General features: G+C 70.5%; 94 protein-coding genes, 1 pseudogene and 1 riboswitch (2 of these 96 running past the window's edge). Of the genes and pseudogenes, 68 read left to right on the forward strand and 27 right to left on the reverse strand.

The genetic code is table 11. The annotated features are described in order from the left end of the window. The 4 genes from AB5J53_RS33360 to gcvT form a co-directional block, all read right to left on the reverse strand. Positions 1-922, reverse strand: partial view of an L-serine ammonia-lyase gene (locus tag AB5J53_RS33360; protein WP_369249320.1) — the 5' portion only. The gene continues 446 nt to the left of window position 1, outside the view; only the first 922 of its 1,368 coding nucleotides appear in the window; it begins with the start codon at positions 920-922; the stop codon falls past the left edge of the window. Positions 923-1,028: 106 nt separating this feature from the next. Next, a complete protein-coding gene (gene glyA / locus AB5J53_RS33365; protein WP_369249321.1) occupies positions 1,029-2,291 on the reverse strand; it encodes a serine hydroxymethyltransferase in 1,263 nt (420 codons plus the stop codon). A 13-nt stretch (positions 2,292-2,304) separates the two neighbouring features. Next, on the reverse strand, positions 2,305-2,682 hold the full coding sequence (gene gcvH / locus AB5J53_RS33370) for a glycine cleavage system protein GcvH (RefSeq protein WP_369249322.1): 378 nt from the start codon (positions 2,680-2,682) through the stop codon (positions 2,305-2,307). 119 nt (positions 2,683-2,801) lie between these two features. Further along, complete coding sequence (gene gcvT / locus AB5J53_RS33375) at positions 2,802-3,920, reverse strand: glycine cleavage system aminomethyltransferase GcvT (RefSeq protein WP_369249323.1); 1,119 nt, start codon at positions 3,918-3,920, stop codon at positions 2,802-2,804. 148 nt (positions 3,921-4,068) lie between these two features. After that, a riboswitch (glycine riboswitch) is annotated at positions 4,069-4,171 on the reverse strand. Between the two features lie 168 nt (positions 4,172-4,339). Here gcvT and AB5J53_RS33380 point away from each other — a divergent pair. The 10 genes from AB5J53_RS33380 (at position 4,340) to AB5J53_RS33425 (ending at position 16,049) form a co-directional block, all read left to right on the forward strand. Further along, positions 4,340-5,014 (forward strand): AAA family ATPase, encoded by a 675-nt coding sequence (locus AB5J53_RS33380; protein ID WP_369252623.1) that lies wholly within the window; start codon positions 4,340-4,342, stop codon positions 5,012-5,014. A 129-nt stretch (positions 5,015-5,143) separates the two neighbouring features. After that, the gene (locus tag AB5J53_RS33385; protein WP_369249324.1) at positions 5,144-5,920 is read left to right on the forward strand and encodes an enhanced serine sensitivity protein SseB; all 777 of its coding nucleotides are present in this window, start codon (positions 5,144-5,146) and stop codon (positions 5,918-5,920) included. 160 nt (positions 5,921-6,080) lie between these two features. Then, entirely contained in the window at positions 6,081-6,881 is an 801-nt protein-coding gene (locus AB5J53_RS33390; RefSeq protein WP_369249325.1) for an enhanced serine sensitivity protein SseB C-terminal domain-containing protein, read from the forward strand. A 465-nt stretch (positions 6,882-7,346) separates the two neighbouring features. Continuing rightward, positions 7,347-8,345, forward strand: coding sequence for an ABC transporter permease (locus AB5J53_RS33395; RefSeq protein ID WP_369249326.1), 999 nt, complete (start codon positions 7,347-7,349; stop codon positions 8,343-8,345). Between the two features lie 38 nt (positions 8,346-8,383). Beyond that, positions 8,384-10,156, forward strand: a complete 1,773-nt coding sequence (locus tag AB5J53_RS33400; RefSeq protein WP_369249327.1) for an ABC transporter substrate-binding protein — start codon at positions 8,384-8,386, stop codon at positions 10,154-10,156. A gap of 72 nt (positions 10,157-10,228) precedes the next feature. Continuing rightward, positions 10,229-11,236: an ABC transporter permease gene (locus tag AB5J53_RS33405; RefSeq protein WP_369249328.1), complete on the forward strand. Its 1,008-nt coding sequence runs from the start codon at positions 10,229-10,231 to the stop codon at positions 11,234-11,236. Next, entirely contained in the window at positions 11,233-12,330 is a 1,098-nt protein-coding gene (locus AB5J53_RS33410) for an ABC transporter ATP-binding protein (RefSeq protein ID WP_369249329.1), read from the forward strand. Before AB5J53_RS33405 ends, AB5J53_RS33410 begins: the two co-directional genes overlap by 4 nt. Then, the gene (locus AB5J53_RS33415) at positions 12,327-13,796 is read left to right on the forward strand and encodes an ABC transporter ATP-binding protein (RefSeq protein ID WP_369249330.1); all 1,470 of its coding nucleotides are present in this window, start codon (positions 12,327-12,329) and stop codon (positions 13,794-13,796) included. The genes AB5J53_RS33410 and AB5J53_RS33415 overlap by 4 nt, the downstream gene beginning before the upstream one ends. Positions 13,797-13,892: 96 nt before the next feature. Continuing rightward, on the forward strand, positions 13,893-15,284 hold the full coding sequence (locus AB5J53_RS33420; RefSeq protein WP_369249331.1) for a M1 family metallopeptidase: 1,392 nt from the start codon (positions 13,893-13,895) through the stop codon (positions 15,282-15,284). 99 nt (positions 15,285-15,383) lie between these two features. Beyond that, positions 15,384-16,049, forward strand: coding sequence for a trimeric intracellular cation channel family protein (locus AB5J53_RS33425; protein ID WP_369249332.1), 666 nt, complete (start codon positions 15,384-15,386; stop codon positions 16,047-16,049). On the opposite strand, the gene AB5J53_RS33430 is transcribed toward AB5J53_RS33425, so the two are convergent. Next, positions 15,949-17,190, reverse strand: a complete 1,242-nt coding sequence (locus tag AB5J53_RS33430) for an alpha/beta hydrolase (RefSeq protein WP_369249333.1) — start codon at positions 17,188-17,190, stop codon at positions 15,949-15,951. The genes AB5J53_RS33425 and AB5J53_RS33430 overlap by 101 nt on opposite strands. A 234-nt stretch (positions 17,191-17,424) precedes the next feature. On the opposite strand from AB5J53_RS33430, the gene AB5J53_RS33435 reads away from it, so the two are divergent. Beyond that, entirely contained in the window at positions 17,425-18,285 is an 861-nt protein-coding gene (locus AB5J53_RS33435) for a thioesterase family protein (protein ID WP_369249334.1), read from the forward strand. Here the strand turns inward: AB5J53_RS33435 and AB5J53_RS33440 are convergent. After that, complete coding sequence (locus AB5J53_RS33440; protein ID WP_369252625.1) at positions 18,272-18,871, reverse strand: TIGR03086 family metal-binding protein; 600 nt, start codon at positions 18,869-18,871, stop codon at positions 18,272-18,274. The two genes, AB5J53_RS33435 and AB5J53_RS33440, sit on opposite strands and share 14 nt — an antisense overlap. Positions 18,872-18,983: 112 nt before the next feature. Between AB5J53_RS33440 and AB5J53_RS33445 the strand changes: the two genes are divergently transcribed. Beyond that, positions 18,984-19,967 carry a helix-turn-helix transcriptional regulator gene (locus tag AB5J53_RS33445; RefSeq protein WP_369249335.1) on the forward strand — a complete coding sequence of 328 codons (984 nt, stop codon included), beginning with the start codon at positions 18,984-18,986 and terminating at the stop codon, positions 19,965-19,967. Positions 19,968-20,082: 115 nt separating this feature from the next. Continuing rightward, positions 20,083-20,451: a hypothetical protein gene (locus AB5J53_RS33450; RefSeq protein ID WP_369249336.1), complete on the forward strand. Its 369-nt coding sequence runs from the start codon at positions 20,083-20,085 to the stop codon at positions 20,449-20,451. Positions 20,452-20,582: 131 nt separating this feature from the next. Here AB5J53_RS33450 and AB5J53_RS33455 read toward each other — a convergent pair whose 3' ends face one another. Beyond that, entirely contained in the window at positions 20,583-21,209 is a 627-nt protein-coding gene (locus tag AB5J53_RS33455; protein ID WP_369249337.1) for a TetR family transcriptional regulator, read from the reverse strand. A gap of 183 nt (positions 21,210-21,392) precedes the next feature. On the opposite strand from AB5J53_RS33455, the gene AB5J53_RS33460 reads away from it, so the two are divergent. The 3 genes from AB5J53_RS33460 to AB5J53_RS33470 all read left to right on the forward strand — a co-directional run bounded on the left by AB5J53_RS33460 (position 21,393) and on the right by AB5J53_RS33470 (position 23,244). Continuing rightward, entirely contained in the window at positions 21,393-21,557 is a 165-nt protein-coding gene (locus AB5J53_RS33460) for a hypothetical protein (protein WP_369249338.1), read from the forward strand. A gap of 78 nt (positions 21,558-21,635) precedes the next feature. Further along, complete coding sequence (locus AB5J53_RS33465) at positions 21,636-21,902, forward strand: DUF4190 domain-containing protein (RefSeq protein ID WP_369249339.1); 267 nt, start codon at positions 21,636-21,638, stop codon at positions 21,900-21,902. A 172-nt stretch (positions 21,903-22,074) separates the two neighbouring features. Beyond that, positions 22,075-23,244 (forward strand): cysteine desulfurase family protein, encoded by a 1,170-nt coding sequence (locus tag AB5J53_RS33470; protein ID WP_369249340.1) that lies wholly within the window; start codon positions 22,075-22,077, stop codon positions 23,242-23,244. 53 nt (positions 23,245-23,297) lie between these two features. On the opposite strand, the gene AB5J53_RS33475 is transcribed toward AB5J53_RS33470, so the two are convergent. Further along, positions 23,298-23,960, reverse strand: coding sequence for an N-acetylmuramoyl-L-alanine amidase (locus AB5J53_RS33475; protein WP_369249341.1), 663 nt, complete (start codon positions 23,958-23,960; stop codon positions 23,298-23,300). 60 nt (positions 23,961-24,020) lie between these two features. On the opposite strand from AB5J53_RS33475, the gene mnmA reads away from it, so the two are divergent. Beyond that, entirely contained in the window at positions 24,021-25,142 is a 1,122-nt protein-coding gene (gene mnmA / locus AB5J53_RS33480; protein ID WP_369249342.1) for a tRNA 2-thiouridine(34) synthase MnmA, read from the forward strand. A 6-nt stretch (positions 25,143-25,148) separates the two neighbouring features. Here mnmA and AB5J53_RS33485 read toward each other — a convergent pair whose 3' ends face one another. Together AB5J53_RS33485 and AB5J53_RS33490 are read right to left on the reverse strand one after the other, a co-directional pair. Then, entirely contained in the window at positions 25,149-25,949 is an 801-nt protein-coding gene (locus AB5J53_RS33485) for an alpha/beta fold hydrolase (protein WP_369249343.1), read from the reverse strand. 37 nt (positions 25,950-25,986) lie between these two features. Next, entirely contained in the window at positions 25,987-26,310 is a 324-nt protein-coding gene (locus AB5J53_RS33490; RefSeq protein WP_369249344.1) for a DUF427 domain-containing protein, read from the reverse strand. A 50-nt stretch (positions 26,311-26,360) separates the two neighbouring features. Between AB5J53_RS33490 and AB5J53_RS33495 the strand changes: the two genes are divergently transcribed. The 17 genes from AB5J53_RS33495 to AB5J53_RS33575 all read left to right on the forward strand — a co-directional run bounded on the left by AB5J53_RS33495 (position 26,361) and on the right by AB5J53_RS33575 (position 45,788). Continuing rightward, a complete protein-coding gene (locus tag AB5J53_RS33495; RefSeq protein WP_369249345.1) occupies positions 26,361-26,900 on the forward strand; it encodes a TIGR00730 family Rossman fold protein in 540 nt (179 codons plus the stop codon). A 73-nt stretch (positions 26,901-26,973) separates the two neighbouring features. Then, positions 26,974-27,672, forward strand: a complete 699-nt coding sequence (locus AB5J53_RS33500; RefSeq protein WP_369249346.1) for an SDR family oxidoreductase — start codon at positions 26,974-26,976, stop codon at positions 27,670-27,672. A gap of 11 nt (positions 27,673-27,683) precedes the next feature. Next, complete coding sequence (locus tag AB5J53_RS33505; protein WP_369249347.1) at positions 27,684-28,070, forward strand: hypothetical protein; 387 nt, start codon at positions 27,684-27,686, stop codon at positions 28,068-28,070. A gap of 33 nt (positions 28,071-28,103) precedes the next feature. Further along, a complete protein-coding gene (locus tag AB5J53_RS33510) occupies positions 28,104-29,111 on the forward strand; it encodes a methionine synthase (protein WP_369249348.1) in 1,008 nt (335 codons plus the stop codon). Between the two features lie 15 nt (positions 29,112-29,126). After that, positions 29,127-31,319 carry an NAD-dependent DNA ligase LigA gene (gene ligA / locus AB5J53_RS33515; protein WP_369249349.1) on the forward strand — a complete coding sequence of 731 codons (2,193 nt, stop codon included), beginning with the start codon at positions 29,127-29,129 and terminating at the stop codon, positions 31,317-31,319. Positions 31,320-31,579: 260 nt separating this feature from the next. Continuing rightward, positions 31,580-33,820, forward strand: coding sequence for a putative bifunctional diguanylate cyclase/phosphodiesterase (locus tag AB5J53_RS33520; RefSeq protein WP_369249350.1), 2,241 nt, complete (start codon positions 31,580-31,582; stop codon positions 33,818-33,820). Positions 33,821-34,298: 478 nt separating this feature from the next. Continuing rightward, the gene (gene gatC, locus AB5J53_RS33525) at positions 34,299-34,595 is read left to right on the forward strand and encodes an Asp-tRNA(Asn)/Glu-tRNA(Gln) amidotransferase subunit GatC (protein ID WP_015036350.1); all 297 of its coding nucleotides are present in this window, start codon (positions 34,299-34,301) and stop codon (positions 34,593-34,595) included. A 4-nt stretch (positions 34,596-34,599) separates the two neighbouring features. Then, the gene (gatA, locus tag AB5J53_RS33530) at positions 34,600-36,105 is read left to right on the forward strand and encodes an Asp-tRNA(Asn)/Glu-tRNA(Gln) amidotransferase subunit GatA (RefSeq protein ID WP_369249351.1); all 1,506 of its coding nucleotides are present in this window, start codon (positions 34,600-34,602) and stop codon (positions 36,103-36,105) included. Continuing rightward, a complete protein-coding gene (locus AB5J53_RS33535; protein WP_189188880.1) occupies positions 36,102-36,344 on the forward strand; it encodes a hypothetical protein in 243 nt (80 codons plus the stop codon). The genes gatA and AB5J53_RS33535 overlap by 4 nt, the downstream gene beginning before the upstream one ends. 16 nt (positions 36,345-36,360) lie before the next feature. Further along, on the forward strand, positions 36,361-37,875 hold the full coding sequence (gatB, locus tag AB5J53_RS33540; RefSeq protein WP_369249352.1) for an Asp-tRNA(Asn)/Glu-tRNA(Gln) amidotransferase subunit GatB: 1,515 nt from the start codon (positions 36,361-36,363) through the stop codon (positions 37,873-37,875). Positions 37,876-37,974: 99 nt separating this feature from the next. Further along, a complete protein-coding gene (locus AB5J53_RS33545) occupies positions 37,975-38,268 on the forward strand; it encodes a hypothetical protein (protein ID WP_369249353.1) in 294 nt (97 codons plus the stop codon). Positions 38,269-38,451: 183 nt separating this feature from the next. Further along, positions 38,452-40,695, forward strand: coding sequence for an MMPL family transporter (locus tag AB5J53_RS33550; protein WP_369249354.1), 2,244 nt, complete (start codon positions 38,452-38,454; stop codon positions 40,693-40,695). Beyond that, the gene (locus AB5J53_RS33555; RefSeq protein WP_369249355.1) at positions 40,673-41,248 is read left to right on the forward strand and encodes a GNAT family N-acetyltransferase; all 576 of its coding nucleotides are present in this window, start codon (positions 40,673-40,675) and stop codon (positions 41,246-41,248) included. The genes AB5J53_RS33550 and AB5J53_RS33555 overlap by 23 nt, the downstream gene beginning before the upstream one ends. Before the next feature lie 35 nt (positions 41,249-41,283). After that, complete coding sequence (locus AB5J53_RS33560; protein ID WP_369249356.1) at positions 41,284-41,910, forward strand: hypothetical protein; 627 nt, start codon at positions 41,284-41,286, stop codon at positions 41,908-41,910. Positions 41,911-42,085: 175 nt separating this feature from the next. Next, a complete protein-coding gene (locus AB5J53_RS33565) occupies positions 42,086-42,280 on the forward strand; it encodes a hypothetical protein (RefSeq protein WP_369249357.1) in 195 nt (64 codons plus the stop codon). A 116-nt stretch (positions 42,281-42,396) separates the two neighbouring features. After that, positions 42,397-45,450, forward strand: coding sequence for an AAA family ATPase (locus AB5J53_RS33570; protein WP_369249358.1), 3,054 nt, complete (start codon positions 42,397-42,399; stop codon positions 45,448-45,450). A gap of 38 nt (positions 45,451-45,488) precedes the next feature. Beyond that, a complete protein-coding gene (locus AB5J53_RS33575; protein ID WP_369249359.1) occupies positions 45,489-45,788 on the forward strand; it encodes a DUF6191 domain-containing protein in 300 nt (99 codons plus the stop codon). 35 nt (positions 45,789-45,823) lie between these two features. On the opposite strand, the gene AB5J53_RS33580 is transcribed toward AB5J53_RS33575, so the two are convergent. Both AB5J53_RS33580 and AB5J53_RS33585 read right to left on the reverse strand, forming a co-directional pair. Then, positions 45,824-46,996 (reverse strand): sorbosone dehydrogenase family protein, encoded by a 1,173-nt coding sequence (locus tag AB5J53_RS33580; protein ID WP_369249360.1) that lies wholly within the window; start codon positions 46,994-46,996, stop codon positions 45,824-45,826. 92 nt (positions 46,997-47,088) lie between these two features. Then, a complete protein-coding gene (locus AB5J53_RS33585; RefSeq protein ID WP_369249361.1) occupies positions 47,089-48,093 on the reverse strand; it encodes an aldo/keto reductase in 1,005 nt (334 codons plus the stop codon). 75 nt (positions 48,094-48,168) lie between these two features. On the opposite strand from AB5J53_RS33585, the gene AB5J53_RS33590 reads away from it, so the two are divergent. The 6 genes from AB5J53_RS33590 (at position 48,169) to serA (ending at position 58,461) form a co-directional block, all read left to right on the forward strand. Next, on the forward strand, positions 48,169-49,110 hold the full coding sequence (locus AB5J53_RS33590) for a 2-hydroxyacid dehydrogenase (RefSeq protein WP_369249362.1): 942 nt from the start codon (positions 48,169-48,171) through the stop codon (positions 49,108-49,110). A gap of 397 nt (positions 49,111-49,507) precedes the next feature. Next, a complete protein-coding gene (locus tag AB5J53_RS33595) occupies positions 49,508-52,573 on the forward strand; it encodes a putative bifunctional diguanylate cyclase/phosphodiesterase (RefSeq protein ID WP_369249363.1) in 3,066 nt (1,021 codons plus the stop codon). 226 nt (positions 52,574-52,799) lie between these two features. Beyond that, entirely contained in the window at positions 52,800-54,656 is a 1,857-nt protein-coding gene (locus AB5J53_RS33600) for an acetolactate synthase large subunit (protein ID WP_369249364.1), read from the forward strand. A 20-nt stretch (positions 54,657-54,676) separates the two neighbouring features. Beyond that, positions 54,677-55,204 carry an acetolactate synthase small subunit gene (gene ilvN / locus AB5J53_RS33605; protein WP_189188894.1) on the forward strand — a complete coding sequence of 176 codons (528 nt, stop codon included), beginning with the start codon at positions 54,677-54,679 and terminating at the stop codon, positions 55,202-55,204. A gap of 167 nt (positions 55,205-55,371) precedes the next feature. After that, positions 55,372-56,373, forward strand: a complete 1,002-nt coding sequence (gene ilvC / locus AB5J53_RS33610) for a ketol-acid reductoisomerase (protein ID WP_369249365.1) — start codon at positions 55,372-55,374, stop codon at positions 56,371-56,373. Positions 56,374-56,871: 498 nt separating this feature from the next. Further along, entirely contained in the window at positions 56,872-58,461 is a 1,590-nt protein-coding gene (gene serA, locus AB5J53_RS33615) for a phosphoglycerate dehydrogenase (RefSeq protein ID WP_369249366.1), read from the forward strand. A 60-nt stretch (positions 58,462-58,521) separates the two neighbouring features. Here serA and AB5J53_RS33620 read toward each other — a convergent pair whose 3' ends face one another. Both AB5J53_RS33620 and AB5J53_RS33625 read right to left on the reverse strand, forming a co-directional pair. Beyond that, entirely contained in the window at positions 58,522-61,497 is a 2,976-nt protein-coding gene (locus tag AB5J53_RS33620; RefSeq protein WP_369249367.1) for an AAA family ATPase, read from the reverse strand. 347 nt (positions 61,498-61,844) lie between these two features. After that, the gene (locus tag AB5J53_RS33625) at positions 61,845-63,407 is read right to left on the reverse strand and encodes an MFS transporter (RefSeq protein WP_369249368.1); all 1,563 of its coding nucleotides are present in this window, start codon (positions 63,405-63,407) and stop codon (positions 61,845-61,847) included. Positions 63,408-63,516: 109 nt separating this feature from the next. Between AB5J53_RS33625 and AB5J53_RS33630 the strand changes: the two genes are divergently transcribed. Next, positions 63,517-64,134: a TetR/AcrR family transcriptional regulator gene (locus AB5J53_RS33630; RefSeq protein ID WP_369249369.1), complete on the forward strand. Its 618-nt coding sequence runs from the start codon at positions 63,517-63,519 to the stop codon at positions 64,132-64,134. Between the two features lie 90 nt (positions 64,135-64,224). Here AB5J53_RS33630 and AB5J53_RS33635 read toward each other — a convergent pair whose 3' ends face one another. Next, the gene (locus tag AB5J53_RS33635; protein ID WP_369252627.1) at positions 64,225-65,316 is read right to left on the reverse strand and encodes an MFS transporter; all 1,092 of its coding nucleotides are present in this window, start codon (positions 65,314-65,316) and stop codon (positions 64,225-64,227) included. A gap of 125 nt (positions 65,317-65,441) precedes the next feature. On the opposite strand from AB5J53_RS33635, the gene AB5J53_RS33640 reads away from it, so the two are divergent. Then, positions 65,442-66,851, forward strand: a complete 1,410-nt coding sequence (locus AB5J53_RS33640; RefSeq protein ID WP_369249370.1) for a PLP-dependent aminotransferase family protein — start codon at positions 65,442-65,444, stop codon at positions 66,849-66,851. 67 nt (positions 66,852-66,918) lie between these two features. Here AB5J53_RS33640 and AB5J53_RS33645 read toward each other — a convergent pair whose 3' ends face one another. Then, positions 66,919-68,352 (reverse strand): PucR family transcriptional regulator, encoded by a 1,434-nt coding sequence (locus AB5J53_RS33645; RefSeq protein ID WP_369249371.1) that lies wholly within the window; start codon positions 68,350-68,352, stop codon positions 66,919-66,921. Between the two features lie 168 nt (positions 68,353-68,520). Here AB5J53_RS33645 and AB5J53_RS33650 point away from each other — a divergent pair, with 168 nt between their 5' ends. From AB5J53_RS33650 to AB5J53_RS33660, 3 genes are all read left to right on the forward strand, one after another. Next, positions 68,521-69,447 carry a proline dehydrogenase family protein gene (locus AB5J53_RS33650; RefSeq protein ID WP_369249372.1) on the forward strand — a complete coding sequence of 309 codons (927 nt, stop codon included), beginning with the start codon at positions 68,521-68,523 and terminating at the stop codon, positions 69,445-69,447. A 37-nt stretch (positions 69,448-69,484) separates the two neighbouring features. Next, positions 69,485-71,116, forward strand: coding sequence for an L-glutamate gamma-semialdehyde dehydrogenase (pruA, locus tag AB5J53_RS33655; RefSeq protein WP_369249373.1), 1,632 nt, complete (start codon positions 69,485-69,487; stop codon positions 71,114-71,116). 88 nt (positions 71,117-71,204) lie between these two features. Continuing rightward, positions 71,205-72,068 (forward strand): alpha/beta fold hydrolase, encoded by an 864-nt coding sequence (locus tag AB5J53_RS33660; RefSeq protein ID WP_369249374.1) that lies wholly within the window; start codon positions 71,205-71,207, stop codon positions 72,066-72,068. Positions 72,069-72,155: 87 nt separating this feature from the next. On the opposite strand, the gene AB5J53_RS33665 is transcribed toward AB5J53_RS33660, so the two are convergent. Next, positions 72,156-72,362 (reverse strand): DUF5988 family protein, encoded by a 207-nt coding sequence (locus tag AB5J53_RS33665; protein WP_369249375.1) that lies wholly within the window; start codon positions 72,360-72,362, stop codon positions 72,156-72,158. Positions 72,363-72,505: 143 nt separating this feature from the next. After that, positions 72,506-74,461 (reverse strand): glycoside hydrolase family 97 catalytic domain-containing protein, encoded by a 1,956-nt coding sequence (locus AB5J53_RS33670; protein WP_369249376.1) that lies wholly within the window; start codon positions 74,459-74,461, stop codon positions 72,506-72,508. A 153-nt stretch (positions 74,462-74,614) separates the two neighbouring features. Here AB5J53_RS33670 and AB5J53_RS33675 point away from each other — a divergent pair, with 153 nt between their 5' ends. Next, on the forward strand, positions 74,615-75,154 hold the full coding sequence (locus AB5J53_RS33675; protein ID WP_369249377.1) for a GNAT family N-acetyltransferase: 540 nt from the start codon (positions 74,615-74,617) through the stop codon (positions 75,152-75,154). A gap of 19 nt (positions 75,155-75,173) precedes the next feature. Here the strand turns inward: AB5J53_RS33675 and AB5J53_RS33680 are convergent, their stop codons facing one another. Next, positions 75,174-76,178, reverse strand: coding sequence for an NADP-dependent oxidoreductase (locus AB5J53_RS33680; protein ID WP_369249378.1), 1,005 nt, complete (start codon positions 76,176-76,178; stop codon positions 75,174-75,176). Positions 76,179-76,352: 174 nt separating this feature from the next. Here AB5J53_RS33680 and AB5J53_RS33685 point away from each other — a divergent pair, with 174 nt between their 5' ends. After that, the gene (locus tag AB5J53_RS33685; RefSeq protein WP_369249379.1) at positions 76,353-77,252 is read left to right on the forward strand and encodes a LysR family transcriptional regulator; all 900 of its coding nucleotides are present in this window, start codon (positions 76,353-76,355) and stop codon (positions 77,250-77,252) included. Here the strand turns inward: AB5J53_RS33685 and AB5J53_RS33690 are convergent. Next, on the reverse strand, positions 77,215-78,168 hold the full coding sequence (locus tag AB5J53_RS33690; protein WP_369249380.1) for a LysR family transcriptional regulator: 954 nt from the start codon (positions 78,166-78,168) through the stop codon (positions 77,215-77,217). The two genes, AB5J53_RS33685 and AB5J53_RS33690, sit on opposite strands and share 38 nt — an antisense overlap. A 66-nt stretch (positions 78,169-78,234) precedes the next feature. Here AB5J53_RS33690 and AB5J53_RS33695 point away from each other — a divergent pair, with 66 nt between their 5' ends. Both AB5J53_RS33695 and AB5J53_RS33700 read left to right on the forward strand, forming a co-directional pair. Further along, a complete protein-coding gene (locus AB5J53_RS33695) occupies positions 78,235-79,668 on the forward strand; it encodes a DHA2 family efflux MFS transporter permease subunit (RefSeq protein ID WP_369249381.1) in 1,434 nt (477 codons plus the stop codon). 204 nt (positions 79,669-79,872) lie between these two features. Then, positions 79,873-80,001, forward strand: coding sequence for a hypothetical protein (locus AB5J53_RS33700; protein ID WP_362510650.1), 129 nt, complete (start codon positions 79,873-79,875; stop codon positions 79,999-80,001). A 139-nt stretch (positions 80,002-80,140) separates the two neighbouring features. Here the strand turns inward: AB5J53_RS33700 and AB5J53_RS33705 are convergent, their stop codons facing one another. Further along, positions 80,141-81,700, reverse strand: a complete 1,560-nt coding sequence (locus tag AB5J53_RS33705; RefSeq protein WP_369249382.1) for a purple acid phosphatase family protein — start codon at positions 81,698-81,700, stop codon at positions 80,141-80,143. A 142-nt stretch (positions 81,701-81,842) separates the two neighbouring features. Here AB5J53_RS33705 and AB5J53_RS33710 point away from each other — a divergent pair, with 142 nt between their 5' ends. The 4 genes from AB5J53_RS33710 to AB5J53_RS33725 all read left to right on the forward strand — a co-directional run bounded on the left by AB5J53_RS33710 (position 81,843) and on the right by AB5J53_RS33725 (position 87,490). Continuing rightward, on the forward strand, positions 81,843-82,886 hold the full coding sequence (locus AB5J53_RS33710) for a 3-isopropylmalate dehydrogenase (RefSeq protein ID WP_369249383.1): 1,044 nt from the start codon (positions 81,843-81,845) through the stop codon (positions 82,884-82,886). Between the two features lie 296 nt (positions 82,887-83,182). Continuing rightward, positions 83,183-84,271 carry a branched-chain amino acid aminotransferase gene (locus AB5J53_RS33715; protein WP_369249384.1) on the forward strand — a complete coding sequence of 363 codons (1,089 nt, stop codon included), beginning with the start codon at positions 83,183-83,185 and terminating at the stop codon, positions 84,269-84,271. Positions 84,272-84,411: 140 nt separating this feature from the next. Continuing rightward, the gene (locus AB5J53_RS33720; RefSeq protein WP_369249385.1) at positions 84,412-87,012 is read left to right on the forward strand and encodes a CHAT domain-containing protein; all 2,601 of its coding nucleotides are present in this window, start codon (positions 84,412-84,414) and stop codon (positions 87,010-87,012) included. Continuing rightward, on the forward strand, positions 87,005-87,490 hold the full coding sequence (locus AB5J53_RS33725; RefSeq protein ID WP_369249386.1) for a hypothetical protein: 486 nt from the start codon (positions 87,005-87,007) through the stop codon (positions 87,488-87,490). Before AB5J53_RS33720 ends, AB5J53_RS33725 begins: the two co-directional genes overlap by 8 nt. Here the strand turns inward: AB5J53_RS33725 and AB5J53_RS33730 are convergent. Next, a complete protein-coding gene (locus tag AB5J53_RS33730) occupies positions 87,427-88,869 on the reverse strand; it encodes a cytosine permease (RefSeq protein ID WP_369249387.1) in 1,443 nt (480 codons plus the stop codon). The two genes, AB5J53_RS33725 and AB5J53_RS33730, sit on opposite strands and share 64 nt — an antisense overlap. A 157-nt stretch (positions 88,870-89,026) precedes the next feature. Here AB5J53_RS33730 and ureA point away from each other — a divergent pair, with 157 nt between their 5' ends. From ureA to cimA, 8 genes are all read left to right on the forward strand, one after another. Then, positions 89,027-89,707 carry an urease subunit gamma gene (gene ureA / locus AB5J53_RS33735; protein ID WP_369249388.1) on the forward strand — a complete coding sequence of 227 codons (681 nt, stop codon included), beginning with the start codon at positions 89,027-89,029 and terminating at the stop codon, positions 89,705-89,707. After that, positions 89,704-91,374, forward strand: coding sequence for an urease subunit alpha (locus AB5J53_RS33740; protein WP_369249389.1), 1,671 nt, complete (start codon positions 89,704-89,706; stop codon positions 91,372-91,374). Before ureA ends, AB5J53_RS33740 begins: the two co-directional genes overlap by 4 nt. Positions 91,375-91,399: 25 nt before the next feature. Beyond that, positions 91,400-92,437 carry an agmatine/peptidylarginine deiminase gene (locus AB5J53_RS33745; RefSeq protein ID WP_369249390.1) on the forward strand — a complete coding sequence of 346 codons (1,038 nt, stop codon included), beginning with the start codon at positions 91,400-91,402 and terminating at the stop codon, positions 92,435-92,437. A 19-nt stretch (positions 92,438-92,456) separates the two neighbouring features. Then, the gene (locus AB5J53_RS33750; RefSeq protein WP_369249391.1) at positions 92,457-93,068 is read left to right on the forward strand and encodes a TetR/AcrR family transcriptional regulator; all 612 of its coding nucleotides are present in this window, start codon (positions 92,457-92,459) and stop codon (positions 93,066-93,068) included. A 116-nt stretch (positions 93,069-93,184) separates the two neighbouring features. After that, positions 93,185-93,865, forward strand: coding sequence for a hypothetical protein (locus tag AB5J53_RS33755; protein ID WP_369249392.1), 681 nt, complete (start codon positions 93,185-93,187; stop codon positions 93,863-93,865). A 22-nt stretch (positions 93,866-93,887) separates the two neighbouring features. Further along, positions 93,888-95,081, forward strand: coding sequence for a TolB family protein (locus AB5J53_RS33760; RefSeq protein ID WP_369249393.1), 1,194 nt, complete (start codon positions 93,888-93,890; stop codon positions 95,079-95,081). 41 nt (positions 95,082-95,122) lie between these two features. After that, on the forward strand, positions 95,123-96,325 hold the full coding sequence (locus AB5J53_RS33765) for a hypothetical protein (protein ID WP_369249394.1): 1,203 nt from the start codon (positions 95,123-95,125) through the stop codon (positions 96,323-96,325). Positions 96,326-96,632: 307 nt separating this feature from the next. Further along, the gene (cimA, locus tag AB5J53_RS33770; RefSeq protein WP_369249395.1) at positions 96,633-98,237 is read left to right on the forward strand and encodes a citramalate synthase; all 1,605 of its coding nucleotides are present in this window, start codon (positions 96,633-96,635) and stop codon (positions 98,235-98,237) included. 198 nt (positions 98,238-98,435) lie between these two features. Here cimA and AB5J53_RS33775 read toward each other — a convergent pair whose 3' ends face one another. Continuing rightward, on the reverse strand, positions 98,436-98,981 hold the full coding sequence (locus AB5J53_RS33775) for a hypothetical protein (protein ID WP_369249396.1): 546 nt from the start codon (positions 98,979-98,981) through the stop codon (positions 98,436-98,438). A 41-nt stretch (positions 98,982-99,022) separates the two neighbouring features. Next, a complete protein-coding gene (locus tag AB5J53_RS33780; RefSeq protein WP_369249397.1) occupies positions 99,023-100,900 on the reverse strand; it encodes a ricin-type beta-trefoil lectin domain protein in 1,878 nt (625 codons plus the stop codon). A 273-nt stretch (positions 100,901-101,173) separates the two neighbouring features. Between AB5J53_RS33780 and AB5J53_RS33785 the strand changes: the two genes are divergently transcribed. The 3 genes from AB5J53_RS33785 to AB5J53_RS33795 all read left to right on the forward strand — a co-directional run bounded on the left by AB5J53_RS33785 (position 101,174) and on the right by AB5J53_RS33795 (position 106,268). Then, complete coding sequence (locus AB5J53_RS33785) at positions 101,174-104,194, forward strand: glycoside hydrolase family 3 N-terminal domain-containing protein (protein ID WP_369249398.1); 3,021 nt, start codon at positions 101,174-101,176, stop codon at positions 104,192-104,194. Positions 104,195-104,428: 234 nt separating this feature from the next. Beyond that, a complete protein-coding gene (locus AB5J53_RS33790) occupies positions 104,429-105,781 on the forward strand; it encodes a hypothetical protein (RefSeq protein ID WP_369249399.1) in 1,353 nt (450 codons plus the stop codon). Positions 105,782-105,836: 55 nt separating this feature from the next. Continuing rightward, positions 105,837-106,268, forward strand: coding sequence for a group II truncated hemoglobin (locus AB5J53_RS33795; RefSeq protein ID WP_369249400.1), 432 nt, complete (start codon positions 105,837-105,839; stop codon positions 106,266-106,268). Between the two features lie 107 nt (positions 106,269-106,375). Here the strand turns inward: AB5J53_RS33795 and AB5J53_RS33800 are convergent, their stop codons facing one another. Beyond that, entirely contained in the window at positions 106,376-106,807 is a 432-nt protein-coding gene (locus AB5J53_RS33800; RefSeq protein ID WP_369249401.1) for a MarR family winged helix-turn-helix transcriptional regulator, read from the reverse strand. 61 nt (positions 106,808-106,868) lie between these two features. Between AB5J53_RS33800 and AB5J53_RS33805 the strand changes: the two genes are divergently transcribed. Beyond that, positions 106,869-107,954 carry an FUSC family protein gene (locus tag AB5J53_RS33805; RefSeq protein WP_369249402.1) on the forward strand — a complete coding sequence of 362 codons (1,086 nt, stop codon included), beginning with the start codon at positions 106,869-106,871 and terminating at the stop codon, positions 107,952-107,954. Positions 107,955-108,009: 55 nt separating this feature from the next. On the opposite strand, the gene AB5J53_RS33810 is transcribed toward AB5J53_RS33805, so the two are convergent. Both AB5J53_RS33810 and AB5J53_RS33815 read right to left on the reverse strand, forming a co-directional pair. Continuing rightward, a complete protein-coding gene (locus AB5J53_RS33810; RefSeq protein WP_369252629.1) occupies positions 108,010-109,611 on the reverse strand; it encodes a subtype B tannase in 1,602 nt (533 codons plus the stop codon). Positions 109,612-110,092: 481 nt separating this feature from the next. Then, the gene (locus tag AB5J53_RS33815) at positions 110,093-110,710 is read right to left on the reverse strand and encodes a YceI family protein (RefSeq protein ID WP_369249403.1); all 618 of its coding nucleotides are present in this window, start codon (positions 110,708-110,710) and stop codon (positions 110,093-110,095) included. A gap of 237 nt (positions 110,711-110,947) precedes the next feature. On the opposite strand from AB5J53_RS33815, the gene AB5J53_RS33820 reads away from it, so the two are divergent. From AB5J53_RS33820 to AB5J53_RS33830, 3 genes and pseudogenes are all read left to right on the forward strand, one after another. Then, positions 110,948-111,445 carry a hypothetical protein gene (locus AB5J53_RS33820; RefSeq protein WP_369249404.1) on the forward strand — a complete coding sequence of 166 codons (498 nt, stop codon included), beginning with the start codon at positions 110,948-110,950 and terminating at the stop codon, positions 111,443-111,445. Between the two features lie 44 nt (positions 111,446-111,489). After that, a pseudogene (locus AB5J53_RS33825) lies at positions 111,490-113,791 on the forward strand (polysaccharide lyase 8 family protein). 154 nt (positions 113,792-113,945) lie between these two features. Then, a protein-coding gene (locus AB5J53_RS33830; RefSeq protein ID WP_369249405.1) for an acyl-CoA carboxylase subunit beta crosses the window boundary here: on the forward strand, positions 113,946-115,343 show its 5' portion. It continues 201 nt past the right edge of the window; the window shows 1,398 of its 1,599 coding nt (coding positions 1-1,398); it begins with the start codon at positions 113,946-113,948; its stop codon lies off the right edge, out of view.

Below are 115,343 nucleotides of genomic sequence, written 5' to 3' on the forward strand. Positions count from 1 at the left end.
CGCCCGGCACGAAGTTGATGTAGTAGTGCAGGACCGCCGGGATGATGCCCGCGGCGCCGTTGGTGGGGGCGGTGACCACACGGCCGCCCGCCGCGTTCTCCTCGTTCACGGCCATCGCGTAGAGCGTGATCCACTCCATCGCGTGGGCCAGCGGGTCGCCCTCGGCGCGCATCTGGCGGGCCGAGACGGCGGCGCGGCGGCGGACCTTGAGGCCGCCCGGCAGGATGCCCTCGCGGGACATGCCGCGCGAGACGCACGCCTGCATCACGTGCCAGATCGCGAGGAGGCCCTCGCGGATCTCCTCCTCGGTGCGCCAGGCCCGCTCGTTCTCCAGCATCAGGGCCGAGATCGACAGGCCCGTCTCGCGGGTCAGCCGCAGCAGCTCGTCGCCCGTGCGGAAGGGGTACTTCAGGACCGTGTCGTCCAGCTTGATGCGGTCCTCGCCGACGGCGTCCTCGTCGACCACGAAGCCGCCGCCCACGGAGTAGTACGTCTTCTCCAGCACGAGCTCACCGGAGGCGTCGTACGCGAAGATCGTCATGCCGTTGGCGTGGTACGGCAGCGCCTTGCGGCGGTGCAGGATCAGGTCGTCGTCGAAGGAGAAGTCGATCTCGTGCTCGCCGAGCAGGTTGATCCGCCCCGAGGACTTGATCTGCTCGACCCGCTCGTCGGCGCCCTCCACGTCGACCGTCCGCGGTGACGCGCCCTCCAGGCCGAGCAGCACGGCTTTGGGGGTGCCGTGCCCGTGCCCGGTCGCGCCCAGGGAGCCGTACAGCTCGGCGCGTATGGAGGTCACAGGGGCCAGCAGCCCCTCGTTGCGCAGCCGCCGGGCGAACATGCGTGCCGCGCGCATCGGGCCCACCGTGTGGGAGCTGGACGGGCCGATGCCGATCGAGAACAGGTCGAAGACCGAGATGGCCACGGGGACTCCTCAAAGCGGGGGTGGTGCAAGGGGTGGCGCAGGGGGCGGGCGCCGCGCACACCTCCAGTGTGCGCGGCGCCGCGAAGAATCGTACGTTCCGTACGAATTACTTCAGGCCGGGGTACAGCGGGTGCTTGTCGGCCAGAGCGGACACGCGGGCCTTGAGGGCCTCGGCGTCGTACGACGGCTTCAGCGTCTCGGCGATGATGTCCGCGACCTCGGTGAAGTCCTCGGCCGTGAAGCCGCGGGTGGCGAGGGCGGGCGTGCCGATGCGCAGGCCGGAGGTGACCATCGGCGGGCGCGGGTCGTTCGGGATGGCGTTGCGGTTGACCGTGATGCCGACTTCGTGGAGGCGGTCCTCGGCCTGCTGCCCGTCCAGCTCGGAGTTGCGCAGGTCGACCAGGACCAGGTGCACGTCCGTGCCCCCGGACAGGACGTCCACGCCGACGGCCTTGACGTCGTCCTGGACCAGGCGCTCGGCCAGGATCCGTGCGCCGTCGAGCGTGCGCTGCTGGCGCTCCTTGAAGTCGTCCGAGGCGGCGACCTTGAAGGAGACGGCCTTCGCGGCGATCACGTGCTCCAGCGGGCCGCCCTGCTGACCCGGGAAGACCGCGGAGTTGATCTTCTTGGCCAGCTCGGCCGTCGAGAGGATCACGCCGCCGCGCGGGCCGCCCAGCGTCTTGTGGGTGGTGGTCGTGACGACGTGGGCGTGCGGCACCGGGTTCGGGTGCAGGCCCGCCGCCACCAGGCCGGCGAAGTGCGCCATATCGACCATGAGGTACGCGCCGACCTCGTCCGCGATCCGGCGGAACTCGGCGAAGTCCAGCTGTCGCGGGTACGCCGACCAGCCGGCCACGATCAGCTTCGGCTTGGACTCCTTGGCGAGGCGCTCGACCTCGGCCATGTCGACCTGGCCGGTCTGGTCGTCCACGTGGTAGGCGACCACGTTGTAGAGCTTGCCGGAGAAGTTGATCTTCATACCGTGGGTCAGGTGCCCGCCGTGCGCGAGGTTCAGGCCCATGATGGTGTCGCCCGGCTTGAGCAGCGCGAACATCGCGGCGGCGTTGGCCTGGGCGCCCGAGTGGGGCTGCACGTTGGCGTGCTCGGCGCCGAAGAGCGCCTTGACGCGGTCGATGGCGATCTGCTCGACCACGTCGACGTGCTCGCAGCCGCCGTAGTAGCGGCGGCCCGGGTAGCCCTCGGCGTACTTGTTGGTCAGGACCGAGCCCTGGGCCTCCATGACCGCGACCGGAGCGAAGTTCTCCGAGGCGATCATCTCCAGGGTGGACTGCTGGCGGTGCAGCTCGGCGTCGACGGCGGCGGCGACGTCCGGGTCCAGCTCGTGCAGGGGCGTGTTCAGAAGCGACATGTTCTACGACCTCTCAGCCGGCGGAAAAGGCGGTGTACTCGTCGGCGGAGAGCAGGTCGGCCGGCTCCTGTGCGACGCGCACCTTGAACAGCCAGCCGCCCTCGAAGGGCGCGGAGTTCACCAGCGACGGGTCGTTGACCACGTCTTCGTTGATCTCGGTGATCTCGCCGTTGACCGGGGAGTACAGGTCGCTGACCGACTTCGTCGACTCCAGTTCGCCGCAGGACTCACCCGCGGTCACCGTGGAACCGACCTCCGGAAGCTGGGCGTAGACGACATCGCCGAGCGCGTTGGCCGCGAACTCGGTGATGCCGACCGTCGAGACGCCGTCCTCGGCGACCGACAGCCACTCGTGCTCCTTGCTGTAGCGCAGCTGCTGGGGGTTGCTCATGGCCTGAATTCTCCTGTACGCGGGGGAGTGCTGGTGAATGGGGGACTGCTGGACCTGCTGGTGAGCAGGGAAGAAGTGCGCGGTGTCGCTTTTGGTTACTTCTGGACCGCGCTCAGTCTCTACTTCTGGCGCTTGTAGAAGGGCAGCGCCACGACCTCGTACGGCTCGTGGCTGCCCCGGATGTCCACACCGACCCCGGCCGTGCCCGGAGCGGCGTGCGCGGCGTCGACGTACGCCATCGCGATCGGCTTGCCCAGCGTGGGGGAGGGGGCGCCGGAGGTGATCTCGCCGATCACCTTGCCCTCGGCGACGACCTGGTACCCGGCGCGCGGGACGCGACGGCCCTCGGCGATCAGGCCGACGAGCACCCGCGGCGGGTTCTCGGCGGCGCGCTCGGCGGCGGCCTCCAGGGCGCTGCGCCCCACGAAGTCGCCCTCCTTCTCGAACTTCACGACCCGCCCGAGCCCCGCGTCGAAGGGGGTGAGCGAGGTGTTCAGCTCATGCCCGTACAGCGGCATGCCCGCCTCCAGGCGCAGCGTGTCACGGCAGGACAGGCCGCAGGGGACGAGCCCGACCGGGGCGCCCGCCTCGGTCAGCGCCTGCCACAGCTTCTCGGCGTCCGAAGGGGACACGAACAGCTCGAAGCCGTCCTCGCCGGTGTAGCCGGTGCGCGCGATCAGCGCCGGGACGCCCGCGACCGTGCCGGGCAGACCGGCGTAGTACTTGAGGCCGTCCAGATCGGCGTCGGTGAGCGACTTGAGGATGCCGGGGGACTCGGGGCCCTGCACGGCGATCAGCGCGTACGCGTCACGGTCGTCGCGCACGAGAGCGTCGAAGCCCGCGGACCGCTCCACCAGGGCGTCCAGCACGATCTGCGCGTTGGAGGCGTTGGCGACGATCATGTATTCGGTGTCGGCCAGCCGGTACACGATCAGGTCGTCGAGAATGCCGCCGTCCGCCTGGCAGATCATGGTGTAGCGGGCGCGGCCGACGCCGACGGAGGCGATGTTGCCCACGAGGGCGTGGTTCAGGAGCTCGGCCGCCTGCGGGCCGGTGACGGTGATCTCGCCCATGTGCGAGAGGTCGAAGAGACCGGCCTTCGTACGGACGGCGAGGTGCTCGTCGCGCTCGGAGCCGTAGCGCAGGGGCATGTCCCAGCCTGCGAAGTCGGTCATCGTCGCGCCGAGCGAACGATGCAGGGCATCGAGCGCGGTGTGACGGGGTGCGTTGCTGCTCATCGGTTGGGGCTCCCAAGGCATGACGGCGAGGTCGTTCCTCCCCATCTGTCATCGGAACCTGAGAGGTTCATCACGACCCCGCGAAACGGTGGTCCTGACTTGCACCTTGGGTGGAGCCACTGGTCAGCGGCCCGCTTTTCAGATGTGCCTCGCCCGCGCGGTAACGGGGCCTGAGAGATTCAAGGGAGGGACTTGCTCCTTCGGCGCCCCGGCACGTCGTACGTGACCGGGAACTCTCCCGCGCGGATTCAAGCGGCCGGTATGCAGTTGGCGGGCACATCATTGCACGCGCCGTCCGATCCCGGCAGTCCGCATCTGTAACCCGCCTGTGGCAGTCCGAATACGGAAACAAGAAGCACCGCGCATTACCTTCTCTTTACACTCGACGGGGATGGGACTCCAGACCCAAGGGGAGGACGATCACGGTGAACAGGACCACGGCGTACGCGACGACCTCGGGCATCGCGCTGCCCAAGCAGCCCGGCGCCCCGGCCCGGGAGGCGTGCGGCCCGCTCCCGACGGCCGTCGTCCGCGACCTCAGGGACCGCGCGGGACACAGCCCGCACGGGCTGCACTTCGGGGCGCTCGACCTCGTCGTGGTCACCGGACTGCCCGGCAGCGGCAAGTCGACGCTGATGCGCCGGGCCGTCACGGGGGCGCGCATCGACTCCCAGGACACCCGCGACCGCTGGGACGGCCGGATGGCCCGCTGGCTGCCGTACGCGGTCTACCGCCCCCTCGTCCGACTCGCGCACTACGCGGGGCTGCGCCGCGCCCTGCGTTCCGGCGCCGGAGTCGTCGTGCACGACTGCGGTACGCAGGCCTGGGTGCGCCGCTGGCTCGCCCGCGAGGCCCGGCGGCGGGGCGGCGCGCTGCATCTGCTGCTGCTCGACGTCACGCCGGGAGCCGCCCTCGAGGGTCAGCGTGAGCGCGGCCGCGGCGTCTCGCGGTACGCGTTCGCGCGCCACCGCGGCGCGGTCACCCGGCTGCTGCGCTCCGTCGAGAAGGGCGACCTGCCGGAGGGCTGCGGCTCGGCGGTCCTCATCGACCGGGACGCGGCGGACGTGCTGCGCCGGATCGACTTCGGCCGCTGAAGGACCCTACGAGCCGACGACTCAAAGGTCGTACGAAACAGGCGTGCGAGATGGTCGCATGAGCCTACTAACCTTGCCAGCCGGAACACCGGAGCACCCGAACAGCGGTTCACAGCAGGCGGTAGACAGATGGACTTCCCCGACTTCCCGGCACAGGCGCACCCCCATCCGCACGGCGGATGGCCAGGCAACGAACTGGAGGAGGTGCTGTCGGCCTCCCTCGGCGTGCCTTCGGCCGGCGCCCGCATCGTCGAGGTCCTCGGCCGCAGCTTCGTCTGGGTGCCCCTGCCGAACGGGGGCGGCCCGCGGAGCGGCCCGCTCGACCTTCCCACGCTGGAGATCGAGGGCCAGGCGTACGTCCCCGTCTTCAGCTCCGAGGAGCAGTTCCGCCAGGTCACCGGCGGCCACATGTCGTACACGATCGCGCCCGCCGTCGAGTTCGCCCGCGGTCTGCCCCCGCAGGTCGGCATCGCGGTGAACCCGGATGGCGTGGTCGGCGTACCGCTGCCGCCGCTCGCCGTCGCCGAGCTGTGCCGGGCCGGGCGGACCCCGCTGGACGGGCCCGCGAGCGGCGGCCGGGTGCGGCTGTTCGAGCCCGACTGGCAGGAGGACCCGGTGGACTTCCTGTCTGCCGCCTCGGCCGAGTTCGCCGAGACCGGCGTCGTGCTGACCGCCCGCCGCTGCCTGGCCGCCATCGAGACCGCCGACCCGGTCATGTTCATCGGCGTCGAACTCTCCCAGTGGGAGGGGGACCTGCGGACGCTGCCCATGGAGGCGCTGGGCCGCGCACTGGGCAGGGCCGAGGTGAAATGGCCGGTGAACCTCGTCCTCCTGGACGTGGCCCAGGACCCGGTGGGCGAATGGATGCGCGCCCAGGTGCGGCCCTTCTATCAGCAGGCCCACTAGGAGCGCCCCGAAAGGGGCGCGGGGAACTGCGCGACCAGCCACGAGCGACCCGCACTCGCGTGTCGACAACAAGCCCCGGGCTCTTGGGCGGTTGTTGTCGGCCGAGCCACCTAAGCTGGTTTCATATCCAGGGGCCAGGATTCTCGAAGGGCGGTAAAGGGTGAGCGCGAGCGGCACGGCGGCGGCCGGGCAGGTCGAGCACATGCTGCGCCAGGTGACGCCCGGGCGCTACGACGCCTACGAGGCGCTCCTTCGCGCGCTCGCGACCCCGTCGTCCGGCCAGGTCTGGATGCTGCTCTGGCACGGCCAGGCCGGTTCCCCGGACGCCCAGTACGGGAACATGGAGGTCGACGGCTTCGGGTACGCGCCCTGTGTCACCTCCGCCCAGGAGCTCTCGGCCAGCGGCTGGAACCGTTCGTACGAGGTCGTCGACGGCCTAGACGTCGCCCGCACCCTGTACCCCGACCACTTCGGCCTCTGGCTCAACCCGCACGCCCCGGGAGGTGGCGTCGGCATCCCCTGGCTGGACCTGCGCCGCATCGCCACCGGACTGGAGCGCCAGCCCTCGGGCCCGCTCCGGCTCTCCGAACCGGGCATCGAGATCCCGCAGTTCTACGCGCTCCTCTCGCAGAACGCGCACCGCACCTCGGCCGTGCGCTCGCTGCGCCGCGCCTGGGTGCAGCCCGCGCTCGGGGCGCCGTATCTGGCCATCGGCCTTGACGTGTACGACACGTCGCCGCCCGCCGTCGACTCGGTGCGCGCGATGATGCAGCAGTCCATCAGCGCGGTCCCGGACGGGCTGCCCGTCTCGACCGTCGCGATGTCCGACGAGTACGACCCGGTGGCGATGTGGCTGCGGGCCAACGCCCGGCCGTTCTACGACCGCGAGGCGCACGCGGCTCCGGCGCAGGCACCGATGGCGGGCGGCTACGGCTATCCGCCGGCCCGCGGCGGCTACTGACCGGGGACCGGGGCCGGGGGAGCCCGGATCGGGCCCGGCTGTCATCATGACCTCGTACGGCCGTGTCGCGCCGCCCGCGCCTCGCGGCTGACCTGCGCGGGAGTGGACGTACGGGCTGGATGTCCGCTTTGAGGACGACATACGCCGGAAGGGTGCCTCGTGGGGCCTTTCGACCCAACTGCCCCCTGTCCGGCCCGCGTTACCCACTGTTCGGATAACGGAATCCCCTTAACCGCATCACGGTTGCGCATACTTTCTCCATCAGACCTGGCACGTGATCGTGCGGGCACTGAAGACTCCCCTGTCAGACATGGGGTCATCGATCCTGTGAGCGAGTGCAAGTCGAAGGATCAGCCGGGAAACCACTCCGCACCATCTGCGGTCCCTCCCGGCATGCAAGTGAACCAAGCCGCAGACAGCGGCGGGCGTAGGCCGGTCACCACCGGTCAGAGGGGTCGGGTCACTGTGACCGCACCGATCGAGACCACCGGGGCGGCAACGGAAGCACAGCCTGAGGCCGTGCTTGCCGGAGTCGACAAGGGGCAGATCGAGGGCCGTTCCCTGGGACAGATCGCCTGGACGCGCTTCAAGCGCGACAAGGTGGCGGTCGCCGGCGGTGTCATTGTCGTGCTGCTCATCCTGGTGGCCGTGCTCGCGCGGCCCATCCAGGCGATGTTCGGGCTGGACCCGAACGCGTTCCACCAGGATCTGATCGATCCCAACACCTCGCTCCCCAAGGGCGACCTTGGCGGGATGAGCGCCGATCACCCGCTGGGTGTCGACCCGAAGTTCGGGCGCGACATCGCCACCCGCATCCTGGAGGGCTCCTGGGTGTCGCTGGTGGTCGCCTTCGGCGCCACGATCCTGTCGAACGTGATCGGCGCGATCATGGGCGTCGTCGCGGGTTACTACGGCGGCCGGGTCGACTCGATCATCAGCCGCCTGATGGACACCTTCCTCGCCTTCCCCCTCCTGCTCTTCGCCATCTCCATCTCCGCCACCCTGCAGGGCGGCGCGTTCGGCCTCGAAGGGCTCCCGCTCCACCTGAGCGTGCTGATCTTCGTCATCGGCTTCTTCAACTGGCCCTACCTGGGCCGGATCGTCCGCGGCCAGACGCTCGCCCTGCGCGAGCGGGAATTCGTGGACGCCTCCCGGGGCATGGGCGCCAAGGGCCCGTACATCCTCTTCCGGGAGCTGCTGCCCAACCTGGTCGGCCCGATCATCGTCTACTCGACGCTGCTCATCCCGACCAACATCCTCTTCGAGGCGTCCCTGAGCTTCCTGGGGGTCGGCATCCAGCCCCCGCAGGCGTCCTGGGGCGGCATGCTCAGGGAGGCGGTCACCTTCTACGAGGTCGATCCGCAGTACATGATCGTGCCTGGCCTCGCCATCTTCGTGACCGTGCTGGCGTTCAACTTGCTCGGCGACGGTCTCCGCGACGCTCTCGACCCGCGCAGCCGCTGAGTCCGGCCGCGAACCGAGAGCCCATCAAGTTTCCGACAATGGAGGGGAACCCGACCATCATGCGAAGGTCAGCGCTGGCCGCAGTTGCGGCCATCGGCTCCGTGAGCCTGCTTCTCGCAGGCTGCAGCAAGGCCGATGACAACAAGAACGACGACAACACCAAATCAGCTGGGGCCAACGCAGCGACCAAGGATGTCGTCAACGCCTCCACGAAGAAGGGGGGCACGGTCACTTACGAGCTGTCCGATGTCCCGGACTCCTTCGACCCCGGCAACACGTACTACGCGTACATGTACAACTTCAGCCGGCTGTACGCCCGCCCGCTGATGACGTTCCAGCCCGGCGCCGGGGAGAAGGGCAACACCCTCGTCCCGGACCTCGCCGCGAGCAAGGGCGTTCCGAGCGACGGCGGCAAGACCTGGACGTACAAGCTGCGTACGGGCCTGAAGTACCAGGACGGCTCGGCGATCACGTCGAAGGACGTCAAGTACGCCGTCGAGCGCTCGAACTTCGCGCGTGACGTGCTCTCCCTCGGCCCGAACTACTTCCAGCAGTTCATGGCCGGCGGCGACAAGTACAAGGGCCCCTACAAGGACAAGAGCGCCAAGGGCCTGTCGTCGATCGAGACGCCGGACGACACCACCGTCGTCTTCCACCTGAACCAGGCCTTCCAGGAGTTCGACTACCTGGTCGCGGCGCCGCAGACGGCTCCGGTGCCCCAGGCGAAGGACAAGGGCGTCGACTACGTCAAGAACATCGTCTCCTCGGGTTCCTACAAGTTCCAGAGCTACTCCGAGGGCAAGCAGGCCGTCCTCGTCCGCAACGAGAACTGGGACGCGAAGACCGACCCGCTGCGCAAGCAGTACCCGGACAAGATCGTCGTCAACCTGAAGGTCAACGCCGAGACGATCGACAAGGACGTCCTGGCCGGCGACGCGATCGACCTCGGTGGTACGGGTGTCCAGGCCGCGACCCAGGCCCAGGTGCTCGCCTCCGCCGACAAGAAGGCGGGCACGGACAACACCTACGGTGGCCGTCTCGTCTACATGGCGATCAACACCAAGGTGAAGCCGTTCGACAAGGTCGAGTGCCGCAAGGCCGTGCAGTACGCGATCGACAAGGTCTCGGTGCAGACCGCCGAGGGCGGCCCGATCCGCGGTGACATCGCCTCCACCGTTCTCCCGCCGGACATCCCGGGCTACGAGAAGTCGGACGTCTACGCGTCCACCGGCAGCAAGGGCGACGCGGCCAAGGCCAAGGAGCAGCTGAAGGCCTGCGGCAAGTCGAAGATCAGCACGAACATCTCGGCGCGCAGCGACCGCCCGCAGGAGATCGACGCGGCCACCGCGATCATCAACTCGCTGAAGAAGGTCGGCATCAACGCCAGCCTGAAGCAGTACCCGTCGGGCAAGTACTTCACCGACTACGCCGGTGTCCCGAAGTTCACCGAGAAGAACAACATCGGTCTGATCATGATGCAGTGGGGTGCCGACTGGCCGTCCGGCTACGGCTTCCTGCAGCAGATCCTGAACGGCAAGGCGATCAGCCAGTCGGGCAACACGAACCTGTCGCAGTACGACAACAAGGACGTGAACGCTCTCCTGGCGAAGGCGATCGGCACTCAGGACACCACTGAGCGCAACAGCCTCTACACCCAGATCGACAAGCAGACCATGGACGACGCCGTCCTCGTCCCGCTGACCTACTTCAAGGTGCTGCTGGCCCGCCCGCAGAACGCCACCAACGTGGTCTCCACGGCGGCCTTCAGCGGTCAGTACGACTACCTCAACATCGGCACCACGAAGAAGTAGCAGCCCCGGAAGGCAGGTGAAGGCATTGGTGCCCGCGGGCTTCGCGGCCCGCGGGCACCAGCGCCGATCCCCGTGATCTCGTACATCCTCCGTCGGACGGTAGCGGCAGTGATCCTGCTGCTGGTCGTCTCCGCGGTCACCTTCGCCATCTTCTTCCTGCTGCCACGGATGGCCGGCCAGACCGCCGACCAGTTGGCGCAGCAGTACATCGGGAAGAGTCCGTCGAAGGCCGACATCCTCGCGGTCAAGCACAACCTCGGTCTGGACCAGCCCCTGTACGTCCAGTACTGGCACTTCATCAAGGGGATCGTGGGCGGCGCCACCTACAACCTGGGCCCCACCACGGTGCACTGCGACGCACCCTGCTTCGGTTACTCCTTCAAGGACCACGTGGCGGTCTGGCCGGAGCTCACCTCCCGTCTTCCGATCACCCTCTCGCTGGCCGGGGGCGCCGCCGTGCTGTGGCTGATCTCGGGTGTGACGGTCGGTGTGATCTCCGCGCTGAAGCCGCGCTCGTTCTTCGACCGCAGCTTCATGGGCGTCGCGCTCGCCGGTGTCTCGCTGCCCATGTTCTTCACGGGCAACCTGGCGCTCCTCCTCTTCACCTACCAGTGGCCGATCTTCGGCCGCACCTACGTCCCGTTCACCGAGAACCCCGCGCAGTGGGCCAACACGCTCTTCCCCGCGTGGTGTTCACTCGCGCTCCTGTACTCCGCCATCTACGCGCGGCTCACCCGCTCGGGCATGCTGGAGACGATGAACGAGGACTTCATCCGCACGGCCCGAGCCAAGGGACTGCGGGAGCGCAACGTGGTGGTCCGGCACGGACTGCGCGCTGCGCTCACCCCGATCATCACGGTCTTCGGCATGGACCTCGGCCTGTTGCTCGGCGGCGCCGTGATCACCGAGACCGTGTTCTCGCTGCACGGCATCGGCGAGTACGCGGTGGATGGCATCACCGACAACGACCTGCCCAAGATCCTCGGCGTGACCCTGCTCGCCGCCTTCTTCGTAGTGATCGCAAATCTCCTGGTGGACCTGCTGTACGCCGCCGCCGACCCGCGGGTGAGGCTCTCGTGACCGAACTGTCCAAGACCGGCGCCGCGGTCGGCGAGCCCGTCTCCGCCCCGTCGGACGCGCCGAGCGCCTTCCTCGAAGTGCGCGACCTCAAGGTGCACTTCCCGACCGACGACGGTCTGGTCAAGTCCGTCGACGGGCTCAGCTTCTCGGTGGAGAAGGGCAAGACCCTCTCCATCGTGGGCGAGTCGGGCTCCGGCAAGTCCGTCACCTCGCTGGCGATCATGGGCCTGCACCGGCTCGGCGCGCGCGGCAAGAACGTCCAGATGTCCGGCGAGATCTGGCTGGGCGGCAAGGAACTGGTGAACGCCGACCCGGACGAGGTGCGCAAGCTCCGCGGCCGCGAGATGGCGATGATCTTCCAGGACCCGCTCTCGGCGATGCACCCGTACTACACGATCGGCAACCAGATCGTGGAGGCGTACCGCGTCCACCACAAGGTCGACAAGAAGACCGCGCGCAAGCGGGCCATCGAGATGCTCGACCGGGTCGGTATCCCCGAGCCCGCCAAGCGCGCCGACAGCTACCCGCACGAGTTCTCCGGCGGTATGCGGCAGCGCGCGATGATCGCGATGGCGTTGGTCAACAACCCCGAGCTGCTCATCGCCGACGAGCCGACGACCGCCCTCGACGTCACCGTCCAGGCGCAGATCCTCGACCTCATCCGGGATCTGCAGAAGGAGTTCGGCTCCGCGGTCGTCCTCATCACCCACGACCTCGGCGTGGTCGCCGAGATCGCCGACGAGGTCCTGGTGATGTACGGCGGCCGGTGCGCGGAGCGCGGTCCGGTCGACACGATCTTCGAGCAGCCGCAGCACCCGTACACCTGGGGTCTGCTCGGCTCGATGCCCCGCATCGACCGGGAGACCTCCGACCGGCTCATCCCGGTCAAGGGCCAGCCGCCGAGCCTCATCAACGTCCCTTCGGGCTGCGCCTTCCACCCGCGCTGCCCGTACGCGGACCTGCCCAAGGGCGATGTCACCCGTACCGTGCGCCCCGAACTGCAGCTGGTCGGCAGCGGGCACTACACCGCCTGCCACCTCTCGCAGGAGGACCGTACGCGGATCTGGACCGAAGAGATTGCGCCGAAGCTGTGAGTGAGACAAAGAAAACGGACGCCGCCGACGCGGTCATCCCGCAGCAGGCAGCGGCCGCCGAGGACCGCGCGGACTCCGCGAAGGGTTCGGACGAGCGCGAGGTCCTGCTCCGGGTGCAGGGGCTGAAGAAGCACTTCCCCATCCGCAAGGGTGTCCTCCAGCGCCAGGTCGCCGCGGTCAAGGCGGTCGACGGCATCGACTTCGAGGTCCGCAAGGGCGAAACCCTGGGCGTCGTCGGCGAGTCCGGCTGCGGCAAGTCGACCATGGGCCGGGTCATCACCCGCCTCCAGGACCCGACCGGCGGCACCATCGAGTTCGAGGGCCAGGACATCACCTCGCTCAGCGCGGGGAAGATGCGCCCGCTGCGCCGGGACATCCAGATGATCTTCCAGGACCCGTACGGGTCGCTGAACCCCCGGCACACCATCGGCTCGATCGTCTCGGCGCCCTTCCGGCTCCAGGGCGTGGAGCCCGAGGGCGGCGTGAAGAAGGAGGTCCAGCGGCTCCTGGAGCTGGTGGGCCTGAGCCCCGAGCACTACAACCGCTACCCGCACGAGTTCTCCGGCGGTCAGCGCCAGCGCATCGGCATCGCCCGCGCGCTCGCCCTGAAGCCGAAGCTGGTCGTGGCGGACGAGCCGGTCTCCGCGCTGGACGTGTCGATCCAGGCGCAGGTCGTGAACCTGATGGACGACCTGCAGTCCGAGCTCGGTCTGACGTACGTGATCATCGCGCACGACCTCTCCGTCGTACGCCATGTCTCGGACCGCATCGCGGTGATGTACCTCGGCAAGATCGTCGAACTCGCCGACCGCACCTCGCTGTACGAGGCGCCGATGCACCCGTACACCAAGGCCCTGATGTCGGCCGTGCCGGTGCCGGACCCCAAGCGCCGGGGCACCAAGAGCGAGCGGATCCTGCTCAAGGGCGATGTGCCCTCGCCGATCTCGCCGCCGAGCGGCTGCCGCTTCCACACGCGGTGCTGGAAGGCCACGGAGATCTGCAAGACGACCGAGCCCCTGCTGCTTGAGCTGAAGCCCGGTCAGCAGGTCGCCTGCCACCACCCGGAGAACGCCGAGGACCAGGCGCCCCAGGACACGGTGCTGCTGTCGGCGGCGAAGGAGGCGGTGGAGCTGGTGCTTCCGGCGCAGTCTTCTGCGAAGGAGCCCGAGGCGTCCGAGGAGACTGCGGAGCCGGAGGCTGCTGAGCCGGAGGTCTCGGAGGCGGCTGCCGACGACGAGACGCCTGCCGACGAGGAGGCACCTGCCGAGGCCGAAGCCGAGGAGGCCGACGCCTCCGCCGAAGCGGAGACCGAAGCCGAGGAGGCCGACGCCTCCGCCGAAGCGGAGACCGAAGCCGAGGAGGCCGACGCCTCCGCCGAAGCCGGGGAAGCGTCCGCCGAGGCCGAAGCCCCCGAGGCGAAGGCCGACGCCGCGGAAGCTGATCGTCAGGAGTCAACCGGCAAGTAGGCCATGACGACTTGGCAAAGTCATGAACATGCTCGTACGGGAGAGTGCAGAGTCTCGCGTGTCCGTTAGTTCGGAACACGTTCGAAAGGGACGCTCATGGCACTCTCCCGTTCGGCACGTTTAGGAGCCCTCGCGACCGCGGCGGCCTCCTTCCTCCTCATCGCCGCCTCCTCCGCCCCGACCCCGGGCGCCGACGGCATCGGCGACCCGTACTTCCCGCAGCTCGGCAACGGCGGCTTCGACGCCCGCCACTACGACCTCGACGTGGCGTACAATCCGGACACCGACCGCCTCGACGGCCGCACGACGATCACGGCACGCGCCACCCAGAACCTCTCCGCCTTCGACCTGGACCTGCAGAAGCTGGACGTCACGAAGGTCGAAGTGAACGGCAGACGAGCCGACTTCACACGGGCGGGCGACGAGATCCACATCACGCCGCGCGGCCCGCTGCCGAAGGGCCGGACCTTCACGGTGACCGTCACCTACGGCGGTGTCCCCGAGCCCCTCAACGGCCCCATCGTCTTCGGCTCCGACTACGGATGGATGAAGACCACCGACGGCGTCTTCGTCGCCTGCGAACCCAACGCCGCCTCCACCTGGTTCCCGTCCAGCGACCACCCGTCCGACAAGGCCACGTACGACATCCGCATCAAGGCCCCGAAGGGCCTGACCGGTGTCTCCAACGGCCGCCTGATATCGACGTACGACAAGGGCGGCCAGACCGTCACGCACTGGCGCGAGAACAAGGCCATGGCCACGTATCTCGCGACCGCGACCATCGGCAAGTTCGATGTGAAGACGGGCACGACACCGGCCGGCACACCCATCTACGTCGCCATCGACCCGGTGCTCGCGAACAGCAACAGCGTCGACGTGTACGGCGTCACGGCGGAGGCCACCGACTACTGGTCGCAGGTGTTCGGGCCGTACCCCTTCGAGGAGACCGGCGCGATCGTCGACGACATGCCGGAGGCCGGCTTCTCGCTGGAGGTCCAGTCGAAGCCCGCGTACTCCGCCGTGCGCTCCGAGACGACCATCGTGCACGAGCTGGCCCACCAGTGGTTCGGCGATTCCGTCTCGGTGGAGCGCTGGAAGGACATCTGGCTGAACGAGGGCTTCGCGACCTACGCCCAGTGGCTGTGGTCCGAGCACAAGGGCATCCGCTCTGCGCACGACTCGTTCGTGGCCGGGTACAACGCGCGGCCCGCGGACTCCGCCTTCTGGCAGATCACGGTCGCCGACCCGCAGCGCGACACCATGTTCGCCTCCGCGGTCTACCAGCGCGGCGCGATGACGCTCCAGATGCTGCGCGAACGCATCGGCGACACCGCCTTCTTCAAGCTGCTGCCCGCCTGGACGAAGCTGCACCGCTACGGCAACGCGAACACCGCGGACTTCATCAAGCTCGCCGAGAAGATCTCGGGCCGGCAGCTCGACGACCTGTTCCGGACCTGGATCTACACGACCGGCAAGCCCGTGGTGTAGGCCGTACTGTCTGCCGTACCGCCACTGCTGTCTGCCGTACCGCCTGCCGCGGACCTTGCTTTGTAAGGTGCACGCCCGTCGGCGGGTGAGAATGTTCGGGTGCTTCAGGAACTGTTCAGCCCCTCCGTCCAGCATGTGCTCGACCTCGTGGGGATCTTCGTCTTCGCGATCTCCGGCGCGCTGCTGGCCGTCCGCAAGAACTTCGACGTCTTCGGCATCGCCGTACTCGCCGAGGTCACGGCGCTGGGCGGAGGGCTGTTCCGGGACGTGATCATCGGAGCCGTGCCCCCGGCCGCGTTCACCGACCTCGGCTACTTCACCACCCCGCTGCTCGCCGCCCTGCTCGTCTTCTTCCTCCACCCGGAGGTGGAGCGGATCCAGGTCGCCGTCAACGTCTTCGACGCGGCGGGGCTCGGCCTCTTCGCCGTGGCGGGCACCACGAAGGCCTACGAGTACGGGCTCGGCCTGCCCCAGTCGGCCGCCCTGGGCCTCGCCACCGCGGTCGGCGGCGGCGTACTGCGCGACGTACTCGCCAACGAGGTGCCCTCGCTGCTGCGCTGGGACCGCGACCTGTACGCGGTGCCCGCGATGGTGGGCGCCACGATGGTCGTGCTGTGCATCCGCTACGACGTGCTGTCCCCGTTCACCAGCGGGCTCGCGGTGGTCACCGGCTTCGTTCTGAGGCTGCTCGCGATGCGGTATCACTGGCGAGCGCCGCGTGCCTGGCACCGTCGCTCGACGGCAACTGAGCCGGAGACCCCGTAGTCGTCCTGGCTCCTTTCGCGCCGGTGCCGATCTGCTGGGTCAGCCAGCGGAACACCTCCGGGACCTGTGGCCGCCACAGCCCCATGTCGTGGCCGCCCGCGCTCCTCGGCAGCAGCACCACGTCCACGGTCGTCGGAGGCTTCGCGATCTGCTGGAGCGCCGCGCCCGCCTGATAGCCGTCGCCGGACTCGCCGGAGAAGTAGAGCGCGACGCGCGGCGGGGTGCGGTAGCCGCGCAGGAGCAGGTAGGGGTTGTTCTGCCGGCGCAGCACCAGGCTCTGCGCGGCGAGCGACTTCCGCTCGCCGATCGGGTCGTTGTAGCCGGACAGGCTCGCCGCCGCCCGGTAGCGGTCGGGGTGGGCGACGGCGAGCTTCGTCGCGCAGTGCGCCCCCGCCGAGTAGCCGGCGGTCGCCCAGCCGTCGGGGGCAGCCTCGGCGCGGAAGTTGTCCGTCACCATCTTCGGCACGTCGATGCTGAGCCAGCTGTCGGCGTTCACCGTGCCCGGGATGTTCGCGCAGCCCGTGTCCACCTTGGCCAGCAGCGTGGTGCGCGGCGCGACCAGGATGAACGGCGCGACCTGTCCGGCGCGCATCATCGGCAGCAGTTGCTCGTGCACCTTCAGCGAACCGAACCATGCCTTCGCCGAGCCCGGGTAGCCCGGCAGCAGCTCGACGACCGGGAACTTCCGGTGGCGGTAGGCGGCTTCGTGGTACTGCGGCGGCAGCCAGACGTAGACCTCCGCGTTCACCCCCGACACCCGGCCCTTGAGCTGGGTGACGCGCACCCCGCCCGCCTGGTGCATACCGGGACCGTCGGCCTGGGCGAACGTCTGCCGGACCTTCGGCAGTTGCTTGAGCGCGATCCCGCCGGTGCCGTCCCTGCCGAGGTCGGCGGCCTGCTGGACGTGGTTGCCCGTGCCGAGGAGGTCGGCCCAGTTGTCGTACAGGCTGTTGGCGTTGTTGACGAGGACGAAGACGAGGGTGACCGCGGTGCCCTGGGTGAACAGCAGCATCAGCAGCCGGGCGGCGCTGCGCACGGGCGCGGGGCCGCGGACTCGGGACCAGAGGGCCAGGGGCAGGACGAGGGCGAGGGCGAACAGCGCGATCGCGGTGAAGAGGAACGGCGTCCCGGTGAGGCTCATGTCAGTTCAGAGGAGAGACAGAGGCGATTGGTCACGGTCCATAACGGACACTTACCAAGAAATTGCCTGATCCTCACCCGGGGCGTCGGGGCGTCGGGGCGTCGGGGCGTCGGGGCGTCGGGGCGCCGGGGCGCCGGAGTGACGGAGTGACGGGGGGCGGAGAGGCAGGGGGACGTCACATGGCCGAAACAGTAAAAGCTACCGCTTAGTAATTTCCTGTTGTACCGTTCAGGCATGCCAGAAGCAGCTTCGGTACAGGCCGTACGGGCCACGATCGGCGACAGCGAGTTCGACCGCGACACCGCGGTCACCCTGCGCGAACCCGGCGTCTACGACATCGACCTCTCCGCCGGGTGGACGATCATCAACGCCGTCAACGGCGGATATCTGCTGGCCGTCCTGGGCCGCGCGCTCGCGGACGCCCTGCCGCACTCCGACCCGTTCACCATCTCCGCGCACTACCTGACCGCGTCCCAGCCGGGACCGGCCGTCGTCCGCACGGACGTCGTCCGCACGGGCCGGACGCTCTCGACCGGCCAGGCGTCGCTCTTCCAGTACGACGAAGAGGGCCGCGAGGTCGAGCGGATCCGCGTCCTCGCCTCTTACGGCGATCTCGGCACCTTGCCCGACGACGTCCGTACGACCGCGAAACCGCCCGCGATCCCGCCGATGGACCAGTGCTTCGGCCCCCAGGACGCACCCGCTCCGGTACCCGGCAGCTCGGCCATCGCCGACCGGCTGTTCCTCAAGCTCGACCCGTCGACCCTGGGCTGGGCGCTCGGTGCGCCGTCCGGGAAGGGCGAGATGCGGGCCTGGTTCGGGCTCGCCGACGGCCGCGACCCGGACCCGCTCTCGCTGCTCCTCGCGGTCGACGCCCTGCCGCCGACCGCCTTCGAGATCGGCCTGTCCGGCTGGGTGCCGACCGTCGAGCTGACGGTGCATGTGCGCTCCCGTCCGGCACCCGGCCCGCTGCGGGTGTCGATCACCACCCGCAACCTCGCCGGCGGCTTCCTGGAGGAGGATGCCGAGGTGTGGGACAGCGCGGACCGGCTGGTCGCGCAGTCCCGGCAGCTGGCCAGGGTCAGGCTGGGCTGAGGGGTCGGCGGCCGAGCCAGGCCGCCAACCGCCCGTAGGCGTCGGCCCCTTCGGGGGCCGGCACCGCCGAGTCGAAGGGCAGCTCCTCGTCGTCGCGCTGCCCGTCGGGCAGCAGGCGGTGGGCGATCGCGAGCGCGAACTCGGCCAGTTCCGGGTCGAGTTCGTGTGGCCGGCCGAGGGATTCGGACAGGTCCCAGGTGTGGGTGACGGCCTCCATGACGTACCCGCAGAGCGCGTTGCGGCCCGGCGCCTCGCCCCACGGCACGCGCACCGGCGCGTCCATGCGGGCGTCGTCCGCCCAGGCCTTCAGGGCCCGGGTCCTGGCGTCGTCGTACGCGGCCGGCCAGCCGTCGTCCCCGACGCCGTCCGCGAACGGCAGGACGGCGAGCCCGTCGCCGCCCTCGCCGATCACGGCGATACGGCGGGTGCCGCCGACGATGTGCGACAGCAGGGTCCGTACGTCGAAGTCTGCGCACGGAGTCGGAGCGTTGAGCTGCTCCGGTCGTACCGTCTTGACCAGTGCGGCGATCTGCTCGGCGGCGCGGGTGTACGGGGGGCGCGGGTCGATGGCGTTCGCGGTGTTCATGGCGTTCATGGCTGACCTCTTCCGTGTGGCGGTGTGCCCCCACGTTCGCCGCATAACCTGACAGTTTCCGTCAACATTTGCCCGGCGCTTCGACGGGCGCGATCCTGAGGGCGTGAAGTCCGACCGCCTGCTCTCGATCCTCCTGCTGCTGCAGACCCGCGGCCGCGTCCCCGCCCACGAACTCGCCGACCGTCTCGAGGTGTCGGTGCGCACCATCTACCGGGACGTCGAGGCCCTGTCCGCCTCCGGCGTCCCGGTCTACGCCGAGCGCGGGCGGCACGGCGGCATCGAACTGCTCGCCGGGTTCCGTACGGACGTCACGGGGCTGACCGCCGACGAGTCCCGCGCGCTGTTCATCCTGGCCGCGCAGGGCGCGCACGCCGCACTCGGCCTGGACGCGGCGCTCGGCTCGGCGCTGCGCAAGGTGATGGCCGCGCTCCCCGCGCCGCACCGGCCCGCCGCCGAGGTCACCAGCCGCCGCATCCTGGTGGACGCGACGCGCTGGAAGGGCGGTCCGCAACGGGCCGTCGACCTGGAGGTGCTGCAGGACGCGGTCTTCAGCGACCGTCGGCTGCGGCTGCGCTACCGGCACAGCGGGGACGCCGAGCCCAGCACGTACACCGTCGACCCGTACGGGCTCGTGTCCAAGGCCGGCGTCTGGTACCTGGTCGCCGACCGGCGCGGCAAGCCGCAACTCTTCCGCGCGGACCGGGTGCGGACGGCCACCCCGTTGCCGGACCCGGTGAAGCGGCGCCCGGGCGTCGAACTGGGTGACATCTGGGAGGTGTTGCGGCGCCAGGTCGAGGAACGTCCGGGCGGTCTCGATGTCACAGTTCGGGTACAGCGCTCCCGCCTCGACATGTTCCTGCGTCTCAACGCCGCCTCGCTCTCGGCGCTGCCCGAGGACGACGGCGCGAGCGAGTGGGTCCTCGCCCGGCTGTCGTACGGCTTCATCCGCGAAGCCCGCACCCTGCTGGCCTTCGGGGACACGGTGGAGGTCCTGGAGCCGCCGGAGGTACGGGCGGAGCTGGCGGGGGCGGCCGCCGCCATCAGCGCGGTGTACGAGGGGGATCGAGCCCCGCGCGGGGGCCGTTGATCCACAGCAAAGCACAGCTTCGGCACAGCGCGGCCCTACGTGGATCTGGTGCTCTGGCTCCCCGCTCATCCGGCTTTCATAAACCGGCCTCGTGACTTGACTGGGAGTTACCCTCATGAACCGTCGTGCGCGACTTGTCCCCGCCGTCGCCCTGCTGGCGCTCTCGCCGCTGCTCGCGGCCTGCGGCTCGGGCGACTCCTCGTCGTCCTCGAACAGCGGCAACTCCGGCCAGAACTGTCAGCGGCCGTCCGGCATGCCGAGCGGGGGCCCGTCCGGGCGTCCCAGCGGTGCGCCCTCCGGTATGCCGACGGGCGGTGCGTCCGGCACGCCGTCGGACATGCCCACCGGGAAGGCGCCGTCCGGCAACCCCTCGGGCATGCCGAGCGGCGGTCCCGGTGGCGGAATGGGCGGCGGTCAGGGCGGCTGTGGCGGTGGCCCCGGCGGCGGGCAGCAGGGCGGACAGGGGCAGCAGGCACAGGGCTGATCCAGGACGTCGTACGGCCGTGGACATGTGACGGTCCTGCACAGGCGACCGACGTACGCGGATGGGCGGCGCGCTCGGTGAACGGGCGCGCCGCGCACGCGTGTCGTGCCGGCCGGTCGTAACGGGGCGTGTCACCCCAGCCAGTTGTGGCGGCCGATGCTGATCAGCCGCATCTGGCGGCTCGTCACGCAGGCCACGCGTTCCCGCTCCTGATCGGAGCCCTCCAGCGCTTCCAGGAACGCCGAGGCCGCCATCAGCATGTGGTCGACGTACAGGCCCGCGAGCATCAGCAGATCGTCGTCGCTCCACCCCTTCGACTCGGGGTGTTCGGCCAGTGCGACCTTCACCTCCTCGGCGAAACGGGCCAGTTGCTCCCTGATCGCCTCCCGCACCGGCTGGACGCCGCCGTGCCGCTCGCGCGCGATGAAGCGGACGTGCGCCGGGTACGCCTCGACGTGGCGGGCGATCAGGCCGACGGCACGCGCGATGCGTTCGTTGCTGTCCCCGGTCGCGGACACCGTGTGCTCGATCATCGGGTGCAGGCTGCCGAGCGCCTCCTCGACCAGCGCCACGCCGAGATCCGCCGTCGAGCGGAAGTGCCGGTAGAAGGCGGTCGGGGCCACTCCGACGGCGCGGGTGACCTCGCGCAGACCCAGGCTGCTCAGGCTCTGGTCCTCCAGGAGTCCCAACGCCGCGTCCAGGAGCGCCTGTCGGGTCTTCTGCTTCTGGGCCTGTCGGATGCCGAGAGTGTGACTCATGCCATGCAGTTAACAACTGTTCTCTGTAATTGGAAAGCCGGGCGACGCGCTAGACTCAGGAGTCAGTGAACACGTGTTACTACAACCGTTCACTGAGCCGTCAAGTCCCCGAAACAATCGGGCCTCACCGTCGAGGCATCGATCCCGGGGTCGGGACATCGAGACTTCCACGAGAGGTATCTCATGCTGTTCCTCGTCGCCGCCCTCCTGCTGCTGGGTGTCGTCATGGGCTCCGTGGCCCACGCGCCGCTGCCCGTCACCCTCGTCGTCGCCGCCGTCATCGGTATCTGGCTCGCGATCTTCGCGGTCCGCGAGCGCAACGCCCGCCGGCGCCAGACCACCAGCTGACCGTCGGTGTCACACCTCCACCAACTGACCGTTGGTGCCATTCGTCAACCAACTGATCGTTGGGAGCTGACCCACATCATGGAACTCACCGCTACCCCCGCCCGCCGGACCGCCGCCCGGGACGCCGACGGCATGGCCGTCGCCTCCTTCATCCTGGGCCTCCTCGGCCTCCTGGTCCTCAACATCTTCCTGGGCCCCATCGCCATCGCCCTCGCCTCCGTCGCCCTCTGGCGCGGCACCACCCGCCGTGGTCGCGCCTTCCTCGGCCTGGGTCTCGGCATCGCCGACCTGCTCGTCCTGCTGGCCTTCATGCAGTTCGACAGCACGGTGTCCTGGAACTTCTAGAGGTACCGCTGGCGCTCGAGGATGGGCACAGCCTGCGGCGCCGGGTGCGTCGCACAAGGGCCCAACCCCGACGCAGGGAAGGCGCGTCACCAACCCCGGGTGCCGGTCAGGCGTACGACCACCCGTAGGGGGCCGAGACCGTCGAGCGCGGGCCCGTAGAATCGGGCTCACCATGGCTTACCTCGATCACGCCGCGACCACCCCGATGCTCCCCGAGGCGGCGGAGGCCCTGACCGCCCAACTCGGCATCACCGGCAACGCCTCCTCGCTGCACGCAGCCGGCCGCCGCGCACGGCGAACCGTCGAGGAAGCCCGCGAAACCCTGGCGGAGGCCCTCGGCGCACGCCCCAGCGAGGTGGTCTTCACCTCCGGCGGCACCGAGGCCGACAACCTCGCGGTGAAGGGCCTGTACTGGTCCCGCAGAGACGCCGACCCGGCCCGCACCCGCGTCCTCGCGAGCCCCGTCGAGCACCACGCCGTCCTCGACGCCGTCCATTGGCTCGGCGAACACGAGGGCGCCACGGTCGAGTACCTGCCCGTCGACGCGTACGGCCGCGTCCACCCGGACGTCCTGCGCGAGGCCATCGCCCGAAACCCCGACGACGTCGCCCTCGCCACGGTGATGTGGGCCAACAACGAGATCGGCACCGTGCTGCCGGTCCGCGAACTGGCCGACGCCGCCGCCGAGTTCGGCGTCCCGCTGCACTCCGACGCCGTCCAGGCCTTCGGCCAGGTCCCCGTCGACTTCGCCGCCGCGGGCCTCGCCGCGATGACCGTGTCCGGCCACAAGATCGGCGGCCCGTACGGCATCGGCGCGCTGCTGCTCGGCCGCGAGTACAGCCCCGTACCCGTACTGCACGGCGGCGGCCAGGAGCGCCACGTGCGCTCCGGCACGCTGGACGTGCCCGCGATCGCGTCCTTCGCCGTCGCCGGACGGCTCGCCGCCGAGCAGCGCGAGTGGTTCGCCCGCGAGATCGGCTCCCTGCGCGACGACCTGGTCGAAGCCGTACGCAAGGCCGTGCCCGACGCGATTCTCGGCGGGGACCCGGCCAGTGCGGGCCGTCTGCCGGCCAACGCGCACTTCACGTTCCCCGGCTGCGAGGGCGACTCCCTGCTGCTCCTCCTGGACGCACAGGGCATCGAGTGCTCCACGGGCTCGGCGTGCACGGCGGGCGTGGCCCAGCCGAGCCACGTCCTCCTCGCCACCGGCACGGACCCCGACCTCGCGCGCGGCACCCTCCGCTTCTCCCTCGGCCACACCTCCACGGAGGCCGACGTCGAGGCGGTGGCGAAGGCGATCGGCCCGGCGGTGGAACGGGCGCGCACGGCGGGGCTCAGCTAGACACCCCGGCGGGGCCCGGCGCCGTACGCGGGGTCGGGCACCGTTGGGCCGGGTCAGGCCTTCGCCGTGCGTGCCTCACGTACGAGCCGTATGTACCGGTCCCAGTCCCAGTACGGCCCCGGGTCGGTATGGTCCGTGCCCGGAACCTCCACGTGCCCGATGATGTGCTTCCGGTCGACGGGGATGCCGTACCGGCCGCACATCCCGGCGGTCAGCCGCGCCGAGGCCGCGTACATGGCGTCCGTGAACGACGAGGCGCGCTCGACGAAACCCTCGTGCTCGATGCCGACGCTCCGCTCGTTGTACTCCCGGTTCCCCGCGTGGAACGCCACGTCCAGCTCGCGGATCATCTGGGTGATGTGGCCGTCCTTGCGGACGATGTAGTGGGCGGCCGCGCCGTGCCCCGGGTCCTGGAAGGCCTTGACCGCGCTGTCGAAACCGCCCTGGGTGACATGGATGATCACACGGTCTATCGAGTAGTCGTCGGGCCGGTCCGCGCGCCGCCAGTTCGCCCCCGACGCCGCCACCCACTGGGCGCCCCGGAAGTCGACCGCGCCCGCCACCCGCGGCTTCTCCACGCCGGGCAGCCGCCACCACAGGTGCCCGAGCTCGTCCCGCGCGAGTGCGGCCGTGCCCACGGCGGCCGCCACACCGCCGATGAGCAGCGCCCGGCGTCCGATGCGCCGGTCGGTGTCCCCGCCCTTTTTCTCCCCCATGCGATCTTCAACGGATACTCGCGGGCTTCGGTTCCCACAGCCCCGTACTCTGGAGGGGTTATGACTGACACCTCGCAGCGACCTCTCCGCGTCCTCGCCGCCATGTCGGGTGGAGTGGACTCCGCCGTAGCCGCCGCCCGGGCGGCGGAAGCAGGCCACGACGTGACGGGCGTACACCTCGCGCTCTCCGCCAACCCGCAATCGTTCCGGACCGGCGCGCGTGGCTGTTGCACCATCGAGGATTCGCGCGACGCCCGCCGCGCGGCGGACGTGATCGGCATCCCCTTCTACGTGTGGGACCTCGCCGAGCGCTTCCGCGAGGACGTGGTCGAGGACTTCATCGCCGAGTACGAGGCGGGGCGCACCCCGAACCCTTGCCTGCGCTGCAACGAGAAGATCAAGTTCGCCGCCCTGCTCGACAAGGCGCTGGCGCTCGGCTTCGACGCCGTCTGCACCGGCCACTACGCGAAGGTGATCGTCCGCGAGGACGGCACACGCGAGCTGCACCGCGCCTCCGACATGGCCAAGGACCAGTCGTACGTCCTCGGGGTGCTCGACGACCGCCAGCTCGCCCACGCGCTGTTCCCGCTCGGCGACACGGTCACCACGAAGGACGAGATCCGCGCCGAGGCCGAGCGCCGCGGCCTCGCCGTCGCCAAGAAGCCGGACTCCCACGACATCTGCTTCATCGCCGACGGCGACACCCAGGGCTTCCTGGCGGGCCGGCTCGGCAAGTCCGAGGGCGACATCGTCGACGAGTCCGGCGCGAAGCTGGGCACCCATGAGGGCGCGTACGGCTTCACGATCGGCCAGCGCAAGGGCCTGCGCATCGGCACCCCGGCCGCCGACGGCAAGCCGCGCTACGTCCTGGACATCTCACCGGTCGACAACACGGTGACGGTCGGCCCGGTGGCGTCCCTCGATGTGAGCGCGTTGACGGCCGTCAAGCCCCGCTGGTGCGGCGCCGCCCCCACCGGTCCCGGCACGTACACCGCCCAACTCCGCGCCCACGGCGGCGAGACGACGGTGACGGCAGAGCTCGTCGACGGCTCCCTGGAGGTCTCCTTCACCGAGCCGGTCCGCGGCGTCGCCCCCGGCCAGGCGATCGTCCTGTACGAGGGCACGCGCGTGGTCGGCTCGGCGACGATCGCGACGACCACGCGTGCGAAGGCGTCCGTCTAGCCGGCTTCATCGGCCGGTTCCTTGACCGGCTTCGCCGAAGAACTCCGTCAGGAGCGGTGCGAGGGCCTGAGGGTCCACCATGTGGGTCTGGCCGTCCAGCGTGCGGTACGACCCCTCGGGTGCGGCCTCCGCGATGGCACGGGCGGCCTCCCGGAGCCACTCGGGGCTCGCGCCGCCGGCGACGGAGAACACGGGCACAGCGACCGAGGCCAGCCGGTCCCGGGGCACCAGGCCGTCGCCCATCGCCGCGTTGTCGTACGCCAGCGTGGGCGCGATCGCCTCCATGTCCGGCCAGGCGGAGGACTGGCGGGCGCCCGCGATCATCTCCGGGGGAGTGCCGGCGAGCGTCATGAAGAGTTCGACGGCGTTCCCGCGCCGGTCTTGGCCGAGGAGCTCGGTCAGCCGCTCCGTGTACTCGCGGCGCTCCTTGCCGCCGCCCTCGTGGACGGCGAACGGCGTCTCGTAGACGGCGACTTTGCTCACGGGCAGTCCGCTCGCCGCTGCCTCCAGGACCAGCGCGCCGCCCGACGAGATGCCGTAGAGCGCCGCGCTGCCCCCGGACGCGTCGATCAGGGCCGCGATGTCCTCGACCTCACGGGCCACCGCGAAGGGCGCGGTGTCGCCGCTGTCGCCGCGCCCCCGGCGGTCGTAGGTGACGGCGCCGAATCGGTCGGAGAGGGCCGCCGCCAGGGGCGCCAGCGTGGCGCCCGTACACATGGCGCCGCCGACCAGGACGACCGCCGGGCCGTCACCGTGACGTTCGTACGCGATGGGGGTTCCGTCGCGCGAGATGGTCTTCTTGTCCATGCCTGTGGAGACTGCCGCAGGGCACGGAACTAATCGGTCATGACACTTCCACTTCGTAGAAGCAGAGGTGGTCCTTGATCTGGGCGACGTCCGGCTTGGGGTCGGGGTAGGACCAGACGAGGTCGGGAGCGTCCGGCAGTGACCAGTAGGACGCATCACCCTTGAAGGGGCAGTGCGTGTGGGTGTCCGAGGCCGTCAGCAGGTCCAGGCGGACGTCCTCGGGCGGGAGGTAATAGCGCACAGGGCAGCCGGTCTCGCGCAGCACCAGGGGCCGGTCGCTCTCCGCCAGGACCTGGTCGCCGCGCACGACGCGTACGTGCTGTGTGACCTGCTCGATGGTGATCGTGTGTCCTTCAGCCATACCAGGAAAGCACTCGCGGGGCCCTGGTTCTTCCCGCGTACGGTGAGCGCATGAATATCTGCGTCTTCCTGTCCGCCGCCGACCTCGACGACCGTTACACGCGCCCCGCGCGGGAGTTCGCCCTACTCCTCGGCAAGGGGGGCCACACGCTGGTGTGGGGCGGTTCGGACGTGGGACTGATGAAGGTGGTCGCCGACGGCGTGCAGGAGGCCGGCGGGCGCCTTCTGGGCGTCTCCGTGGGCTTCCTGGCGGCCAAGGCCCGCACGGGCGCCGACGAGATGGTCATCGCGCGTGACCTTGCCGAGCGAAAGGCGCTGCTCCTGGAGAAGGCCGACGCCGTCGTGATCATGGTGGGCGGCACCGGGACGCTGGACGAGGCGACCGAGATCCTGGAGCTGAAGAAGCACGGCAGGACGGACAAGCCGGTGGTGCTGCTCAACACGGCGGGCTTCTACGACGGCCTGAAAGAGCAGTTCCGGCGCATGGAGGACGAGGGTTTCCTGCCCAGGCCCCTCACCGACCTGGTCTTCTTCGCCGAGGAGCCGGTGGGCGCGCTGGCCTACCTGGAGGAGAGCCACGGCACCCGGTGACGCGACCTGGAGGAGAGCCGCGACACCAGGTGACGCGACCTGGAGCGGAGCCAGGGCACCCCGTGATGCGAGCATGGCGGGCATGGCTACACATGTGATCACTGGGGCCGGTTCCGGCATCGGCGCGGCCGTCGCCCGCCGCCTGCACGCGCGCGGGGACGAACTCGTGCTGCACGCGCGCGACGCCGGCCGCGCGAAGGAGCTGGCGGCCGAGTTCCCCGGGGCGAAGACCTTGGTCGGCGATCTGGCGGACCCGGACAGGCTCTCCTGGGCGTTCTCGCACCAGACGCTCCCCGACCGCATCGACTCCCTTCTGCACATCGCGGGCGTGGTCGACCTCGGTCCGGTGGGCGAGCTGACGCCGAAGGCCTGGCGCCACCAGCTCAACGTCAATCTGATCGCCCCCGCCGAGCTGACCCGCCACTTCCTGCCCCAACTCCGGGTCGCCCAGGGCCACGTGGTCTTCGTGAACTCCGGCGCCGGCCTCGCCGCCCACGCCGACTGGTCCGCGTACGCCGCCTCCAAGCACGGCCTCAAGGCCCTGGCGGACTCCCTGCGCCACGAAGAACACGCGAACGGGGTCCGCGTCACCTCCGTCTACCCCGGCCGCACGGCAAGCCCCATGCAGGCCAAGGTCCACCAGCAGGAGGGCAAGGACTACGACGCCTCCAAGTGGATCGACCCGGAGTCCGTGGCGACCACGATCCTGTTGGCCCTCGATCTGCCGCGCGACGCGGAGGTCAACGACCTGACGGTGCGACCGGGGCGTTGAGGGAGCCGAGAATGCCGGTCTCGGCGAGCGGGGACGAGATCCGTGCGTGGCCGGACGACACCTGGGCCCGCACGGAGGCCGCCGCACTGCTCGCCGGCGGCGAGGGCCGTCCGCTCGCCGAGCGCTCGGTCGTGGGTGAGGGGTTCGCTCCGGCACCCCTCACCGAACTGCGCGAGCTGACCACCACCGGCGTGTTTCTCGACGACATCTGCCGCTGCCTCGGAAGCCTGACCGTCGCCCTGCTGGACGGCGACGGCGAGTTCATCGGCGGCGGCAGCTTCCACGGCGGCACCGACATCGCCTGGGAGTGGAGCCGCTTCCGCAACAATCTCGAGGTCGCGGCCCCCGGCAGGCTGCTGGACTTCTTGGCGCGCCACAGCACCTACCGGCGTGCCTGAGCTGTGGCCCGGAGCGTTACGTACGCTTCCGGGGTGAGCGAAAACAGCGAGTTCAGGTTCGGTTCCGCCACCGGCATCGGGTCCATGCCGGGTGGTGACGCGCGGGAGGCCGCCAAGACGGTCGTGGGGTCCTGCGAGGACTTCCCGTTCCTCGCGGAGCTGCCCGCGCGCGGGCCCGGGGCGGACATGATCGGGCGGACCGCCGGGATGCTGGTCGAGCTGTACGCGCGCGTGGAGCCCAGCGGCTGGCGGATCGGGGACCGGCCCGGGCGGGACACCAAGCGGGCCCGGTCGTGGCTGGGGGAGGACCTCGACGCCGTTGAGGAGTTCACGCAGGGGTACGAGGGCCCGCTGAAGGTGCAGGCCGTCGGTCCCTGGACGCTCGCCGCCGCGCTGGAGTTGAAGAACGGCGAGGTGGCCCTCTCCGACGCGGGTGCGTACCGGGACCTCGCCGGGTCGCTCGCCGAGGGGCTGCGGCTCCACCTCGACGAGGTGCGGCGGCGCGTCCCCGGTGCCCAGATCGTCCTCCAGCTCGACGAGCCGTCGCTCATCGACGTACTGCGCGGGCAGGTCAAGTCCGCCAGCGGCTACCGGACCCACCGGGCCGTGGACCGCCAGCTCGTCGAGTCAACGCTGCGGGACGTCATCGGGGTTCACGGAGGCGGCCCTGTCGTGGTCCACTCATGCGCACCGGACGTGCCGTTCGCCCTCCTGCGCCGGGCGGGCGTCGCGGCGATCTCCTTCGACTTCGCACTGCTCACCGAGCGTGACGACGACGCGATCGGTGAAACCGTGGAAGGCGGTACCCGGCTCTTCGCCGGTGTCGTCCCCGGCGTGGACGGCCCGTTGTCAGACCCTGCCGGTAGCGTCATGGGTGTCAGGACGCTGTGGCGCAGGCTGGGGCTGAATCCGGGACTTCTCGCGGAGGCGGTCACGGTCACTCCGTCGTGCGGGCTCGCGGGAGCTTCCCCCGACTTCGCCCGCAAGGCACTCGCCCACTGCGTCCGGGCGGCGAGATCCCTCGCGGACAACCCAGAGTAACGGGAGGACAACACGGTGGCCGGCGACAAGCAAGCGGAGACGACGGTGCCCGCCGAGGCACGGGAGAAGCACGCGAAGCTCGCTGAGCAGATCGAGGAGCACCGCTTCCGGTACTACGTGAAGGACGCTCCGGTCGTCAGCGACGCGGAGTTCGACAAGCTCCTGCGCTCCCTGGAGGCGCTGGAGGAGGAGTACCCCGAGCTGCGCACCCCCGACTCGCCGACCCAGAAGGTCGCGGGGGCGTACGAGACGGAGTTCACCGCCGTCCAGCACCGCTCGCGCATGCTCTCCCTCGACAACGCCTTCAGCGACCTGGAGCTGGCCGCCTGGGCCGAGCGCGTCGCCAAGGACGTGGGCACCTCCGAGTACCACTTCCTGTGCGAGCTGAAGGTCGACGGCCTCGCGGTCAACCTCACTTACGAGCACGGCCGCCTCACCCGCGCGGCGACCCGCGGCGACGGCCGTACGGGCGAGGACATCACCCCCAATGTCCGTACGATCGCGGAGATTCCGGACCGCCTGAAGGGCGACCGCGTCCCGGACCTCGTGGAGATCCGCGGCGAGGTCTACTTCCCGATGGAGAAGTTCGAGGAGCTCAACGCCCGTCTGGTGGAGGCCGGCGACAAGCCCTTCGCCAACCCGCGCAACGCGGCGGCGGGTTCGCTGCGCCAGAAGGACCCGCGCGTCACCGCGACCCGCCCGCTGCACATGGTCGTCCACGGCATCGGCGCCCTGGAAGGCTTCGAGGGGCTCACCCGCCTCTCCCAGGCCTACGACCTGCTGCACACCTGGGGCCTGCCGACCACGCAGTACGCCAAGGTGGTCGACGACCTCGACGGCGTACGGGAGTTCATCACCTACTACGGGGAGAACCGCCACTCCGTCGAGCACGAGATCGACGGCGTGGTCGTCAAGCTCGATGAGATCCCCCTCCAGGGACGGCTCGGCTCCACCTCGCGCGCGCCGCGCTGGGCGATCGCCTGGAAGTACGCGCCCGAGGAGGTCAACACCAAGCTCATCAACATCCGCGTCGGCGTGGGGCGTACGGGCCGGGTCACGCCGTACGCGCAGGTCGAACCGGTCACGGTCGCGGGCTCCGAGGTCGAGTTCGCCACCCTGCACAACCAGGACGTGGTGAAGGCCAAGGGCGTCCTCATCGGCGACACGGTCGTGCTGCGCAAGGCCGGTGATGTCATCCCGGAGATCCTCGGCCCGGTGGTCGACCTGCGCGACGGCAGCGAGCGGGAGTTCGTGATGCCGGCCGAATGCCCCGAGTGCGGTACGGCGCTCCGGCCGATGAAGGAGGGCGACGTCGACCTGCGCTGCCCGAACGCGCGCTCGTGCCCGGCCCAGTTGCGCGAGCGGCTCTTCTACCTCGCGGGCCGCAAGGCGCTGGACATCGAGGTCTTCGGGTACGTCGCCGCGGCGGCCCTCACCAAGCCGCTGGAGCCGGCCGAGCCGCCGCTGGTGGACGAGGGCGACCTCTTCGACCTCACCATCGAGAAGCTGCTGCCCATCAAGGCGTATGTCCTCGACCAGGACAGCGGCCTGCCCAAGCGCGACCCGAAAACCGGCGAGGAGAAGATCGCCACGGTCTTCGCCAACCAGCAGGGCGAGCCGAAGAAGAACGCGCTGGCGATGCTGGACAACGTCGCGGCCGCCAAGGACCGCCCGCTCGCCCGCATCCTCACCGGTCTGTCGATCCGTCATGTCGGGCCGGTCGCGGCCGAGGCGCTGGCGCGCGAGTTCCGCTCCATCGACCGGATCGACCAGGCCACCGAGGAGGAGCTCGCCACCACCGAAGGCGTGGGGCCGATCATCGCCGCCTCGCTCAAGGAGTGGTTCGCCGAGGACTGGCACCGGGAGATCCTCCGCAAGTGGCGGGCCGCCGGGGTCCGGATGGAGGAGGAGGGTTCGGGCGAGGACGAGGGGCCGCGCCCGCTCGAAGGGCTCACGGTCGTCGTCACCGGCACGCTCGAACACCACACGAGGGACGGCGCAAAAGAGGCCCTGCAGAGCCGGGGAGCGAAAGTGACCGGATCTGTCTCGAAGAAGACATCTTTCGTAGTGGTGGGCGACAATCCTGGTTCGAAGTACGACAAGGCAATGCAGTTGAAGGTTCCGGTTCTGAACGAGGAGGGCTTCGCCGTCCTGCTCGAACAAGGCCCGGACGCAGCAGCGGAAGTCGCGCTTCCGATCGAGCAGTAGCGGTTGAAGGCCACCCGTTCGGCGCATATCAGATGCATACGGGTGGCCGGGTCGCATTCGGGCAACCGTCGACGACCGGTGCCCGTGGAAGCCTTCTGCGGCCTACTGTTGAGGTGTGCGCCTGCCGTGCCCAGCTGCGGTTGGGGCATCCCCTGCTCTTCGAGAGCCTGGGGAAGGTTTTTCAGACGCGGCGCCGTTGGCAGTTGTCGCCGTCAACGGACCGCGTGGCGTGGGCACCGCCGGCTGTGAGAGGGACGGGAATGGAACCGACCGAGAGCGTCGCCCCTGACTCACGGCTGCGCCTGCGCCGGATGACCGGCGCATGGATGGCCGGCCTCCGGTCGGGGCGGCCTTCGGAGCACGCCGGCACGGATGGGCCGGGCTCCGCACCCCTCACGGCACCCATCGCTCCCGGCGTCGGCAGGCTCACCGCCGAGCGCGGCACCGGCCTGCCCGGCCACGATCCCGAACGGCACGTGTCCTGGCCCGCGCTGCCCGCGGCGGTCGTCGCGGCGGCCGGGTTCGTCCTGGGCGCCGGTTTCTACCGGGCGTTCAGCGGCGACCACGCGCTCTTCCCGTCCGGCACCGTCGGCTGGTCGCTGGCCGTGCTGACCGGCATCATCGTCGGCCATCTCGTCGCCCTCGGCCGGGCCCGCTGGTGGGGCGGCACCGGCTCCGGCGCGGCGCTCACCCTCGCCGTCCTGCTGCTGTACGGCTGGGTGCCCGCAGGAATGGTCAGCCTGACCGTCGTCGTCCTGGTCGGCATCGCGCGCCGCAACCGCTGGCGCCAAGGCGTGCTGCACGGCGCGGTCGACATCCTCGGCATCGGCGCCGGAGCGCTGGTCCTGGCCGCGTTCGAGCGGTTCCCGTCCGTCGAGACGCCCTGGAACCCGCAGACCTGGACGTTCTCAGCCGCTCCCGAGGTGGCGCTGGTCGCGGCCGCGTATCTCGCGGTGACCCGCGCCCTGCTCTGGTACCTGCACGCGCCGCGCACCGGCGGTCTGCCCACCGTCGCCCGTACGGCGCTGGTCAGACAGGGGCTCGTCGCGGTCGCGCTGCTCGGGATCGCGCCGCTGATCTGCGTGGTCGCCATCGCGCTGCCGATCCTGCTGCCGCTGTTCTCGATACCCCTGATCGCCCTCGACTCCACGCTGTGGATCGCCCGCGCGCGGGCGGAGGAGCAGCTGCGCGATCCGCTGACCGGGCTGCCCAACCGGCAGTGGCTGCTCGAACGCACCTGGACAGCTCTGGACGATGCCGAGCGCATTGGTGCGCGTTCCGCCCTGATGCTGATCGACCTCGACCGTTTCCGTTCCGTGAATGACACGCTGGGGCACCTCGCCGGCGACCGGCTGCTCCTCCAAATAGCCGACCGGCTGCGGCTGGCGCTGCCGCGCGGGGCGGAGGCCGCGCGGCTCGGCGGTGACGAGTTCGCGGTGTTACTGCCGGTCGCCGACTCCACCACGTCGGCCACGCGGGTCGCCCGCAACCTTGTCGCCGCGCTCGGCTCGCCGCTCGACCTCGACGGGCTCACCCTCGTCCTGGAGGCCAGCGCCGGGCTCGCCGTCTTCCCCGACCACGCGCTGGACGCGGAGGGGCTGCTGCGGCGGGCGGACGTGGCGATGTATCAGGCGAAGCGGGACCGTACGGGGGTGGAGGTGTACGAGTCCAAGCGGGACTCCAACACCCCGGACCGGCTCGGTCTGCTCGGTGATCTGCGCCGGGCCCTCGACGCCGGTGACGTCGAACTGCACTACCAGCCGAAGGTCCGCTTCGACGGACAGGTGGCCGGCCTCGAGGCACTGGTCCGCTGGGTGCATCCCGAGCGCGGGAAGGTGCCGCCGGACGAGTTCATCGCCATCGCCGAGTCGTCCGGGCTGATGCCCCACCTCACCGAGTACGTGCTCGAGACGGCACTCGGACAGGTCGCGCGCTGGCGGGCGCAGGGCCTGCATGTTCCGGTCGCGGTGAACGTGTCGCCGCGCGATGTGCACACCCCCGGGTTCGCCGGCTCGGTCGCCGCGCGGCTCGCCCGGCACGGGGTCCCCGCGGGGGCGCTGCAGCTGGAGATAACGGAACACGTGCTCCTGGAGGATCCGCAGCGGGCCGCGGACACCCTGGCCGCGCTGACCGGGCACGGGGTGAAGATGTCGCTGGACGACTTCGGTACGGGGTACTCCTCGCTCGTTCATCTGCGCCGGCTACCGGTGAGCGAGCTGAAGATCGACCGCTCGTTCGTCGCACGGCTCGCCGTGGACACGGAGGACGCGGAGATCGTGCGCTGCACGGTCGATCTCGCGCACTCGCTCGGGCTGCTCGTCGTCGCCGAGGGAGTCGAGGACGACGAGACGTGGGAGCGGCTGCGGGACCTGGGCTGTGACGCGGTGCAGGGGTGGCTGGTGGCCGCCGCGATGCCCGCCGAGGAGGCCACGGCGTGGCTTCGCGCCCGGGGGTCGCGGGGGTGGCAGCGGCCGCGGGCGGCCTTGCCGGCCGCGGAGTAAGTCCTACGGTCCGTCGTCGGGTGCGGGTGCGTGGGGGGTTCGTTTGGTTCTCCCGCCCGCGCACCGCCCGTCACTGTTACGTGGACCTCTCCCGTGGGGGTTCCTCACCGTCGGCGGCCACCCGTGCGGTCAGGTCTGCAGCGCCCCGACAGGGGCGCGGGGCGTTGACATCATGCGGCTCCGCCGCGGGGGCGCGCCCAGCCACGGACGGCCCGCAGCTTCTGGACGGCGCGAGGCGGTCGGGCGCCTGCGGCCGTCGCAGCGGCTCGCAGGTGCTGGACTGTGGTGCTCTTGGGCAGCGCGCACGGGCGGTCGCCGACGGCGAGGAACCTCCACGGGAGAGGTCCACTTGTCGGGTAACCGTCACGGGCGGTGCGCCGGTGGGAGAGGGCCCCGGAAGAAACCCGTGCGCGGGCATCCGTACCGGCGCCATAGGATTGGGCCCAAACCACACACACTCACCCCAGAGGATCGCTGCATGCCTGGCATCACGCGCGAGGAGGTCGCCCACCTCGCACGGCTGGCGCGTCTGGAGCTGAAGGGCGAAGAGCTCGACCACTTCGCAGGCCAGCTCGACGACATCATCGGCGCGGTCGCCCGCGTCAGCGAGGTCGCCGACCAAGACGTACCGCCGACCTCTCATCCGCTGCCGCTGACGAACGTCATGCGTGCGGACGAGGTCCGTCCGTCGCTCACCCCCGAGCAGGCGCTCTCCGGCGCCCCGGCCCAGGAGCAGCAGCGTTTCAAGGTGCCGCAGATCCTGGGGGAGGACTAATCACATGACGGACACCAACGTCAACATCATCAAGCTGACGGCCGCGGAGATCGCTGCCAAGATCGCCGCCGGCGAAGTCACCGCCGTCGAGGTCACCGAGGCCCACCTCGCCCGTATCGAGGCCGTCGACGAGAAGGTGCACGCCTTCCTGCACGTCGACCGGGAAGGGGCGCTCGCCCAGGCCCGTGCCGTCGACGCGAAGCGTGAGGCGGGCGAGAAGCTCGGACCCCTCGCCGGCGTTCCGCTCGCGCTCAAGGACATCTTCACCACCGAGGGCATCCCGACCACCGTCGGGTCGAAGATCCTCGAGGGCTGGATTCCGCCGTACGACGCGACCCTCACCAAGAGGCTGAAGGCTGCCGACGTCGTCATCCTCGGCAAGACCAACATGGACGAGTTCGCCATGGGGTCCTCCACCGAGAACAGCGCGTACGGGCCCACGGGCAACCCCTGGGACCTCACCCGCATCCCGGGCGGCTCCGGCGGTGGCTCCTCCGCCGCCCTCGCCTCCTTCCAGTCGCCCCTCGCGATCGGCACCGACACCGGCGGCTCCATCCGCCAGCCCGCGGCCGTCACCGGCACGGTCGGCGTCAAGCCGACGTACGGTGCCGTCTCCCGCTACGGCATGGTGGCGTTCTCCAGCTCCCTCGACCAGGGCGGCCCCTGCGCCCGTACGGTCCTGGACGCGGCGCTCCTGCACGAGGTCATCGCCGGGCACGACCCGATGGACTCCACGTCCATCGACGCGCCCGTCCCGCCGGTCGTGGAAGCGGCGCGCAACGGCTCCGTCGCCGGCATGCGCGTCGGTGTCGTCAAGCAGTTCCGCGGCGAGGGCTACCAGGCCGGTGTCGTGCAGCGCTTCGACGAGGCCGTCGCCGTGCTCAAGGAGCTGGGCGCCGAGATCGTCGAGCTGGACTGCCCGTCCTTCGACCTCGCGCTGTCGGCGTACTACCTGATCGCCCCGTCCGAGTGTTCGAGCAACCTCGCCCGCTTCGACGGCCTGCGCTACGGCCTCCGTACCGGCGACGACGGCACTCGCTCCGCCGAGGACGTCACCTCCCTCACCCGTGAGGCGGGCTTCGGTGACGAGGTCAAGCGCCGCATCATGCTCGGCACGTACGCGCTCAGCTCCGGCTACTACGACGCGTACTACGGCTCCGCGCAGAAGGTCCGTACGCTCATCACGCGCGACTTCGAGAAGTCGTTCGAGCAGGTGGATGTGATCGTCTCCCCGACCACGCCCACCACCGCCTTCCCGATCGGCGAGCGCGCCGACGACCCGATGGCGATGTACCTCGCGGACCTGTGCACCATCCCGACCAACCTGGCCGGCAACTCCGCCATGTCGCTGCCCTGCGGTCTCGCGCCGGAGGACAACCTCCCGGTCGGTCTGCAGATCATCGCCCCCGCGATGAAGGACGACCGTCTGTACAAGGTCGGCGCCGCCGTCGAGGCCGCCTTCGTGGAAAAGTGGGGGCACCCGCTGCTCGAGGAGGCTCCGTCGTTGTGAGTAAGGCGCTGTCCAAGGCCAAGGGCTTCAAGAAGTCCAAGTCCGGTACGTACCTGTCCATCGCGACCACCGCGTTCGGTGCCGTCAGTGTCGCCAAGCAGGCCAAGAAGGCCCGCTCCGAGCACGACACGCTGCGCCTGATCGACGCGGCCGTGTCCGCCGCCGCCATCGTCACCGGCCTCGCCATCCTCTACCGGGAGCTCAAGCGCCTGGGCGACGACGACGTCCTGCTGGGCTGAGAGGGAAGTTTTCACCGTGACCACCACGACCGACCTGGTGTCGTACGAGGACGCGCTGGCGTCGTACGACCCCGTCATGGGCCTCGAAGTCCATGTCGAACTCGGCACCAAGACCAAGATGTTCTGCGGGTGTTCGACCGAGCTGGGCGCCGAGCCCAACTCGCAGACCTGCCCGACCTGCCTCGGCATGCCCGGCTCGCTCCCGGTCGTCAACGCGACCGGCGTCGAGTCCGCCATCAAGATCGGTCTCGCGCTGCACTGCGAGATCGCCGAGTGGTGCCGCTTCGCCCGGAAGAACTACTTCTATCCGGACATGCCGAAGAACTTCCAGACCTCCCAGTACGACGAGCCGATCGCCTTCAACGGCTACCTCGACGTACAGATGGAGGACGGCGAGGTCTTCCGCGTGGAGATCGAGCGCGCCCACATGGAGGAGGACACCGGCAAGTCGACGCACGTCGGCGGTGCCACCGGCCGCATCCACGGCGCCTCGCACTCCCTGCTCGACTACAACCGCGCGGGCATCCCGCTCATCGAGATCGTCACCAAGCCGATCGAGGGTGCGGGCGAGCGCGCCCCCGAGGTCGCGAGGGCATACGTCGCCGAGCTGCGTGAGCTCATCAAGGCGCTCGGTGTGTCGGAAGCCCGTATGGAGATGGGGCAGATGCGCTGCGACGTGAACCTGTCGCTGCGCCCCAACGGGACCGAGAAGTTCGGCACCCGCTCCGAGACGAAGAACGTCAACTCCCTGCGCTCCGTGGAGCGTGCGGCCCGCTTCGAGATCCAGCGGCACGCCGCGGTGCTGAGCTCCGGCGGCACGATCATCCAGGAGACCCGTCACTTCCACGAGGACACCGGGTCGACGACCTCGGGCCGCGTGAAGGAGGAGGCGGAGGACTACCGGTACTTCCCGGAGCCGGACCTGGTGCCGGTGGCGCCCTCCCGCGAGTGGGTCGAGGAGCTGCGCGCGGGCCTGCCCGAGCAGCCGCTCGCGCGTCGCAACCGCCTCCGTGAGGAGTGGGGTGTCTCGGCGCACGACATGCAGTCGATCCTCAACGCCGGTGCCATCGACCCGATCGTCGCCACGATCGAGGCCGGTGCCGACGCCGCCTCCGCCCGCAAGTGGTGGATGGGTGAACTGGCCCGCAGCGCCAACGAGTCGGGCAAGGCCCTGGAGGACCTGCCCATCACAGCGGCGCAGGTCGCCCGGGTGACGCAGCTCGTCTCCTCCGGAGACCTGAACGACAAGCTCGCCCGCCAGGTCATCGAAGGCGTCCTCGCGGGAGAGGGCACCCCGGACGAGGTGGTCGAGAAGCGCGGTCTGAAGGTCGTCTCGGACGAGGGCGCGCTGACCGCCGCCGTCGACGAGGCCATCGCCGGCAACCCCGGTGTCGCGGACAAGATCCGCGGCGGCAAGGTGGCCGCGGCCGGCGCCCTGGTGGGCGCGGTCATGAAGGCCACCCGCGGCCAGGCCGACGCGGCCCGCGTCAAGGAGCTCATCCTGGAGAAGCTGGGCGTCAGCGAGGGCTGAGGCCAGGGTTTTCCTACTCCTAGGGGGATGCATCGGATCCGATGCATCCCCCTAGGCACGTCAACACCCGCACAGGTGTGCGCGCTACGCTGCCGCGCCATGAGTGGAAGCACTGACTCCGAGACGCACGACTTCGAGGATCCGGCGCGGGAGGCGCGGCGGGCGCGTTGGACGGCGGCCGGAACCGGAGCCCTGCTGACCCTCGCCGGCCTCACGGCGTCGGCACTGCGCTCCACCGGTTCCGCGACCGCGCTCGTCCCGGTGTCCTACGCCTCGGGCGCCGCCTTCTGCGCCATCGCGTCCGTGCTCGGGGCCCGGGGGCGCACCAGGCGGTCCCTGTGGCTCATGGTCGCCGGAGTGATGATCATGGCGGTGGGGGACCAATTCGACTGAGCGATGCCTCGCGGGGCGACAGAGTTCACGGGAATGTCCTGTGAGTTGGGCCGCACTCTTGTGAGTACACCCATGAATGAGGAAAACGATCACTTCCGGCTGAAAGAGTGATGGCGTATAAGTCATGCGTTCTTTGCGGGCAGTTCCCGGTAAAGATCCATAAACCACCCAGGGAGCTGGTCCGTGGCAGCCCTCGCGCGTTGGTGTGTCCAGCACCGCCTCGTCGCCGTACTGCTCTGGCTTGTCGCCTTCGGCGGCATCACCGCCGCCGCGTCCATCGCGGGCTCCGCCTACTCGAACGACTACGAAGCACCCGGCACCGAATCGGGCCGCGCCACCCAGCTCCTGCGGGACGGCTTCCCGGGCCTCGGCGGCGACAGCGACACCGTCGTCTGGCACACCACGCCGGGCACCGTGCGCTCCACCGACGTCGAACAGACGATGACCCGCACCCTCGACCGGATCGCGGGTCTGCCCGGGGTGGCCTCCGTCGTCAGCCCCTACGAGGGCCAGGGGGCGGGCCAGATCAGCGCCGACGCACGCACGGCCTACGCCACCGTCACCTTCCACGCCCAGGCCGAGAACATCGACAAGGGCCGGGCACAGGCCGTCGTGGAGGCCGCGAAGGCCGCCGAGACCAAGGGGCTCCAAGTCGAGCTCGGCGGCAGTGCCATCGGGCTCACCGAGTCGTCGGGCGGGCATCTCGCCGAGATCGTCGGCGTGGTCGTCGCCGCCGTGGTCCTCTTCCTCGCCTTCGGCTCGCTCGCCGCCTCCCTGCTGCCCATCGCCACCGCTTTGGTCGGCGTCGGCACCGCGTACGCCGGAATCGTGCTCCTCGGGCACGCCATGACCGTCGCCGACTTCGCCCCCATGCTCGGCATGCTGATCGGGCTCGGCGTCGGCATCGACTACGCGCTGTTCATCGTGACCCGGCATCGGCGGGGGCTGAAACGCGGGCTCCCGGTCGCGGAGGCCGCGCGGAGCGCCGTCGCCACCACGGGGCGGGCCGTCGTCTTCGCGGGCGCCACCGTCTGCATCGCCCTGCTCGGCATGCTCATCCTGCGGCTCGGCTTCCTCAACGGCGTCGCGATCGCCGCCTCCTTGACCGTCATCCTGACCGTCGCGGCCTCCGTGACCCTGCTGCCCGCGCTGCTCTCCTTCATCGGTCCACGCGCGTTGAGCCGCCGGGAGCGGCGCAGGCTGTACGAGCACGGGCCCGAACCGGAGCTCCCGACCGGGTTCGCGGCCCGCTGGTCCGTCTTCGTGGAACGGCACCCCAAGCTGCTCGGCGCCGTCGCCGTCGTCGTCATGGCACTGCTCGCCCTGCCCACGCTCTCGCTCCGCCTGGGGACCTCCGACCAGGGCAACGACCCGAAGTCGGCGACCACGCGACAGGCGTACGACCTGATCGGGGAGGGATTCGGACCCGGCGTGAACGGGCCCCTCACCCTCGTCACGAAGGTCCGCGGCGCCGAGGACAAGCTCGCGCTCGACAACCTGGACGCCACGCTCCGGGCGACCGAGGGCGTCACGTCGGTGACCCCGGTGACGTACAACACCGGTGGCGACACCGCCTACCTCACCGTCGTCCCGAACTCCGCGCCGCAGTCCCAGAAGACCAGCGACCTCGTCAACCGGCTGCGCACCGACGTCCTGCCACGCGCCGAGGCGGACACCTCGCTCGACGTGCGCGTCGGCGGTGTGACGGCCGGCTACGACGACTTCGCGGACGTCATCGTCGGCAAACTGCCGCTTTTCGTGGGCGTCGTGATCGGGCTCGGCTGCGTCCTGCTGCTGCTCGCCTTCCGTTCCATCGGCATCCCCCTCAAGGCGGCCGTGATGAACATCGCCGCCGTGGCGGCCGCCTTCGGAGTCGTCGTCGCGATCTTCCAGTGGGGCTGGGGCAGCGAACTGCTCGGCCTCGGCCGCGCGGGTCCGATCGAGCCCTTCCTGCCCGTGATCATGGTGTCCGTCCTCTTCGGACTCTCCATGGACTACCAGGTCTTCCTGGTCAGCCGGATGTACGAGGAATGGCTGGAGACCGGCGACAACCGGCGGGCGGTCCGGGTCGGCCTCGCCGAGACCAGCCGTGTGATCAACTCCGCCGCCGTCATCATGATCTCGGTCTTCCTCGCCTTCGTGCTCAGCGGCGACCGCGTCATCGCGATGTTCGGCATCGCCCTCGCCTCCGCCGTCGCCCTCGACGCCTTCGTCCTGCGTACGCTCCTGGTGCCCGCCCTGATGCACATGCTGGGTGGCGCCAACTGGTGGCTGCCCCGCCGGCTCGACAAGCGGCTGCCGCGCATCAGCATCGAGCCGCCCGAGTGCCGCGCCGCCCATGAGAGGCTGGCCGCTGCGACGGACGCCGAGGTGGCGGACGTACTGGCGAAGGAGCGGCAGCGGGATGTACGCGATATCTCTGGGTGACGACGGAGCCGAACTGCGCCCCCTGGAGCCGTGGCACGCCGAGGAGTTCCTGGCGCATCTGGACCGGGGGAGGGAGTTCATCCAGCAGTTCATCCCCTTCGGGGCGAAGACCACGGACGTGGCGTCCGCGCGGGAACAGCTCCAGCGGTACGCCGACATGCGCGCCGCCGACACCGGGTCCCTGCACGGCCTGTGGCTGAACGGGAAGCTCGTGGGCGGGGTGCTCTTCCTGAACTTCGACGCGGAGTACGGCAACTGCGAGGTCGGGTGCTGGCTGGAACCCGCCGGCGCCGGACGCGGGCTGGTCACCCGCGCCATGCGGGTGCTCATCGACTTCGCCGTCGAGCAGCGCGGCATCCACCGGATCGAATGGGTCGCCGCCTCGGGGAACGAGCCGAGCCTGAACGTGGCGCGTCGGCTCGGCATGACCCGGGACGGGGTGCGCCGGGAGGCCCACCCTTATCGAGGCGTACGGCACGATCTCGAGGTGTGGTCCGTCCTCGCCCCCGAGTGGCGCGAGGCACGCGCGCGTGGCGCTCACAACGATCATTAAGAAACTTCTCAGAGAGCGTCCGTACGGTGCGGGGCATGGGAACCAAGACTGTTGACGAGGCCGTGGACGAGAACGGCACCGAGGCGAAGAGCGACCAGGAGACCGTGGACGCCACCACGGCCGACGGACCTGCGAAGACCGTGGACGTCACCAAGGCCGACGGGTCTGCCGACACCGAGGCCGGGGCCGAGGTCGAGGAGCAGAACGAGGCAGAGGCCGAGGACGAGATCGAGGCGGGCGACGACGCTTCCGAGGCCGAGAAGGGTGCCTCCGGAGTCGGCCAGGGCGCCGCGGCCGTGGTCTCCGCCGCGCTCGGCCTCATCTCGCTCTCCGGCGGCTGGATAGGCACCGTGGCCGCCGCGCGCGAGACGCTCGTCGGCCAGCTGCAGACCTCGCAGACCGCGAGCGTCGCCAAGCAGGTCAAGGAGATCTACGGCGACGCCTGGGCGACCACGGCGTTGGTCGGCGGCCTCTTCGCCCTGGCCGCGCTGGTCGTCGGCGTCGTGGTCCTGGTCCGGCCCGCCTTCGGGGCCCCCGGCAAGCCGCAGGCCGCCTGGATCAAGTCGGTCGCCTGGGCGGGCGTCTCGCTCGGTGTCATCGGCCTGGTCCTCGCGGTCGCCAAGTACTCCGACCTCCTGCTCGGACTGCCCTCCACCAGCTGAATCTCCGTACCTCTGAGGGGCCTTAGGGCGGGCGTAAGTCACTTACGCCCGCCCTAAGGCCCTTCGCGTGCGCAAGATGCGGAACTCTCCCGATGTGGCGCACCCCCCTGGGAGACGAAGGTTGAGGCATCGCAAACAAGCGAGGCCGAAACCGACTCTTCACGAGGGGTACGAGATGTTCGAGTACGAGCTTCACCAGATCCGATCCGCAGAGCTGATCCGCGAGGCCCAGAACCACCGACTGGCGCAGGAGGCCCTCCGCGGCCGCCGTGCCGCCCGCCGCGCCGCCCGCGAGTCCGCTCAGCACGAATCCGAGGGGCAGGGCCATACCCAGCGTCCCCGCCGGCACCGGTTCGCCCGCGCCGCGTGAGCGCCGGGGCACGGGAGGACGGCCGTACGGGGGTCGGTCGTCGTCCCGGGCCGGTGCCACCCGGAGTAACCATCGCCCTCCCGATAACCGGTGCCGCACTGTCGGACCCCTGTGCGATGCTCGGGCCTGTGGAGACCAGGTCCGTCAGCCCGGTGTTCGTCGGACGCGCCGACGAATTGGGGGTGTTGAACGATGCGCTCGCCCGCGCCGCCGTGGGCGAGCCGCAGGCGTTGCTGCTCGGCGGCGAGGCCGGGGTCGGAAAGACCCGCCTGCTCGAGGAGTTCGCCACGGTGGCCGCGCGAGCGGATGCTGTCGTCGCGTGCGGCGGCTGTGTCGAGATCGGCGCCGACGGGCTGCCTTTCGCGCCGTTCTCCACCGCCCTGCGCGCCCTGCGCCGGCTGCTGCCGGACGAGCTGGCCGCCGCGGCCGCCGGACAGGAGGAGGAGCTGGCCCGGCTGCTGCCCGAACTGGGCGAGGCAGCCCGAGGACGGCAATACGACGAGGAGGGCATGGCCCGCCTCTTCGAACTCACCGCACGTCTCCTGGAGCGCGTCGCCGCGGACCGCACGGTCGTCGTCGTCCTCGAAGACCTGCACTGGGCCGACGCCTCCACCCGCCACCTGCTCGCCTACCTCTTCCGCACGCTGCGCAGCGGCCGCCTCGTCGTGATCGCCACCTACCGCGCCGACGACATCCACCGCCGCCACCCACTGCGCCCCCTCCTCGCCGAACTCGACCGTCTCCGCACGGTCACCCGCATCGAGCTCGGCCGCTTCAGCCGCGCCGAAGTGGGCCGCCAGATCGCCGGAATCCTCGCCCACGAACCCGACCCGGCCCAGGTGGACGAGATCTTCGCCCGCTCCGACGGCAACGCGTTCTTCGTCGAGGAACTCGCCGTCGCCGCCCACGAGGGCTGTCGTACGGGGCTCACGGACTCCCTCCGCGACCTGCTCCTCGTACGCGTCGAAGGTCTGCCCGAGAGCGCCCAGCGCGTCGCCCGGATCGTCGCCGAGGGCGGCTCCACCGTCGAGTACCCGCTGCTGGCCGCCGTGGCCCGGCTCGCCGAGGACGACCTCATCGAGGCGCTGCGCGCCGCCGTCGGCGCCAACATCCTGCTCGCCTCGCCCGGTGGCGACGGCTACCGCTTCCGCCACTCCCTGGTCCGCGAGGCCGTCAGCGACGACCTGCTGCCCGGCGAGCGCTCCCGCTTCAACCGCCGCTACGCGGAGGCACTGGAGGCCGACCCGACGCTCGTACCGGCCGACGAGCGGTCCACCCGCCTGGCCAGCTACTGGTACCACGCCCATGACGCCGCCAAGGCCCTCCCCGCGGTCCTCGACGCCGCCGCCGCGGCGCGCTGCCGCCACGCCCACTCCGAGCAACTGCGGCTCCTGGAGCGGGCGATGGAACTGTGGGACGTCGCCCCCGACGCCGTACGGGCCGAACTGCGCCCCGTCGACTACGTGGAGGTCTACCCTCCCTGCGGCTGCGACCCGCAGACCACGCCGCTGCGCTATCTCGACCTGATGGCCGAGGCGGCCGTCGCGGGCCGGTTGTCCGGGGAGCGCGAGCGCGCCCTGAAGATCACCAAGAAGGCGCTGCGCCTCCTGGAGGCCGAGGACGACCCCCTGCGCGCCGCCTGGTTCTGGATCCAGCGCTCCCGCCTGGTCCAGGCGCAGGCCCGCGGCGACGGCTGGCAGGAGCTCGCCACCGCCCAGGACCTGGTGCGCGGCCTGCCGCCGTCGGAGGTGCACGCCGAGGTCCTGTCCACCGTCGCCGCCTGGTGCATGCTGCACGAGCCGGGCCCTGGCGCGCTGTCCGCCGCCGAGCGAGCCGTGGAGTACGCCCGCATGGTGGGCGCCCGGGACATCGAGCTGAACGCCCGGCTCACGCTCGGCGGGCTCATGGTCGACGCGGGTGACGTCGAGGCCGGGCTCGCGGAGATGTACGAGGTCAAGGAGCGGGTGAGCCGGTACGGCGGCTCTCTCGTCGTGGGCCGTCTGCACATCAACCTGCCGTCCCATCTGGAGTCGGTCGGCCGCTCCCGCGAGGCCGTCCCGGTCCTGCGCGAGGGCGTCGAACTCGCCCGGAAGAACGGCCTGTTGGACACCCAGGCCTGGGTCTGGGGCAACCTCTCGGAGTCGCTCTACGCGCTCGGCCAGTGGGACGACGCCCTGGAGGCCGCGCGGAACACGCTGCGCATCGGACTCAGCGGCAAGCCGTCCGGCCTCGGCGCCTCCCGCCTGGCGCGCCTCGCCCTCGCCCGCGGCGACCTCGCCGAGGCCGGACGCCAACTGGCCGCCGCCCGCGACCACTTCGGCACTCACGACCCCACGCCGCAGCACTCCCTGCCGCTGGTACGTACCGCGATCGGCATCGCCGCCGCCGAGGGCCGCCTCCTCGACGCCCGCGCCGCCCTGGAGCAGACCCTGGACGCGGGCTTCCCGCCGGGCACCCAGCGCTACGGCTGGCCAGTGCTGCTCGCCGCCGCCACGGCGGAGGCGGACGCCCGCGGACTGCCCGCCGCCGAACAGGGCCGCGCCGAGACCGTGGAGCGCATCCGCGAGTCCGCGAAGTCCCTGGCCACGGGCGCGCCCATCTGGCTCGCGCACCAGGAATGGGTGCGCGCCGAGCTCCGGCGCGCCGAGGGCGTGACCACTCCGCACGACTGGTCAGAGGTGGTCACCGCCTTCGAACCCCTGGAGCGCCCCTACGACCTCGCCCGCGTCCGCCACCGCCTCGCCGAGGCCTTGTTGACCTCGGGCGCCGACGAGGACGACCGTGCCCGCGCCACGGAGCTCCTCCGGCTGGCCCGGGCGGTCGCCGACCACCTCGGCGCGCGCCCGCTCGCCGACGCCGTCGCGCTGCTCGCCCAGCGGGCCCGCCTCGCCCTGATCCACACGCCCGAACCATCCGTTCCCGCCCCCGTCGACCCGGCGCTGGCGCTCGGCCTCACCAGCCGCGAGCGCGACGTCCTCCGCCTGGTCGCCGTCGGCCGCAGCAACCGCCAGATCGCCGAGGAACTCTTCATCTCTCCGAAGACGGCCAGCGTCCACGTCTCGAACATTCTGGCCAAGCTGGACGTCTCAGGACGGGGGGAGGCGGCGGCCCTGGCGCACCGGCTGCGGCTGTTCCCGCCGGAGGCCCCCGCCGCCCAGGCGGTGGGCTGAGGCTTACGCTGTAAGGGATCCGGGCCGAGGGAGGCGCCGTGTTCAACATGTTCGAGGAGCTTTTCGCACCAGGCCGCAAGCACACCAACGACGAACGCAAACGCCTGGAACTGACCCGTGTGGACCTGAACGACGCCGACCCTGGCCGCGGTCCCATAGACCTGTCCTCGGGCAAGGTGGTCGTACGGCTGCCGCAGCACGAACCGGAGCCGGCGAGCGCGGGCGAGGCCGGAGCGGGGGAGGAGCCCGTCTCGGAGCGGGCGAGCACCTCGGAGGAATCCGTGTCGGAGCGGGCGAGCACCTCGGAGGAATCCGTGTCGGAGCACGACGAGTCCTGAGACCCCGCCGCGTCTGCCTCCTCCTCTGCGCCCCCCTACTTCACCTCCAGCTCCAGAATCCTGTCATCCCCCTTCCCGGGGCTCCCGCGCCCGTCCGTCTCGCTCGTCGTCAGCCAGAGTTTGTCGCCGCCCGCGGAGACGACCGTGCGCAGGCGGCCGTACTTGCCCGTGAGGAAGGCTTCGGGGGCGGCGGAGGCCTTCGTGCCGTTCAGGGGGATGCGCCACAGGCGTTCGCCCTTGAGGCCGGCCATCCAGATGGAGCCCTCGGCGTAGGCGATGCCGCTGGGGGAGGCGTCGTCCGTGTGCCACTGGGCGATCGGGTTGTGGTACTTGGGGTCGTTGCCTATGCCCTCGACCACCGGCCACCCGTAGTTGTCGCCCGGCTTGATCTGGTTGAGCTCGTCCCAGGTGTCCTGGCCGAACTCGGAGGCCCACAGGCGCTGCTTGTCGTCCCAGGCGAGGCCCTGGACGTTGCGGTGTCCGTACGAGTAGACGACCGAGTCGCCGAACGGATTGCCCGGGGCCGGCTCGCCGTCCGGTGTCATCCGCAGGATCTTGCCGCCGAGCGCCTTCTTGTCCTGGGCCAGTCCCCGGTCACCCGTCTCGCCCGCGCCCGCGTACAGCATCTTGTCCGGGCCGAACGCGATCCGGCCGCCGTTGTGGATCACTCCCTTGGGGATGCCCTTGAAGATCGTGTCCGGCGCGCCCAGCTGCTCCCCGGCGGGCTTCTTCTCGTCGTACAGCATGCGGACGATGCGGTTGTCCGAGGCCGTCGTGAAGTAGGCGTAGATCATGTGGTCCGACGCATAGTCGGGGGAGAGCGCGATGCCCAGGAGGCCGCCCTCTCCCGCGGGGGCCACCCCCGGCACCTGCCCCAGCTCCGTCTTCTTGCCGGTCTTCTCGTCGACCCGCGTGATCGTCCCCTCGTCCCGCGAGGACACCAGCAGCCCGCCCTCGGGCAGCGGTGCGAGGCCCCAGGGGGTCTTGAGGTCCTCGGTGACGGTGCGCACGACCTTCACCGAGCCCTTGGCGGGCGGTGTCTCCTCGGCGGCCTGTTCCGAGGGCGACGACCCCGGCTTCGTACTCCCCATGCTCGGGAACGGGCTCCCGCCGTCGCCCGACTTCCCTCCGCCGTCGGAGGAACAGCCGGCTGTCACCAGAAGCGCGGCCGCGGCCAACACGGCTGTCACTGCTCGACGTTGCACCATCAAGGTCCCTTCGACGCGGCGGTCCTACTGTTCATACACCGCTCGCGTGCCCCGGGTTCCCGATCACACCTGAGCAATCCGCGCACCGCACGTCAGTCCCAGGATCCCTGTGCCCCCGGAAGACCCGCCACCTCCGCGAGATCCTCCGCCGTCAGCCGCAGCCCGGCCGCCCCCGCGTTCTCGGTGACCCAGCGCTCCCGCTTGGCTCCCGGCACCGGCACCACGTGCGGTCCCTGCGCCAGCACCCACGCAAGCGCCACCTGTGCGGGCGTGACCGCCTCGTGGTCCCCGTGCCGTCGCGCGATGCGCCGCAGCCCGGCGACGATGGGCTGATTCGAGGCCATCATCTCGGCGGTGAAGCGGGGGTGTCGGGCGCGTACGTCGTCGGGTTCGAAGCCCTCGCCGGGGGTCAGGGTGCCGGTCAGGAAGCCGTTGCCGAGCGGCATCGCGGCCAGGAAGCCGACCCCGCGCGCCGTGCACCACGGCAGCAGGGCGTCCAGGGCCTCCGTCGACCACACGGACAGCTCGGCCTCCACGGCACTCACCGGGAACACCTGCTGCACCCGCTCCAGTTGCCGGATCGTTCCGTCGTGCAGCCGCGCCCCCGAGCGGCGGGCCGACCGTGCACCCACCGCGCACAGTCCGAGCGACCGCACCTTTCCGGCCGACACGAGTTCGGCCATCGCGCCCCAGGTCTCCTCGACCGGAACCTCCGGATCCGCGCGGTGCAGCTGATAGAGGTCGATCACGTCCGTCTGCAGGCGCCGCAGCGAGGCGTCGCACGCCCGCTTCACATAGCCGGGGCGGCCATTGGCCACGATGTGCTGCTCGCCGACCAGCAGGCCGACCTTGGTCGACACGAAGGCCTCGGAGCGCCGTTCCTTGAGCACCCGCCCCACCAGCAGCTCGTTGGTGAAGGGCCCGTACATGTCGGCCGTGTCGAGCAGCGTCGAACCCCGGTCGAGCGCCGTGTGCACCGCGCGGAGCGACTCCTCACCACGCTGCCGCGAACCCGTGTAGGCCCAGCTCATCGGCATGCATCCGAGCCCGACCGCCCCCACATCGAGCGCCGCAGCCCCGATCGTCCTGCGCTCCACTTGGCCGCACCCTCCCTCATCTGGCACCCCAAACTAACGTCTGCGCGCGCGGGTGCTTCGCATAGCCTCCTGACCATGACTTCCGATGTGTGGCTTCCGTTTCACGCCGACGAGATCGACGGCCTCCCCGAGGGCCTGAATTACCGCTTCTGGGACGGCGACCAGGAGTTTCCCGCGGATCCCGGCGCCTGCGAGTTCTACGTCGTGCCCTATATGAAGGAGCCCGCGGTCTCGCGGCGGCCCATGGCCGAAATGACCTCGGTCCAGGTCGTGCAGACACTCTCCGCCGGTGTCGACCACGTCCAGCCGAGCCTGAAGTTCCTGCGCCCGGGCGTGCGGTTGTGCAACGCCCAGGGGGTGCACGAGGCGAGCACCGCCGAGCTCACCCTCGCCCTGATCCTCGCCTCGCTGCGCGGCATCCCCGGCTTCGTACGAGGCCAGGACAAGGAGGAGTGGCGCTCGGGCTTCCATCCCGCGCTGGCCGACAAGTGCGTACTGATCGTCGGGTACGGGTCGATCGGCTCCGCCATCGAGGACCGGCTCGTGCCCTTCGAGCTGGCGCGGGTGGCGCGCGTCGCGCGCTCCGAGCGCACCACGGCGCGCGGTCCGGTGCATCCGCTCACGGAACTGCCTTCTCTGCTTCAGGAAGCCGACATCGTGGTGCTCTCGACGCCCCTCACGCGCGGCACGCGTGGCCTGGTGAACGCCGATTTCCTGTCCCGGATGAAGGACGGCGCACTCCTCGTGAACGTCTCCCGCGGCCCTGTCGTCGACACCGAGGCGCTCCTCGCCGAGCTGAAGAGCGGGCGCATCACCGCGGCCCTCGACGTCACCGATCCCGAGCCGCTGCCCAAGGGACACCCCTTGTGGCACGCGCCCGGCGTGCTCATCAGCCCCCATGTCGGCGGGCCCACCTCGGCTTTCCTGCCGCGCGCCAAGCGGCTCCTGGTGGACCAGTTGAACCGTTTCGTGAACCGGGAGCCGCTGCGGAACGTGGTCCTTACCACCGGCGCCTAAGTCACGTCCCGTTCGCTCCGCGTCCGCTTCGAGCACCCTCCGCAGTTCCTCGAATGCGGGCAGTGCCGACATCTTCCCTGGTCGTCACGGAGCGTAGAGGAACTATGTCCCTGAGTGACGAGACTGGTGTATCGTCCCGACAGGGGCTGCGCCGCGCACCGTTCGGCGCCGGGGATGGACATTTGAGACTGCGAGGGGGGCGACGGGCGATGCACGGCCTATGGGCGAACGATCCGACGCGGCGGGGCCGCCGACGACCCTGGCGCGCGGCCACGCGCAGACGTGGCCACGGTGGCCATGGCGGCCATCACCCCCGCAGGCACAGCGGCCGCCGGAGGCATGCGCACCCAGCGCACGGGGATCAGCGGGACCCCGGAGTGCGGACCGGGTGGGCCCGGTGAGCTCCCCCGTGGCGCTGCTGACCCGTCGGCCGGTACTCGGCGGCAGGCCGGGCCTGCTCTCGCAACTCGTACTGGCCCTGGTGTGCGCGGGATACGCCGTCGGTTCCGCGCTCGGCTGGGGCTCCGCGAGCCTCGCGCTGATCATGGGCGACTTCGGGCTGAGCGCCGCGGCGGGCACCGCGGCGGTCTCCTGCTTCCTCTACGCCCGCAGCCGCCGCAGCCGCTTTCGACCCGCGTGGCTGCTGTTCGCGCTCTCCTCCGCCATGGCCTCGCTCGGCAACCTGGTCTGGGGGTGGTACGAGGTCGTCCTCAGCCGCCCGGTGCCCAGCCCGAGCTACGCCGACCTGTTCTTCCTGTGCTTCGCGCCGCCCGCCATCGTAGGACTGCTCGTGCTCGCCAAGAGGCCCGTCACCAAGGCGGGTTGGGTGTGCCTCGCGCTGGACGCCTGGCTGATCGGCGGCTCGCTGCTCACGCTGTCCTGGAGCCTCGCGCTCGCCCAGGCCGCGAAGTTCGACGGGCCGAGCGTGGCGCACACCGCGCTGTCGCTGGCGTACCCGCTGCTGGACATCGCGCTGGTCAGCATGGTGCTGGCGCTGCACTTCCGGCGCTCGTCGGTGAACAGATCGGCGGTGAACACGGCGATCGGGGCACTCGCCCTGACCGTCATGTGCGACGCCCTGTTCACCTCGCCCCTCCTGCACAACAGCTACCACTCCGGGCAGCTCCTCGACGCGGGCTGGTTCGCCGGCTCGCTGCTCCTCGCGTACGCCCCCTGGGTCGGCGCCCGGCACGGACAGCCGGACGCCGACGGGCCCAGTACGGACGGGCACGCGCGCGTGGTGCACGAACACATCCCGGGACAGCGCCGAGAGGGGCACCAGGAGCAGCGCGGACATCAAGGCCGACAAGGCCATCACGGCCGACAGCGGCAGCACGGACATCAGGCGAAACGGCAAGAAGGACAGCAGGGAGGACACATGCACGTGCTCCTCCAGGAAGGTGGCCACAACCTCCTCCAGGAGAGTGGCCACGGCCGGTACCCGGCCACGCGTCCGATCACCGGATCGCTGGCCGCGCTCACGCCCTACCTGGCCGCCGCCGTCTGCACGCTGGGGATCCTCTACAACGTCCTCAACGGTCGCAACGTGGACCGCGTGGTGCTCATCACCGCAGGGCTCGTCGTGCTCGCCCTCGTCGTGCGCCAGGGCATCATGCTGCTCGACAACATCACCCTCACCCAGGAGCTGGCTCAGAAGGAGAACCACTTCCGCTCCCTGGTGCAGGGCTCCAGCGACGTGATCATGATCGCCGCGCCCAACGGCATCCTGCGGTACGTCAGCCCGGCCGCCGCCGGGGTCTACGGACGCGACGCCGACGAACTCGTCGGCTCCGAGCTCGCCTCGCTCATCCACCCGGAGGACCTCGGCTGCGTTGTGCACGAAGTGCGGCGGTTCCTGGCCGCCAGCCACATCGAGGAACCCACCACCCGCATCGAGTGCCGCTTCCGGTCCGGCGACGGCGGCTGGCTCAATGTGGAGTCCACCGTCAACCGGCACGAGGGCGGCCTCATCTTCAACAGCCGTGACGTCACCGAGCGGGTGCGTCTGCAGGCGCAGTTGCAGCACAACGCCGAGCACGACCCGCTCACCGACCTGCCCAACCGCGCGCTGTTCACCCGGCGCGTCCAGCAGGCGCTCTCCGGCCGCCGCTCCTCCGACCGCGGCACCGCCGTCCTGTTCATCGACCTCGACGGCTTCAAGGCCGTCAACGACACGATCGGGCACCAGGCCGGCGACGAGCTCCTCGTTCAGGCCGCTCGCAGACTCCAGGACTCGGTGCGGCACGGCGACACCGCCGCCCGCCTCGGCGGCGACGAGTTCGCGGCCCTGATCGTCGGCGACGGCACCCGCGACCGCACCGCGCGCGAACACCACATCCTGGAGCTCGCCGACCGGCTCAGGGTCAGGCTCTCGCAGCCGTACGCCATCGACGGCAACGATGTCCGGGTGGCGGCGTCGATCGGTGTCGCCTTCGCCGAACCGGGACTGGGCGCGGGCGAGCTGCAGCGCAACGCCGACCTCGCCATGTACCGCGCCAAGGCCGCCGGCAAGGGACGCGTCGAGTTGTACGCACCCCAGATGCAGCAGGACGTCGTACGGAAGGCGGAGCTGGCCACCCGGCTGCGCTCGGCTCTCCAGGACGGCGAGTTCGCGCTGCTGCACCAGCCCGTGGTGTCGCTCGAAAACGGCCGGATCACATCGGTCACCGTGCAGGCACGCTGGCGCTCCTCTCAGGGCGTGCTCTTCACGCCCGCAGAGTTCCTGCGCGTCGCCGAGGACAGCGACAAGACCGCCGAGCTGGGCCGCTGGATGCTCGAAGAAGCCGTCGAGCAGGCCGCGCAGCGCGCCGCCGCGGGCATCGCCGTGCCCGTCGCCGTCCGGATGAACGCCCGGCGCCTGCTGGACCGCTCGCTGCCCGTCGGGTCCGTGGAAGCCCTGCTGACTCGCCACGGCCTTCCCTCCGGCGCCCTGATCGTCGAGCTGTCCGACACCGACCCCCGGGTCTCCCTGGACGAGCTGGAGCGCCGGCTGAACGCGCTCAGGCGCCTCGGCGTCCGGGTCGCCCTGGACGGCTTCGGCAGCGGCTACGCCGCCATCACGGCACTCAGAAGGCTCCCCATCGACATGCTCAAGCTCGACAGAGGTCTCGTCGAGGGTGTCGTCGAGTCCGCCCGGCTGCACAAGATCACCAGCGGGCTGCTGCGGATCGCCACCGACCTGGGGCTGCAGTCCGTGGCCGACGGTGTCGATCTTCCGGAGCAGGTCATCGCCCTGCGCGCGATGGGCTGCACCCATGGGCAGGGCATGGCCTTCTCGGGGCCGCTCGACGAGTACCGGCTGCGCCGGGCGCTGTCTTCCGGCCACTATCCGGTGCCGCACGGGCCGGTCGAGCCGGTGTTCGCGGGCGGCGGCGCAGGGGTGTATACGAGTGGAGTGCCCGCTGTTTTCGGGGGCGGAACTGCCCTCCGCTCACATAATGAGACTCCCGTCCCACCCACTTGACAGTCAATGCGTGCCGGGGGGAGGGTCAATGCCATGCGCACCCGAATTCTCGTACTTGGAAAGCGCGTCGGCTGAAGCTGGTGACCACCGGACAGACCCGGAAGACCCAGCGACCGCACCCGGCGCGCTCCCCTCGCTTGCCTCACGGCACGAGGGGTTTTTTGTTGCACAGGCACCAGTCGTACACCGCACAAAACTCGCAAAAACCCTCAGCATCGAGAAGAGAATGCCGATGACCGAGCAGGCCACCGGGGCCCACCATCCGCAGCCGCGGCCCCGTTCCGGAGGACAGCAGTCCGCGCCCGAGCACGTCACGGGTGCGCAGTCCCTCATCCGTTCTCTCGAGGAGGTCGGGGCCGAGACGGTATTCGGCATTCCCGGCGGTGCGATCCTCCCGGCCTACGACCCGCTGATGGACTCCAAGCGCGTGCGGCACGTGCTCGTCCGCCACGAGCAGGGAGCGGGTCACGCGGCCACCGGCTACGCGCAGGCCACCGGCAAGGTCGGCGTCTGCATGGCCACCAGCGGCCCGGGCGCCACCAACCTGGTGACCCCGATCGCCGACGCGCACATGGACTCGGTGCCGCTCGTGGCGATCACCGGGCAGGTCGCGTCGAAGGCGATCGGCACGGACGCCTTCCAGGAGGCGGACATCGTCGGCATCACCATGCCGATCACCAAGCACAACTTCCTGGTGACGAAGGCCGAGGACATCCCGCGGACGATTGCGGAGGCCTTCCACATCGCCTCCACCGGCCGCCCCGGTCCCGTCCTCGTCGACATCGCCAAGGACGCCCTCCAGGCGCAGACCACCTTCCAGTGGCCGCCCACCCAGGACTTGCCCGGCTACCGCCCGGTGACCAAGCCGCACGCCAAGCAGATCCGCGAGGCCGCCAGGCTGATCACCCAGGCGAAGCGGCCCGTCCTGTACGTCGGCGGCGGCGTCCTCAAGGCGAATGCCACCGCCGAGCTGAAGGTCCTCGCAGAACTCACCGGAGCGCCCGTCACCACCACACTGATGGCGCTCGGCGCATTCCCCGACAGCCACCCGCTGCACGTGGGAATGCCGGGCATGCACGGTGCGGTCACCGCCGTCACCGCGCTGCAGAAGGCCGACCTGATCGTCGCCCTCGGAGCCCGCTTCGACGACCGCGTCACCGGCAAGCTGGACAGCTTCGCCCCGTACGCCAAGATCGTCCACGCCGACATCGACCCGGCGGAGATCGGCAAGAACCGCGCCGCCGACGTGCCGATCGTCGGTGACGCCCGCGAGGTCATCGCCGATCTGGTCCAAGCGGTGCAGAAGGAGCACAGCGAGGGCCACCACGGCGACTACACCGCGTGGTGGAAGGACCTCAACCGCTGGCGCGAGACGTACCCGCTGGGCTACGAGCAGCCCGACAACGGCTCGCTGTCGCCGCAGCAGGTCATCGAGCGCATCGGCAAGCTCGCCCCGGAGGGCACGATCTTCGCCGCGGGCGTCGGCCAGCACCAGATGTGGGCCGCGCACTACATCCAGTACGAGAAGCCCGCCACCTGGCTCAACTCCGGCGGCGCCGGAACGATGGGCTACGCGGTCCCGGCCGCGATGGGCGCGAAGGCCGGCCAGCCGGACCAGACGGTGTGGGCGATCGACGGCGACGGTTGCTTCCAGATGACCAATCAGGAGCTCACCACCTGCGCCCTGAACAACATCCCGATCAAGGTCGCCGTCATCAACAACGGCGCCCTCGGGATGGTCCGCCAGTGGCAGACCCTCTTCTACAACCAGCGCTACTCCAACACCGTGCTGCACTCGGGCCCCGAGGCGACCGGCAAGGAGCCGAGCGCGGGCACCCGCGTCCCCGACTTCGTGAAGCTGTCGGAGGCCATGGGCTGCTACGCCATCCGCTGCGAGTCCCCGGACGACCTCGACAAGGTCATCGAAGAGGCGAACTCGATCAACGACCGCCCCGTCGTGATCGACTTCATCGTGCACGAGGACGCGATGGTGTGGCCGATGGTCGCCGCCGGCACCTCGAACGACGAGATCATGGCCGCCCGGGACGTCCGCCCGGACTTCGGCGACAACGAAGACGACTGAGAGAGAGCCGAGTCAGAACCATGAGCAAGCACACCCTCTCCGTCCTCGTCGAGAACAAGCCAGGCATCCTCGCCCGGATCGCCGCCCTGTTCTCCCGGCGCGGCTTCAACATCGACTCGCTCGCCGTCGGTGTCACCGAGCACCCCGACATCTCCCGCATCACCATCGTGGTGAACGTGATCGAGGCACTCCCGCTCGAACAGGTCACCAAGCAGCTCAACAAGCTCGTCAACGTCCTGAAGATCGTCGAGCTGGAGCCGTCCTCGGCGGTGCAGCGCGAACTCGTTCTGGTGAAGGTGCGCGCCGACAACGAGACGCGCTCCCAGATCGTCGAGATCGTCCAGCTGTTCCGCGCCAAGACCGTGGACGTCTCCCCGGAAGCCGTCACCATCGAGGCCACCGGCGGCAGCGACAAGCTGGAGGCCATGCTCAAGATGCTGGAGCCGTTCGGCATCAAGGAGCTCGTCCAGTCCGGCACGATCGCGATCGGGCGCGGGGCGCGTTCGATCACGGACCGCTCGCTGCGCGCGCTGGACCGATCCGCGTAAGTCTTAGAACGGTCTCCATGAGTCCGCGAACGGTCCGCATGGGTCCGTAAATGGTCTGGAACGGGCGGTCGGTGATCGCCGACCGCCCGTATACCGAGACCCGAAAACTTCCCTTCCCCCGCCCGCCGTACGGTGGGACGCAACACCGCACACCAAGGAGAACCCCAGTGGCCGAGCTGTTCTACGACGACGACGCCGACCTGTCCATCATCCAGGGCCGCAAGGTCGCGGTCATCGGCTACGGCAGCCAGGGCCACGCCCACGCGCTGTCGCTGCGCGACTCGGGTGTCGACGTCCGCGTCGGTCTGCACGAGGGCTCCAAGTCCAAGGCGAAGGCCGAGGAGCAGGGCCTGCGCGTGGTGACCCCGTCGGAGGCCGCCGCCGAGGCCGACGTCATCATGATCCTGGTGCCGGACCCGATCCAGGCCCAGGTCTACGAGGAGTCCATCCAGGGCAACCTGAAGGACGGCGACGCCCTGTTCTTCGGCCACGGCCTGAACATCCGCTTCGGCTTCATCAAGCCCCCGGCCGGTGTCGACGTCGCCATGGTCGCCCCCAAGGGCCCGGGCCACCTCGTGCGCCGCCAGTACGAGGAGGGTCGCGGCGTTCCCTGCATCGCGGCCGTCGAGCAGGACGCGACCGGCAACGCCTTCGCGCTCGCCCTCTCCTACGCCAAGGGCATCGGCGGCACCCGCGCCGGCGTCATCAAGACGACCTTCACCGAGGAGACCGAGACCGACCTGTTCGGTGAGCAGGCCGTCCTCTGCGGTGGTACCGCCGCGCTGGTCAAGGCGGGCTTCGAGACGCTGACCGAGGCCGGCTACCAGCCGGAGATCGCGTACTTCGAGTGCCTCCACGAGCTGAAGCTCATCGTCGACCTCATGTACGAGGGCGGCCTGGAGAAGATGCGCTGGTCCGTCTCCGAGACCGCCGAGTGGGGCGACTACGTGACCGGCCCGCGCATCATCACCGACGCCACCAAGGCGGAGATGAAGAAGGTCCTCGCCGAGATCCAGGACGGCACCTTCGCCCGTAACTGGATGGAGGAGTACCACTCCGGTCTGAAGAAGTACAACGAGTACAAGAAGCAGGACGCCGAGTCTCTGCTGGAGACCACCGGCAAGGAGCTGCGCAAGCTCATGAGCTGGGTCAACGACGACGAGGCGTGACGCACTGGGCGGTCGCGGTACCGGGTTGCCCGGCACCGCGACCGCCCCGTCGGCTCGTGGCGCCGCCTCGCGGCTCCGCCCCGGCCCCAGCGGGCTGGATTCTGGCTCCGTTCGTCGAAGGCCACCGGCTGGATCTTCCACTTGTCCACCCGGTCCAGCCACGTCCGGGTGATCCTTCCGCAGAGGCGTAAGACGGCCCACTCGGCGCCACTACACTGCTGCACATCAACAACGCGTCAGGCCCACAACGTCGTGCGTCTTCCACGCGGCTCAAGCGACACCGAGGAAGTGCAGGCACGCCCCCAAGCCGCCCGGCACGCACTCTCGCCGCACCGGCCGAAGGCCCAAGTAGCTCCGCTACGAGAGCCTCCGTCCGGCACACCGAGAGCACGCACCGAACGACCCGGGAACGCACCCGCACCTCCCCGGCGCCGCTACACCCCTCCACCGCCTGCGGCCGTCGGGACGGCCGTCCGCATTGGACCTGTGAGGACTCACGTGAGCTCGAAACCTGTCGTACTCATCGCTGAAGAGCTGTCGCCCGCGACCGTCGACGCCCTGGGCCCGGACTTCGAAATCCGGCACGCGAACGGCGCGGACCGCGCCGAGCTGCTGCCCGCGATCGCAGACGTCGACGCGATCCTGATCCGCTCGGCCACCAAGGTCGACGCCGAGGCCGTCGCCGCCGCCAAGAAGCTGAAGGTCGTCGCGCGAGCCGGTGTCGGCCTGGACAACGTCGACGTCTCCGCGGCCACCAAGGCCGGCGTGATGGTCGTCAACGCCCCCACTTCGAACATCGTGACCGCGGCCGAGCTGGCCTGCGGTCTCCTCCTCGCCACCGCGCGCCACATTCCGCAGGCCAACACGGCTCTGAAGAACGGCGAGTGGAAGCGCAGCAAGTACACCGGTGTCGAGCTCGCCGAGAAGACCCTCGGCGTCGTCGGCCTCGGCCGTATCGGCGCGCTGGTCGCTCAGCGCATGTCGGCGTTCGGCATGAAGGTCGTCGCGTACGACCCCTACGTCCAGCCTGCCCGGGCCGCGCAGATGGGCGTCAAGGTGCTGTCCCTCGACGAGCTGCTCGAGGTCTCCGACTTCATCACCGTGCACCTGCCGAAGACCCCGGAGACGGTCGGTCTCATCGGCGACGAGGCGCTGCACAAGGTCAAGCCGTCGGTACGGATCGTCAACGCCGCGCGTGGCGGGATCGTCGACGAGGAGGCGCTGTACTCGGCGCTCAAGGAAGGCCGCGTCGCCGGCGCCGGCCTCGACGTGTACACCAAGGAGCCCTGCACGGACTCCCCGCTCTTCGAGCTCGACCAGGTCGTCTGCACCCCGCACCTCGGCGCCTCCACGGACGAGGCGCAGGAGAAGGCCGGTATCTCCGTCGCCCGCTCGGTGCGGCTCGCCCTCGCCGGTGAACTGGTCCCGGACGCGGTGAACGTCCAGGGCGGCGTCATCGCCGAGGACGTCAAGCCGGGCCTGCCGCTCGCCGAGCGCCTCGGCCGCATCTTCACCGCCCTCGCGGGCGAGGTCGCGGTCCGCCTCGACGTCGAGGTGTACGGCGAGATCACCCAGCACGACGTGAAGGTGCTCGAACTCTCCGCGCTCAAGGGCGTGTTCGAGGACGTCGTCGACGAGACCGTGTCGTACGTCAACGCCCCGCTGTTCGCGCAGGAGCGCGGCGTCGAGGTCCGCCTGACGACCAGCTCGGAGTCCCCGGATCACCGCAACGTGGTCACCGTGCGCGGCACGCTCGGCAACGGCGAGGAGGTCTCGGTCTCCGGCACGCTCGCGGGCCCGAAGCACCTGCAGAAGATCGTCGCCGTCGGTGACTACGACGTGGACCTCGCGCTCGCCGACCACATGGTCGTGCTGCGCTACGAGGACCGTCCCGGCGTCGTCGGCACCGTCGGCCGCATCTTCGGTGAGGCGGGCATCAACATCGCCGGCATGCAGGTCGCCCGCGCGGTCGCCGGCGGCGAGGCCCTCGCCGTCCTCACCGTCGACGACACGGTCTCGCAGGCCGTCCTCTCCGAGGTCGCCGAGGAGATCGGCGCGACGTCGGCGCGTTCGGTGAACCTCGTCTGACATCCGCCATCGAGGGCCGGACCACCTTCGGGTGGTCCGGCCCTCGGTCCTACGACGGGGTCAGCCGGACGTCGTCGTCTCCGGCTCGATCAGGCCCTCGCGGTAGGCGATGGCGACCGCCTCCGTGCGGCTGGCGGCGCTGAGCTTGGCGAGGATGTTGGAGACGTGGACGCTGGCCGTCTTGCCGCTGATGAACAGCTCCTCGCCGATCTGGCGGTTGGTGCGCCCGCGCGCGAGCAGCCGCAGGACGTCGCTCTCGCGGGCGGTCAGTGCCGCGATGCGGTCCTCGGCGGACGGGGACTCGGCGAGGCGACCGCGACGGATGAGGGTGTCCAGGTCCTCCCGCAGCGGTACGGCGCCGAGGCAGACGGCCGTGTCGCGGGCCGTGCGCGCGTGCTCGGCGGCCTCCTCGCGGCGATCGGCCGTCAACAGGGCTTCCGCGAGCCGCCGTTCGCAGCGCGCCAGCTCGTACGGATCGCCGTAGCCGAACGCGGCGACGGCCTTCTCCCAGGCCGCGACGTCCGGCCCGGTGCGGGCGCGGGTCCACTCCGCCTCGGCGCGGGCGAGCCAGGCACGGCCCTCGGGGCCCTGCTCGGTGCCGTCCTCGCCCTTGGCCGCCGTGGTCCTGGCCAGCTCCACCAGGTCGGTCGCGGTCTCCGTCCAACGGCGGGCCCCGGCTGGGTCACCTGACAGACGCGACTCCTCGGCCGTGTCCGCGACCGCGGCCAGGGCCAGCGCGGCCAGCCGCACAGCGACGTCCGGCCGGTCGGCGCCCGTGGCGTCCGTGAGGGTCTCGAGCGAGCTGTGCATCCGCCCGACGGCCGCCTCCGCATCGCCCCGTAGCGCCGCGGCATCGGTCAGGACGATGCTGGCCACGAGGGTCGCCATCCAGTCGAAGGGCCCGTCGAGCAGAGCGCGGGCCCCTCCGACGGCCATCTCCTGATCGCCGCGCGCCAGGGCGACGTACAGCGCGGGACCGGTCGCGAATCCGCCCGCCGCGGGCAGCCGTTCGGCATCCGCGGCGGCCGCTCGCGCGCACTCGTCCCAGCGGCCCAGTGTGTAGAGCACCAGGGACTGGAGGTAGCGCAGCTCCAGGGCGTACGGGGAGGAGAGCAGACCGGCACGGCGGGCGCGGTCCAGGCCGTCGGTGAGCGAGGTCAGGCACTCGTCGAGGTCACCGGATTCGTAACACCCCACGGCGAGGTTGAAGAGCGCGCGCATCTCGACCGGGATGTTGCCGGAGCTTCGGGCCAGCTCGCGGGCCTGCCGCAGCCGGTCGCGGCCCTGAGGTGTACGCCGGTTGTGCGACTCCAGGCCGACCAGGGAGATCATCAAGTCGGCCCGGGCGTCGGCGAGTTCGAGCTCCTCGGCGATGCGCAGCGCTTGGCGGGCGACCCGCTCGGCGTCCTCGTCGTGCCCCACGTACCGCGCCGCCATGACGTGCGTCGCCGCCGCCCACACCCAGGTGTACGACGGAGGCTCGGCAGGGATCATGGCGAGCGCCTCGCTGCTGTACGTGAACGCGGCCTTCAGGCTGTCGATGCGCATCAGATTGCCCGCGAGTGTGTAGCGGACGCGGGCGGCGAGTTCCGAATCGGCGTCCGAGCCGGCCCTGGCGAGCGCGGCGCGGGTGAGATGGACCGCCCGATGGGCCTCGCCGGCGCGGGCGGCGGCCGCGGAGGCGCGCAGCGTGAGGGTCACCGAATCGCCGTCCTGGGGGCGGGCGGCCGCGTCCACCGTGGTCCACAGTTCGAGTGCGGTCTCCAGGTGGTGCAGCTCTTCCGCGGGCGCGCCGACCCGCTGGGCGTGGTCGGCGGCTTCGAGCGAGGCCGTGAGCGCGTCGGCCAGGTCGTGACTCTCGCGCGAGTGATGGGCCCGCTCCGCCGCGCTTTTCGCCGAACGGCCGTGCCCCGCAAGCAGTTTGGCGAATGCTCCGTGCAGCCGGACGCGCTCGCCGGGCAGCAGATCGGCGTACACCGCCTCGCGGGTGAGGGCGTGCCGGAAGGAGTACGTGGCGTCCTCGCCGGGGACCAGCAGCTGCCGGCCGACGGCCTCGCGCAACGCCGACTCCAGCTCGTCCTCCGGCAGTTGTACGGCGTCCCGCAGCAGGTCGTGCTCGACACGGCGCCCGGCGACGGCGGCCGTGCGCAGGACCTGCTGGGCGGTCTCGGAGAGCTGCTCGATCCGGATGAGGAGTACGTCGGCCAGTCCACTCGGCATGGCGGGCGATGCCGGGTCGAAGTCGCCCGGCAGGGCGGCGAGCAACTCCTCCGCGTAGAAGGCGTTGCCCTCGGCGCGGTCGACGATGCGGCGGACCGTGGTGTCGGACACGGGGTCCGTACGCAACGCCCTCACCAGTCGGGCCACTTCGGCGTCGGCCATCGGCCGCAGCTCCACCCGGTCGACGGCGGGCAGTCGTATCAGCTCGGCGAGCAGCGGGCGCAGCGGATGGCGCCGGTGCAGATCGTCCGCGCGATACGAGGCGAAGATCGCCAGGCGGTGGGCGGGGGCGCCGGGTCTCGGGCGCTGCAGGAGCCCGCGGCTGAGCAGGAAGCGCAGGAGGTCCCGGGAGGACTGGTCCGCCCAGTGCAGGTCTTCGAGGATCAGCAGGAGCGGGGTGATGTCGGCGAGGTCGGCGAGGAGACCGGCCAGGCCCTCGAAGAGCTGCAGGCGGCTGCCGGGATCCGGTGCGGTGCCGCTGCCGGATCCGGCGCTGAGCAGGCGGTCCACCGCCGGGTGCGCCGCGAAGGCGGGGGCGAAGCGGTCGTCCGTGGACAGTGCGCCGAGGATTTCCGTGAACGGCAGGTACGGCAGGCCCACGTCGCCCAGGTCCACGCAGTGGCCGGTGAGGACGGTCATGCCGGTGCCTGCGGCGTGGGTCGCGGCTTCCGTCAGCGTGCGGGTCTTGCCGACGCCGGCGTCGCCCGCAACCAGTACGGCGCGGGGGTCGCCGTGCTTCGCTCGCTCCAGCACGCCGGTGAGCCGGGCGAGTTCGTCCTCCCGGCCGATGAACGGCGTACCGAATGTCTGTGCCACGGGGACCATCCTGGCACGCGGCACCGACACCCGTACCGCTGCGCTGCACGGCCCACCAGATGGTTTCGCCCCCTCCGCCCCTACCCTCCCCCACTCTCGGCTTCGCTCGAGCGGGGGGACCCCCATCGTCCCCGGGGGCTCCGCCCCCAGACCCCCGTATCGCGCTGACGCGCTCGTCCTCAAACGCCGGACGGGCCAAAGACTTGACGGCCGGGGGTTTGGGGGCGGAGCCCCCAAGGTCGGGAATGGGTAGGGGCGGAGGGGGCGAAAACCCCCGCGGCTCCGGCCACGAGGAAACGCCGGACGGGGCCGGGGGAAACCCCCGGCCCCGTCCTGGAAGCGAGCCCTCAGGCAACCGACTCCACGGCCTCGGCCGGGGCCTCGCGCACATGCACCTTGCGCAGGGTCGCCGTGGCGAGCACCGCCGCCCCCAGCAGCAGCACCGCCCCCGCGACAGCCGCGGCCTGCATCCCACTGGTGAAGGCCTCCCGCGCGGCCGTAGCGAGGGCCTGCCCCGCGCCGCCCGGCAGTTGCCGGGCCACGGCCAGCGCGCCGCCCAGGGTCTCGTGGGCCGGAGCCGGAGCGCCGGCCGGGATCTCGTGACGGTAGACCGCCGTACCGATGGAGCCGAGGACGGCCATGCCCAGCGCGCCGCCGAACTCCGCGCCGGTCTCCAGGAGGGAGGAGGCGGCGCCCGCGTTGCCGACGGGGACGGTGCCGAGGGCCAGGTCCATCATCTGGGACATCACGGTGACGATCCCGGCGGCGAGGACACCGGCACCGGCGAGGACGAGCCACATCGAGTCGGTACCGGCGAGGGTCAGCAGCCCGTAGCCGCAGGCGGCGGTGACGAAGCCGCCGGAGACGACATGCGCGCGGTGGACGCCCTTCTGCACGAGCTGCGCGGCGACCGGGGCCGCGACGCCGACCAGGACCGTGGGGAGCAGCGCCCACAGCGCGGCCTCCATGGAGCTCTTGCCGAGCACGGACTGCAGGTACTGGGTGGTGAAGTACGCCGAACCCAGCATCCCGAAGGAAGCGATCAGGTTGAGGACGACGGCCGGCGCGAAGCCGCGGCCGCGGAACAGGGCCGGGGAGATCAGTGGGGACTTCGCGGTGCGCTGGCGGTGGACGAAGAGCGCGGTGAAGACCAGACCGACGAGGACCGAGACGACGTACTCGAACTTCCAGCCCTCGGACGGGATTTCCTTGACGCCGTAGATGACGGGCAGGACCGCTGCCATCGACAGCGGCACGCTGAGCAGGTCGAAGCGGCCGGGCTCAGGGTTCTTGGACTCGGGCAGCAGTATCGGGCCGAGGACCAGCAGCAGCACCATCGCGGGCAGATTGACCAGGAAGACCGAGCCCCACCAGAAGTACTCGACGAGGACACCGCTCATCACCGAACCGAGCGCGATGCCACCGGTCATGACGCCGGACCACATGCCGATCGCCTTCGCGCGCTGGCCCGGGTCCGTGAACATCGTGCGGATGATCGCCATCGTCGACGGCATCAGGGTCGCGCCACCGATGCCGAGGAGCGCGCGGGCGGCGATCAGGGTCTCGGGGCTGTTGGCGTACGCGGCGATCACCGAGGCCGTGCCGAAGGCGGCGGCGCCGAAGAGGAGGACCTTGCGGCGGCCGATGCGGTCGCCGAGCGAGCCCATCGTCATCAGCAGTCCGGCGAGCACGAACGCGTAGATGTCGAAGATCCACAGCTGCTGGGTGCCGCTCGGCTCCAGGTCCGCGCTGATCGAGGGGATCGCGAAGTAGAGGACCGAGACGTCCATCGAGACCAGGAGCAGCGGAAGCATCAGGACGCCGAGGGCGGTCCATTCGCGGCGGCCGGCGAGGGTGCCGGGGCCACCCGGTGTGCCGGGTGCGGGAGTTGTGCTCGTCGAGTTCGTCATGGCAGGGACTGTACGTACGTCTTAAACGCTTGTCTAGTACGAGCGTTTAAGACGCTTGTTTTGTACGTCGGTATAGGACGGTTGTATGGATCGGGGGTACGCTGGTCGTATGGGACACCGTGAGGATCTGCTCGAAGGCGCCAAGCGCTGCCTGCTGGAGAAGGGGTTCGTGCGCACGACGGCGCGCGACATCGTCAAGGAGTCGGGGACGAACCTGGCGTCCATCGGCTACCACTACGGATCGAAGGACGCGTTGCTCACGCAGGCGTTCGTGGAGCTGGTGCAGGAGTGGGGCGAGAAGTTCGCCCCGGCCTCGGCGCGTGAGGTCGAGCCCGGCGGCTCGGTCGAGCGGTTCCACAGCGTGTGGGCGCGGATGCTGGAGTCCTTCGAGGACTTCCGGCCCGTCTGGGCCGCCAGCATGGAGATCGTGACGCAGGGGGACCGGGTGCCGCAGCTGCGGGATCTGATGGCGAAGGCGCAGATCGAGGGGCGGTCCGGCCTCGTCGCGATGATGACGGGCCTGGACGAGGACACGCTCGACGAGCGGACCGTCCAGTCGCTCGGCGGCTTCTACCAGGCGCTGCTCAACGGCCTGATGGTGCAGTGGCTCTTCGACCCCGCCAGCGCGTCCACGGCGGACGACCTCACGGAGGGGCTGCGGCGGGTGATCGACGCGGCCGCGACGGCGGAGGCAGGGGTGGGGGCGGGGGCGAAGGAGCAGGACTGAGATGTAGGGCTGAGGCCAGGACTTGGGTGTGGGCGTCAGGACCGTACGAGACTGCCCTCGCGCATCCCCGTAGCCTGATGTTGATCGTTTTCAGTGGTCCTCCGTCGTGGAGGTCGTCCGCCGGTCTCGGATCGCCGGGATCACTGCCACCAGCATCAGTGCGGCGGTGACGGCGAACGCCGACGCATAGCCCGTCCGCCCGGCCAGCGCGCCGAAACCGACCGCGCCGACGCCCATGCCGCCGTCGTACGCGAGGTTCCACAGCGCGCTGACGGTGCCGTATCCCGAGGCCTGGACCCTCGCGTACATCAGGGTCAGCGTGGCGTTCTGGGCGATGCCGAAGCCGATGCCGAAGACGGCCACTCCGGCGAGGACGGCGACAGGACTGCCGGTCAGGGCCGTGATCAGCATGCCGGAGGAGGAGAGGACCAGGCTGGGCAGTACGAGTCGGGCCGGGTCGTGGCGGTCGGCGTACCTGCCCGCCAGCCAGCGGGCCGCGGTCGACGCGGCCGGCTGGAGGAAGAGGGCCACCGCGACGACCCCGGTGTACGAGGCCGGGACGGCGAGCGGCAGGAACGTGACGATGATCCCGGTCGCGAGGGCCGTGGTCGCGAAGACGACGGCGGGACGGGTCAGGGCGGCGGTCCGTAGTCCGGCCACCATGCCCACCGGCTTCTCGGCCGTCGATTCGCGGTCCGGCAGGCCCGGTACCGAGGCGATCGCGGCCAGCGCCGCCGCGCCCGCGGTCAGCGCGACGGGGGTGCAGCCCACGTGCGCGGCGAGCCACACGCCCAACGGCAGGGCGATCAGGGACGGTACGCCGGAGACGATGCCGACCATGGCCAGGCCCTCGCCGCGGCGCTCGGGGGGAATGAGTGACGCGGTGAGCGCGCCGCCCGCCACGAGCGTGAGCGCGAAGCCCAGGCCGCGGGCCAGGCAGACCGCCACGATCCATGCAATGTCGTGGGAGGCGGTCAGGACGAGCGCGGGTGCGCCGAGCAGGGCGAGGCCGGCGATCAGCGCGACGCGGTATCCGTAGCGCGCGACGAAGCGCGGAGCGGCCAGTTCGCCGAGGACCGTCGAGAGCATGAGGGCGCCGGTGGCCAGGCCCGCGCCCGACGCCGTCGCGTAGCGCGGGACGACCGACAGGAGCAGGAAGAAGCTCACCGAGGCGCCGATCATGCTCACGAAGCGGAGCATCAAGGGGCGGGTAAGGAGAGGGGGTTGCGTCGTCGGCGTCGTCCGCGCGGTAGTCGTCATGGAAACGACGTTAGGTCGTGGCCGGACCGCCGGTAAGCTCCAATTCCATGCCTCCGCAGTGGGCCGGTTTGTCGCCCGAGCTGCTCCTGTCCGTCGACCGGGGCAGCGGTGAGCAGTTGCGCGCGCAGCTGGAACGACAGGTGCGCGACGCGATCCGCACCGGTCGGCTGGCCGCCGGCGAACGCCTTCCGTCCTCCCGCGAACTCGCCCGGGCACTCGGCCTGTCGAGGGGGCTGGTCCAGGACTGCTACGCCCAACTCCAGGCGGAGGGCTACCTCGTGACGCGCGTCGGCTCCGCCACACGAGTCGCGGGGGGCGCCCATGTGCCTCCCGCGCCCACCTCCGCACACCCGGCCGCCCCGCGCCTGATCGCCGACTTCCGGCACGGCGTCCCGGACTTGGGCAGTTTTCCGCTCGCCGACTGGCTGTGGGCGATGCGTGAGGCGGGCCGCGCCATGCCGACGAGCGAGTTCGACTACGGGGATCCCCAGGGCAATTCGGCCCTCCGTGAGGTCATGTCCGGGTATCTGCGCCGGGTGCGTGCCGCCGCGGCCGACCCCGAGCGGATCGTGGTCTGCTCCGGTTACGCGCAGGGCCTCGGGCTGGCTCTGCGCAGCCTGGCCCGGGGCGGCGTACGGGTCGTGGCGTACGAGGACCCGGGCACGCCGGGCACGGCGGCGGCCGCCGCGGAGGCCGTGGGCCTGACCGCGGTGCCCGTACCGGTCGACGACGACGGCATCGACGTACGAGCGCTCGACGCGACCGGAGCACGGGCCGTCATCGTCACCCCCGCGCACCAGTGGCCCACCGGAGTCGTCCTCGCGCCCGCGCGCCGGCTCGCCCTCATCGACTGGGCCATGCGCCGGGACGCGTACGTCATCGAGGACGACTACGACGCCGAGTTCCGCTACGACCGGGAGCCCGTGGGCGCGCTGCAGGGGCTCGCCGCGGACCGGGTGATCTCCATCGGCACCGTCAGCAAGTCCCTCGCCCCGGCGCTGCGCATCGGCTGGCTGCTCTGCCCGCCCGCGCTCACCGGCCCCATCACGGAGGCCAAGCGCCTCACCGACCGCGGCTCCCCGACCCTCGACCAGCTCGCCCTCGCCAAGCTGATCGAGTCCGGCCGCTACGACCGCCATCTGCGCCGCATGCGCACCACCTACGCGACCCGGCGCACGGCTCTTGTCTCCGCCCTCGCCGAGCACGCCCCCGAGGTCCGGCTCACCGGTCTCGCCGCGGGGTTCCACGCCGTCGCGCACCTCGCCGCACCCGCCGACGAGCAGGCCGTCGTCATCGCGGCGCGGGAACGCTCCGTCGGGCTGTACGGCATGAGCCCGTGCCGCTCCACGCACGCGACCACGCCGGTTCAACTGGTGCTGGGTTTCGGGGGTGTGGGGGAGCGGGCGATCACGGAGGGCATCGCGGCGGTCGGCGTGCTCGCGGGGCGCGCTCTCTAGGGACGGTTCTTGTCTCTGGAGGGGCCTTTACAGGGGTGCAGAGCCGGTTCCTGTCCCTGGAGAGGGATTAGAGCCGCGCCCCCTTCAACGCCATGTGCAGCAGCAGCCGGTCCTCGCCGTCGTCCAGGTCGAGGCCGGTGAGTTGCTCGACGCGCGAGAGACGGTAGTAGAGCGTCTGGCGGTGGATGCCCAACTCCGCCGCCGTGCGCCCGGCTTGGCCCGCGCAGTCGAGGAACACCTCGGTCGTGCGGGCGAGTTCGCGGTGGGCGGGGGCCAGCAGGACCCGTACCGCGGGGTCCTGGGCGGCCTCCGGAGGCAGGGACGTCAGGAGCCGGAACGGCCCGATGGACCCCCACTCGGCGACCGGGCCGAGGCGCGGCTCCGCCAGCACGGCGCGCGCGGCGGCGGACGCCTCCTGCCAGGCCGTGCCCAGCTCGGCGAGCCCGACGCGGGCGGTGGCGACCCCGGCCGCGGCCCGCCCGGGGCGATCACCTCCGGCCGCCCCGCCCGGTGCGGCTCCGGCTGTCCCGCCGTTCTTCGCCCCGCCGTATGCGGCACCGGCTGCCCTGCCGGGCTCTGTTCCACCCGGTGCGGCTCCGGCCGTCCCGCCAGGCTTCGCCCCGCCCGATGCGGCACCGGCCGCCCCGCCGGACTCAACCCCTCCCGATGCGCCACCGCCCGTGGACCGATCCGCCCCGCGGCCGCCCTCCGCCTCCCGCACGAACCGCGAAGCCGCCGTCAGTGCCGGAGTCAGTACGTCCGCCGACCGCAGTCGTACGAGCAGCGCCAGGCTCTGCCCGCTGGCCCCCCATGGCACCGTGCACAGCGCCGTCGCCCCCGGCACCGTACGGGCGGAAGGGGCGTCGTCCGGGTCGGCCGAGGGCCACGGGGCGACGCAGACGACGGTGTGCAGTCCGTCGCCGCGCGGGCCGAGGGCGGTGCGCAGTTCGGCGACGGCCATGTCGCGCTGCCAGCCGCGCTCGGCGGTGAGGACGGCGCGCAGCTCGCGGGTGAGGTCCGCGCCGGCCTGGGCCTCGTCGGCGAGCAGGGCGCCGATGCGGGAGGCGACCTCCATGGCGGCGGTGAGCTGGGCGTCGGTAGGTCCTGGCTCGTCGGCCAGCAGCCATACGTAACCGAGGACGACCCCCCGATGGCGTACCGGGAGGCAGATCCTTCCGCGGTACACCCCCGCTTCCGGAGTCGGCGGAATGCGCACCGGACCCGTCGCCCGTGCGATGCCGAAGCTCTCGAACCATGCCCGGACCGCCGAAGTGGAGCGGCGCGTGAGGATCGAGCGGGTGCGGACGGGGTCGAGGGAGGCCTCGTCGAAGTCGCCGTCGCTGTCGTACGCGCCGAAGGCGATCAGTTCGAAGTCGCGGTTCTCCAGGGTCGCGGGGGCACCGAGGAGCGCCGAGATCTCGTCGACCAGCTCCTGGTACTCACCGCGGCCTGCCCCGCGGACCACCTTGAAATCGCCCGTCACACGGGCATTCTGCCCCATTTTCCACGGCGCCTCATACAGATGTCTGAGATCCAGGGCACGGATGCGTGACAGCTGTCGATGGTCGACGATCGGAGGGATCCTTAGGTTTCACGGTGGTTCTCCGTGCCGTACCCGAAAAGTCTTCCAAGGGCCCGCGGCCGTCCGTTCTTTCCGTGGAGGTGCCCCGTGCTGGGTCCCGTGATTCTCGCCGCGTCGCGCAGCGACAAGATGCGCCGCTTCGTGTCGGCGGCCCCCGGCACCAAGCAGGTGGTCGCCCGCTTCATCGCCGGCGAGACGGTCGACCAGGTCATTCCGATCGTCCAGGACGCCGTCGCCAAGGGACTCGAGGTCACCCTCGACGTCGTCGGCGAGGACATCACCACCCGCGAGCAGGCCTGCGCCGCCCGGGACGCGTACCTGGAGCTCATCGAGCACCTGAAGGACCTGGACCTCGGCACCAAGGCGGAGATGTCCATCAAGCTGTCGATGTTCGGGCAGGCGCTGGAGGGCGGGCACGAGCTGGCCCTCGCCAACGTCCGCCCGGTCGTCGAGGCCGCCGCCGCGATCGGCACCACCGTCACGCTGGACGCCGAGGACCACACCACCCTCGACTCGATGTTCGCCATCCACGAGGAGCTGCGGAAGGACTTCCCGCAGACCGGCTGCGTCATCCAGGCCTACCTGTTCCGCACCGAGGCCGACGCCCGCCGCCTCGCCGCGAGCGGCAGCCGCGTACGCCTGGTGAAGGGCGCCTACAAGGAGCCCGCCGAGGTCGCCTACCAGCAGAAGGCGGAGACCGACAAGGCGTACGTCCGCATCCTGCGCATCCTTATGGAGGGCGACGGGTACCCGATGATCGGGTCCCACGACCCGCGCCTCATCTCCATCGCGCAGGAGCTCGCGCGCCAGGCCGGGCGCAAGCTGGACGAGTACGAGTTCCAGATGCTGTACGGCATCCGCGGCGAGGAGCACCTGCGGCTCGCCGCCGAGGGCCACCGCATGCGGGTCTACACCGCGTACGGCACCGACTGGTACGGGTACTTCATGCGCCGCCTCGCGGAGAAGCCGGCCAACCTCCTCTTCTTCGCACGCTCGATCCTCACCAAGGGCTGAGACCGAACCACCCGCTCATAAAGGAGTTACGGAACCCATGGACGCTGTGACCCAGGTCCCCACCCCCGTCAACGAGCCGGTGCACGGCTACGCCCCCGGCTCGCCCGAGCGCGCCCGTCTGGAGGCCAAGCTCAAGGAGCTGGCCGAGAACCCGATCGAGCTGTCGATGACCATCGGCGGCGAGAAGCGGCTCGGCGGCGGCGAGCGCTTCGAGGTCGTGCAGCCGCACAACCACAAGGCGGTCATCGGCACCGGTGCCCACGCCACCCAGCAGGACGCCCAGGACGCGATCGACGCGGCCCTGGCCGCCGCCCCGGCCTGGCGCGCGATGTCCTTCGACGACCGCGCCGCGATCATCCTGCGCGCCGCCGAGCTGCTGGCGGGCCCCTGGCGCGAGACCCTCGCGGCCTCCACCATGCTCGGCCAGTCGAAGACCGCCCAGCAGGCCGAGATCGACTGTCCCTGCGAGCTGGTCGACTTCTGGCGCTTCAACGTCAAGTACGCCCGTGACCTGCTCGCCGAGCAGCCCCCGGCCAACTCGCCGGGCGTCTGGAACCGCCTCGACCACCGCCCGCTGGAGGGCTTCGTCTACGCGATCACGCCGTTCAACTTCTCGGCGATCGCGGGCAACCTGCCGACCGCGCCCGCGCTGATGGGCAACGTCGTCGTCTGGAAGCCGTCCCCGACGCAGACCCACGCCGCCGTGCTGCTGATGCAGCTCCTGGAGGAGGCGGGCCTGCCCAAGGGCGTCATCAACCTCGTCACCGGTGACGGCATCGAGGTCTCCAAGGTCGCCCTGGAGCACCGCGATCTCGCGGGCATCCACTTCACCGGCTCGACCAAGACCTTCCAGTACCTGTGGAAGACGGTCGGCAACAACATCGAGAAGTACCGCTCCTACCCGCGCCTGGTCGGCGAGACCGGCGGCAAGGACTTCCTGGTCGCGCACCCCAGCGCCGACCGCGCCGTCCTCAAGACCGCCCTGACCCGCGGTGCCTTCGAGTACCAGGGCCAGAAGTGCTCGGCCACCTCCCGGGCGTACATCCCGGCCTCCATCTGGAACTCCGGTTTCAGGGAGGAGTTCGCGGCCGAGGTCGACTACCTGACCATGGGTGACGTCACCGACCTGTCGAACTTCATCGGCGCGGTCATCGACGAGCGCGCGTTCGCCAAGAACAAGGCCGCCATCGACCGCGCGAAGGCGGACGAGTCCTGCACGATCGTCGCGGGCGGCTCGTACGACGACTCGGTCGGCTACTTCGTGCGCCCGACGGTCGTCGAGTGCTCGGACCCGGAGAACGAGGTCTTCAAGACGGAGTACTTCGGCCCGTTCCTCGCCGTGCACGTCTACGAGGACGAGGCGTACGACGAGATGCTGACCCAGATGGAGTCGGCGTCCGACTACGCGCTGACGGGCTCGGTCGTCTCCAACGACCGCGCGGCGGCGGCGTACACGATGGACAAGCTCCGCTACGCGGCGGGCAACTTCTACATCAACGACAAGTCGACCGGCGCCGTCGTCGGCCAGCAGCCCTTCGGCGGCGGCCGCGCCTCGGGTACGAACGACAAGGCCGGTGCCCCGCAGAACCTGATGCGCTGGACGCTGACCCGCGCCATCAAGGAGACGCTGGTCCCGCCGACCGACTACGGGTACCCGCACATGGGCTGACACGCCCCCGCACACCCGGGCCGGGAAGCCCGACCCCCCGAGCAGGCTTCCCGGCCCGTTTCCATGTCCGCCCGGGCAGACTTGCCCCATGACCGGGACGCGGAGCGAGACGGTTGAGGCCGATGACGGGGGGCGCCTGTGGGCGGCGAGGTCGGGTCCGGGCGCGCCGCTGGTGCTGTGCCACGGCGGGCCGGGCCTGTGGGACATGTTCGCGGACGTGGCCGAGCTGCTGGCGGACGTGACCCCGGTCGTCCGCTGGGACCAGCGCGGATGCGGGCGGTCGGAGCGGTGCGCGGGCCCCTGGACGAGCGAGCGTTTCGTCGCGGATCTGGACGCCGTACGACGCCACTTCGGGCTGGAGCGGATGGCGCTGCTCGGCCACTCCTGGGGCGCCCAGCTGGCGCTGAGCTACGCGCTGGCCCACCCGCGGCGGGTGAGCGCGCTGGTGTACGTCTCCGGTACGGGCATCGGCCCGGACGCCGACTGGTACCCCGCCTTCGCGACCGGCTTCCTCGCCCGGCTCGGCGACCATCCCGAACGTCGGGCTCGTTGGGAAGAGTTGACGGACCGTCCGCTGCGGACCGAGGACGAGGACCGGGAGCGGGCGGTGCTCCAGTGGTCGACCGAGTTCGAGGACCGGGAGCGGGCGATGGCGCACGCCCGCCGCATGGCCGACCCCTGGTTCGGGGTCAATGACGCGTGCAACAAGGCCCTCAACGAGGAACGCAAGCGGATCTGGGGCAAGCAGGAGCTGTACGCCGCCTGCGCGTCCCTCGACGTGCCCGTGCTGATCGTCGACGGCGCCCGGGACATCCGGCCGCGCTCGGCGGTCGACTCGCTGGAGCGGGCGCTGCCGCGGGTACGCCGGGTGAGCCTGCCGGAGGCCGGGCACATGCCGTGGGTGGAGGACCCGAAGGGCTTCCGGGAGGCGGTGACGGCGGCGGTGCGGTGATCCGCCGCCCCTCGCCGCGCCGGACGTGGCGGCGGGTGACGGCGGCGGTACCGAGATCCGCCGTCCCCCGCCGCGCCGGACGTGGAGTTACCCGGCGAACTCCGTCCGCTCCCACCACTCGTACACGGGCAGCCTGCCCTCCGGGGTGTCCGCGTGCCGCGGGGTCGCCCTGAAGTGTTCGTATCCATTGCGCAACTCGATCTTCACATCCGTTCCAGGGGGCGGGATCGGGACGATCCGTTCGGGCAGGTCGTCCGGGCCGCCCTCGAGCAGTGCTTTGGTCGTGTCGCTCATGACGACACCGTTCCCCTTGCCGGAGCCCGATGCCGCATGCCGCGCGGAGGATCAGCCGTGTGGGCGATCCGCTGCTCGGCCGTGGGGGTCGCACGGGAAGCCGGTGGCCGCGGGTGCCGCCGTGCGGCCGCATCCCAGGTGGGTCAGTTCTCGCAGGTCGTACGGCCCTCGAGCGCGCGGCAGGCGATCGCCGCGAAACCGCCGTCCGCCGTCACCGGGACGGCCAGGGTGTCGCCACCGCGTACGGCATGCGTCTCGCGCACGAGCCCCGACGGGCCGTCCGTCACCGTCTCCACCAGCCAGTGGCCGGCGCCCAGGCGGATCGGTACGTCGACCGTGCGGGCCGGGCCGGTGAACGTGCCGCCGATGAACCAGCGGCCGTCGGCGGCCCGTCGCGCCAGGACCGCCGAGCGGCCCGGATCGCCGGTCAGGAGGCGGGTCTCCTCCCAGCGGGCGGGCAGCTGCTCCAGGTAGCGGCGGGCCTCGGGGCGCGCGTCATACGACTCGGGGGTTCCGGAGAGGTTCTGGATGCCGGACTCGTAGAGGACCGTCAGACCCAACTCGCCCGCGTCCGAAGCGACGTTCGGGCGGTACGGGCGGTGGAACGCGCCCGGCGTGAAGTCCATGGAGCCGATGACATTACGGGTGAAGGGGAGCGAGGCCAGCTGCTCCGGGGTGTTCGTGCGCTTCTCCTCGCCTCCGACGCCCTCCATCGTCATGACCTGCGGCCAGGTGCGCTGAATGCCCTTGGGGATCGTCGAGCCGTGGAAGTTCACCATGAGGTGGTGGCGGGCGGTCGACTCCAGCACGTCGTCGTACCAGCGCATCCGCTCCTGGGACTCCGAGTCCATGAAGTCGATCTTCACGCCCTTGACGCCCCAGCTCTCCAGGGTCCCGAGCCACTTCTCGCGCTCGGCCGGGTCGGTGAGCAGGCTGTAGTGCAGCCAGACGTGGATGCCGACGCCCTTCGCCGCCGCGTAGCGCACCAGCTCCGGCATCCAGCTGTCCGTCTGCCAGTTCGGGTCGACCACGTCCCAGGCGTCGGTCTTGAAGTACCAGCCCGCGTCCACGACTTCGTACGGCCAGCCGCGCTCGGCCGCGTAGTCCACGTACTTCTCCTGGGCCGCCAGGCTCTGCCCCGCCTCCTTGCCGCCCGCCAGCCAGGTCCACAGGGCCGGGCCCGGCTTGATCCATGAAGTGTCGCGGACACGGGACGCCGGGGCGAGGTCGTCCACGAAGGTCGACTCGGTGACGGTCGCGAGATCGCCGGTGACGAGTGCGCGCCAGGGGGTGGTGAGCGCGCCGGACGTCTGGACCGGCTCGTCGTTCCAGAGGCTCACGCCGTACGTCGACGAGTCCGCCGCGTGCGTCAAGTGGGCACCCGCGTAGCTGCCGTTGACGTCCGACTCGGCGATGAGGGCGTAGCCGCCGGGCGTCCCGAAGAGCCCCTGCATCATGTACGCGCCCGCCGGTGCCGCCGCGGCCGAGTCGTAGCGGGAGAAGCGGAGTTCGTTGTCCGCGCGGTAGCCGCCGAGGAGGGCGTTCGAACCGGCGGGGAGGGTGAAGGCCGAGGTCTCGCGCAGCACGTTGCCGTGGGCCCCCGGCAGGACGTAGCGGTAGGCGACACCGTCCGGGGCGACCCGGGTCACCAGGTCGAGCCGGGCACCGGCCGCCGTGCGGAAGTGGAAGCGGGCCTCGGTCATGTGGACGACGCGCTTGCGGGACTTGCCCGTCGGGCTCGTGTAGTGCTCGGTGACCGTGCGGTCGGAGCGTCCGGCGTAGGTCAGTCCCCGGGAGAAGTCGGCCTGTTCGGTGACCAGGCCGACCGGGGAGGGTTCCAGGACCGTTCCGCCGTCGCGTCTCACCGTGAGCGTCGCGTGCCCGTCGGCAGGATCGAGCGCGACGACCGCCGTCGGGGAGCCGTGGGGTCCCCTCACCTCCCAGGCCGCACTCGACGCGTCGGCGACGGCGCGGCTCGGCAGCGTGGTCGCGGCGGTGGCGAGCAGCGCGGAGCAGAGCGTCAACACGATGGTGCGGGCACGCAAGGGGGCCCTGCGAGCCCGCAACTGGGCCGTGCGGGCTCGTAATTGGACCGACATATGGAATCCTCCTTCTCGCAGTCATCCGATGATTGTGAGAGTGGAGGGGGTCTGTGGGGCTGTCAAGGTGTCTCACAGGATCAGAGGTAGGAGCAATCCGCGATGCGGTCGATCCGCTCCCGCACCAACGAGGGCCCCGTGAATACTGGGCCGATGACCACCCGACTGCGCACCGCCCACACGGCGGACCTCACCCCCGCCGAACTCCGTGCCGCCCGCGACCTCCTGGACGACGCCTTCGACGGGGACTTCAGCGACGAGGACTGGGACCACGGGCTCGGCGGCATCCACGTCCTGGTGCACGACGAGCGCGGTCTCGCGGCCCACGGTTCGGTGATCCAGCGGCGCGTCCTGCACCGCGGCCGCTCGCTGCGCGTCGGATACGTGGAGGCGGTCGGGGTACGTGCCGATGTGCGCCGCACGGGCCTCGGCGGACGGGTGATGGCCGAGCTGGAGCGGATCGTCGAGAGGGCGTACGGGCTCGGGGCGCTCTCCGCGAGCGAGGAAGGAGCCGCCCTGTACGCGGCCCGGGGCTGGCAGGTCTGGCCGGGCCGGATCTGGGCGCTCGGCCCGGACGGCATCGTGCGCCTGTCGGAGGAGGAGGGCACCACCTTCGTGCGCCCCGCGTCGGCCGGTCCCCTCGACCCGGCGCACGAGCTGGTCTTCGACTGGCGCGACGGCGACGTGCTCTGACCGGCCGTCACCGGACCATTCAGCCGGTTCGCGAGAGGTCGCGCACGATCATCTTGCCCGTGTTGCCGCCTCCTAGCATCGACAGGAACGCGTCCACGATCCGCTCGAACCCGTCGACGACCGTCTCGTCGAGCGCGAGCCGGCCACTGAGCAGATGCGGTACGGCGAACTCGTACAACTCCTCTTGTACGTCACGGTGGTCGCGCACCAGGAAGCCCTCGATGCGCAGGCTCTTCTCCACCACGTCGGCGTGGTCGAAGAGCACGGGCGGCGCGTCCGGCGTGTTGTACTGGCCGACCGTTCCGACCCGCACCACCCGCCCGCGCTCACGCAACGCGCCGATGCCCGCGCCGAGTTGTTCGCCGCCGACGTTGTCGACGAACACGTCGATGCCGTCCGGGGCGGCCTTGGCCAGGAGGTCGGCCATGGGCCCGGCGTGATAGTCGAAGGCCTCGTCGTAACCGACCCGTTCCTTCAGGTACGACACCTTCGCCGGGCTGCCCGCGCTGCCCACCAGCCGCCCGGCGCCCATCAGCCGGGCGAACCGCCCGGTCGCCGTACCGACCCCGCCCGCCGCCGCCGAGACGAACAGGTCCTCGCCTTCCCGGAGCCGGGCGATCCGTGTCAGGCCGACGTACGCCGTCAGGCCGGTGCCGCCGAGCACGCTCAGATACGCGGACAGCGGTACGCCCGCGTAGTGCGGGAGGCGTCTGGTCTCCGCCGCGCGCACGACGGAGTGGGTGCGCCAGCCCTCGCGGTGGAAGACGATCTCCCCCTCGGGGAGCGCCGGGTCCCGGGACTCGATCACGCGGCCCAGGGTGCGGCCCTCCAGCGGGGCGTCCAGCTCGAAGTCGCCGTCCATCATTTCGCGGTGGTACGGGTCGACGGACCAGTAGAGGTTCTCGACGAGGGCCGTGCCCGGGGCCGGTTCGGGCACGGGCGACTCGGCGAAACGGAAGTGGTCCCGGGTCGGGAAGCCGGTCGGGCGGGCGGTCTGCTGGACGGTGAGCGCGATGTCGTTCATGGAACGCGACCGTAAGGAGGAATGCGGCACCCGGGCAGAGGGTTGCGCTCATGGAACGGCCACTTCCATGAGCCGTGTTCATAGCAGCAGGTGGGGAGCCCTTCATGACGACAGCCGACCTTGCTCCGGAGGGGCCTCGATGAGCACAGCCGACCTCGCCCCGCGGGAGCGCCGATGAGCACAGTCGATCTCGCCCCGCAGGAGCTGCGGACCCTGGTGGCCGTCGCCCGCGAGGGCGGCTTCTCGGCGGCCGCCGGCACGCTCGGCATGACGCAGTCCGCGGTCTCGCACGCGGTGCGCGGCATCGAACGCAAGGTGGGCGTCGTGCTGTTCGAGCGCGGGCGGCGCGGGGCGCGTCCGACGGCCGCGGGGGAGCGGGCGGTGGCGCACGCACGGCGGGTGCTGCGGATGCTGGACACGCTCGTCGCGGAGGCGCGGGGCGCCGGCGCCGGACCGGACGGCGGGGACACCGTTGCCGGGCCGCTGCGCATCGCCGCCTTCCGCAGCGCGGCGCTGCATCTGCTGCCGCCCGCGCTGGAACGGCTGGCGGCCCGGCACCCCGGTATCGAGCCGACCGTGCGCGTCGTACGGGAGGTGGGGCCCGGCACGGCGGGTGAGGTGGCCGAGGGCCGCGCGGACGTCGGGATCGCCACCCTCGGCACGAACACGCCGGTGCCGCCGGAGCTGGTCGGCGACGTACTCCTGGAGGAGCCGTACGCCCTGGTGCACCCGGCCGGTCACCCGGACCCGCGCTCGCTCCCGCTGGTCGACTGGACCGAGAACTGCTCGTCCTACACCCGGACTTGGTGGGCGGCGCAGGACTGGATCCCCTGCGCCACGGTCCGCGCCGAGGACGACGGAGCAGTGCTCTCGATGGTGAGCAGTGGTCTCGGAATGGCCATCATGCCCGCGCTGTCCCTCACGAGTGCACCGCTCACAACCGAGATCACCGATCTCGGTCCGGAGCGCCCGACTCGCTCCGTCGGGTACGTCACCACGCCGGAGCTCGCCACGACGGTCGCCGTCCGCGCCCTGATCAGGGAGTTGCGGGCGCTGCATCCTCGCCAGGGGTGACCTTCGCGGCCACCCTGGCGAGCGCTCCCCGCAGCCACCGATGCGCCGGATCGGTGTCCACCCGTACATGCCAGGCCTGGCCTGTCGCGACCGTCGGCAGGTCCAGCGGAATCTCCAGCACCGCGAGCGGCAGCACGCGGGACGCCTCGATCGCGACCTCCGACGGGACCAGCGCCAGCGCGTCCGTGCGGAGGGCGAAGAAGCAGGCCGCGCCGTAGGTCGGGGCGGTGGCGAGAATGTCGCGGCGCAGCCCGAGTTCGGCGAGGCGTTCGTCCACCACGCTGTGTGTGCGGCCGCGCCGGGTCACCGTGATGTGTGGCAGCGCGGCGAACCGGACGGCGGTCAGCGGCCCGCTCGCGAACTCGGCGTCGGCGCGCGCGACGGCCACGTAGTGGTGCTCGTGCAGGGGCGAGCTGCGCACATCGTGCGGCAGTGGGTCAGGCAACTCGCCTACGTCCAGGTCGACATGGGTGCGCAGGTCCGCCGGATCCTCGTCGCCCTCGGGCAGCAGCCGCAGCCGTACACCGGGCGCCTCCCGGGCCGCCAGCTCCAGCAGCGGGGCACCCAGCGACATGGCGACCCCGTCGTTCGTGCGGATCCTGAACTCCCTTTGCAAGGTGGCGAGTTCCATCTCGCGCGGCGGCCGCAGCGCCGCCACCGCGTCCGCGAGGGCCGTCTGCACCCGGGGCTGCATCGCGAGCGCGCGCGGCGTGAGGGTCAGGCCCCGGCCCGACGGTACGAGGAGTGGGTCGCCGACCACCCGGCGCAGCCGGCCCAGGGTGCGGCTCATCGCCGAGGGGGACACGTTCAGCTCGGCCGCCGCGCCCGCGACGCTGCCCGCGCGGAGCAGGGCGTCCAGGGCGGGGAGGAGGTTCATGTCGGGAAGGGGTGCCGCCACGTCCGATGACTGCTGCATGAGACGCAATTCTGCATGAAGCAATCGGACCTTGTGTGCAGCAATGGTGGCCCCGAACCTGGATCCATGTTGGATTCGCGCCAGCGCGGCACCGCGCTCCTGGTCGCGGGCTGCTTCTTCATGGAGATGCTGGACGGCACGATCGTGTCGACGGCCGCCCCGCAGATAGCCCACGACCTGCACACCACCCCCGCCTCCGTGGGCCTGATCATCACGGCCTACCTCGTCACCCTCGCCGTCCTCATCCCCCTCTCCGGCTGGCTCACCGCCCGCTTCGGGTCGCGCCGCGTCTTCCTCGCCGCGATCGCGGTCTTCACCCTCGCCTCGCTGGCCTGCGCCGTCGCGCCCAACCTCGGCGTACTCGTCGGAATGCGCGTCCTGCAGGGCGTCGGCGGCGCGATGATGGTGCCGGTCGGCCGGCTCGTCGTCCTCGCCGGCACCGCCAAGCAGGATCTGCCGCGCGCGGTCGCCTACATCGTGTGGCCCGGGCTCGCCGCCCCGGTCGTCGCGCCCCTGCTCGGCGGAGTGATCACCACGTACGCCTCCTGGCACTGGATCTTCCTCCTGAACGTGCCCCTCGGCGCCCTCGCCCTACTCGTAGCGCGCCGCCTGATCGCGTCGGGCGCGCCGGGCAAGACACCGCCGCTCGACGTGACCGGCGTCCTGCTCACCTGCACCGGCCTCGCGGCCCTGACCTGGACCGCGCACCTGGTCTCGGAGACCCGGAGCACCTCGGCGGAGGCGGCCGTGTCCGGTGCGATCGCCGTCGTCGCCCTCGGAGCCGCCGTACGCCACCTGCTCCGCACCCCGCACCCGCTGGTCAACCTCCGCACCCTGGACGTCCAGTCCTTCCGGGCCTCGGCGCTCGACGGCTCGCTCTACATGGCGGTCGTCTCCGCCATCCCCTTCCTGCTGCCCCTGCTCTTCCAGGAGGTCTTCGGCTGGAGCGCGGTGAAGTCGGGCGCGGTCGTGCTCTTCGTCTTCGTCGGCAACATCGGGATCAAGCCCGCGACGACGTATCTGATCAACCGGTTCGGCTTCCGGCCGCTGCTGATCGTCTCCACGCTGGGGCTCGCGGCCGCGACCGCGGGCTGTGCGCTGTTCACCGCCGCGACGCCGGTCGCGGTGATCGCGGTCGTCGCGGCGCTCGGCGGCGTCGCCCGGTCGGTCGGGCTCAGCAGCTACGCGACGATCGCCTTCAGCGAGACCCCGCAGGAGCGGCTGCGCGACGCCAACGCGCTCTTCGCGACCTCCCATCAACTGGCCGCGGGCCTGGGCGTCGCCATTGTCACGGTCGCACTGCGCGGGGGCGCGGCGCTGACCGACGCAGCGAGCTCGGCGTACGCCGTCGCGTTCGTGGCGCTCGGCGTGCTCTGCCTTCTTCCGACGGTGGGCGCCCTCCGTCTGCACCCGGCGGCGGGTGACGCCGTTCGGACGGTCGTCCCAGGTCAGGGGCGTGTGACCCAATCCACCGTCTCAGATAGTAGGAAGTCCGAGTAATTGTGGAGACAGATGCCCGCTCCTCGCCTAGCTTTGTAGGAGCCGAACGTCTCGCTCGACCCAGCGAATGGCGGTCGTGAGCCGGAGCCCTTGGCAGGCAACCCCTGCGGCACCGCTCCCCGCCCCTTCCGGCGTCTCGTAAATTCCTCACCGCACTTCCGGCTGCCCTTCCCGGGCCTCTCGGAGGCAAGGAGTCGATTCATCATGGCCGAGACGACCGTCCGCCGAGTCCGTCACATCTCCCGTACGAGCGAGTCCGACCGCAAGAACGCCGCCGCCGCGCTCCAGCGCGCCCTCGACCGCAGGGACAACGGCGGCGCGACGGGTCACTGACCCGTCCACCACCTCACATACCGGGAGCCGCACCCGCACGGGGTGCGGCGCGAGGCTCCTGCCTCGCGCCGCACCTCGGAGTGCTGAGCCTCCGCGCCGCGCCTCGTAGGCTCAGCACTCCGAGGTGCGCCTCGCAGACTCAGCCGCTGCGCCGCACCTCGAAGTAGTCGATGCGCTCGCCGCTCTGCGCGAGTGCCGACACCTTGAGCTTGGGCGACGTGCCCGCCTCCACCTCCACCGAGAGGAAGGAGAAGCCGGTGTAGCGCACGCGCGACCACTCCACGGTGTCCTTGTTCTGATGCTGCGACTTCGTCCAGTGGAAGGTCTCGATGGACTCGCGGTGCGTGACCTTCCCCTCGTAGCTGTCCTTCACCCCCGCCGGGAACCGGTACAGGCTCTTGCCCGCCCCGCCCGCCGTGACGTACACGATCCCGTCCCGCGTCGGATCGGTCGACGCGCCGACCGGCACCTGCTTGCCCACCTCGCCGCCCTTGATGGCGTCGGTGCGCTCGTACACGTGGTTGTGCCCGTTGATCACCAGGTCCACCTGGTGCTTGGCGAACAGCGGCAGCCAGGCGTCCCGTACGCCCCCGTCGGAGGCGTGCGTCGACGTCGAGTACGCGCAGTGGTGGAAGAAGACGACGATGAAATCGACCGTCTTGCGCAGTTCTCCGAGCCGCTTGTCGAGCCAGGCCGTCTGCTTGCCGTCCGTGTAGCCCTTGTTGGCGGGGATCTCGTACGACACGTCGTTCGCGTCCAGTGCCACGATCCCGACATTGCCGTACGTGAACGAGTAGACGCCGAGTGCCTTGCGCGCGTCGAAGCCGTTGTCCGGGAGCGTCCAGCGCGCCGACTGGCCCCCGTACCCGTTCGACGAGTACCACGCCTCCATGTCGTGGTTGCCGGTCGTCACCATCCACGGCACCGACTTCGCCACCGACTCGGTCTGCTTGAGGAACAGGTCCCAGGCGCTGGGATCGTAGACGTCGGAGTCCTTGCCGAGGCCGACCGAGTCCGCGTAGCAGATGTCGCCCGCGTGCAGATGGAAGGACGGGTGCCGGCCGAGGAGCGCCTTGTCGTTGGCGAGTGCGTCGGGGGTGACGCCCTGGTCGCCGAAGGCGGTGAACACGAACTTCCCGGGACCGGCGGGCGCCGTACGGAAGGAGCCGACCGTGGAGTGCCGCTCCCGCGACGCGGGGTCGAATCCCTCGTGGCCGACGCCGTAGTAGTACGTCGTGCCGGGGCGCAGGCCGTCGAGCGCCGCGTGCAGGTAGTACTGGTCCAGCGCGAACCGCTGCCCCGCGAGCCCGGGTGTGTGCAGATCGCGGACCTCGGCCTCGATCTTCCGGCTCAGTCCCCAGGGCGTCAGCCCCACCCGTACGTACGGCTTCTTGACCGCGAACGGCACCTGCCAGGAGATCCGCATCTGGGTCTTGGGGTCCGCGCCGAAGGCGAGGTGGCGGCCGAAGGGCACGACGACGGAGCCGGGTACGCGGCTGGTGGCGGGGCTCGGCGTCGTGGTGGACGTGCGCGTCGCCGTCCCCGAGGCGCAACCGGCCAGCAGCCCGCCGCCCGCGAACGCGCCCGCCGTCACCAGCGCGCGGCGCCGCGTGAGCTTCGTCCGCAGATACTCGTGCTGCTCCGCCATGCTCATACCGCGCGCGAGCTGCTCGGGAATGCCGACGTCAGGGGTGTCCATGACTGGGAACTTCCCAGCAAGCCCCAACAGCCGCCATACGTAAGGGTGAACACAGCCTTACGAGTGTCCTCCGCGACACTCCGGAATGTCCGTATGGCGGACACCGCATGTCATCCCATGGGACAAGGAGTACGGTGCCGTCATGTCTCGCAGCATCAATCTCGCAGTGATTCCCGGTGACGGCATCGGCCAGGAGGTCGTGGCCCAGGGGCTCAAGGTCCTCTCCGCCGTCCTTCCCCAGGATGTGAAGCTGGAGACCAAGGAGTTCGACTTCGGCGCCAGGCGGTACCACGCCACCGGTGAGACCCTCACCGAGGCGGACCTGGACGCCCTGAAGCAGCACGACGCGATCCTGCTCGGCGCGATCGGTGACCCCTCCGTCCCGTCCGGTGTCCTGGAGCGCGGCTTCCTGCTGAAGCTCCGCTTCGCCTTCGACCACCACGTCAACCTGCGTCCGTCGAAGCTGCTGCCGGGTGTCGCCACCCCGCTGGCCGGCGAGCCGCAGATCGACTTCGTCGTGGTGCGCGAGGGCACCGAGGGCCCGTACACCGGCAACGGCGGCACCATCCGCAAGGGCACCGAGCACGAGGTCGCCACCGAGGTCTCCGTGAACACGGCCTTCGGTGTCGAGCGGGTCGTCCGCGACGCCTTCGCCCGCGCCCAGGCCCGCCCGCGCAAGAAGCTGGCGCTCATCCACAAGAACAACGTGCTGACCTTCGCCGGCCACCTGTGGACGAACGTCTTCAACAAGGTGGCCGAGGAGTTCCCCGAGGTCACCACCGAGTACATGCACGTGGACGCGGCGACGATCTATCTCGTCACGCAGCCCGAGCGCTTCGACGTGATCGTCACCGACAACCTCTTCGGCGACATCATCACCGACCTCGCCGCGGCCGTCTCCGGCGGCATCGGCGTCGCCGCCTCCGGCAACATCAACCCGAGCGGCGAGTTCCCCTCGATGTTCGAGCCCGTGCACGGCTCGGCCCCCGACATCGCGGGCCAGGGCAAGGCCGACCCCAGCGCCACGGTCCTGTCCGTCGCCCTCCTGCTGCGTCACCTCGGCTACGAGACCGAGGCCGCCCGCATCGAGGACGCCGTCGCGGCCGACCTCGCCGAGCGCGTGGGCAAGCCCGCCCGCAGCACCGATGAGATCGGCGACGCGCTCGCCGTACGAGTAGCCGGCTGACCCTCCCCCACTGCCAAAGGGCGTGGGGGGACCCCCACGCCACTTACGTTTCGTAGTAGCCGCCGGGTCGCATCCGCACCCGGCGGCTTTTCCTATGCCCTCGCCGGGTGCCACCATCAACCCCTGGGCAATCCCAAGGGCCGCATTCACGCCGTTTTCGTCCACGGGTCCCCGCGCGCGATAATCGAACGCGGAGCCGCGGAATGAGGGAATGCTCGGACGTCCTAACACTGGCCACTGGCAGTTTGGGGCGTGAGCGCGGCCAGTCACACACAACCGGTGAAGGACAATCACTCATGACGCAGCCCACGATCGAGCTCAAGCCCTCCGCCACTCCGCTCTCCGCCGCGGAGCGCGAGGCGATCCTGGCCAACCCCGGGTTCGGCCGCCACTTCACCGACCACATGGTGACGATCAAGTGGACGGAGGGCCGCGGCTGGCACGACGGCCAGCTCGTTCCGTACGGCCCGCTCTCCCTCGACCCGGCGAACATGACCCTGCACTACGCGCAGGAGATCTTCGAGGGCCTCAAGGCCTACCGTCGGCCCGACGGCTCCGTGGCCACGTTCCGCCCGGACAAGAACGCCAAGCGCTTCCAGGCCTCCGCCCGCCGGCTCGGCATGCCGGAGCTGCCGGTGGAGACGTTCATCGAGGCCTGCGACGTGCTGGTCCAGCAGGACCGCGCCTGGGTTCCGGCGCACGGCGGCGAGGAATCGCTCTACCTCCGCCCCTTCATGATCGCGACCGAGGTCGGCCTGGGCGTGAAGCCCGCCAACGAGTACCTCTTCCTCGTCATCGCCTCGCCCGCGGGCGCCTACTTCGCGGGCGGCGTGAAGCCTGTCTCCATCTGGCTGTCGGAGGACCGCGTGCGCGCCGTCCCCGGCGGCATGGGCGACGCGAAGACGGGCGGCAACTACGCGGCCTCTCTCCTCGCCCAGGCCGAGGCCGCGGCGAAGGGCTGCGACCAGGTCTGCTACCTCGACGCGGTCGAGCACAAGTGGGTCGAGGAACTCGGCGGCATGAACCTGTACTTCGTGTACGGCGACAAGATCATCACCCCGTCCCTCACCGGCTCCATCCTGGAGGGCGTCACCCGCGACAGCCTTTTGACGGTCGCCCGCGACCTCGGCTACGAGTCCGAGGAGGGCCGCGTCTCCATCGACCAGTGGCAGCGCGACGCGGAGAACGGCACGCTGACCGAGGTCTTCGCCTGCGGCACCGCCGCCGTCATCACGCCCGTCGGCACGGTCAAGCGCACCAACGCCGAGTGGCAGCAGTCGGGCGGCGAGCCCGGCAAGGTCACGCTGAAGCTGCGTGAGGCACTGCTCGACATCCAGCGGGGTGTCACCGAGGACAAGCACGGCTGGATGCATCCGCTGGGCTGAGGCGAGCGGGACGGGGTCCGCGCCGGTGCACACCGGGGCGGGCCCCGTGGGTTTCTCCGCCGCCGGGCCGCGCCCTTTCTCTGCTCCCCGGGCCGCGTCTGTGGGATGGTGAGAAGCGTCCGACGGGGGGTGGGACGTCCATGGAAGTCCTGGATTTCCAGGCCGAGATCACGGCCACGGAACCGCAGGTCTACGAGATCGCGCTGCGCGGTCCCGACGGCGCGGAGACCTCCACTCGTACGCGCCTGCCGCTGTCCCCCGAGGAGTTGCGGATCCTCGCCGCCCGTATCCCGGACGCCGTGATCGCCTCGTCGGCGCGCGTCCGCCGCAGCGCGAGTCCCGACGAACAGCCCGTGCAGCTCCTCGGCCGGAGCCTCTTCGAGACCCTCACCGCCGGAGACGGCCGGGCCCTGCTGGCCGCCGCCCGGCACACCGCCGCACGCGAGGAACGGCATCTGCGCCTGGTCCTGCGCGTCAGACCGCCCGAACTCGCCCGGCTGCCCTGGGAGTTCCTCTTCGACCCGGGCCTGAACGGCTATGTGTGCCAGACCGCCTCGCTCATCCGGCACCCCCAAGTGCCCGTACCCCAGAGGCCGTTGCGCGTCGAGCCGCCGCTCAGGATCCTGTGCATGATCGCCCGCCCGGAGGATCAGGAAGTCCTCGCCGTGGAGCTCGAGAAGGAGCGACTCGGCGGCGCCCTGGAGGAGCTGCAGCGTGACGGACTGATCGAACTGGGCTGGGTCGGCGGCGAGACCTGGCGCGATCTGCGTGCCGCACTCCGCCCGGGCCACGGCCCCTGGCACATCTTCCACTTCATCGGGCACGGCGGCTTCGACCGGGTGGCCCAGGAAGGCAGCCTGGCACTCGCCGACGGGAGCGGAGGCACCTACCAACTGGGCGCCGAGAGCCTGGCGATGGTGCTCCACGGCCATCCGTCGCTGCGGCTGGTCGTCCTCAACGCCTGCGAGACCGGGCGGGCCGGCCCGGCCGACCCCTTCTCCAGCGTGGGCGGCGCGCTGATGCGGGCCGGGGTGCCCGCCGCGCTCGCCATGCAGTACCCCGTCTCCGACCGGGCCGCCGTCGAGTTCAGCCGGAGCTTCTACGAGGCGCTCGCGCTGCGACGCGGCGTGGACGCGGCGGTGATGGACGCGCGCCAGTCGATCCTCCTGGAACTCCCGGGCACCCTCGAATGGGGCACGCCCGTGCTGTACATGCGCTCGCTGGACGGCCTGCTCTTCGACATCGGCCAGGAGCCGGCCGCTCGGCCGACGACCGACGTGGACGAGCTGTACGTCCAGGGTCTCGCCGCGCTCTACACCGAGCGCTGGGACGACGCGGTGGCGGCGTTCCGCGCGGTGGCCGCCCGCGACCGCGCGTACCGGAACAGCGCCGCCAAACTCGAAGAGGCCCTCCGCCGCCGCCGGTTGCACCACCTCTACATCGCGGCCCTGGGCGCCGCCGACTCAGGTCACTGGGACGCCGCGGTGGAGCACCTCTCCGCGATCCTCGACCTCGACCCCGACTACCGCGACGTACGCGGCCGCCTCGAACTCGCCCGCACCCGGCAGGCACGGGCGTCACTGCGCGCGGAGGCCCTTGCCCTGCACGCCGCCGGGCAGTGGGACGCGGTGCTCGCCATCGGAGAGCGCTTCGCCCAGCTCTCGCCGGACGATCCCGATCCGGACGGGGTGGTGGCGGCGGCGCGGCGGGAGGTCGCGGGGCGGACGCCGTCCGGGGATGCCGAGGAGGTGCCGACCCAAGTGGCCGGGCCCGGGGTGCCGAGGGCCCGGGTCGTGGAACTGGCCACGCCGAAAGCCGCCTGGTCGGTCGCCTTCCGTCCCGACGGCCGCAGTGTGGCCGTCGGGTGCGACAAGCGAAGCGCGACGATATTCGACCTGGACGGACATCATCACGGGACGACTCGTCCCCCTCTCGATGAGGCGGCTCTCAAGGGACTCGGCCTGGTCGCGGCTCTTGGGGTGGCCGGTGGTGTGCTGGCAGCGATTCAGACGGCGGGCTCCGACGAGCGCGTCCTGTGCCTGGCGTTCACGCCCGACGGGCGGCGGATCGCCATGAGCGGCAACTCCAAGGTCCGGGTCTGCGACAGCGACACGGGGAAACTAGTGGTGGAGATCGCCGCGGGAAAGTACGACGTGTCCGCGGTGGCGTTCTGCGGGAACTCGCAGCTGGTCGCGGCGAGCCATCACCTGGTCGGCATCTGGACGGTGGAGCGGCCCACCCGGATCGTCAACATCGACCACCAGGCCTCCGTCTACGCGGTGGCCGTCAGCCCGGACCGGACGCGCCTGGTCACCGCCGGGCGCTCCTCCGTGCGGGTGTGGGACGCTCGTACTGGCGATCGGCTGCTGCAGGTCGAATACTCCGCGATGGTGTTCGGGGTGGACTTCCACCCGGAGGGAGGACACTTCGCGACGGCCGGCCTGGACCGCACGGCCCGCGTGTGGGACGCCACGACGGGCGAGTGCGTGGTGGAGCTCGAACTCGCGGACCGCGTCCGGTGCGTGGCGTTCAGCCCCGACGGCACCCGTCTGGCCGTGGCCTCCGGCACGGCGGTGTCGGTCTGGGACCCGACCGCGCGTCGCAAGGTGTTCGAACTCGACGGCGATTTCGGCCCCGTGACCATGCTCAAGGTCGCCTACAGCCCCGAGGGCAGACATCTCGCCGCCGTCGGCGGTGGCAAGGCCTGGCTGATCCCGCTCCCGGAGGAGCGCAGTGTCTGACGAACTCACGCCGCTCACCGAGGACTTCGTCGACCTGTACGTCGACGCGAACGAACCGCCCGGCTCCGAAACCCCCCTGGTCGAAGCCTTCGTCGCGCTCGGCGCCCAGGTCAGGGTCCGGGTCTGGCCGACCCGGCGGGGCCCCGACGAACTGCACTGGCTGTTCCTCGTCGCCCTGCCCCTGCAGTCCTTCCTGGGCGGCTTCGGCGGACGGCTCGCCGACGACGCGTACCGCAGGCTGAAGAGCGCCCTGCACCGGACACCCCTGGATCAGGCCCCGGAGGCACCGCGCCCCGTCGTCCTCCAGGACACCGCCACCGGCACCCGGATCGTCCTCGGTCCCGAGGTGGACGACGAGGCGTACCGGAAGCTGCGCGCCCTGGACCTGGCGCGGTTCCGGCACGGCACCCTGCGCTACGACGCGACCGAGGCCCGCTGGTGTTCCGTGTCCGACGACCCCGAGGACACCGGTACCTGAGCGGTCCGCGCGCTCAACGCCAGGTAGACGACCCCGCCCACCAGCCCCGACAGCACGAAGCTGCAGTCCACCCCGCCGGTCAGCGACAGCAGCGGACCCTCGTACGACGGGAGCGACACCGCCAGCAGACCGGTGAACGCGCCGAGGGCCCACGAGACCACGGCCTGGATGTTCCAGCCGCCGCGGTACCAGTAGACGCCGCCCCGTGAGCGGCGGTTGAAGACCTGGAGGGCGTCCGGGTCGTAGACACCGCGGCAGCGGGCGAAGCCGATGAGGGTGATGACGGCCCAGGGGGTGCCGATGGCGGTCAGCAGGAGCACGAAGGACGTCATCGCGGACTGCGCGTCCCAGGCGTAGTGGCCGACGAAGACGCAGACCGTGGCGACGGCGGCGACCGTGTAGGTGGCACGGGCGCGCGAGGCCCGCGGCAGGATCGCGTCGAGGTCCAGGCCCATGGAGTAGAGCATCAGACCCGCGTTGCCGACGGAGCCCGCGGAGGCGGCGAGCAGGAGCGGGATCAGGTACCAGGTGGGCGAGGCGGAGACCAGCGGTCCCGCGTAGTCGAGGGCCGCGCGGGCCGCGTACGCCGTGAAGGTGCCGAAGAGCTGGGGGACGAGGAGACCGGCGATCAGGCCCAGCCAGGTGGCGTGCAGGACCGTGCGGGAGGAGTGGCGGACCGGGGAGATGTAGCGCGTGTAGTCGCCGAGCAGCGTGATGAAGGCGATCGGGCCGGACAGGCCCGCCGCCACCGCCGCCAGCAGCCAGGTCGGCCAGAAGGAGCCGAGCAGATAGCCGCCGGTCTCCGGGAGCGCGGAGGTGGTGAAGTGCGGGGCGTACGCGATCACGCCCACGACCAGCAGGGCCGTCATGCCGATCGCCAGCACGCGGGACATCGCGAGCAGCACCCGGTAGCCGTACACGGCACCCGCCACGGTCGCCGCGGCGAGCAGCCCGTAGACCACCGCGTACGAGACGCCCGACGCCGGCAGTCCGAACAGGCGGTTCAAGGCGCCCACCATCACGTCGCCGCCGATCCACACGGTCAGCGCGGTGTAGCCGAGCGCGAGGAGCAGGCCGACGACCGAGCCGACCAGACGGCCGCGTACGCCGAACTGGGCGCCGGAGGAGGTGGAGAGGTTCGTCGCGGTGCGGAGCGACACCAGGGCCAGCGGCGCCGTGAGCGCCGTGCCGATCACCGTGCCCACCACGATCGAGCTCACCGACGCCCACCAGCCGAGCCCGAAGGACGGGGGCAGCCAACCGAAGATGATCACGCCGAGACACAGATTGGACCCGAGCAGGATCGACATCAGGTCACGTGGACCGCTGGTGCGCTCCTCGTCGGGGATGGTGTCGACTCCGCGCTGTTCTATCGGCATGGCTGGTCTCCTTCGATCGGCCGCCGGGAAGCTCGCCTCAATGTTTGAGCGACGTTCAATGTGACGCCTTGGAAGGTGGCTCGTCAATGTTTCCGTTTCAGGAATCTGCCCTTTAGAGTGATGCTCTAAAGTGAGGAAGGCAAGGAGGTGTCGTGGCGTGAGACTGACCCCTACGGAGCGTGACCGGCTGCTGCTGTTCTCGGCCGCCGAACTGGCCCGGGCCCGCAAGGCGCGCGGCCTCCGGCTCAATGTGCCGGAGGCGACCGCGCTCATCGCGGACACCGTCTGCGAAGCCGCCCGCGACGGGCGCAGGCTCGCGGAGTCCATCGAGGCGGCCCGGTCCGTGCTCGGCCCCGACGACGTCCTGCCGGGCGTCGCCGACGTCGTCACCGAGGTGCACGTCGAGGCGGTCTTCGACGACGGTTCACGGCTCGCGGTCGTCAGCGACCCCATCGGCGGCGGCCTCGGGGACCGGGCTCCGGGCGCGCTGCTGCCGGGTCCGGAGCACACCGAGCCCGAGGCGGACGTACGGCTCCTCGTGCGGAACACGGCCACCGTGCCCGTCTCCGTCACCTCCCACTTCCACTTCTTCGAGGCCAACCCGCGGCTCGACTTCGACCGGGCGGCGGCCTACGGAATGCGGCTCGCCGTGCCCGCGGGGTCGTCCGTCCGCTTCGGGCCCGGCGAGAGCGTCGAGATCGGGCTGCTGCCCATCGGCGGCGAGCGCATCGCGATCGGGTTCGCCGGTCTGGTCGACGGGCCGCTGGACGCGCCGGGGGCGAAGGAAGAGGCCCTGCGCAGGGCCGCCGCCTGCGGATATCTGGGAGCTCAGCTGTGAATCCCTACGAGTACGCCGCCACCCACGGCCCACGCGCCGGCGACCGCGTCCGGCTCGGTGACTCCGGGCTGACGATCCGCGTCGAGTCCGACGCCCAGAAGCACGGCGACGAGTTCCTCGCCGGCTTCGGCAAGACGGCGCGCGACGGGCTGCACCTCAAGGCCGCCGCCGTCCGTGACACCTGCGACGTCGTCATCAGCAATGTCGTGGTGATCGACGCGGCGCAGGGGATCCGCAAGGTCTCCATCGGCATCCGCGAGGGGCGGATCTGTTCCATCGGGCGGGCCGGCAACCCCGACACCCTCGACGGCGTCGACGTCGTGGTCGGTACCGGCACGTCCATCGTGTCCGGCGAGGGGCTCATCGCCACCGCCGGAGCCGTCGACACGCATGTCCACCTGCTGTCGCCGCGCATCATGGAGGCCTCGCTCGCCTCCGGCGTGACGACGATCATCGGCCAGGAGTTCGGCCCGGTGTGGGGCGTCGGCGTCAACTCCCCCTGGGCACTGCGCCACGCCTTCGGCGCCTTCGACGCCTGGCCGGTCAACATCGGCTTCCTGGGCCGGGGTTCGTCGTCCTGCGACGCGCCCCTGGTCGAGGCCCTCGCCGAGGGCGGCGCGAGCGGCTTCAAGGTCCACGAGGACATGGGCGCGCACACCCGCGCGCTCGACACCGCGCTGCGGGTCGCCGAGGAGCACGACGTCCAAGTCGCCCTGCACAGCGACGGATTGAACGAGTGCCTGTCCGTCGAGGACACACTGCGGGTCCTCGAAGGCCGCACCATCCACGCCTTCCACATCGAGGGCTGCGGCGGCGGCCACGTACCGAATGTGCTGAAAATGGCGGGAGTCGCGAACGTCATCGGCTCCTCCACCAACCCGACCCTGCCCTTCGGGCGGGACGCGGTCGCCGAGCACTACGGGATGATCGTCTCCGTCCACGACCTGAAGACCGACCTGCCCGGCGACGCGGCCATGGCCCGCGACCGGATCCGGGCCGGCACGATGGGCGCCGAGGACGTGCTGCACGACCTGGGCGCGATCGGCATCACGTCCTCGGACGCGCAGGGCATGGGCCGCGCGGGCGAGACCGTACGCCGGACCTTCGCGATGGCCGGAAAGATGAAGGCCGAGTTCGGCGCCCCCGAGGACCACGACAACGAACGCGTCCTGCGCTACATGGCCAAGCTGACCATCAACCCCGCCATCGCGCACGGCCTCGCGCACGAGGTCGGCTCCATCGAGGTCGGCAAGCTCGCCGACATCGTGCTGTGGCGGCCCGAGTACTTCGGCGCCAAGCCGCAGCTCGTGCTGAAGTCCGGCTTCCCGGCGTACGGAGTCGTCGGCGACCCGAACGCCGCCACCGACACCTGCGAACCCCTCGTCCTGGGGCCGCAGTTCGGGGCGCACGGCGCGACACCCGCCGAGATCTCGGTGGCCTTCGTCGCCCAGGCCGCGGTCGACCAGGGCAACGACACGATGCCGACGCGCAGGCGCCGGGTGGCCGTCCGCGGCACCCGCGGCATCGGCCCCGCCGACCTGCGGCTCAACTCCCGCACCGGAGCGGTCGACGTCGACCAGCGCACGGGCCTGGTCACCCTCGACGGCGACCCGCTGCGCTCCGAGCCCGCCGACTCCGTATCCCTCAACCGCCTGTACTTCTTGTAAATGTCACAGCCTCTAAGGATCACCCATGTCTGCTGCCGCCGACGGCTTCCGAATGCCCGCCGAGTGGACCCCGCACGCGCGCACCTGGATGGCGTGGCCGGGCTCCAATCCCACCTTCGACAGCCCTGAGGACCTCGCCGAGTCGCGGGCGGCCTGGGCGGCGGTGGCCCGTACGATCCGCCGCTTCGAGCCGGTCACGGTCGTGTGCGGTCCGGGACAGTCTCAGGAAGCCTCCGCGCTCCTCGGCGCCGACATCGACACCGTCGAACGCGAACTCGACGACGCCTGGATGCGCGACATCGGCCCCACCTTCCTCACCAACGGGAAGGGCGAACTCGCCGCCGTGGACTGGACGTTCAACGGCTGGGGCGCCCAGGACTGGGCCCGCTGGGAGCACGACTCGAAGATCGGCGCGTACGTCAGCGACCTCGCCGGAGCACGGACGTACGCCTCGCGGCTGGTCAACGAGGGCGGTGCGATCCACGTCGACGGCGAGGGCACCGTGCTGCTCACCGAGACCGTGCAGCTCGGACCCGAGCGCAACCCCGACTGGACCCGCGAGCAGGTCGAGGCGGAGATCCACGCCCAGCTCGGCACCCGCAAGGCGATCTGGCTGCCGCGCGGACTGACCGGCGACTATCCTCCGTACGGCTTCGGCACGCTCGGCCACGTCGACATCGTCGCCGCCTTCGCGCGCCCCGGCGTGATCGTCGCGCACGCCCAGCAGGACCCGGCGCACCCCGACCACGAGGTCAGCAAGGAGATCATCGGGCTGCTCGGCGCGCAGACCGACGCCCGCGGGCGCCGTATCGAGGTCGTCGAGGTCCCCGCGCCGACCGTCCTGGAGGCCGACGGCCACTGGGCCGACTACTCGTACATCAACCACTACCTCTGCAACGGCGGCGTCGTGCTCTGCGGCTTCGACGACCCGCGCGACGAGATCGCGGCCGGGATCTTCCGCCGGCTGTTCCCGGAGCGGACGGTGACGCTGGTGGACGCACGTACGATCTTTGCGGGCGGCGGTGGCATCCACTGCATCACCCAGCAGCAGCCGAAGGTCTGAGGAACGACAGGAGCCAGGGATGGCCGGTGCGCGAAAGAACGCGCCACCGCGGGAGGACGTGCTCGTCGCCGCCATGGACATGATCGCCGAACGCGGTCTGGAGAAGCTGACCATGGCGGCGCTCGGCCGCGAGGTCGGCATGAGCAGCGGCCATCTCCTCTACTACTTCCGCTCCAAGGACGAGTTGCTGCTGCAGACCCTGGAGTGGAGCGAGGGCCGCCTCGGCGCCGAGCGGAGCCGACTGCTGGCCGCTCGGGGAACCGCCCGTGAACGCCTCGACGCGTACGTCGACCTGTACATTCCCGACGGTCACCGCGACCCGCACTGGACGCTCTGGCTGGAGGTCTGGAACCGCTCGCAGAACGCCGACGAGGACGCCCGCGAGCGGCAGGTCGCCATCGAGGGCGCCTGGCACCGGGACCTGGTGGCGCTGATCGCCGAGGGCGTCTCTCGCGGCGAGTTCCGCGCGGTCGACCCGGACCGTTTCGCTTCCCGGCTGCGGGCTCTCCTCGACGGCTTCTCCATCCATGTGGCGATCGGTCTGCGCGGTACCGATCGTGGCCAAATCCTGTCCCACGTACGGGAGTTCCTTGACGAGGCGCTGGGGCGGGCGGGACTCGCGGACGCATGACGAGCCGCCCGGGTTGTACGTAAACGAGCGCATTGACCCGAGGTGTGTGGTGCGGTTGCATCCCAGTGAGCCCTCGGCGCGGGGGCGGGGGGAACGACAAGGTTTCGGGGGGAACCATGTCCAGAGCCGCACAAGCGTCCACTGTTTCCGCGGGCGCCTTAGAGACGGCGCTGCTGCTCGCGCTCACGGGAGCCGCAGCGCCGCACCCGCCTCGCGTCGAACGGGCCGGCGTCGCCGCCGACGGTAACCAGGCCGACGGACCGCCGACCGATGCCGCGATCAGTGCCGACGGGCGGTACGTCGCGCTCCCGTCGACAGCGCCTGGCCCCGGCTGCGCGCAGTTTTTCGCGTGTCTGCGCGGGAAGGACCTGACCACCGGCGAGGTCACCGGAATCGACCTCGGCCCCGGCTACGCGCACCGCTCGCCGCTGCTCAGCACTGACGCCGGGCGCGTCGCCTTCACGGCCGGCACCCGGTTCCCGGCCCTCCTCTTCAACGCCCGGGGCGGCCTGTACGGCCACGACGTCCGCACCGGTGCCGTGCGGCGGGTGGCCGATGGCCGCGCCACGGTGGCCACGGACGACGGCCACCGGGTCGCCGTCGCCGACGCGGGCGGGCCGCGTGTGCTCGACCTGCGGACGGGGAGGAGCACGGCGGCCGGCCCGGCGGGTGCAGGGGCCGGGAAGGGCGCCCTGGCCGCCAAGGGGCATGCGATGACCTTCAGTTCGGACGCTGCCGACCCGGTGCCGGACGACACCAACGGCGTGTCCGACGTCTTCGTACGACACATCCACTGAACCCAAACGGGGGACACACATCATGAGCCGCAAAAAGACCGTCCTGACCGGGCTGCTGCTGTCCGGCGTGCTCGGCACGATGGGAGCGCTCCCGGCGCACGCGGAGCCGGACCCGGTGCCGCCCGCCACCGAGCGGATCAGCGTCACCCGGGACGGGCAGCAGCTGGCCGGGGCGTCCTACGACCCGGCCATGGGGGAGGGCCGAGTCGTCGCCTTCACCACGGAGGGGGCCGGCGGGCCGAACGACACCAACGTGTACGTCAACGCCGCCGGCGGTATCTCTTGGGTCAGTTCCAACATGCAGGGTGCGTCGTACGACGGATCGCCCTGCTACAGCGGACGCATGGTCGGCTTCGTGTCCCCGTACACGAAGCCGGGCTCTCCGGGGCCCGACGGCGCCCCGGGCGTCTACATCCGCAACCGCGCGGTCGGCAAGCTCACCGGCATCGGTCACTACCAGGGCATCCGCTTCACCTGGATGGGACAGCCCATGGTGGATCCCACCTGCCAGTGGATCACCTACGCCGCCACGCTGCCCGCCACCGATGCCGACCCGCATCCGCGGCCCCGTGTCTACCGCTTCAAGTTCAACGGCGGCGACACCGCCCTGGTCAGCGAACCCTCGGGCGCGGCGGCGGGGAACCCGTCGATCAACTACGACGGACGGTACGTCGCCTTCGAACAGGGCGGCGACATCTACGTCCGCGACATGGACACCGGCACCCTGGAGAAGGCCACCGTGGCGCGGCACGGCCACGCCGCCGACGGCAGGTCGTCGGCTCCCTCGATCAGCGCGGACGGGCGCCGGGTCGCCTTCGACTCGTACGCCTCCAACCTCGCGCGCGGCGACCGGAACCGTGACGTCAACGTCTTCGTCCGCGATCTCGACGCGGGCACCACGACCATGGTCAACGGCGTGCGCAAGAAGGACCGGACCGCGCAGGCGTCGCTCTCCGGCAACGGCACGCACGTCGCGTACACCTCGGCCGGGAAGTCCGGCAAGGGTTCCGCCCCCGCCGTGTACCTGCTCGAACTCGCCACCGGCAAGACCCAGTTGATCAGCGTCGACCGCTGGGGCGGTCGCAACGACCTCCCGGCCCGGAAGCCCTCCGTCAACGCCGACGGCACCGTCGTGGCGTTCGAATCGGCGTCACCCGATCTGGTGGAGGGGGACACCAACGGAGTGTCGGACGTCTTCCTGCGGACAGTGCAGTGACGCCGACCGCAAAGGCAACGAGAGACCACGGGGGAACAACGATGTACAAGAACAAGCGCCTTGCCGCACTCACTGCCGTCGCCGTCGCCGCGACGGTGGCGCTGACGGGAACCACGGCGAGCGCCGCACCCGGCGCTGCGCACACCGAGCCGATCAGCGTCACGCCCGAGGGGAAGGCCGGCAACGGCATCACGCACAAGGCCGTCATCAGCCGCAACGGCCGCTACGTCGCTTTCACCACGGACGCCGAGGACGTCGATCCCGGCGTCCCGCACGGCGGCATGTACCGGCGCGACCTGCGCACCGGAAAGATCCGCTTCGCGGGGTTCGGGGACCTGCTGGCGGTCCTCAATGACGGCCGCATCGTCTACGCCTACGCCGGCGAAGTGCGGCTGAACGACCTGGACACAGTAGGGGAGGAGACGTTCGGCATCGAGATCCCCGAGGGATTCACCGGGCCGCCCCGCGCGGTCTCCGTCAGCCCCAACGGCCGCTACGCCGTCTACACGCTCGACGAGACCGGCGAGGGCACCGTGGTCTTCCTGCGCGACCGCTTCGCGGGCACCACCGAGCGGATCAGTCACCCCAGGCCGACCTGGGAGCCGCGCAACGCCTTCCAGCCGACCGTCAGCGACGACGGGCGCCGCGTCGTCTACCAGTACAACTACATGAACGGCCCGCGCGGCGACGACTGGGGCGACGTCTGGCTGTACGACCGCACCACGGGCGAGCACACCCAGATCGACCGCTCCTACGACGGCTCGAAGACCGAGCGGGAGTCGCTGAACCCGTCCATCAGCGGCGACGGACGTACGGTCGTCTTCGAATCCAGGGACACCCACCTGGTGCCCAACGACAACGACGCCAGCTGGAACGTGTTCGTGCACAACATCGCCACCGGCACCAACCAGCGCATCCACGGCACCCAGGGCGGCTCCGGCGAGGCCTACACCCGCAACCCCGCGGTGAGCCCCGACGGCCGGTACGTCACCTTCATGTCGGAGGTGGAGGAGCCCAGCGCTCAGTACGGCAAGGAGTGGCCCGTCTACGTGCGGGACCTGAAGAAGGGCACCACCGCCCTGGTCACCCCCGACACCACCGGCGGCACGGCCACGGCCGACGTCCTCGCGGGCCGGATCGCCGACGGCGCCCGCCGCATCGTCTTCCTGTCCGCCGACCCGACGCTGATCCCGGCCGGCGACACCAACGACGGCACCGACGCGTTCGTCCGCCACCTGCGGTGATCAACCGAGTGCTCGCATCCTGAGACGGACGGTGAGCGCGGGGGCGACTTGTGCCAGACTGCCCCCGTGCTCTCGTTCGCCATGATTATTGGCAGCAGGCGCGCCGGTCCGCAGTGACCGCCACGTACGACCAGGTACGGGCGGACACCGTCGTCCTCGACCCGCGCGCAGACCTCTCGCACCCGCGAGAGGTTTTTCGCTTTTCTGGCCCACCCCCAGCCGGGAGCGCAGCGCGAGGGATCATTGGAGGACGGTGGAGCCGGTCATTCCGGTACAGACCGAGATCCAACACAGGAGCCTTGACACCATGACGGAAACCAGCGAGCTCGACGACTCGTTCCACGTCTTCGACACCACCCTGCGCGACGGCGCCCAGCGCGAGGGCATCAACCTCACCGTCGCCGACAAGCTGGCCATCGCACGGCACCTGGACGACTTCGGCGTGGGCTTCATCGAGGGCGGCTGGCCCGGCGCCAACCCGCGCGACACCGAGTTCTTCGCCCGCGCCCAGCAGGAGATCGACTTCAAGCACGCCCAGCTGGTGGCCTTCGGCGCGACGCGCCGGGCGGGCGGCAAGGCGTCGGAGGACGCGCAGGTCAAGGCGCTCCTGGACTCCGGCGCCCAGGTGATCACCCTCGTCGCCAAGTCCCACGACCGACATGTCGAGCTGGCCCTGCGCACCACCCTCGACGAGAACCTGGAGATGGTCCGCGACACGGTCTCGTACTTGTACTCGCAGGGCCGCCGCGTCTTCGTCGACTGCGAGCACTTCTTCGACGGCTACCGCGCGAACCCCGAGTACGCGAAGGCCGTGGTCCGCGCCGCCTCCGAGGCCGGCGCCGATGTGGTCGTGCTCTGCGACACCAACGGCGGCATGCTCCCCGCCCAGGTCCAGGCGGTCGTCGCCACGGTCCTCGCCGACACCGGCGCCCGGCTCGGCATGCACGCCCAGGACGACACGGGCTGCGCGGTCGCGAACACCCTCGCCGCCGTCGACGCGGGCGCGACCCATGTGCAGTGCACGGCGAACGGCTACGGCGAGCGGGTCGGCAACTCGAACCTGTTCCCGGTCGTGGCGGCCCTGGAGCTGAAGTACGGCAAGAAGGTCCTCCCCGAGGGCGCACTGCGCGAGATGACGCGCATCTCCCACGCGATCGCCGAGGTCGTGAACCTCACCCCCTCCACGCACCAGCCGTACGTGGGCGTCTCGGCCTTCGCACACAAGGCGGGCCTGCACGCCTCCGCGATCAAGGTCGACCCGGACCTGTATCAGCACATCGACCCCGAGCAGGTCGGCAACACCATGCGGATGCTCGTCTCCGACATGGCGGGCCGCGCGTCGATCGAGCTCAAGGGCAAGGAACTCGGTGTCGACATCAGCGGTGACCGCGAGCTGGTCGCCCGGGTCGTCGAGCGGGTCAAGGAGCGCGAGCTCCAGGGCTACACCTACGAAGCGGCCGACGCGTCCTTCGAACTCCTCCTCCGTGCCGAGGCCGAGGGCAAGGCCCGCAAGTACTTCGAGGTCGAGTCCTGGCGCGCCATCGTCGAGGACCGCCCCGACGGCACCCACGCCAACGAGGCCACGGTCAAGCTCTTCGCCAAGGGCGAGCGCATCGTCGCCACCGCCGAGGGCAACGGCCCGGTCAACGCCCTCGACCGCGCCCTCCGTGTCGCCCTGGAGAAGATCTACCCCCAGCTCGCCAAGCTGGAGCTCGTCGACTACAAGGTCCGCATCCTGGAGGGCAAGCACGGCACCCAGTCCACGACGCGCGTCCTGATCTCCACCTCGGACGGCGCCGGCGAGTGGTCCACGGTGGGCGTCGCCGAGAACGTCATCGCCGCGTCGTGGCAGGCGCTGGAGGACGCCTACACGTACGGCCTGCTGCGGGCCGGGGTGGAGCCGGCGGCGTAGTCCCGCCGACAGGACGGCGCCGACGGCGTAGGCCCGCCTCAGCAAGTTGGCGTGGGCCGCTTCAGCAGGAGTCCTCGGCGAGCTTCTCGAACTCGCCGAGGCTCATGGCCCGGTCGTCGGTCCGGACCGTCCCGGCCGGCACACCCAGCAGCGCCGCCACTCGCCGACGCACACGGTCGCCTGCACCCGGCCGCCCTCTCAGCACTGGTCGTCCACGAGGTCGTCGAACTCGGCCCGGCTCATCGCGCGGCCGTCGGCCCAGACCTGGCCGGGGCGCAGCGAGGCGAGGTCGGCGGCGCTGAAGGTGAGGTAGCCGTCGTACGGGTCCCAGCTCTGGCGCGCGCCCATGAAGTGCAGGGAGTACGAGCGACCGGGCAGCAGCCGCTGCTGCCCCGTCTTCTGCGTGTGCCAGGCGGACGGGGGAGAGAACAGCGGGAAGGTGGTCCTGCCGATCTCGACCCCGCTCCCCACCGACCAGCGGGTGTTCACCTGCCCGGGGGACGCCGTGCTGGAGGGGTTGGGGACCACCCCACCGTTCTTCTTGTCCTCGATGTACGCGTCCTCGGCCCAGCTGGAGAGGTTCAGGTTCGTCGCGTGATCGCCGTCGCACGGCCGCACGGCCACGACCGGCTGCCCGTCCCTGCCCAGCCACACCGCGGAGAGCGACAGCGCGGCCGGACTGCATCCGCTCAGCAGTCCCAGCCCCACCAACACTCCCGCGGCGGCCAAGCCTCCATGCCTCATGGACCCCGCCCCCTCTCGTCCGGTCAGCAGGGCCCGATGCCCTACTGCAGCCGCCACTTCTGGTTGGCGGCCCCCGTGCAGCTCCAGATCTGCGCCCGCGCCCCGTTCGCCGACGAGTTGTCCGTCACGTCGAGGCACTTGTTGGCAGCAGTATTGACCACGTCCCCGGTCGAAGAGTTGTACGACCAGCGTTGTGCGCCCGTACCGTTGCAGTCGTAGAGCTGGACCTTCGCGCCGTCGGCGGTGGACGCGGAGGTGACGTCGAGGCACTTGCCCAGCGCCTGGATCGAGCCGTCGGCCTTCACCGTCCAGGTCTGGGCCGTCGAGCCGTTGCAGTCGTAGAGCTGTACGGCGGTCCCGTTCGCGCTCGAACCGCCCGCCACGTCGAGGCACTTGCCCGCGAGCCCGACGAAGGACCCCGACCGGTCGCCGCCACCCGCCTGCGTCCCCGACCAGGTGAACGTGGCCGAGGTCTTGCCCGGCAGGGAGTAAGTCGCGTGCTCCGACCCCCAGTTGATGGTCACGGTCTTCGCGGTCGACGCGTCGTTGTACGCGATCAGCGCCTTCGAACCGTCCGGGTTGCGCCACGCGACGTTCGGGACGGAGGAGCTCGCGGTCGACGCGATGCGCTGCGCGCCCGGCCGTACGAACTTCGTCAGGTGCCCCATCGTGTAGTACTCGATGGTGTAGTCGACCGTCCCGCTCTGCCCGTCACCGTTGTGGACCGTGATGAGCCCGGTGCAGGTGCCACAACCCCCGTTGTGCGGGCCCATGTTCTGGTCCACGGCCAGCGACCACTTGGTCACCGACTTCGCCCAGTTCCGGGTGTAGTCGACGATGTTGAGCATGTCCTCGCGCTGCTGGTTGGCGATCCAGGTGCCACCGGAATGCTCGGTGCCGAAGGCGTCCAGCGAGGGGTACTGGTTGTGCACGGTCGTCTGCTTGGTGACGTCGCCGCCGTAGCCGTGCCACGCGATCCCGCCGAAGTTGGGGTGCGAGCGCACCGCCGCGTCGTCGACGGTCTGCGCTGCGTACGAGTCGTACACGTCCCAGTTCCAGTCGTGCGCGAGCACCTTCGTGGACAGCCCCGCCGCCTGGAGCTTCGGCAGCAGCTCGCTCTTCGTGAAGTACGCGAGACCCGAGGCGTTCCAGCTCATCGAGGGGTACCCCGAGCAGCACGTCGGCTCGTTCTGCGCGGTGACGTACGAGACCGGGACGCCCTGGTCGCGGTAGGCCTGGAGGTACTTCACGAAGTACGAGGCGTAGGCCCCGTAGTCCTCCGCCTTCAGCCAGCCGCCGTTGAGCGACCCGCTGTCCTTCATCCAGGCCGGCGCCGTCCACGGCGAGGCCATCACGGTGAGCGAGGGATTGAGCTGGAGGGCCTGCTCGGTCAGCGGCACCACGTCCGCCAGGTCGTGTGCGATCGAGAACTGGGTGAGGTTCGGGTCGGTCTGCCCGGACGGCACGTCGTCGTACGTGTAGCCGTACCGGGCGAGGTCCGAGGCGCCCATCGGATTGCGCAGGAAGGACAGGCCGATGCCGTCGGTCGGTGAGAACAGCTTCGTCATCGTGGCATTGCGCGTGGTCTGCGACAGTGCTCCGCTGCTGTTCATCAGCCAGGCCGCGGTGTCCGTGAAGGACGCGCCGCCGCCGGTGAAGGTCTGATACCGCGTGTTCTCGTCGACGCTGATGTTCTCACCACTGCCGCCGCTGCCGGACTGGAAGGCAAAGGGAGTTTGCGCCTGCAAGCCGCGCACGACATGGCGGCCACCGGTGTCGTCCGTCGTGGTCAGCCAGACCGTGACCTGCTCGCCCGCGGCGTGCGCGGGCACGGAGCCGACCGTGGTCAGCCCGGCGGTCGTCAGCAGACCGGCCAGCAGCAGCCGTGCCGTCCGGGTGGGTCTTCTCAGGAGGCTCATGTGCGCAGCCCTTCTGGGGGTGGGGGAGTGGGGCATGCGAGGCGTGAGTAAATGACGGCTGCGGATGCACGTCAAGGGGTTGCGCGTTCACAGAATGAAGGAACAACTGCCCTGATCCAGCCGCCCATTGGCTGTGTACCGGTTCTGACGTGAAGTCTTGACGGGTTCCCGGGGCGTCAGTTAACTCACGCCGTGATCTAAGTCGTAAGACTACTGAGCCGCAAGAGTGCTGAAGAGCCCTTAAGTGGATTTCCGAGAGTCGAGGGAAGGTCCATGCGAAGAACCGCCCTGCTCGCCTCCGCCGCCCTGCTCACCGGGCTGCTGCCCCTGGCCTCCGCGGGAGCCGCCGCCGGGGCCGACGACCCGGCCCCGGTCCCCGTCGACACCTTCGAGGGCGAGGTCCCGTTCGCGAATCCGCCCGCCGACGGCATCTTCCCCTGGGGCAGTGACACCGACGACCCGCCCCAACTCGCCCTGGCCGCACGGTCCGACGCCCCCGAGGGCGCCAAGGTCCTCACCGGCAGCTACGACATCAGCGGCTACGGCGGCTTCACCCACGACTTCGCCTCTGCCCAGCCGGCCCACGACTGGTCCGCCCACAAGGGCATCCGCTTCTGGTGGGACGGCCAGAACAACGCCAAGAAGATCGCCTTCGAGATCAAGGACGGCGGCGCGAACGGCGAGGCCTCCGAGCTGTGGACGACGTCCTTCACCGACGACTTCACCGGCTGGAAACAGATCGAGATTCCCTTCACCGACTTCACCTATCGCACGGACTACCAGCCCGTCGGCGGCATCGATCAGGTCCTCGGCCTCACTCAGATGTGGGGATACGCCGTCACCCTCCCCGTCGGAGTCAAGGGCCAATTCGCCATGGACGACGTCGAGTTGTACGGCAAGGCCGACCAGTCCCTGCGGGCCTCCGTCACGACCGACTCCGCCGTGTACCCGGTGAAGGAGGGCGGCACGGCCGCGGTGAAGATCTCCGTCGCCACCACCGGCGCCGCCCCGATCGACGAGCCGGTGACCGTCGCGTACGAGAGCGCGGGCGGCACCGCCGAGTCAGGCAAGGACTACACGCCGGTCAAGGGCGAGATCACCTTCCCGGCGGGCACGGCCTCCGGCACCTCGCGCACGATCCAGGTGGCGGCGCTGAAGGACAAGTCCGCCGAATCCGCCGAGACGATCCCCCTGAAGCTCACGGTCACCGGCGCGAAGGCCCCCGCCGAGACCCCGCAGGTCGTCATCGACGCACACGGACTGCCGTACCTGGACCCGAAGTTGCCGGTGAGGAAGCGGGTCGCCGACCTCGTGTCCCGGATGTCCCTGGAGGAGAAGGCCGGGCAGATGACCCAGGCCGAGCGCGGCGCGCTCACCGCGCAGGGCGACATCGCGACGTACGACCTCGGATCGCTCCTGTCCGGCGGCGGCTCGACCCCGACGCCCAACACCGCCGCGGCGTGGGCGAAGATGATCGACTCCTTCCAGCTCCGCGCCCAGGCGACGAGATTCCAGATCCCGCTGATCTACGGCGTGGACGCGGTGCACGGCCACAACAACCTCGTCGGCTCGACGATCATGCCGCACAACATCGGCATCGGCGCGACCCGTGATCCGGGGTTGGCCCAGAAGACGGGAGCCGTGACAGCCGCCGAGGTCCGGGCCACCGGAATTCCCTGGGACTTCGCCCCCTGCCTGTGCGTCACCCGCGACGAACGCTGGGGCCGCTCGTACGAGTCCTTCGGTGAGGACCCGGCGCTCGTCAAGTCCATGGAGACGATCATCCAGGGCCTCCAAGGTGCCGCCAACGGCAAGGACTTGAAGGACGACGACAAGGTGCTGGCCACCGCGAAGCACTTCGTGGGTGACGGCGGGACGGAGTACGGCTCGTCGACGACGGGCTCGTACACCATCGACCAGGGCGTCACGAAGGTCACCCGGCAGCAGCTGGAGACGATCCACCTCTCCCCGTACCAGACGGCGGTCGACCGGGGCATCGGCTCGGTCATGCCCTCCTACTCCTCGCTCGACATCCTCGGCGACGGCCAGGGCCCGGTGAAGATGCACGCCCGCGCGGACATGATCAACGGGGTGCTCAAGGACCGCATGGGCTTCGACGGCTTCGTCATCAGCGACTGGGCGGCCATCGATCAGATCCCGGGCGACTACGCGTCCGACGTCCGTACGTCCATCAACGCGGGCCTCGACATGATCATGGTCCCGTACGCGTACAAGGACTTCCGTACGACGCTGATCGACGAGGTGAAGGCGGGCCGCGTCAGCCAGAAGCGCGTGGACGACGCCGTATCGCGCATCCTGACGCAGAAATTCGAACTCGGCCTCTTCGAGAAGCCGTACGCGGACACCACCGGGGCGTCGCGGATCGGCTCGCCGGCGCACCGGGCCGTGGCCCGTCAGGCGGCGGCCGAGTCCCAGGTCCTGCTCAAGAACGCGGGCGGCGTGCTCCCCCTCAGGAAGTCCCAGAAGGTGTACGTCGCCGGATCGAACGCCGACGACATCGGCAACCAGACCGGTGGCTGGACGGTCACCTGGCAGGGCTCGTCGGGTCCCATAACGGACGGCACGACGATCCTGGAGGGCATGCGGCGGGCCGGCGGTGACGTCACCTACTCGAAGGACGCCTCGGCGCCGACGGGCGGCTACGACGTGGGTGTGGTCGTGGTGGGCGAGACCCCGTACGCCGAGGGTGTCGGCGACGTCGGCAACGGCAACGACCTGGAGCTGACCGCCGCCGACAAGGCCGCCGTCGACAAGGTGTGCGGCGCCATGAAGTGCGTGGTCCTGACCGTCTCAGGGCGACCGCAGCTGGTGGGGGACCGCCTGGGCTCGATCGACGCGCTCGTCGCCTCCTGGCTGCCGGGCACGGAGGGCGACGGTGTCGCGGACGTGCTGTACGGCAAGCGGGCCTTCACCGGTCAGCTCCCTGTCACCTGGCCGAAGTCGGAGTCCCAACTGCCGATCAACGTCGGTGACACGTCCTACGATCCACAGTTCCCGTACGGCTGGGGGCTCACGACCCTCACGAAGGTGCCGGCTGGCGGTGCGGCGACCCTGAAGGCCCTCGCTTTCGTGGCCGAGGCGGCGGACCGAACCGGCGCGTCCGAAGTCGGCCGCGCCGCCGTGACCAAGGCCCGCCTCCTCGTCCAGCAGAAGCTCGCCTCAGCCATCACTCCCGCCACAGCGAAGCCCTTCGCCGACGCGGACCACCTCCTGCTGACCGGCCGCTACGCAGCCGCGGTGGCGAAACTGAGGGAGGCCTACCTGGCCGGCTGAGGACGCTCTCTCGCCCCGACCTGGGGGCTGCGCCCCCAGACCCCGTCCGCGCAGTTCCCCGCGCCCCTTCAGGGGCGCGGGGAACTGCGCAATCTTTTAGCGGGGGTCTGGGGGCGCAGCCCCCAGCTACGGGAATGGGCAGGGGCGGCGGGGGCGAGAACCACCCCACCGCAACCACCCCCCACCGGCTGCCCCGATGTCCATATTTGCGCCCCTTCGGGTAGCTTCGAAGACATGAAGGCCGCACTCACCCGAGCACTCCCGGGCCTGCTGATCGCACTGGCCGTCGCCGTCCTGGCGATACTCGCGGCCGGCGCGCCCAGCGCCCACGCGGCCACCAGCGTCGACACCGTCGCCGCCGCCCTCCGCAAGAGCCCGGTATACGTGGACCCCGCCGCCTCCGCCCAGCTGTCCGCCACGGACGCCGACACCCTCGCCAAGAAGATCAAGAACGCGGACAAGCCCATCTTCGTGGCGGTCCTCCCCGCCGACTTCCCCACCCAGAACCTCTTCCAGAACCTGCGCACCTCCACCGGGATCACCGGCCTGTACGCGATCAGGCTCGGCGACCGCTTCGACGCGCGGGCCGACGCCTCGGTGATGTCCCGCACGGCCGTGCAGAACCTCGTCACCAGCGTCCAGGGGGAACCCGCGAAGACCCAGCTGAACGACTTCACGGACCGCGCGCTCACCAACATCGGCGGCTCGGCCCCGGCGAGCTGGAGCGGCGGCGACACGGGAGGCGGCGTCTCCACGGGCGCCCTGATCACGGTCGCCGCCGTGGTCGTGGCCGGCGGCGCGGGCGCGTACACGCTCGTACGCCGCAACCGCCGCCGCAAGGCGGAGGAACAACAGGCGGCGCTCGACAAGCTCCGCGTGGTCGTGGACGAGGACATCACCGCCTTCGGCGAGGAGCTCGACCGGCTCGACTTCCACCCCGCGGAGGCGGGCGCGGACGACGCGATGCGCGCGGACTACGAGCGCGCGCTGGACGCGTACGAGCAGGCGAAGTCGTCCATGGCCGCGGCCCGGCGCCCCGAGGACGTACGAGCCGTCACCCAGTCCCTCGAGGACGGCCGCTTCTCGCTCGCGGTGCTCGCCGCGCGCCGCGAGGGCCGGCCCGTCCCCGAGCGCCGCGCACCCTGCTTCTTCGACCCCCGCCACGGCCCGTCCGTCGCCGACGCCGCCTGGACACCCGCCGGCGGCGCACCCCGCGAGGTCCCGGTCTGCGCGGCGGACCGGGCCCGCCTCGCCGACGGCGCCGACCCGGCGATCCGCGAGGTCGAGACGGACTACGGCCGCCGCCCGTACTGGGACGCGGGTCCGGCCTACGGCCCCTGGGCCGGCGGCTACTTCGGCGGAGGCCTGCTGCCCGGCCTCCTCGTCGGCACGCTGCTCGGCAGCGTGATGTCCAGCCCCTCGTACGCGGCCGACTACGGCTCCGGATACGGCGACTTCGGCGGCGGCGGTTACGACGGCGGCGACGTCTCGGGCTCCGACTTCGACCCCGGCGACTACGGCGGCGGATTCGGGGACGGCGGAGGCGGCGACTTCGGCGGGGGCGGGGACTTCGGCGGCGGCTTCTGAAGGTTCGCCGGGCGGAACCCGATCCACCGCCTCGCGATGAGACACGATGAGAGGCATGACGAGTCTCTACGAACACGCGGGCGGCGACGAGGCCTTGCACCGCCTGGAGGAGATCTTCTACGCGAAGGCACTCGCGGACCCCGTCCTCAGCGAGGTCTTCCCACGGCGCGAACCGCACCACGTCGACCATCTGACCTGGTTCACCGCGGAATCTTTCGGCGGCCCCGACCGCTTCACCCGGGAACTCGGCTTCGAGCACATCATCGAGGTGCACCGCGGGCTGCGGATCACCGACGAACAGCGCGAACGCTTCGTACAGGTCTATCTGGAGTCATTGGACGAGGCGGCCCTGCCGGACGACGAACCGTTTCGCGCGGCGGTCCGCTCGCACGTCGAGTTCGGCTCGCGCGTTGCCCAGCAGAACTCCCGGGCGCAGATGGACGAGGAACTGCACCCGTTGCGTGAAGTCCCGCACTGGGACTGGTAGTTCACCCGTCACTTCGACTGGTGGCTCACCCGTCACTTCGACTGGTGGCTCACCGGTCGCTGGGACTGGTGTTTCGCCGGGAGCGGTAGGTCACAGGGGCTGGTGGTTCACGCGTCCGGCTCCGTGTCCGCCAGCCGGTCCATCAGCGCACCCGCGAGACGCAGTACCTCCCGCTCGGTCTCGCTCAGCGTGCCGAGCGCCATGGCCAGCCAGGCGTCGCGCTCGGCCATGTCCCGCTCCAGCGCACGGCGCCCGTCCGCGGTGAGCGTGAGCACGGACTGGCGCCGGTCGGCGGTGCCGGGCTCCCGGGCGATGAGCCCTGCCGTCTCCAGTTCGGCGAAGACCCGGGTCAGCGACTGCGGCCGTTGCCGCTCGGCCGCCGCGACCTCGCCCGGCGTCGCGGCCCCGTGCCGCCGCAGATGCCCGAGCACCCCCAGCTGATTCGGGCTGAGCCCGCCCTCGCTCCGTTCCTGCCGCAGCCGACGGTTGAGCCGCACGACGCCGCGGCGGATCTGGGCGGCGCGGGAGGGCTGGTCCATGAGAAGATCGTACGCCACTGCGTACTATTGAGTCAGGGTCGGTCCCCTTACTATCGGCATGGTGACCGAGAAGCTCATACGCAGTGCTTACGAATCGGCGCTCACCATGACGGCCGTGCTGCTCTGCTGGGCCGCCGCCCTGTGGCTGGAGGGTGCCGCCGGACTGCACACCGACGTCCTGGTGCTCGCGGTCGCCCTGACGCTCACCCTGGCGGGCACCCAGCGGACCGCCGACGCCCGCGGACGCCTCACGGCCCTCGTGCTACTGCCCGCCGCGGCCGGAGTCTCGACCCTGCTCGGCCACCTCATGGCCGAGCACTACCCACTCGGCGCCGCCGTCTTCACCCTCGGCATCTCCCTGCCGATCTGGATCCGCCGCTTCGGCCCGGCCGCGACGAAGGCGGGCACCCTGATGACACTGCCTCTGGTCGCCCTGCTCGTGGTCCCCGGCCCGACGCTGCCGCCCAAGGCCCAGTCGACGGTGGTGAGTTGGGGCTGGGCGGCGTTGGTCGGGGTGCTGGCGTGCGGCTGCGTCTGGCTGGTCCAGACGGCGGCGGACCGCTTCGTCCCCTGGCGGCCCGAGCCCGAGCCCGAACGGAACCGCCCTGGACGCCCCTCGCGACTGCGTCCCCGCCCGAGCACCCGCATGGCCCTGCAGATGGCGGCCGCCGTGGCCGCGGCGCTCACCCTCGGACGGCTGCTCTTCGACCACCACTGGCCGTGGATGGTCCTCACGGCGTACGTCGCCGCGAGCGGCAACCGGGGCCGGAACGACGTCGTACGCAAGGGAGTCGAACGCTTCCTCGGCGCCTGCGCCGGCACTCTGCTGGCCACCGGCGTGGCCGCGACCGGAACAACCGGCCGGACGTCCGTCGTCCTGATCTTCGCCGTCCTGGCAGTCGCCTTGTGCCTGCGCCCGCTGAACTACGCCTGCTGGGCCGCGGGCATGACCACGGCCCTCGCCCTCCTCCTCGGCTACTACGGCCAGAACACGTGGAGCCTCCTGCCGACCCGCCTCGAAGAGATCGCCGCAGGCGCGGCGCTGGCGGTGGCGTCGGCGTGGTGGCTGCTCCCGGTGCCACGACGCCGGACACCCGCGCCGGTCGAGCAGGCCTCCGGCAGAGCGAGCCGTCTCGGGCGGACCTGAACACCGCGACGCCGGGCCCCGGTCGAGACGAGGGCTCGGCGTCGTGGTCGGCGTACTACTTCGTGGCGCGCTTCTTGTAGCCCGTCACCTTGGCGATCCAGGTGATGAAGTCGGCCGGGTCGATGTTCGAACCGTGGCCCTCGTCCCAGTAGTAGAGGTGGTTGACGTCGTCGCCGAGGTCGGCGACGGCGGCGGCGAGGTTGGCGGAGATCGTCAGCGAGGTGTCGGAGTCCTTGGTGCCGAGGCGGATCCACCAGTGCTTGGAGCGGCTCGGGTTGTGCTCCTTGAGGTGGTACATCGGGTTCATCAGGTTGAGCTTCTCGGGGATGTCGCTCTCGAGCCGCTTGCCGGTGGCGCCCGTGGTGTCGTTCTTCAGGCTGTACGCCGTGAAGTGGCGGGCCTGCGTCTTGTCCTTGCCGAACTCGTTGTTCTCGCCCGTGGACAGGTCGAACGCGTCGAAGGCCGGCGTGGTCTTCTTCCGGGCGCCCACGTGGGTGAGGAAGTCGGCCCAGGAGAAGGTCGCCCTGCCGCCGGACCAGGTGATGAACGTGTTCGCGGCGAGGTAGGACGCGCGGTCCGAGTCCGACAGGTCCGTCAGGTACTTGGTCGCCGACGGCTCCAGGTACTGCTTCACCATGTACTCGTCGTAGTTGCGGGCCGTCAGTGGACCGAAGCCGTTCAGGCCGCGCAGCCTGAGGGAGGCCTGGTACTCGGCGAACTGGGACCGCAGCTCTTTGGAGACGGCCTGGTCGACGGCCTTGCCGGTGCTCTGGGTGACGTTGGTGCCCCAGTTCCACTCGTAGGCGCCGTCGGCATGCTCCAGGTCGGTGATCGGGCACCAGGCGCCGGTCGCGAAGATGGCGTCGCTCGCCTCGGCCGCGCCGAGCTCCTTGAGGTAGGAGTCGTAGACACGGCTGTCGCCGGACGCGCCCAGCAGGGAGGACAGGGCGCCGCCGGCGCTGGTGCCGGTGGAGACGATCCGGTCGGTGTCGCCCGGGATGACGCCCTTGTTGGCGCGCACGTACCGCACTGCGGCCTTCAGGTCCACGATGGCGGCCGGCGCGGTGCCGTAGTAGTTGCCGTCCGAGTCGGTGAGGGTCCGGCCGCGCGCGCCCGGCTCCACGACGACATACCCGGCCGCCAGGCCCAGCTTGCCGAGGTTGACCATCTCGCCCTGGCCGTTGAGCATTGCGTTGCCGCCGGACTGCACCTCGCCCGTCCCGCTGCTGCTGGACGCGGAGGCGCTGGGCGTGGCACTGCCGCTCGCCCCGCCGGTGGGAGCGCCGGTCATGCCGCCGCCCACACCGGTGGCGTCGGCCACGGACGACGGCATGTAACCGCCGACCGAGTTGGCGAAGACGATGGGCGCGTCGGTGGCGTCCACGGCCTTGCCGTCGATCTTGACGGGGACGCTGACTTTCAGGCTCTGGTACTTCTCGTCCACCGGGTTGGTGACATACGTGATGGCCTTCCAGAAGTGGTAGACCACTTCCTTGTCATGGCCGTCGGCATCGGTGATGGTCGTCGTCAGCTCGGTGTAGCCGTCCTTGTCGAAGACCAGGGCGTCCGACGACTTCGCTGCGGACTTGCCCGACGCGTTCGCACTCAAGGCGAAGCCGCCGGCTGCTGCGACTCCGGCGGTCGCGCCTATGCCCATGACGACGGTCCTGCGCTTCACTGCCCTGTGCTTCACTGAGGTCTCTCCCCTTCGCGGCATGCGGGTTCGTCGCGTGCACGTGGCGCCGTACTCGAGATCTTGTGTTGCGAACGTAAATCGCCGCGTCGAAAAGTGTCAACAATTCTGTTGATTTCATTGTGAACACTCAAGTTCTCATAGCGGGCTCACGCGATTCCTCCAGGGATGCCTCAGGAATCCCAGGGCGGCACGACTGCGCGCCGTGATCGCCATGCTGGAGGCGGGGCGGCGGGTGAAGTGACACCCGCCTCGACGGACAGGCACCCGGACATGCCGGAGCGCCCGCCTTCCGGTTACGGGGGATGGGAAGGCGGGCGCGCTCAGGGTGCCGGCGGGAGCGAAAGGCTCAGCCGACGTCGTACCGGCGTACCGGCGAAACCGTGCACCGGCTCACCGCGGTACCGACGTGTCGCCGGCGGACGTACCGTCGAAGACCGTCGACTCAGCCGGCGTTCTTGATCGCCGAGATGTCGAAGTTCAGCTTGATCTTGTCGGAGACGAGGAATCCACCGGTTTCAAGGGCCGCGTTCCAGGTCAGACCCCACTCGGAGCGCAGGATCTCGGCCTTGCCCTCGAAGCCCACGCGCTCGTTGCCGAACGGGTCCTTCGCGGAGCCGTTGAACTCCAGGTCGATGGTGATCGGCTTCGTCGTGCCGAGGATCTCCAGGTCACCGGTGATCCGGTAGTCGTCGCCGCCCAGGGCCTCCGCCTTGGTGGAGCGGAAGGTCATCGTGGGGAACTCGTCGACCTTGAAGAAGTCGGAGCTCTTCAGGTGGCCGTCACGGTCCGCGGAACCGGTCTCGACGCTCTCCATCTTGATGTCGATGGTGGCCGTGGACTTGGAGGGGTCCGTGCCGTCCAGGTGCAGGGCGCCCTCGAACTCCTGGAAGCTGCCCTTGACGTTCGTCACCATCGCGTGGCGCGCGACGAAGCCGAACGACGAGTGCGCCGGGTCGATCGTGTAGTCACCGGTCAGTGCGGCCAGGTCGGGGCTCACGGCGGAGGGTGCCGTGCTGACGTTGGTGTCCGTGGTGTCGCTCTTGCGGCCGAAGATGCCCATGACGTGCTCCTTGGGGGACGAGTGGTCGATTCTGTTGAATCTTCAACGAGCTCAACACGGCCGACTGTAGACCTATTCCGTTCAAGTTTCAACATCATCCGTAGCGTGTTGGTGACGTCACTTTTGGTTGGTCTCGCACGCCCTCTGGCGGACGCGCGTAGACCTCGGGCACCATCTCCGTGCACCGCCTGCACAGCCGCCCCATAGGAAGCACGGTCGTCCGCAGGAAGGGTCCCCATGAAGTTCCGCTCCGCTCTGACCGCCCTCGCCCTCGTCGTCGCCCCCGGTGTCGCGGTCGTCGGCACCGCCACCGACGCCTTCGCCGTCACCAAGATCAGTCACGCCACGGCGACCTCGATGTTCCGCGAGGTCGGCATCACCTGGTCCTCGTCCGGCGGCTGTTCCGACCGGAACAACCCCACCTGTACGTCCTTCGAGCAGCTCAACCTCGCCACCGCGCAGGGCGCCCAGACCCTCAAGCGGGCCAGTGGCTGCGCGCTCAACATCACCGGCGGCACCGAGACCGGCCACGCGAGCGGTACGTACTCGCACTGGAACGGCTACAAGCTCGACTACGGCAAGAACACCTGCGTCACCGCCTACATCAAGAACAACTTCACCTACATCGGCCTGCGCGGCGACGGCGCCCCGCAGTACAAGTCCGGCTCCGGCAACATCTACGCCGACGAGGGCAGCCACTGGGACGTCCTCTACTACAACTGTGGCGGCTGTTAGGCGTGAAGGCCACTCGTCGTACGTTCCTGCTCGCGGCCGCCCTTCTGGCGGCCGCGGCACCCCCGGCCGACGCCCCCGGCCGACGCCGCCGCCGACGCCGCCGCCGACGCCGCCGCCGACGAATACACCACCCTCCGGCACCGCTGGCTCGACATCGCCCTCGGCACTGGCTACGACCCCACCGCCGAGCCCTACGCATCCCGCCTGCGCGAAACCGGCGAACTCGCCCGCGGCTTCGGCGCGACCATGGCTCCGACAGCCGTATCCCTCTGGCCGGGCTACCCCTTCGACCCGCCTTCCGGCATCACCCAGAGCTACGGCCGGCTGTGGACGATGACGCAGGCGTACGTCCAGGAGGGCACCGGATCGACCGGGGACGAGACCTTGCTCGCCAAGGTCCTCAGTGGCCTCGACCACCTCTCCGCGACGGTCTACAACCCCAGCACCACCCGGTACGGCAACTGGTGGGAATGGCAGATCGGCAGCCCCCGCCTCCTCATGGACATCGTCGCCGCCCTGTACGACGAGCTGCCCCAGCCTCAGCGGGAGGCCGCCTGTGCCGCCGTCGACCACTTCATCCCCGAAGCCGTGCTCCGCGACTACTCGGGCACCTCCACCGGCGCCAACCGCGTCGACCTGTGCCGGTCCGTCGCGCTGCGGGGCATCCTCGGCCGGACTCCCGAGAGGATCGCGCTCGCCCGGGACGCGCTCTCGCCCGTCTTCCCGTACGTGACGACGGGGGACGGGCTGTACGAGGACGGCTCGTTCGTACAGCACACCTGGGTCGCGTACTCGGGGACGTACGGGCAGGTCATGCTCGACGGACTGGGGCGGCTGTTCGCTCTGCTCGCCGGGTCGAGCTGGGCGGTGACGGACCCGAACCGGCAGATCGCCCTGGACGGCGTCGAGCACGCGTACGCGCCCCTCATCCACGACGGGCTGGTGATGGACAGTGTCAACGGGCGGGCCATCAGCCGGGGTTACCTGAAGAGCGACGACCGGCACGTGATGCGCGGCGACCACTTCCACGGGCAGGGGCTGATCGCCGCGATCGCGCTGCTGGCCAAGGGAGCGAGTGCGGCCGAGCGGGAGCGCTGGTACGGGCTGATCAAGGGGTGGATCGAGCGGGACACGGTGACCCCGATCCTCACGGCGCCCCAGTTCGGGGTCGCCGATCTCGCCCGGCTGCGCACCATCGCCGGCTCGGCCGCGGAACCCGCGCCCGAGACCGCCGGACACCACCTCTTCGCGGCCATGGACCGCGCCGTGCACCGTGGCCCGGGCTTCACCGCCAACCTCTCCATGGCGTCCGAGCGGATCGCACACTACGAGTGCGGCAACGGTGAGAACCCGCGCGGCTGGCACACCGGTGCCGGGATGACGCTGTGGTGGGCCGACAGGCAGTCCGACCAGTACACGGACTGGTTCTGGCCCACGGTGGACTGGTACCGGCTGCCTGGAACGACCGTGTCCACCAAGCGACTTGCCGACAAAGAGGGCGGTGAGTGGGGAGCGGCGAGGCCCACCGTGCGCTGGGTCGGCGGTGCGACGGACGGCACGTACGCGGCCGTGGGGCAGCACCTCAAAGGGCTCGGCTCCACCCTCGAAGCCCGCAAGTCGTGGTTCTGCGTCACGGACTCCCTCATCTGCCTGGGCGCGGGGATCACGGCCTCCGACGGTGTGCCCGTCGAGACGGTGGTCGACAATCGCAACCTGGGGGAGGGCGGCACGCAGCGGTTCACCGCCGCTCGCGGATGGGCTCATCTCGAGGGCCACGGGGGGTGGGTGTTTCCGGACGGTACGTCGGCCCTGCGCACCCTCCGCGAGGACCGCACCGGCGCCTGGTCCGACATCAACACCACCAGCACCACCGAACGGCGCACCCGGCGCTGGCAGACGCTCTGGCTGGACCATGGCACGGACCCGGCCGGGGCGACGTATGCCTATCTCCTGATGCCCGGCGCCTCACGCGGTGATGTCGCGGCCCGTGCGGCGGACCGCGAGTGGCTGTGCGTCCTCGCCAACGACGCCCGCTGCCAGGCCGTTCTGGTGCGCTCCCTCGGCCTGACGGCCGCGAACTTCTGGGAGGCCGGCACGGCGGGCCCGCTGAGTGCCTCGGCGGGTGCGAGCGTTCTCGTACGGCGCCGGGGGCGTACCGCTACCCTCTGTGTGAGCGAGCCGCCGCGTACCGGGGAGCCGCTGGAGATCGTCTGGGACCGGCCGGTGCGCGGGGTCGTCAGCGCGGATCCGACGGTCGAGATCCTCGGGACGGGCCGCCGGCTCAGGGTCCGTGTCACTCCAAGGATGGCATGCGCCACTCATGAATGTGAGGTGGCTCTCAGGTGACTCCTTTGTGTGACCTCTACAACCCGAAGGCCCTCTGAGCAGTCAGATCGCCTGCATGTAGTCGTGGTTCTGTTCAGGGGCACCAGGAAAACGGGCCGGAGACTGTACGGAGTCGACGGCTCGCTTTCCTTGGTGGGCTTCGTAAGGTCACTACATGACCGTTTTGGATGAGGCTGGATCCGCAAGCTCCACAGGCGAGCCCACGGACGCGCGCGGGCGCGTGGCCGAACTGCACGCGATCCGTGCGGAGGCGCTGCGGGGCCCCAGTGAGAAGGCGACCGAGGCGCAGCACGCCAAGGGCAAGCTGACCGCCCGGGAGCGTATCGAGCTGCTGCTGGACGCGGGCTCCTTCCAGGAGGTCGAGCAGCTGCGCCGGCACCGGGCGACCGGGTTCGGCCTGGAGGCCAAGAAGCCGTACAGCGACGGTGTGATCACCGGCTGGGGCACGGTGGAGGGCCGTACGGTCTTCGTGTACGCGCACGACTTCCGGATCTTCGGCGGCGCGCTGGGTGAGGCCCACGCCACGAAGATCCACAAGATCATGGACATGGCCATCGCGGCCGGCGCGCCGCTGGTGTCCCTGAACGACGGCGCGGGCGCCCGTATCCAGGAGGGCGTCTCGGCGCTCGCCGGCTACGGCGGCATCTTCCAGCGCAACACCAGGGCGTCGGGCGTGATCCCGCAGATCAGCGTGATGCTCGGCCCGTGCGCGGGCGGCGCGGCCTACAGCCCGGCGCTGACGGACTTCGTGTTCATGGTCCGTGACACCTCGCAGATGTTCATCACCGGCCCGGACGTGGTCAAGGCCGTCACCGGCGAGGAGATCACGCAGAACGGCCTGGGCGGCGCGGACGTGCACGCCGAGACGTCGGGCGTGTGCCACTTCGCGTACGACGACGAGGAGACCTGCATCGCCGAGGTGCGCTACCTCCTGTCGATGCTGCCGCAGAACAACCGCGAGAACCCCCCGCACGTCGCCTCCGAGGACCCGGCGGACCGCCGCTCGGACATCCTGCTGGACCTGGTTCCGGCGGACGGCAACCGCCCGTACGACATGGCCAAGGTCATCGAGGAACTCGTCGACGACGGCGACTACCTGGAGGTCCACGAGCGCTGGGCGCGCAACATCATCTGCGCGCTGGCCCGCCTCGACGGCCAGGTCGTCGGCATCGTCGCCAACCAGCCGCAGACCCTCGCGGGCGTGCTGGACATCGAAGCCTCCGAAAAAGCTGCGCGCTTTGTCCAGATGTGTGACGCTTTTAACATTCCGATCGTCACCCTCCTGGACGTCCCCGGATTCCTCCCGGGCGTCGACCAGGAGCACGGCGGGATCATTCGACACGGCGCGAAGCTCCTCTACGCCTACTGCAACGCGACCGTACCGAGGATCTCGCTCATCCTGCGCAAGGCGTACGGAGGTGCCTACATCGTCATGGACAGCCAGTCCATCGGTGCCGACCTCACCTACGCCTGGCCCACCAACGAGATCGCCGTGATGGGTGCGGAAGGTGCCGCCAACGTCATCTTCCGCCGCCAGATCGCCGAGGCAGCC

It is taken from the genome of Streptomyces sp. R41, from assembly GCF_041053055.1.
Classification (GTDB): Bacteria; Actinomycetota; Actinomycetes; order Streptomycetales; family Streptomycetaceae; genus Streptomyces.

Coding starts and splice junctions, on each gene's coding strand:
- glyA (WP_369249321.1), bottom strand. CDS start 2,291: ATGTCGCTTCTGAACACGCCCCTGCACGAGCTGGACCCGGACGTCGCC.
- gcvH (WP_369249322.1), bottom strand. CDS start 2,682: ATGAGCAACCCCCAGCAGCTGCGCTACAGCAAGGAGCACGAGTGGCTG.
- gcvT (WP_369249323.1), bottom strand. CDS start 3,920: ATGAGCAGCAACGCACCCCGTCACACCGCGCTCGATGCCCTGCATCGT.
- AB5J53_RS33385 (WP_369249324.1), top strand. CDS start 5,144: ATGGACTTCCCCGACTTCCCGGCACAGGCGCACCCCCATCCGCACGGC.
- AB5J53_RS33400 (WP_369249327.1), top strand. CDS start 8,384: ATGGAGGGGAACCCGACCATCATGCGAAGGTCAGCGCTGGCCGCAGTT.
- AB5J53_RS33420 (WP_369249331.1), top strand. CDS start 13,893: ATGGCACTCTCCCGTTCGGCACGTTTAGGAGCCCTCGCGACCGCGGCG.
- AB5J53_RS33430 (WP_369249333.1), bottom strand. CDS start 17,190: ATGAGCCTCACCGGGACGCCGTTCCTCTTCACCGCGATCGCGCTGTTC.
- AB5J53_RS33435 (WP_369249334.1), top strand. CDS start 17,425: ATGCCAGAAGCAGCTTCGGTACAGGCCGTACGGGCCACGATCGGCGAC.
- AB5J53_RS33440 (WP_369252625.1), bottom strand. CDS start 18,871: ATGAACACCGCGAACGCCATCGACCCGCGCCCCCCGTACACCCGCGCC.
- AB5J53_RS33450 (WP_369249336.1), top strand. CDS start 20,083: ATGAACCGTCGTGCGCGACTTGTCCCCGCCGTCGCCCTGCTGGCGCTC.
- AB5J53_RS33455 (WP_369249337.1), bottom strand. CDS start 21,209: ATGAGTCACACTCTCGGCATCCGACAGGCCCAGAAGCAGAAGACCCGA.
- AB5J53_RS33460 (WP_369249338.1), top strand. CDS start 21,393: ATGCTGTTCCTCGTCGCCGCCCTCCTGCTGCTGGGTGTCGTCATGGGC.
- AB5J53_RS33465 (WP_369249339.1), top strand. CDS start 21,636: ATGGAACTCACCGCTACCCCCGCCCGCCGGACCGCCGCCCGGGACGCC.
- AB5J53_RS33470 (WP_369249340.1), top strand. CDS start 22,075: ATGGCTTACCTCGATCACGCCGCGACCACCCCGATGCTCCCCGAGGCG.
- AB5J53_RS33475 (WP_369249341.1), bottom strand. CDS start 23,960: ATGGGGGAGAAAAAGGGCGGGGACACCGACCGGCGCATCGGACGCCGG.
- mnmA (WP_369249342.1), top strand. CDS start 24,021: ATGACTGACACCTCGCAGCGACCTCTCCGCGTCCTCGCCGCCATGTCG.
- AB5J53_RS33485 (WP_369249343.1), bottom strand. CDS start 25,949: ATGGACAAGAAGACCATCTCGCGCGACGGAACCCCCATCGCGTACGAA.
- AB5J53_RS33490 (WP_369249344.1), bottom strand. CDS start 26,310: ATGGCTGAAGGACACACGATCACCATCGAGCAGGTCACACAGCACGTA.
- AB5J53_RS33495 (WP_369249345.1), top strand. CDS start 26,361: ATGAATATCTGCGTCTTCCTGTCCGCCGCCGACCTCGACGACCGTTAC.
- AB5J53_RS33500 (WP_369249346.1), top strand. CDS start 26,974: ATGGCGGGCATGGCTACACATGTGATCACTGGGGCCGGTTCCGGCATC.
- AB5J53_RS33505 (WP_369249347.1), top strand. CDS start 27,684: ATGCCGGTCTCGGCGAGCGGGGACGAGATCCGTGCGTGGCCGGACGAC.
- AB5J53_RS33520 (WP_369249350.1), top strand. CDS start 31,580: ATGGAACCGACCGAGAGCGTCGCCCCTGACTCACGGCTGCGCCTGCGC.
- gatC (WP_015036350.1), top strand. CDS start 34,299: ATGCCTGGCATCACGCGCGAGGAGGTCGCCCACCTCGCACGGCTGGCG.
- gatA (WP_369249351.1), top strand. CDS start 34,600: ATGACGGACACCAACGTCAACATCATCAAGCTGACGGCCGCGGAGATC.
- AB5J53_RS33545 (WP_369249353.1), top strand. CDS start 37,975: ATGAGTGGAAGCACTGACTCCGAGACGCACGACTTCGAGGATCCGGCG.
- AB5J53_RS33555 (WP_369249355.1), top strand. CDS start 40,673: ATGTACGCGATATCTCTGGGTGACGACGGAGCCGAACTGCGCCCCCTG.
- AB5J53_RS33560 (WP_369249356.1), top strand. CDS start 41,284: ATGGGAACCAAGACTGTTGACGAGGCCGTGGACGAGAACGGCACCGAG.
- AB5J53_RS33565 (WP_369249357.1), top strand. CDS start 42,086: ATGTTCGAGTACGAGCTTCACCAGATCCGATCCGCAGAGCTGATCCGC.
- AB5J53_RS33570 (WP_369249358.1), top strand. CDS start 42,397: ATGCTCGGGCCTGTGGAGACCAGGTCCGTCAGCCCGGTGTTCGTCGGA.
- AB5J53_RS33580 (WP_369249360.1), bottom strand. CDS start 46,996: ATGGTGCAACGTCGAGCAGTGACAGCCGTGTTGGCCGCGGCCGCGCTT.
- AB5J53_RS33590 (WP_369249362.1), top strand. CDS start 48,169: ATGACTTCCGATGTGTGGCTTCCGTTTCACGCCGACGAGATCGACGGC.
- AB5J53_RS33600 (WP_369249364.1), top strand. CDS start 52,800: ATGCCGATGACCGAGCAGGCCACCGGGGCCCACCATCCGCAGCCGCGG.
- ilvN (WP_189188894.1), top strand. CDS start 54,677: ATGAGCAAGCACACCCTCTCCGTCCTCGTCGAGAACAAGCCAGGCATC.
- AB5J53_RS33625 (WP_369249368.1), bottom strand. CDS start 63,407: ATGACGAACTCGACGAGCACAACTCCCGCACCCGGCACACCGGGTGGC.
- AB5J53_RS33630 (WP_369249369.1), top strand. CDS start 63,517: ATGGGACACCGTGAGGATCTGCTCGAAGGCGCCAAGCGCTGCCTGCTG.
- AB5J53_RS33635 (WP_369252627.1), bottom strand. CDS start 65,316: ATGATCGGCGCCTCGGTGAGCTTCTTCCTGCTCCTGTCGGTCGTCCCG.
- AB5J53_RS33640 (WP_369249370.1), top strand. CDS start 65,442: ATGCCTCCGCAGTGGGCCGGTTTGTCGCCCGAGCTGCTCCTGTCCGTC.
- AB5J53_RS33645 (WP_369249371.1), bottom strand. CDS start 68,352: ATGGGGCAGAATGCCCGTGTGACGGGCGATTTCAAGGTGGTCCGCGGG.
- pruA (WP_369249373.1), top strand. CDS start 69,485: ATGGACGCTGTGACCCAGGTCCCCACCCCCGTCAACGAGCCGGTGCAC.
- AB5J53_RS33660 (WP_369249374.1), top strand. CDS start 71,205: ATGACCGGGACGCGGAGCGAGACGGTTGAGGCCGATGACGGGGGGCGC.
- AB5J53_RS33665 (WP_369249375.1), bottom strand. CDS start 72,362: ATGAGCGACACGACCAAAGCACTGCTCGAGGGCGGCCCGGACGACCTG.
- AB5J53_RS33670 (WP_369249376.1), bottom strand. CDS start 74,461: ATGTCGGTCCAATTACGAGCCCGCACGGCCCAGTTGCGGGCTCGCAGG.
- AB5J53_RS33675 (WP_369249377.1), top strand. CDS start 74,615: ATGACCACCCGACTGCGCACCGCCCACACGGCGGACCTCACCCCCGCC.
- AB5J53_RS33680 (WP_369249378.1), bottom strand. CDS start 76,178: ATGAACGACATCGCGCTCACCGTCCAGCAGACCGCCCGCCCGACCGGC.
- AB5J53_RS33685 (WP_369249379.1), top strand. CDS start 76,353: ATGAGCACAGTCGATCTCGCCCCGCAGGAGCTGCGGACCCTGGTGGCC.
- AB5J53_RS33690 (WP_369249380.1), bottom strand. CDS start 78,168: ATGCAGCAGTCATCGGACGTGGCGGCACCCCTTCCCGACATGAACCTC.
- AB5J53_RS33695 (WP_369249381.1), top strand. CDS start 78,235: ATGTTGGATTCGCGCCAGCGCGGCACCGCGCTCCTGGTCGCGGGCTGC.
- AB5J53_RS33700 (WP_362510650.1), top strand. CDS start 79,873: ATGGCCGAGACGACCGTCCGCCGAGTCCGTCACATCTCCCGTACGAGC.
- AB5J53_RS33705 (WP_369249382.1), bottom strand. CDS start 81,700: ATGGACACCCCTGACGTCGGCATTCCCGAGCAGCTCGCGCGCGGTATG.
- AB5J53_RS33710 (WP_369249383.1), top strand. CDS start 81,843: ATGTCTCGCAGCATCAATCTCGCAGTGATTCCCGGTGACGGCATCGGC.
- AB5J53_RS33715 (WP_369249384.1), top strand. CDS start 83,183: ATGACGCAGCCCACGATCGAGCTCAAGCCCTCCGCCACTCCGCTCTCC.
- AB5J53_RS33720 (WP_369249385.1), top strand. CDS start 84,412: ATGGAAGTCCTGGATTTCCAGGCCGAGATCACGGCCACGGAACCGCAG.
- AB5J53_RS33730 (WP_369249387.1), bottom strand. CDS start 88,869: ATGCCGATAGAACAGCGCGGAGTCGACACCATCCCCGACGAGGAGCGC.
- AB5J53_RS33745 (WP_369249390.1), top strand. CDS start 91,400: ATGTCTGCTGCCGCCGACGGCTTCCGAATGCCCGCCGAGTGGACCCCG.
- AB5J53_RS33750 (WP_369249391.1), top strand. CDS start 92,457: ATGGCCGGTGCGCGAAAGAACGCGCCACCGCGGGAGGACGTGCTCGTC.
- AB5J53_RS33755 (WP_369249392.1), top strand. CDS start 93,185: ATGTCCAGAGCCGCACAAGCGTCCACTGTTTCCGCGGGCGCCTTAGAG.
- AB5J53_RS33760 (WP_369249393.1), top strand. CDS start 93,888: ATGAGCCGCAAAAAGACCGTCCTGACCGGGCTGCTGCTGTCCGGCGTG.
- AB5J53_RS33765 (WP_369249394.1), top strand. CDS start 95,123: ATGTACAAGAACAAGCGCCTTGCCGCACTCACTGCCGTCGCCGTCGCC.
- cimA (WP_369249395.1), top strand. CDS start 96,633: ATGACGGAAACCAGCGAGCTCGACGACTCGTTCCACGTCTTCGACACC.
- AB5J53_RS33775 (WP_369249396.1), bottom strand. CDS start 98,981: ATGAGGCATGGAGGCTTGGCCGCCGCGGGAGTGTTGGTGGGGCTGGGA.
- AB5J53_RS33780 (WP_369249397.1), bottom strand. CDS start 100,900: ATGAGCCTCCTGAGAAGACCCACCCGGACGGCACGGCTGCTGCTGGCC.
- AB5J53_RS33785 (WP_369249398.1), top strand. CDS start 101,174: ATGCGAAGAACCGCCCTGCTCGCCTCCGCCGCCCTGCTCACCGGGCTG.
- AB5J53_RS33790 (WP_369249399.1), top strand. CDS start 104,429: ATGAAGGCCGCACTCACCCGAGCACTCCCGGGCCTGCTGATCGCACTG.
- AB5J53_RS33795 (WP_369249400.1), top strand. CDS start 105,837: ATGACGAGTCTCTACGAACACGCGGGCGGCGACGAGGCCTTGCACCGC.
- AB5J53_RS33800 (WP_369249401.1), bottom strand. CDS start 106,807: ATGGACCAGCCCTCCCGCGCCGCCCAGATCCGCCGCGGCGTCGTGCGG.
- AB5J53_RS33810 (WP_369252629.1), bottom strand. CDS start 109,611: ATGGGCATAGGCGCGACCGCCGGAGTCGCAGCAGCCGGCGGCTTCGCC.
- AB5J53_RS33815 (WP_369249403.1), bottom strand. CDS start 110,710: ATGGGCATCTTCGGCCGCAAGAGCGACACCACGGACACCAACGTCAGC.
- AB5J53_RS33820 (WP_369249404.1), top strand. CDS start 110,948: ATGAAGTTCCGCTCCGCTCTGACCGCCCTCGCCCTCGTCGTCGCCCCC.